We start from the raw sequence: 111,615 nt of genomic DNA, 5'->3' as shown, positions 1-111,615 counted from the left end.
ATGGGCGACCGGCTCCTCGACGCGATGCCGGAGGTCTGCGAGGTGCGCCTGTCGCTGCCGAACCGGCACCACTTCGCCGTCGACCTCGAGCCGTTCGGCCTGGACAATGAGAACGAGGTCTTCTTCGCGGCGGACCGGCCGTACGGGCTGATCGAGGGCGCCGTCGTCCGCGACGGCGCGCCCGACGCCGGCCCCGCCTGGAGCTGACTGGGAGCCGCCATGGAATTCCTGCAGCCCACGACCTGGGATGAGGCGCTCGCCGCGAAGGCCGAGCACCCGGAGGCCGTCCCGATCCAGGGCGGCACCGACGTCATGGTCGAGCTGAACTTCGACGTCCGCCGCCCGGAGTACCTGCTCGACCTGGGCCGGGTCGCCGGACTGGACCGCTGGGAGCAGGCCGGGGACCGGCTGCGGATCGGCGCCGGCGTGACGTACGCGCGGATCATCGGCGAGCTCGGCGACCGCCTGCCCGGCCTGGCCCAGGCGGCCCGTACCGTGGGGTCGCCGCAGATCCGCAACCGCGGCACGGTCGGCGGCAACCTGGGCGCCGCCTCCCCGGCCGGCGACGGCCATCCGCCGCTGCTCGCCGGCGACGCCGTGGTGGAGGCCGAGTCGCGGCGCGGCATCCGCATGATCGCGGCGACCGACTTCTACCGGGGCGTCAAGCGGAGCGCGCTGGAGCCCGACGAGCTGATCCGCGCGTTCTGGCTGGCACCCGCCACGGGCCCGCAGTACTTCTCCAAGATCGGCACGCGGAACGCCATGGTGATCGCGGTCTGTTCGTTCGCCCTCGCGCTGCACCCGGGGGAGCGCCGGGTCGGCACCGGCATCGGCTCCGCCGCGCCCACGCCGATCCGGGCGACCGCCGCCGAGGACTTCCTGGCCCGCGAGCTCGACTGGGACGCGCCGCTGGACGAGTCCGTGGCGCGGGAGTTCGGCGAGCTCGTCGGGGCCGCGGCCACGCCGATCGACGACGTGCGCGGCACCGCCGCCTACCGCCGGCACGCGCTCGCGGTGATGGCGCGCCGCACGCTGACCTGGGCGTGGCGCGACCACCGCGCGCCACATGAGGATCCCGGAAGGGGGGCCGCGTGATGCGGGTGAGCTTCACGGTCAACGGCTCGCGCGAGACCGTGGACGGCGTCTGGGAGGGCGAGAGCCTGCTGTACGTCCTGCGTGAGCGCATGGGCCTGCCCGGTTCGAAGAACGCCTGTGAACAGGGCGAATGCGGCTCGTGCACGGTCTACCTCGACGGCGCCCCGGTGTGCGCGTGCCTCGTCGCCGCCGGCCAGGCGCAGGGCCGTCAGGTCCGTACGGTCGAGGGTCTCGCCGAGGGCGACCGGCTGGCGCCGATCCAGCAGGCGTTCGTGGACGCGGGCGCGGTGCAGTGCGGATTCTGCACGCCGGGCCTGCTGGTCCAGGCACACGACCTGCTCGAACGCCGTCCGGACCCGTCGGACGCGGAGATCCGCGAGGCGCTGGCCGGCAATCTGTGCCGTTGTACCGGTTATGAGAAGATTCTCGACGCCGTACGGCTCGCGGCGGCGCGGAAGGCGGGAACATGACGGACGGCGCGATCGTCATCGAGAACGCCCACGTCGCGCCGGTGCGCGGTCCGGAGATCGCGGGCGGCCACGTGGTGGTCGAGGGCGATCGGATCACCGCCGTCGGCGCCGGCCCGGCGCCCCTGACCGGCGCGGCACGCCGGATCGACGCGACCGGCTGCCTGGTGACGCCCGGCCTGGTCAACACCCACCACCACCTCTACCAGTGGGCCACGCAGGGGCTCTTCCAGGACGCCACGCTGTTCGACTGGCTCACCGGGCTGTACGACACGTGGGCCGGGATCGACGCGGAGGTCGTGTACGACGCGGCCACCGCCGGGCTCGGCTGGCTGGCGCTCGGCGGCTGCACGACCACCACCGACCACCACTACGTGTTCCCCCGGGGCCGGGGCGACCTGTTCGACGCCGAGGTGCGCGCGGCGCGGGAGCTGCACGTCCGCTTCCACCCGACGCGGGGCTCGATGGACCGGGGCCGCTCCGACGGCGGCCTGCCGCCGGACGAGATCGTCGAGGACCGCGAGCAGATCCTCGTGGCCACCGAGGCGGCCATCGACACCTACCACGACCCGTCGTTCTCCTCCATGCTGCGCGTGGCCGTCGCCCCGTGCTCGCCGTTCTCGGTGACCGAGGAGCTGATGAGCGAGGCCGCCGCCCTCGCCCGCCGCAAGGGCGTGCGCCTGCACACCCACCTCGCCGAGACCCTCGACGAGGAGGAACACTGCCGGGAGCAGTTCGGGTGCACGCCCGGCGAGTACATGGAAAAGCTCGGCTGGCTCGGCCCCGACGTCTGGTTCGCGCACTGCGTGCACCTGCACGACGCCGACATCCGGCGGTTCGCCGCGACCGGCACCGGCACCGCGCACTGCCCGACCTCCAACGGGCGGCTCGGCTCGGGCGTCGCCCGGGTGAGCGAGCTGCTGGCGGCGGGCGCACCGGTCGGCCTCGGCGTGGACGGCTCCGCCTCCAGCGAGCTGACCTCCCTGGCCGGAGAGATGCGCCAGGCCCTGCTGTTCCAGCGCGCGGTGCGCGGGCCCGCGGCGCTCACCGCCCGGCAGGCGCTGGAGCTGGGCACCCTCGGCGGCGCGGCGTGCCTCGGCCGGCAGGACCAGATCGGCACCCTCGAACCCGGCAAGCTCGCCGACCTGGCCGTGTGGCGCGTCGACGGCTACCGCGCGGCCGTCGAGGACCCGGTCTGCGCCCTCGTCTTCGGCCCCGCGCCGCCGCTCGACCTGCTGCTCGTCGGCGGTCGTACGGTGGTCGAGCGCGGAGAGCTGCGCACCACCACGGCGGACCCCGCGCAGGCGGGCGTACGGGCCCGCCGCCGGCTGATCGGAGACCGTAGGTGAGCGACGGACGGCACATGCTCCCGGGGACGGGCCAGGTCGTGCTAATCGCACCGGACAAGTTCAAGGGGTCGCTCGGCGCGCCGGAGGTGGCGCGGCGCATCGGCGCGGGGCTGCGGCGCGCCCGGCCGGAGGTGCCCCTCCTGGAGCTGCCCGTGGCCGACGGCGGGGACGGCACGGTGGACGCGGCGGTCGCGGCCGGCTTCGCGCGGGTGCGCGCGGAGGTGAGCGGCCCGACCGGTGACCCGGTCACGGCCTCCTACGCCGTCCGCGGCGACGTGGCGGTGGTGGAGCTGGCCGAGGCGTCCGGCCTGCGGCACCTGCCCGGCGGCCGGCTCGCGCCGCTGACCGCCTCCAGCCGGGGCACCGGAGAGCTGATCGGCGACGCCGTACGCCGGGGCGCACGGCGCGTGGTGCTCGGCCTGGGCGGCAGCGCCTGCACGGACGGCGGCGCGGGCATGGCGGCCGCGCTCGGCGCCCGCCTGCTCGACGCGGACGGGCGGGAACTGTCGCCGGGCGGTGCCGCGCTGCGGGACCTCGACCGCGTCGACGCCACCGCGCTGCGCGAGCGGATGCGCGGCGTCACCGTGGTGGTCGCGAGCGATGTGGACAGCCCGCTGCTCGGGCCGGACGGCGCCGCGCACGTGTTCGGGCCGCAGAAGGGCGCCGGGCCCCGCGACGTGGACCTGCTGGAACAGGCCCTGACCCGGCTCGACGCGGTGGTCCGCCGCGACCTCGGCGTGAGCGCGGCGGAGCGGCCCGGCGCCGGCGCGGCGGGCGGTGCGGGGTTCGGCGCGATGGCGTTCTGCTCCGCGACCGTCGAGCCCGGCATCACGTACCTGCTCGACCTGCTCGGCTTCTCCGATCATCTCGCGGACGCGCGTCTCGTCATCACCGGCGAGGGCGCGCTGGACCACCAGACGCTGCGCGGCAAGGCCCCGGCGGGCGTCGCGCGGGCGGCGGCGGGTGCCGGTGTGCCGGTGCTGGCCGTCGCCGGGCGCAGCACGCTGTCGGAGGAGGAGCTGCGGGCCGCCGGCTTCCTCGGCGCGTACGCCCTCACCGACCTCGAGCCCGACCCCGCCCGGTGCATGCGGGAGGCGGGTCCCCTGCTCGAACGCCTCGCCGAGCGGGTCGGCCGGCTCTGGCTGGACGACCTGCGCGACGACACCGCCGTGATGCCGTGACCCAGGGGTACGACCTGGTCGTCCGTTCCCGTCGTGCGGTCCTGCCGGACGGGGAGCGGCCGGCGGCCGTCGCGGTGCGCGAGGGCCGGATCGCCGCGGTGGCCGCGTACGACGCGCCGCTCACCGCCCGGGAGGACGTCGACCTCGGCGACCGCGCGCTGCTGCCCGGCCTGGTCGACAGCCACGTGCACGTCAACGAGCCGGGCCGGACGGAGTGGGAGGGGTTCGCCACCGCGACGCGGGCCGCGGCGGCCGGCGGGGTGACCACGATCGTCGACATGCCGCTGAACGCGCTGCCGCCGACCGTCACCGCCGGCGCCCTCGCGGTCAAGCGGGCCGCCGCCGAGGGGAGCTGCGCGGTCGACGTCGGATTCTGGGGCGGGGCGGTCCCGGGCAACCGGGCGGAGCTGCGCGCGTTGCACGACGCGGGCGTGTACGGCTTCAAGTGTTTCCTGTCGCCGTCGGGCGTCGAGGAGTTCCCCGCGCTGGACGAGGCGGGGCTGCGCGAGGCCATGACGGAGATCGCGGGCTTCGGCGGGCTGCTGATCGCGCACGCCGAGGATCCCGGGCACCTGTCGGAGCCCGACGGGCCCGGGTACGCGGAGTTCCTGGCGTCCCGGCCGCCGGAGGCGGAGGGGGCGGCGATCGCGCGGGTCGCCCGGCTCGCCGCCGAGACCGGCTGCCGCGCGCACATCGTGCACCTGTCCGACGCCGGGTCGCTGCCGCTGCTGGCCGAGTGGCGGGCCCGCGGCGCGCGGATCAGCGCCGAGACCTGCCCGCACTACCTCACGCTCACCGCGGAGCAGGTGCCCGATGGCGGCACCGAGTACAAGTGCTGCCCGCCGATCCGGGACGCGCGGAACCGCGAGGAGCTGTGGCGCGGCCTGGCGGACGGCCTGATCGGCTGCGTCGTCTCCGACCACTCGCCGTGCGTGCCGGAGCTGAAGAAGGGCGGTTTCGACACCGCCTGGGGCGGGATCTCCTCGCTGCAGCTCGGCCTGCCGGTGATCTGGACCGGGGCGCGCGCCCGCGGCCACGGCCTGCCCGACGTCGCGCGCTGGATGGCCGCCGGCCCGGCGGAGCTGACCGGGCTCACCGGCAAGGGACGCATCGCGGAGGGGTACGACGCCGACCTCGTCGCCTTCGCCCCGGACCGGACGTTCGTCGTCGACCCCGGCGCGCTGCGCCAGCGGCACCCCGTCACGCCGTACGCGGGGACGACCCTGACCGGCGCGGTGGAGAGGGTGTGGCTGCGCGGCGAGGCGCCCGGGCACGGCCGGCTGCTGCGGAGGCGCCCATGACCGAGCGGAGCGAGATCTTCACCGACCTGCCGGACCTTGCCCTGCGCACGCTCGGCGGCACGGTGATGGCGGCGAGCGACGAGTCGTTCGCGCCCAAGGAGAACCTCCTCAACCCCGGGCCGGCCGGCTTCCGCGAGCAGACCTTCGGCGCCAAGGGCCAGGAGTACGACGGCTGGGAGACCCGGCGGCGCCGCTCGCCGGGCCACGACTGGGCGGTCGTCCGGCTCGGCCTGCCGGGCGTGATCCGTGGCGTGGTCGTCGACACCGCCTGGTTCAAGGGCAACTACCCGCCGCAGGCGATGGTGGAGGCGTGCGCGGCCGAGGGGTACCCGTCCGTCGAAGAGCTGTCCGGCTGGACCGAGATCGTGCCCAGGAGCCCGTTGACCGGCGACGCGGCGCGGGAGTTCGCGGTCGCGGACGAGCGGCGCTTCACCCACGTGCGTTTGAACATCTTCCCCGACGGTGGCGTGGCCCGGCTGCGGGTGCACGGTGAGGTCGTGCCGGACCCGCGGCTGCTCACCGGGCTGACCGTCGACCTCGCCGCGCTCGCCAACGGCGCCGCCGTCGTCGGCTGCTCCGACATGTTCTACTCCTCGCCGGCGAACCTCATCATGCCGGGCCTCGCGCGGCACCAGGCCGAGGGCTGGGAGACCGCCCGCCGCCGCGACGAGGGCAACGACTGGGTCATTCTCCGCCTGGCCGGCCCGGGCGTCGTCGAGCTGGCCGAGCTGGACACCGCGAACCTGCGCTTCAACGCGCCGGCGGAGGCGCGGATCCGCGGCGCGGACGCGCGTACGGCGTCGCTGGAGGACGAGGCGGCCTGGTTCGACGTGCTGCCGCGCACCCGGCTGCAGCCCGACACCGCGCACCGCTTCCGCGTCGAGGCCGGCCGTCCGATCACGCACGCCCGCGTCGACATCTACCCCGACGGCGGCCTCGCCCGCGTACGGCTGCACGGCTCGCTGACCGCCGACGGCGAACGCGAGCTGCTCGGCCGCTGGCGGGCCCGGCGCTGACGAGGGCCCGTCTCAGAGCCACCGATCCTCGGCGACCAGCGAGCCGAGCCGTCCGGTGGCGGCGGCGAAGGCCACGTGGTCGGCGTAGTCGCGGGACTCGACGATCAGACCGTCGCGTACGCGCATGACGAAGACGTTCGGCACGGTGAACCGCCGGCCGGTCGCGGTGACCCGGCCCTCGTACGCGAACTCACCGATGATCACCTCAGGGTCGGCCGTCTCGTGCACGACGACGTCGCGCGCGGTCATCGTGACGCCCGTCCCGGCACCCGCCGCGAAGTGCCGCCGGAGCGCCTCGCGGCCGATCAGCGGCTCACCGGCGGGGGCGAACGGATGGGTCACGAAGGCGTCCTCGGCGTAGAGGGCGGGCAGTTCCGCCCACCGGCCGTGCGTCACTCCGTCGATGACGCGCTCGAAGACCTCGCGCGGCGTCACGCCGCCTCACCGCCGGCCGCCTCGACCAGGGCGGCCAGGCCGCCGGTCATGCGGGCGATCGCCAGGTGGTCGTGGTAGTCGCGGGAGGCGGTGATCAGGCCGTCGCGGACGCGGAGCACCTGGATGTTGGCGGCGGTCGTGGTGCCCTCGCTGCCGGTGATCTCGTAGTCGAACTCCGCCACGACGACCTCCGGGTCGGTCGTCTCGTGGATCACCACGTGGTGCGCGACGAGGCGCAGGCCCATGGCGGCGGCGCCGGCGAAGTGCGCGCGGATGGTCTCGCGGCCCTCGATGCGGCCGGGCGAGGCGGACACGAAGGGCTGCTCGACCACGGCGTCCTCGGCGTACAGGTCGGCGAGGTCGTGCCAGCGCCCCTCCGAGATGCCCCGGCTGAGGCGTTCGAACACCGCACGTGGACTGGTTTCGGACATGGGAAACTCCTTGGTGTACGAGAAAGAGCCCAGAATCGGAGTGATCGCTCCGATAAGTCCCGGACCATACGGAGTGGAGACTCCACTTGTCAATGAGAGAGTCGCGGTGACACGGCCGCAGCCCCAGCCGCGGACCGGCCGGCCGCTGCGCGCCGACGCGTTGCGCAACCGGCTCAAGGTTCTGGAGGCCGCGGAGGAGGTGTTCGACGCGCGCGGGACGACCGCCTCCACCGAGGAGGTCGCGCGCGCCGCGGGCGTGGGCATCGGCACGGTCTTCCGGCACTTCCCGACCAAGGAGGCGCTCCTGGAGGCGGTGTACGTCTCCCGCCTGTGCAAACTGGCCGAGGAGGCCGAGGCGCTGACCTCCGCCGAGGACCCGGGAGCGGCGTTCTTCACGTACTTCACCCGCGTGGTCGGTTATGCCGCGACCAAGAACGCCCTTTCGGCCGCGCTGACGGAGGCGGGCGTGGACGTGCCGGAGAGCGGGCAGGGGCTGAAGCAGGCTCTCGCCACACTGCTGTCCCGCGCCCAGGACGCCGGGGCGGTCCGCGGCGACGTGGGCCTGCCGGAGGTGATGGCGCTGCTGGTCGGCGCCTCACAGGCCGCCGAACGCGCCCACGGCGAGGTCCGCGACCGCGCCCTGAACGTCGTCTTCGACGGCCTCCGCGCGCATCGTTAGCCGACGGGCCCTGAGGCGGGCTCGGTCCGTCACGCGCTCCACTTGGAGTTCAGGATGGTCTCGACGAAGTCGCCGCGGGTCTGGCCGGCAGGCACTGGGTCAGCACATCGGCGTTCACGGTGCCCGAACGTGCTGTCCGGGCGGTGCGCCATCTCCTGGGTGAAGGCCTTGAGGATCTCGCGTTTGAAGTTGGGTCGCGGATGGGCCGCCGTGCCCTCGGCCGCTCCTCCTCGGTGATCTCGTCGTAGCCGAGCGGGGCGACGATCGCAGTCCCGTCACGGGGCGGGTTATGGACTGTGCTCGAATGAACGTGCGTAACTGTGCGTGAGGTTGTTAGTGGTGTTGGGTCGCCTGATCGAGGTCAGGCCGAGGTAGGGCGGGCGTGGCCTTGCTGGCGGCCTTGACGGCTAGGGGGTTGAACGTTCGGGCGCCTTGCATCTGGACGAATAGGCGGACACGGACTGTGATTCGTTGCATACTTCGCGTTGCTTTGATTCGGTGATGTGGTGACGTGGGGAGGCGGTCGGCCGTGGTCGAGGCGGGCGAGGGGCCGTTGCGGCGGATTGATTCGCCGTTCGTCGCTCCCGGTCCCTCGGGTGTGGCGATCCGGGATCGGTTCAAGGACCTCACGCCGCAGGATGAGAAGGTGTTGCGGCTGGTGGGTGACCACCTCGGCTCCCTGGCCGGCAAGGATCTTAAGGCCCGCTGCGCTGCCGGAACAGAGCATGACAGTGACCTGTGGGCGGAGCGGAAGCGGGTCTTGACCGTGGAGTCGTCCTCACGGTGGGCCGGTGCGATCACCAAAGCGAACCATGACCAGTGGGCGTTGGCGCGGCGTTCCCAGCTCGCCCACATTCATGATCTCCAAGCGGCGGTAGCCACGACCACGCACCGGCTGTCGTTGCCGGTCGGGTCGAAAGGCTCCAAGAAGGCCCCAGGCGGCTACCACTCTCGCGAGGAGTGGTTCGTCAAATCCCGGCGGCTGTATCTGCTTCAGGATCGGCTTGAGCGGGCGCGGGCCGATTACGACGCGGGGCGGGTTCGTGTCGTGCGTGGTGGTAAGCGGCTGTTGGGTAACCGGCACAACCTGGATGTCGCTCAGCTTACCGAGACCGAATGGCGTGCGCGGTGGCAGGCCAAACGCCGTTTTCTGCAGGCGGACGGGGAGAGCGGAAAGCGGTACGGGAATGAGACGATCCGCGTCACGCCCGACGGTGAGGTTTCCCTCAAGCTGCCTGCCCCGTTGGATCATCTGGCGAACGCAGGCCATGGCCGGTACGTTCTGGCCGCGAAGGTGTCGTTCGCGCATCGGGGTGACCAGTGGCGTGACCGGGTGAGCGGGAACCGGGCGGTCGCCTACCGCGTCCACGAAGACCTCGACCGTGGACGCTGGTACCTGACCGCTTCCTGGACCATCCCGCCGGTCAAGACCCTCCCTTTGGAGGCTGCCCGTGCCGGTGGCCTGATCGGCGTAGACACCAACGCCGACCACCTCGCCGCCTGGCGACTGGACCAACACGGCAACCCTGTAGGCGAGCCGCGCCGCTTCGACTACGATCTGTCCGGCACCAGCGGCCATCGTGACGCCCAGGTCCGCCACGCCCTCACTCGTCTGCTGCACTGGGCCCAACGCCACAGCCTGGCCATCGCGATCGAAAACTTGGACTTCGACGCGGAGAAGACCCGGGAGAAACACGGGCGGCGGAAGCGGTTCCGCCGCCTGATCTCCGGCATGCCCGTCTCCCAGCTGCGGGCCCGGCTGGTCGCGATGGCGGCCGAACTCGGCATCACCATTGTCGCCGTCGACCCCGCCTACACCTCCAAGTGGGGAGCCCAGCACTGGCAAAAGCCTCTCACCACCCCCCGACGCCCCGCCACTCGCCATGAGGCCGCGAGCGTGGCGATCGGACGACGCGCCCTGGGACACCCGATCCGGCGACGGACGGCACCGCCCCCGCACGACCAGAGCGATCGTGCGGGGCATCGGACCGTCCAGGCCGCACCGGCAACCCCGGAGCGTGAGGAACCCCGCCCACGCGTACCCGGACCACGGACACGATCCGCGCCGCCCGCACGCGTAGCGAACACGGGGAACCAGGACACCCAACACCGTTCGGGGCGTCCGACTGAGCACACACCACTCATGCTCAGTCTTCAGGAACGGTCAGTCGGAAAGGGCCATCGTGGCGAGGTGGCGGTTGATGCCGTTGACGTCGGTGGTCTGGACGTTGCTGAGCACGACGACCGCGATGTCGTCGTCGGGCAGGTAGCCGTTACTCGTGTGGTACCCCTGCAGCAGACCCGGATGGTAGACGTAGCGGTGGCCCTTCAGCTTGTCGATGAGCCAGCCGAAGCCGTACGCGCTGGAGGGTGAGTCGAGGCAGCCGCCCGACGGGCAGGGCGCCTGCGGGCTGAGCGCCTCCTTGACCGTCGCGGCGGGCGCGACCTTGTCGGCGCCGAACGCCCGGTCCCAGCGGCTGAGGTCGTCCACGTTGGAGTACACCCCGCCCGCGGCGTTCGCCTGGGAGCCGTTGATCGGCGGCGCCGGGTCGCCGAGCTTGAGGTAGCCCTTGGCGTACCCGGCGGGCGGGTAGCCGTTGGTGTAACCGGTGTGGTCGAGCCCGAGGGGGCCGGTGATGTCGTCGTGCAGGACGGTGCCGAACGGCTTCTTGGCGACCTTCTCGACGATCGCGCCGGCGAGGATGTAGCCGGAGTTGCTGTACTTCCAGTTCGTGCCGGGCTTGAAGTCGAGCGGCTTGTGCTCGAACCGCCGGATGATCTCCTGAGTCGTCGTGGGCTTCGACAGCTTGGGGAAGAAGTCCGGCATTTCGGAGATGTCGGGGATCCCGGATGTGTGGTTGAGGATCTCCTTGATCGTGATGGACTTCCATGCCTTCGGGCACGACTTCACGTACGTGGGCACGAGGTACGGGCAGATCTTGTCGCTCAGCCGCAGCCGGCCCCGGTCACGCTGCTTGAGCACCAGCATCGCCGTGAACTGCTTGCTCACCGAGGCGAGGCGGAAGATCGTGTCCGGGCGGTTCGGGATGTTCTTGGCCTCGTCGGCCTTCCCGGCGGCGAAACGCGTCAGCACCTGCCCGTGGCGGACCACGATCGCCGCGCCGGTGAACTTCTTGTCGGCCGCGAGCCCCTTGAGATAGGACGTCATCGCCGCCCCCGTCTTGTCACCCGGGGGAGCGGGAGAGGTGGCCAGCGGGTCCGGGGCGTGCGCCCGGCGGGCGGCGGGCGGGGTGGCCGTGCCACCCCCGCCGCCGGAGCCGCTGCAGCCCACGGCCGCGGTGAGGACCGCGCACACCGCGACGGCGGATCGACCGACACGCACATTCACCATGGTTCCCCCGCAGCCTGGCGCCCGCACCGTACGAACGTCCCAAGAATCCTCCACCGCCACGTCCGGCAGGCTACCCGTGGTCGCGGAAAGTGGGATCATGGGCCGATTCCGGGGGATGAGCCTCGACGGCCAGGGGTATGGACCGTCCGCGTTGACGTTTCGGGGGGATGCATGCGCGCTGTCACCGTGACCGGCTTCGGAGCCGAGCCCGAGGTGACCGACCAGCCGGTGCCCGCGCCCGGCCCCGGCGAGGTGCTGGTGCGGCTGACCGCCGCCGGGCTGAACCCGTTCGACTGGAAGGTCATCGACGGTATCGTCCCGGACGCGAGGTTCCCGCTGATCATCGGCACCGACGGCGCGGGCACCGTCGAGAGGGTCGGCGCCGACGTCACCGGCTTCCAGCCGGGCGACGCGGTCTTCGGGCAGTTCGCCGAGGTCGAGGAAGGGCGCGGATCGTACGCCGAGCTGGCCGTCGCGTCCCAGGACGCGATCGCCGCGGCCCCGCGCACGGTCGCGCTGAGCGAGGCCGCCGCCGTGCCCACCGCGGGTATGACCGCGCTCAACCTCGTCGACCGGGTCGCCGCGACCGGCGCCGGGCGGCTGCTGGTGGTCGGCGCCACCGGAGGCGTCGGCACCTTCGCCACGCAGCTCGCCTCCGCGCGCGGCATCGCCGTCGTCGCCACCGCGGCGAAGGACAAGGCCGACCTGATGCACGCCCTGGGCGCCATGGAGGTGGTCGACCACACCGCGGGCCCCATCGCCGGCCAGGTCGACCCCCCGGTGGACGCCGTCATCGACCTGGCGAGCGACACCGATCGGCTGCGCGCGCTGCTGCCGGCGATCCGCCCCGGCGGCACGATCCTCAGCCCGGTCTTCGCGGTGCCGGACGGCGGCCTGCCGGGGGTCGAGGCGGCCAACTTCAGCAGCGCCGCGAGCGCCGACCTCCTCGAACGCCTCGCCCGCGAGATCGACGCCGGGCACGTCAGGGTGGTCATCGGCGACACGGTGACACTTTCCCAGGCGCCCGGCGCCCTGGCGCGCAGCCGCGCCGGAAGGGCGCGCGGAAAGACCGTCATCGTGATCTGAACCGCGATAATCGGGGCCCATGGACGACGTCACCGAGATCCGTGAGGGCGTGCACCTCGCCCGCGGGAGCAACACCAACTGGGTCATCCTCACCGAGGGCGACGCGGCCACGCTCGTGGACACCGGCTATCCCGGCGACCGCGAGCGGGTCATCGCCTCCCTGGCCGCGGTGGGGCGCCGGCCCGAGGACCTCGCGGCCGTCCTCATCACGCACGCGCACTCCGACCACCTCGGCTCCGCGGAGTACCTCCGTACGACATATGGCGTTCCCGTGCTGATGCACGAGAAGGAGGTTCCGCACGCCCGGCGTGAGTTCCTCCACCAGGTCTCCGTCGGCCAGATCGCGCAGAACGCCTGGCGTCCGGGCGTGCTGCCGTGGGCGGTGCGCGCGGTCCGTTCGGGCGGCCTCACGGACGTACGCGTCGCGGAGCCGCAGGCGTTCCCGGCCGCGCTGGACCTGCCCGGCCGCCCGGTGCCGGTGCACACGCCCGGCCACACGGCGGGCCACTGCGCGTACCACCTGCCGGACGCCGGAGTCCTGCTCACCGGCGACGCGCTCGTCGCCGGCCATCCCACCTCACGCGCCCGGGGGCCGCAGCTGCTGCCCGGGTACTTCCACCACGACCGCGACGAGGCGCTGGCGAGCCTGCGGGCGATGGGGCGGCTCGACGCGGACGTCCTGCTGCCCGGCCACGGACCGGCCCACGACGGCTCCGCCGCCACGGCGACCGAGCACGCCCGCCGCCTGGCCTCGGCGTAAGAGACCGCCCGGCCGCGGGAGGCAGATCCGGGTCACCCGGCGGGTGCGGGCAGACTGGGGCGCATGCGCGCGAGCCGGCTGGTGTCTCTTCTGCTGCTTCTGCAGGCGCGCGGGCGGATGACCGCGCAGCAGCTCGCCGAGGAACTGGAGGTCTCGCTGCGGACGATCTACCGGGACGTCGAGTCGCTGTCCGCCGCGGGCGTGCCGGTCTACGCCGACCGCGGGCCGGCCGGCGGTTACCAGCTGCTCGACGGCTACCGCACCCGCCTCACCGGCCTGACCCCCGCGGAGGCGGAGTCGCTGTTCTTCGCCGGCATGCCGGGCCCCGCCGCCGAGCTGGGCCTCGGCACCGTGCTGACCGCCGCCGAGCTGAAGCTCATGGCCGCGCTGCCCAAGCATCTGGCCGAACGCGCCGGCCGCGTACGCGAGCGCTTCCACCTGGACGTGCCCGGCTGGTTCCACGGCGGCGCGCCGACGCCGCACCTGGCCGCCGTCGCCGACGCCGTGTGGAACCAGCACCGCGTCCGGATGCTGTACCGGCGCTGGAAGGCCCCGACGCCGGTCACCCGGACGATCGAGCCGCTCGGGTTGGTCCTCAAGGCGGGCAACTGGTACCTCATCGCCCGGTCGGAGGGAGGCGACCGTACGTACCGCGTCGACCGGATCCGGGAGCTGGAGATCCTCGACGAGGTCTTCGAACGCCCCACCGGCTTCGACCTCTCCGCGTTCTGGTGTGCCTATCTCGACCGCTTCCACCGCGAGATGTTCAGCGGCGAGGCCGTCGTCCGCTTCTCGCCCGAGGGGATGCGCCGCGTCTCGTACCTGCTCACGCCCGCGGTGGTCGAGGCGGCCCGGGAGAACGCCGGCGAGCCCGACGAGGCCGGCTGGGTGCGCACCGTGATCCCGATCGAGTCCGTCCGGCACGCCCACTCGGAACTGTTGCGGTTCGGCGGCGAGGTGGAGGTGCTCGAACCGGCCGAACTGCGCGAGTGCATGATCATCTCGGCGCGGGCCCTGCTGGACCTGTACGGCGGCTGAGCCCGGACACCCCACGGCCCCCGTCCGCCGGGGGAAGCGGACGGGGGCCGTGGAATCCGAGACGGTGTCAGGCGCCGGCGCCCGGTCGCCCGCGCGTCTCGTCGGTCCGGCCGGCCACCTTCACGTCGCCCGGGCCCGTGGTCTGCGGCGGGACCGGTTCGGGTGAGGTGCCGGGGATCCGCTCGGGCAGCGGACCGCGCGGCGGCGGCACGGTGGCGTCCTCCGGTCGTACCGGGCGACGCCCCAGCGGCGGGCGGGGGCCGGGGGACGCGTCGGTCACCGGCCTCTCCTCGACCACCGGCGACGGCCGGTCGGCGCGCTCGGCCAGCGCGGCGTCCCGTACGCCGACCACGGCGAGGCGGCCGAGGGCGACGGCGGCGAGGAAGACGGCGACGACGCCGAGCCCGTACAGCAGCGTGATCTGCTCGGCGACCTGGCGCGTCGTGCCGCCGAGCGCCGACCCGAGGGTCGTGCGGCCCTGGTCGGCCCACAGGCCGCTGAGCGGGACGCCGACGCCGAACCAGGCGCCGCCGAGCGCGGCCAGCCAGGCGCCGAACGCCGCGAAGGCGCGGTTGGCGCTGGCGAGCGCGATCAGGCCGCCGAGGAAGACGGCGGCGCCGGGCACGACCTGCAGCCACACCCGGCCGGACGTGAAGTGCCACGCCTCGTCGGGGGCGAACCCGAAGTGGAAATACGGCCCGACGAGCGGCATGAGCGCCCCCCACAGGCCGAGCAGCACCAGCAGCAGCCCGCTGAGGGCACCGCGGGTGCGCGGGACTCGTAGCGTTGCGGACATTTGGCTATCAACTCCCTGGACGGCTGAAGCGCCTACGGGGTACCCGGTGAAAAACCGTTCATGCACCCCGATACAGAGACATCACCGGTAATGGCCGTCCGGTATAACAGCCGAATGGCCGTTACTAGGGGATTCGGTGGCTGAGCCGGAAGAAACCGTTCCGTACGAGTCCGACCTGGAGCTGCTGCGCCGGTACGAACCGGTCCTGTCCTACACCGACGGGGAGCGCTTCTTCCCGGTCGACGTGGAGGACTACGTCCGCTGCTGCGGCCTGTGGCGGGGGGAGGAGCAGCTCGTCCCCGCGGGTCAGCTGACCACCGAGGTGCTGGTGGCGATGGCGGCGCGATACCCGGACTCCCAGCTGTCGCTGCTGCTCGTCCAGGAGCCCTTCCACCGCAAGGAGGTCCGCCGGTACTCCCACGCCAAACCGCCCATCGCCAAGTCGGGGCGGCTCGCCGCGGTCGGGCTGTTCGGCCGGGTCTTCGACGTGCTGCTCCGCGCGTCGCTGTTCCTGCGCGGCTCGGTGCCCGGCGGCGTCGCCGCGGCAGCCGCCGACCTGTACGAGCGCCGCATGAACCCGTACCGCTGCACCTACTACGGCAGGGTCGTGCGCGAGGGCGGCTATGTGGTCCTCCAGTACTTCTTCCTGTACGCGATGAACGACTGGCGCACGACCTTCAGCGGCGTGAACGACCACGAGGCGGACTGGGAGGCCGTCACGGTCTACCTCGCCGAGTCGCCGGACGGGCCGCGGCCGGCGTGGGTGGCGGTGTCCGCGCACGACGAGTCGGGCGACGACCTGCGGCGCCGCTGGGACGACCCCGAGCTGCGGCGGGTCGGCGACCATCCGATGATCTACGTCGGAGCGGGCTCGCACTCGGGCGCGTTCGTCCGCGGCCGGTACCTGGTCACCGTCAACCCGGCACGGCTGCGCCCGGTCCTCCGCGGCACCCGGCGGGTCACGGCCTTCGCCTTCCCCTGGCTGCGGGAGGGGCGCCGGCACACCGGCGTCGGCATCCCCTTCATCGACTACGCCATGGGCGATGGCGAGGAGATCGGCCCGTCCCGTGCGCGTGGCTGGCATCCGGTGCTCATCTCCGACGAGACGCCGTGGGTGAGCGGCTTCCACGGGCTGTGGGGGCGCGACACACGCGACTGGGTCGGCGGCGAGCGCGCGCCGGCGGGCCCGCGCTACGAGCGCGACGGCCGGGTGCGCACCCTGTGGGCGGACCCGCTCGGGTGGGCCGGGCTGCAGAAGGTCCCGCCCCAGCCCGAGGACGACGACCGGGCGCTGCGCGAGCGGATCGCGATCCTAAACCGGGAGATCGCGGACGCCGACGCCACGATCGAGCGCGACCGCGAGGAGCTGCGCCGGCTGCGCGCGGCCGCCGTCTCCCTCGGCCACCACGAGAACGCCCGCGCCCTGGCGCGGCAGCGGTCGGCGGACGTGGTGAAGGCCGAGAACGCCCTTCGCGCGCTGGTCCGCACGCGTACGGACCTGGCCGAGGAGCGCGCCGCGCACGACGCGACGCTCGCACGCCCGCCCGAGGCCGAACCGCAGGAGCACCTGCGCGAGCCGAACGTCCCGTACACGCCGACCCGGGGCTCTCGCACGCGTTTCCTCAACGTCTGGGCCGCGCTGAGCACGCCCCTGTTCATCCTCGCCGTCGTCGGCGTCTTCGTCGTGCCGCACGAGCCGGTCTCGATCCTTCTCGCCGGGGTCGTCTTCCTCTTCCTGACGATGGAGGCGTGGGCCCGCCGCCGGATGCTCGCGCTCGCGACGGGCCTGCTGATGCTGGCCGGTGCCGTGGCCGTCGTGGTCGGGTTGAGCTTCGCGGTCGTGTACGGCGGCCGGTACGTGCTGCTCGGCCCGATGGTCGTGGTCGCCGGCGTGCTGCTGGTGGTGAACCTGCGGGAGCTGTTCCGAAGTTAGCTGCCATATGAACGCTCTTGTTTTTTCAACAGTGGGCTCCGTAGCGTGTGATCGGCGCGAAGGGAGCAGGCCGCATGGTCAAGAGGACCATCTCGCGTGGGCTCGTCGCGGGGGTCGCGGCGCTGGCTCTCACGGCGGCCCCGGCGCGGGCGGCGAGTCGATATCCGGTCGGTGACCTGAAGACGGCCGTCACGAGCTTCTTCGTCAGCCCGGACGCCGTCGCGGGCGCCAACGACTGGTCGTGCCGGCCGTCGCGGGCGCATCCGTACCCGGTCATGCTGGTCCACGGCACCACGTCCAACCTCGGCTCGGCCTGGGTCGCGCTCGCCGCGACGCTGGCCAACGCCGGATACTGCGTCTACGCCTTCAACTACGGCGAGACCTACTCCTCGCTGTTCGGTCACCTGTACGGCCTGGGGGAGATCGCGCGGTCGGCCGCGACCATGAGCGCCTTCGTCGACAGGGTGCTGGCCGCGACCGGCGCCGCCAAGGTGGACGTCGTCGGGCACTCGCAGGGCGGGATGATGCCCAACCACTACATCAAACGGCTGGGCGGCGCGGCCAAGGTCCACACCATGGTCGGCCTGGCGCCCACCAACCACGGCACGACGCTGGGCGGGCTCGTCGATCTCGGCCGGACTCTGCGCGTGCTGTGGCTGGTCAATGGCGCCTATACGCTCATCGGCGCGCCCGCCGAGACAGAGCAGGAGGAGGGCTCGCCCTTCCAGACCGCGCTGTTCGCCGACGGCGACACCGTGCCCGGCCCGCGCTACGTGGTGATCGCCGGCTCCCACGACGGCACGGTCACGCCGTACACCAACTCCCTCCTCGAGGGCGCCGACGTCACCGACATCGTGCTGCAGGACCAGTGCCCCGGCGATGCCGTCGGCCACGTCGGACTCTCACTCGACGGCCCCGCCATCCAGAACGTCCTCAACTCCCTCGGCCCCGCCACCCCGCACTTCCGGGCCGACTGCACCGGCTACGGCCCGGAGTTCTGACCTCCAGGTCCTAGAGCAGCTCGTCGAGCTGGTCGGCGAGCGGCCGGGCCGCCAGACGGTTGTCCAGCGCGATGTGGGGGACCGGCGGTGCCTGACCGACGCGTATCGCGGCGGCGAACTCCTCGAAGCGCTCCAGCTTGCGCTGGTCGCGTTCGAGGCCGCGGCTCTTGAGGCGATAAAGCAGCGTCTCGCGGTCCGCGCGTATCCAGACCAGGTGCACCGGCGAACCGCCCAGCTCCTCGGTCCACGCGCGCCACCGGCGAGGGTCGTGGATCTGCCCGGTGAACGGGCCGCTGAGCAGCACCGGGCATCCGTGCGAGCGGATCTCGAGGGCGGTGGCGGTCATTCCGGCGTACTCGTGGACCTTGATGTGCTCGTCGTACCACGGACCTTCGCGCTCGCCATCCGGGCGGCCGTTCGCGCGCAGCGTCGCCGAGACGAACGGGCCGTAGAGCGTGTCCTTGTCGAGCAGCGCGGGAACGGGCCGCAGCCGCGCCAGGAGCAGGTCGGCCACCGTCGACTTCCCGCTGCCCGGTGGCCCGGCCACGACCCACACCGCACTCGGAAGGGGTTCCATGTGCCGCATCATCTCCCGCTGAGAGCCAGGTCAGCTCCCCGACGCTCCGGAACCATCATCCACGCGGAGGCACTATGGGCGGGAAGCGGCCTTCTGTGGCGTTTCGCCGAGCGGGCCGTACGCGAGCGCCGCCTCGTCGTACCGGCGCAGGATCAGGGTCGCGAGCGCGTCGTGGACGCCGATCGGCGGGCTGACGGCGTCCGCGCCGGAGTCGTGGATCCGCCGGTGGAAGAACCCCGGGGCGAGCAGGTAGGAGGCGACCGTGACCCGCCGGGCGCCGCGCCGTCGCAGGTCGCCGACGACATCGGTGAGCGACGGCTCCGCCGACGCGGCGAACCCGTGGGCCACCGGGCGCCCCAGGTGCCGCCCCAGCAGCCGCGCCGCGGCGCGGACGTCGGCCATGCCGGAGGGATCGGACGTTCCGGCGGCGCCGAGCACCACGGCGTCCGCCGGCGGCGTCGCCCGCAGCCGGTCGGCGAGCGCGCGTGCCAGCAGTGCGTGGGGGCCGAGCGGCCGGGCGACCACGGTGCCGGGGCCGGTGCGTCCGGGGATGTCCACCAGGGAGTGGTAGCCGCGGCCCAGCATCAGCGGCACGGCCACCGCGGGCCCGCCCAGGCCCGCCACGGCGTCATCGAGGGACGGCGCGCAGATCTCGGCGAAGCACGCCGCCACGGGCAGCGCCGGGCGCAGCGCGCGCACGCGTTCCAGCAGGGCGCGGATCGTGGCGACCCCCGCCGGGTCGCGCGTGCCGTGGCCCACGGCCAGCAGTATCGGAGTCGCGCTCACGAGTCGTCCTTCGTCGGTGGAGTGACCGTGGGCGCGCGCTTGCCGGTTCACTCGCTTCGCTCGCTCACGGTACGGCGCCCTCCGCGGCGGGCTCGCAGGCGAGCCGGTAGCCGCGCTTGACCACCGTCTCGATCAGGCCGGGCCGCCCGAGGACGCGCCGCAGCCGTGCCACCGCCATCTCCACCGCGTGCTCGTCGGGCTGGAGACGCGCCTGCCACGGTCCGGCCGGCCCGGTTCCGCTCGGCAGCACGCCGCACAGCTCCGTGCGCGAGACGACGTGCCCGGGACGCTCCGCCAGCGCCCGCAGCACCGCCATCGGAGCCCGTGTCACCGGCCGCAGCCGCCCGTCGACGAGCACGCCGTGCCCGCGCAGTTCGAGCGTGTGGCCGCGCACCACGATCCGGCCCGAGTGCCGTACCGGCAGGTCGGCGGCGAGGGCGCGGACGAGCGCGCCGAGCCGCGAACGGTCCGGCCGTACGGTCGGCACGCGGTGGCGTTCCAGCGGCGCCGCGGTCACCGGGCCGACGCAGGCGGCGACGACACGCGTGCGCAGGGCTTCGAGCAGCGGCTCTCCGCTGCCGTGCTCGTCGGCGACGGCCAGCGTCGCGGCGACGGCGGGCGCGCTCGTGAAGGTGATCGCGTCCAGCGTGCCCGCCACGGCCCGCTCGACGAGGCGCCGGAGCGGCTCGGGATCCTCGGCCGGTGCCCACTGGTACACCGGGATCTCCAGCACCGTGGCGCCGGCCCGCCGCAGCCCGTCGGTGAGCTCCGGGCAGGGCTCGCCGTACAGCTGCACCGCGATCCGGCGGCCGGTGAGGTCCTCACGCAACAGGTGGCGCAGCACCTCCTCGCAGCTCTCCGACTCCGGCGACCACGCCTCGGCCATCCCGGCCGCACGGACCGCGCCGCGCGCCTTGGGGCCGCGGGCGAGGATCCGGGCGTCGTTCAGTTCCCCGAGCAGGTCGTCGCGCAGCCCCCAGCCGTCGGCGGTCTCCAGCCACGTACGAAACCCGATGCCGGTGGTGACGACGACGTCGTCGACCGGGTTCGCCAGCATCTGCCGTGTCGCGGCCAGGAGCAGCGCGTCGTCGGACAGCGACACCAGCCGGATCGCGGGGGCGTAGACCACCCGGGCGCCGCGGCGTTCCAGCAGCGCCGAGAGCTCCTCGTGCCGGCGCGCCGCCGTCACGCCCACCGTGAAGCCGGCCAGGGGCTCGTCGATCACGCGCGGGCCACCTCCACCCGCGTGCCGCTGACGCGCACGCGGTAGGCCGGCACCCGGACCGCCGGGTCGTCCAGACAGCGGCCCGTCGTCAGGTCGAAGACCTGCTTGTACATGGGCGAGGCGACGGTGGGCACGCCGCCGCGGGAGCCCACGATGCCGCGCGCCAGCACGTACGCGCCGCTGAACGGATCGCGGTTGGACAGGGCGTACAGGCGCCCGTCGTGGGTCCGGAAGATCGCCACCTGCTCTCCGTGGACGAGCGCGCACACGCCGTCCTCCGGCGGGAGGTCGTCGTAGTCGCAGACGGTCTGCCAGCGCACCGACACGGGGGGACGGTCCAGTACCTCGGTCATGAGCCCTCCTTCGTCGGGGAGGGTGACCACAGGGGCGCGTCTTCTGATTCCCTCGCTTCGCTCGGTCATGAGTCCTCCTCTGCCGGTGTTCCCGGTCTCCTCGCTCGCGAGGTCACCGGGACACCACCTCCGGGATCACGGGTTTGATCTGGTCGCGTTCGGGTTCGAAGACGATGCTCGGGTCGGGGGTGCCGGGGGCGTTGACGAAGGACACGAAGCGGCTCAGCCGCTCGGGGTCCTCCAGCGTCGCCCGCCATTCGTCGCTGTAGTCCTCCACGTGCCGGGCCATCGCGGCGTCGAGCGAGTCGCAGATGCCGAGCCGGTCCGCGACGATGACGTCCCGCAGGTACTCGATGCCGCCGTCGAGGCTCTCCAGCCACGACGCGGTGCGCTGGAGCCGGTCCGCGGTGCGGATGTAGAACATCAGGAACCGGTCGATGTAGCGGATCAGGGTCTCGGTGTCCAGGTCGGTGGCGAACAGGTCGGCGTGCCGCGGCCGCATCCCGCCGTTCCCGGCGACGTAGAGGTTCCAGCCCTTCTCGGTGGCGATGACACCGAAGTCCTTGCTCTGCGCCTCCGCGCACTCCCGCGCGCACCCGGACACCGCCGACTTGATCTTGTGCGGGGCGCGCAGGCCCCGGTAGCGCAGCTCGAGCCGGATCGCCAGGCCGACCGAGTCCTGCACGCCGTAGCGGCACCAGGTGGACCCCACGCACGACTTGACCGTGCGCAGCGCCTTGCCGTACGCGTGCCCGGACTCGAACCCGGCGTCGGTCAGCCGCTTCCAGATCAGCGGGAGCTGCTCGACGCGGGCCCCGAACATGTCGATCCGCTGGCCGCCGGTGATCTTCGTGTAGAGGCCGAAGTCGCGCGCCACCTCGCCGATGACGATCAGCTTCTCCGGAGTGATCTCCCCGCCGGGCACGCGCGGCACCACCGAGTAGGTGCCGTTCTTCTGCATGTTCGCCAGGAACTGGTCGTTGGTGTCCTGCAGGCCGGCCTGCTCGCCGTCGAGGATGTGCCCGGTGCCGAGGCTGGCCAGGATCGAGGCGACCGCCGGCTTGCAGATGTCGCAGCCGCGGCCCCGGCCGTACTCGGCGATGAGCCCGCTGAACGTCGTGATGCCCCGCACCCGGATGATGTCGAACAGCTCCGCGCGGGTGTGGTCGAAGTGCTCGCACAGCGCCCGGCTCACCGGGATGCCCGCGGAGGTGAGCTCCTCGTCGAGAATCCGCTTCACCAGCGGGACGCAGCTGCCGCAGCCGGTGCCCGCGCGGGTGCACGCCCTCACCGCGGGAAGGTCGGTGAGGCCCCCGTCGGTGATCGCGGAGCGGATGGCGCCGGCGCTGACGCCGTTGCAGCTGCACACCATCGTCTCTTCGGTCATCGCGCCGGCGACGGCCTCGGTGCCGCCGAACAGGAGCCGGTCGGGCGCCGCGGGCAGGCTCGCGCCGACGCAGGCGCGCAGGGTGGGATAGGCCGACGCGTCGCCGACGAGCACCCCGCCGAGCAGGGTCCCCGCGTCGTCGCTGACGACGAGCCGCTTGTACGTCCCGGCGACCGGGTCGGTGTAGCTGACGTTCAGCGCGTCGGCCGACGGGTCGCCGAAGCTCGCGACGTCGACGCCCATGAGCTTGAGCTGCGTGGACGTGTCGGCGCCCGCGAACCGGGCCGCCCCGCCGAACAGCGCGTCCGCGACCACCTCGGCCATCGACAGGCACGGCCCGACCAGCCCGTAGACCTGCCCGCCCACGAGCGCGCACTCGCCGATCGCGTAGATCCGCGGGTCGCCGGTGCGGCAGGCGTCGTCCACCACGATCCCGCCGCGCTCGCCGACCTCCAGCCCGGCGTCGCGGGCCAGTTCGTCGCGGGGGCGGATGCCGGCGGAGAAGACGACGACGCCGGCCGGCAGGACGGTGCCGCCGGCGAGATGGACCGCGTCGGCCTCGACGCGCTCCAGCATGACCTCCGTGTGCACCCGCAGGCCGAGCGCCTCGATGTGCCGCCGCAGCATCGCCCCGCCGCCCTCGTCGAGCTGGCGGGCCATCAGCCAGGGCGCCATCTCCACGATGTGGGTCTCCAGGCCGAGGCCCTGCAGGGCGCGGGCCGCCTCCAGGCCCAGGAGCCCGCCGCCGACGACGACCCCGCTCGCGCGGCCCGCGGCCCGTGCCCGCAGGGCGTCCAGGTCGTCGATGGTGCGGTACACGAAGGCGGCGCCGGCCCCGGGCACGGGCGGGACGAACGGCACCGATCCGGTGGCCAGCACCAGCGTGTCGTAGCGCAGCGTGTCCCCGGCGTCCGTCGTGACCGTACGGCCGGCACGGTCGATGGAGGTCACCCGCTCTCCCGTACGGACGCGTACGGCGTCGTCGTGGGCGGGGTACGCCAGGTCGGCGCCGTCGGTGAGGTAGGAGGTCAGCGCGACCCGGTCGTAGGCCGGACGCGGTTCCTCGCCCACCACGGTGATCTGCCAGCGGCCCTCGGTGTCCCGCTCACGTACCGCCTCGACCAGGCGGTGAGCGGCCGGCCCGTGGCCGATGACGACGAGATCGGTCATGAGACTCTCCCCGTAGGAGTCGGCGGCATGTGCCGATCCTGCGGCCGGGGCGTTTCACGACCGAGTCCGCTGTATTACCGCGAGGCTACAAGCGCTTCACCGGGGACCCGGCGGGCCGGTGCGCGGCCTCACAACACCGCGCCGTGTGGCGTGCACGGAACGTAGCACCGCCGACTCCCGCCTCAAACGAGAGGGAAACGCCGCGTTCCTACCGTCCTGGGCGGCCCTACGGACCCGCAGGAGGCTCCCATGACCACCGTCGAGCGGCGCACGCCCACTACCACCGCCCCACGCCGGATCACCGACTGGCGTCCCGAGGACGCGACGTTCTGGACGGCGACCGGGGCGAGGGTCGCCCGGCGCAACCTCGTCCTGTCCATCTTCAGCGAGCACGTCGGCTTCTCGGTCTGGAGCCTGTGGTCGGTGCTGGTGCTCTTCCTCGGCCCGGCGTACCACATCGACCCGGCGGGCAAGTTCGTGCTCACCACGGTGCCCACGGCGATCGGCGCGGCGCTGCGCCTGCCGTACACCTTCGCGGTGGCCCGGTTCGGCGGTCGCAACTGGACCATGATCAGCGCCGGCCTGCTGCTCGTGCCCGCCGTGGCCGCCGCCGTCGTCATCCACCCCGGCGTGTCGTACGGGACGCTGCTGGCGGTCGCCGCCGTCGCGGGCGTCGGCGGGGGCAACTTCGCCTCCTCGATGGCGAACATCAACGCCTTCTACCCCCAGCGGCTCAAGGGCTGGGCGCTGGGGGTCAACGCCGGCGGCGGCAACCTGGGGGTGGCCGTGGTCCAGCTCGTGGGCCTGGCCGTCCTGGCCACGGCGGGCGCCGGGCACCCGCGTCTCGTGGCGGGCGTCTACATTCCGCTCGTCGTCCTGGCCGCCGTCGGCGCGGCGCTGTGGATGGACAACCTCCCCGGGCTCCGTAACGACCGGCGGGCCATGCGCGACGTCGCGCGGGATGCCCACACCTGGATCGTCTCGCTGCTCTACATCGGCACGTTCGGGTCGTTCATCGGCTTCGGGTTCGCCTTCGGCCAGGTGCTCCAGGTGCAGTTCGCCGCCGACTTCGCCACGCCGGTCAAGGCCGCGTACCTGACCTTCCTCGGGCCGCTGCTCGGCTCCCTGGTCCGCCCGGTGGGCGGCAGGCTGGCGGACCGGCTCGGCGGCGCGAAAGTGACGTTCTGGAACTTCGCCGCCATGGCGCTGGGCGCCGCCGTGGTCCTGCTCGCCTCGGCGGAGCGGTCGCTGCCGCTGTTCATCGTGGGGTTCGTGCTGCTGTTCGTGCTCAGCGGGGTCGGCAACGGCTCGACGTACAAGATGATCCCGGCGATCTTCCGTGTGAGGTGCGCGGAGGAGACGGAGGCCCGCCGCCTGTCCGGAGCCGTGATCGGCCTCGCCGGCGCCGTCGGCGCGTTCGGCGGCGTCCTGGTGAACCTGGCCTTCCGGCAGTCGTTCCTCGCGTACGGGTCCGGCACCGGCGCCTACGTCGCCTTCATCGGCTTCTACGTACTCTGCGCCGTCGTGACCCGGGTGGTGTACCTGCGCCGCTCCGCCCGGCTCGCCGGGGTGTGACGCGTGGCGCCCTCGGGGCCCGGCGGGCTAGAGACGCCCGCCGTCCGGTGTGACGCCGGTGTCAGGCCGGGATGCGCAGGCTCTGGCGTGCGAGGCGGGAGACCATCGCCTCGTCGATGTCGTGGCCGAGGCCCGGCTGGGTGAGGGGGACGGCCACGACGCCGCCGTTCACGCTCACCGGCGGGGACACGACCGCCGTGGCGGTCGGGGTCTCGGTCACGTCGCTCGGCAGGTCGCAGCCCGGCAGGCTGGCCACCGCGACCGCCGCCGCCTGGCCGATGCCGAACCCGTCCGCGCCGCCGCACCACGCGTCCCAGCCGGCCGCCAGCGCGCGGTCGTGGGCGCCGCGGGTCGCGGTCAGGCCGCCCAGCCGGGCGATGCGCAGGCCCATCATGCGGCCGGCGCTCATGGCGATGGCGCTGTCGACGGTGTCCAGGTCGCCCGGGTCGAGGCACACCGCCGTGGCGATCTGCCGCTGCAGCCGGGCGTAGGCGGGCAGGTCGTCGCCGGGGAACGGCCGTTCGATCGCCATCAGGCCGTACGCGTCGAGGGCCTCCAGCGCGTCGAGGTGGGCCTCCGCCTCGGTGTACGCCTCGCCGGCGTCGGCCTGGAGGGCGAGCGCGGGGAACGCCCGGCGTACGGCGCGGACGGGCTCGACGTCCCAGCCGGGGTGCACCGCGAGCGTGACCCGCGTGTAGCCGGCGCCGACCAGGCGGTTGACGCGGGTGAGCAGCACGTCGAGCGTGGGTTCGGCGCCGAGCCGGGCGCCGGCCATCACCGAGGTGCGGGTGCCGCCGAGCGAGTGGGACAGCGGGCTGCCCTGGCGGCGGCACCACAGGTCCCAGCAGGCGATGTCGGTCGCCGAGGCCGCCGCGCTGCCGCCGAGCCCGCCGACGCCGCCGACCTCCTCGGGCAGCTCCCAGTCGAGGCCGAGCAGGGCGGGGCCGACGCGCTCCTCGATGTCGGCCCAGCAGACGTCGGAGCCGGCCACCTCGCCCCAGCCCGCGAGGCCGTCGTCGTCCGTCACCCGGACGAGAATGCTCTCCGGGCGCCGGCCGCGCGGCATCGCCATGCGGTAGGCCTCGAACCCCTGGATACGGGGCATATCACCGTCCTCGCCTCGACGTCCCTTCTATGATCCACCCATCCCGGACATGCTCGGTGCGGCGGGCGGTCACCAGCTGACGTGCAGTGGTTCGCCCTCCGCGTAGCCCGACGGGCTCTGCACCCCCACCAGCGCCCGCTCGTGGAACTCCTCCAGCGTCCGCGCGCCCGCGTACGTGCAGGCGCTCCGCAGCCCCGCGATGATCGTGTCGAGCACGTCCTCGACGCCGGGCGACTGCGGGTCGACGTACATCCGCGAGGTGGAGATCCCCTCCTCGAACAGCGCCTTGCGGGCCCGCTCGAAGGGCGAGTCCTCGGCCGTGCGCAGGCGTACCGCGCGGGCCGAGGCCATCCCGAAGCTCTCCTTGTACAGCCGCCCGTCGGAGGCGCGCTGCAGGTCGCCCGGCGACTCCAGGGTCCCGGCGAACCACGAGCCGATCATGACGTTCGCCGCACCGGCGGCGAGGGCCAGGGCCACGTCGCGCGGGTGGCGTACGCCGCCGTCCGCCCAGACGTGGCGGCCCAGCCGGCGGGCCTCCGCGGCGCACTCGAGGACCGCGGAGAACTGCGGGCGGCCCACGCCGGTCATCATGCGGGTCGTGCACATCGCGCCCGGGCCGACCCCGACCTTGACGATGTCGGCGCCCGCCTCGACCAGGTCGCGCACGCCGTCCGCGGTCACGACGTTGCCGGCCACGACGGGCACCTGAGGATCGAGCCCGCGCACGCGCCGCAGCGCGCCGAGCATCTTGTCCTGGTGCCCGTGCGCGGTGTCGATGACCAGCACGTCGGCCCCGGCGGCAAGAAGGGCCTCTGCCTTCTCCTCCACCTCACCGTTCACGCCGATCGCGGCGGCCACACGCAGCCGGCCGCCCGCGTCCACCGCGGGCTCGTACAGCGTCGCGCGCAGCGCGCCCGTACGGGTCAGCACGCCGGTCAGCCGGCCCTCGCCGTCGACCACGGGCGCCAGCCGGTGGCCGCGTGTGTGCAGGGTGTCGAAGGCCTTCTGCGGGTCGACGGTGTCCGGGAGCGTGAGCAGATCGCGGGACATCACCTCGCTGAGCTGGGTGAACCGGTCGACGCTCAGGCAGTCGGCCTCGGTGACCACGCCGACGGGACGGTCGTCCGCGACGACGATGACGGCGCCGTGCGCGCGCTTGGACAGCAGGCCGAGCGCCTCACCGACCGTGCTGCCGGGACCCAGCCGGATCGCGGTGTCGACGATGAGATGACGGGTCTTGACCCAGCCGATGACGTCGGAGACGACGTCCACCGGGATGTCCTGGGGGATCACCGCGAGCCCGCCGCGGCGGGCGATCGTCTCGGCCATCCGGCGGCCCGAGACGGCGGTCATGTTGGCGACGACGATGGGGATCGTCGTGCCGCTGCCGTCACTGGTCGACAGGTCGACCTCGAGCCGGGAGCCGACGTCGGACCTGCGAGGCACCATGAAGACGTCGTTGTAAGTCAGGTCGTGAACCGGTTGCTCACCGTTCAGCAGGCGCACGTTCGTCAACACCGTTCGTCATCTGGGCGAATGGCCGGAAAGGCCACTCTCCATTGTGATGGATACCCGCCGGTGCCCGGTTCAACGGGCGGTGAGCAGCTCCGACACCTTGACCAGGCGCAGCCCCCGCGCCCGCAGGCCGGTGATGATCCCGGGCAGCGCAGCGTGCGTCTCGGGCGCGGTGGGCGCTCCGTTGAGGTGCATGACGACGATCGAGCCGCCCTTCGCCTCCTTCAGGACCGTACGCGTGATCGCATGGGGGTCGTGGCCGAAGGCGTCACCGCTGATCACGTCCCACTGCACCGGTGTCAGCCCGGCGGCCAGCACCGTCCGTACCGCCGACCGGTCGTGGCATCCTCCGGGGAAACGGAAGTAGGGCGTGGGCGCGGGAACGTGGTCGCGCAGGATCCGCGCGGCGTGCCGCAGGTCCGCCGTGCGGTCCCGGGCCGGCAGGACCGGCAGGCCGTAACACGGGGCCGTGAAGGCGCTGTGCTCATAGGAATGATTGGCGAACTCCAGCAGCGGATCGGCCGCGAGCGTCTTCGTCGCCGCCGGATAACGCCGGATCCACATGCCGGTGGCGAAAATGGTCGCCGGAGTGTGGGTGGCGTCGAGCGTGTCGACGATGCGGTGGTCGTAGGAGGACTTGATCCGCCCGGCGTCGAGCGATCGCCACATGCCGTGCGTCATGTCGGCGTCGAACGTGAGCGCGACCATGCCGGAGTCGCGCGCCCCGTGGAGGACCATGTGCCGGGGGCGCGGAGGCGCGGGCGTGGGAGTGACGGCCGGGCCGGTGCGCCGCACGGCCGGGAGCCGCCCGCCCGGCGGGCGGGCGACGGTGTGGTCGTGCCCCGCCGAGCAGGCGGAGACGGAGAGCAGGAGCACCGCGATCAGGTGTCGCAATCGCATCCGGACAGTGTGCCGCGTACCCGGCGAAAGCCCCTTTCGCGGGGTGCCGAGTCAGCGCCGTGACGGGCCGCCGAAACGGCGAAATGGAATCTTTCCCGCCATCTACATTGACCATAAGTGATTTCTTCATGCGACACTTACCTCTGAACTGAGCTTAGGAGCTTGCCGGCGCCCTCGCACGGCGCATCCTCCGGTGCCGTGCGTGCCGGTCGAACCCCCTCGCTGAGAGGCAGGCATGCAGGTCAGGCTCTTGGGTCCGGTGGAGCTGTGGGACGGTGCCGTCTCCGTTCCGCTCGGTCCCCGCGCGCGTGCCGTGCTGGCCGCGCTCGCGCTGGACCCTGGGCGCGTGCGCAGCGTGGACCGCCTGATCGAGGCCGTCTGGGGGGAGCGGGCGCCCACGACCGCGACGGCGCAGATCCAGGCGTGCGTCTCCGCGCTACGGCGGGCGTGGCGGCTCGCCGATCCCGACGGTGAGCCGGTCCGCGACGTCATCGTGACCGTTCCGCCGGGGTACGTCCTGCGCACGGACCAGGTCGACCTCCTGGAGTTCGAGCGCCACATCGATCACGCCCGGGGCATGGAACCCGCGCGTGCCGCGGACGAGCTGCGGGCCGCCCTCGCGCTGTGGCGCGGCCCCGCCCTCGGCGGCCTGGCGGGTCTCGCGGCCGAGGCGGCGCGCCTGGAGGAGCGGCGGCTGACCGCCATCGAGGAGCGCATCGACGCCGACCTGGCCGTCGGCCGGGCCGGCGACCTCATCCCGGAGGTCGTGTCCCTCGTCGCGGCCCACCCGCTGCGCGAGCGCTTCCGCGGCCAGTTGATGCGCGCGCTCCATCGCGCGGGACGCCGCTCGGAGGCGCTCGACGCCTACCAGGACGCACGCGAGACGCTGGTCGCCGAGCTGGGCCTGGAGCCGGGGCCCGACCTGCGCCGCATCCAGCAGGCGATCCTCGCCGACGACACGAGCCCGGCCGGGCCGGCGGCCGAGCCGGTGCCGTCCGGCAGGCCGTCGCCGCTGCCGCCCGACATCGGCGACTTCACCGGCCGCGCGAAGCAGGTCGCCGAGATCGCCGCCGCGCTGACCTGGCGCCCCGAGCCGTACGCCGCGGTGCCGATCATCGCGATCAGTGGGCGCGGCGGCGTCGGCAAGACCACGCTCGCCGTGCACGTCGCGCATCGGCTGCGGCCAGAGTTCCCCGACGGGCGTCTCTACGTCGGGCTGCACGGCAGCGAGGCCACGCCGGCCGACCCCGGCGACGTCCTCGGCCGCCTGCTGCGGGCGCTCGGCGTCGACGGCGCGGCCATCCCCGCCGATCCGGACGAGCGCGCCGACCTCTACCGCGCACGCCTCGACGGGCGGCGGGCCCTCATCGTCCTGGACAACGCCGCCGACGAGCGGCAGGTGCGCCCGCTGCTGCCGGGCAGCCCGCTGTGCGCGGTCCTCGTCACCTCGCGGCGGCGCCTGACCGGGCTGGCCGGTGCGACGCGCATCGAGCTGGACGCCTTCGACCCGATCCAGGCGGCCGAGCTCCTCACCCGCGTGGCCGGCCCCGAGCGGGTCGCCGCGGAACCGGAGGCCGCCGACCGCGTGGCCGCGCTGTGCGACCGGCTGCCGCTGGCCCTGCGGATCGCGGCGGCGCGGCTGGCCGCCAAGCCGCACTGGACCCTCGAGCGGCTCGCGCGGAGGCTCGCCGACGAGCACCGGCGGCTCGACGAGCTGGTCCACGCCGACCTGGAGGTGCGCGGCAGCCTCGCGCTGGGCCACCGGGGCCTGTCCGCGGCGGCCCAGCGGGCGTTCCGGCTGCTCGGCGTGCTGGAGGTGGCCGACTTCGCCGCCTGGACGGCCGCCGCGCTGGTCGACGTACCGATGCAGGAGGGCGAGGACCTGGTCGAGGAGCTGGTGGACGCCCGGCTGCTGGAGGTGGCCGGCCGCGACGAGACCGACCAGCCGCGCTACCGCTTCCACGACCTGCTGCGGGTGTACGCCCGCGAGCGCGCCGTCGTCGAGGAGGCCCCGGCCGAACGCCGAGCGGCGCTGGGCCGCGCGGCAGCGGCCTGGCTGGCACTGGTCGGCGAGGCCGAACGCCGGCTGCCCAACTGCTACTACGCGCCGCTGTCCGGCGACGCGCCCCGCATGCCGCTCGATCCGGAGACCACCGATGTGCTGCTGCGCGACCCGCTCGCGTGGTTCGAGAGCGAGCGGTCCGCGATCACTGCGATGGTCGAGCAGGCGCACGCCGCCGGCATGCCCGGCCCGTGCTGGGAGCTCGCCAGCGCGAGCCTGCCGTTCTTCGAGTTCTGCGGCGACCTGGTCGAGTGGCGCCGCTGCTGCGACCACGCGCTGGCGGCGGCGCGCGAGTCGGGCGACCTGCGCGGCGAGGCGGCGTCGGAGATCAACCTCGGCGCGATGCTGTACGTCCAGAGCGAGTTCGGCGAGGCGCGCGATCACTTCGAGCGCGCGGCGGCGCTCTGTGAGCGCATCGGCGAGCGCTACGGCCGGGCGGGCGCGCTGTGCGGCGTGGCCGGCACGGTCCGCATCATCGGCGACCCGGAGGCCTCCCGGCCGCTGTGGGCCGACGCGCTGCGGCTGTTCGGCGAGCTGGGCGACCGGCGCGCCGAGGCGTACGCCGTGGAGGGGCTCGGCCTGTGCGACCTCGACCAGGGGCGGGCCGAGCCGGCGCGGGCGCGGTTCGAGGAGATGCTGCGGCTCTACCGGAGCGCGGGCAACGGCATGGGCGAGGCGCACGCGCTGCGCCGCATCGCGGGCGTCGAGCTGGAGCTCGGCCGGTACGGCGAGGCGCTGCGGCTGCTGGAGCAGGCGCTGCCGACCTTCCACGCGATCGGTGACCGGCTGAGCGAGGCGGTGGTGCGGATGCGGATGGGGGAGTGCCTGGTCCGGCAGAAGCGCCACGATGAGGCACGGCCGGTGCTGGACCTGGTCATGACGACCTTCCGTGACGTCGGCTGGCGCACGTGTGAGGGACACGTGCTGCGGCTCACCGGAGAGATGCTCCTGGCCGACGGCGACCCGGACGCCGCGGCCGCGCAGCTGGGAGAGTCCCTGCGGATCTTCCGCGATCTCCATGAGTCGCTCGACGTGGCCGAGACCCTTCGTTGCCTCGCCGACACCCACGTGGCGAAGGGCGACGAGGAGGCGGCCACGGCCGCGCGGGACGAGGCTCGCGGAATCCTCGTCGAATTGGGACGCGAGCTCTAGCCGATGATGCCCGGACGTTGCCACGCCGGCGGCCGACGTAACGCGCCGCTTTCGGCACCGACGCAGCGCCTCACCGACAGATCGGTGGTCCTTTGGCGGACGTACACGAACAACGCTCCGTTTTCGCGACGAAGACGTCAGTAGTGAAATGATCATGCAAGCCAATGCAGGAACATACAGGCCCTGAGGAGGACCCCCGTGCTGGATGCGGTCGACGCTGTGCTCGTACGCGAGCTGCAGCGGGATGGAAGGGCGACCTTCCAGGCGCTGGCCGACCGTGTGGGGCTGTCGCGAACGGCCGTGCGCACGCGCGTGCAGCATCTTCTGGATTCGGGGATCGTGCGCGTGGTGGGCATCGTGCACGCGTCCGTGATCGGAACCGGCGCCATCGGCCATATCTTCATCGACGTCGACGGTCCGGCGCGCCATGTGGTCGACGCGGTGGCCAGAAAGCCGGCGGCCTGGTTCGCCGCCCTGGCCACCGGGGCGCACGCCGTCGTCGCCGAGGTACGCGTGCGTGACGACGTCACGCTCGCCCAGGAGGTCGACGCCGTACGCTCGCTGCCCGGTGTGCGCGGAGTGGAGGTCTTCCGTGTCATCTCCGTGGTGAAGGACGCGCACTCCGTCGTCACCGAACTGCCCGACGTGTCGCTGGACGAGATCGACTGGCGGCTGCTGCGCGAACTGACGCGCGACGGCCGCACCCCGTACACCCGGCTTGCCGAGGTGGTCGGCCTGTCCCAGGCGGCCACCCGCGCGCGTGCCGTACGGCTCATGCGCACCGGAGTGATCCATGTGAGCGGGATCGTCGACTCGCGGGCCCTCGGCTCCGGCGAGCTCGCCGGAGTGGGCGTCCGCGTCTCCAGTGACGTCGACACGGCGGCCGGTCGCATCGCCCGGCTGTCCGGGATCAACTACGTGGTCACCGGCTTCGGCCGGTACGACCTCGTCTGTGGGATCGACGCCACCTCCCGCGACGTGCTGCTGAGCACGCTCGAAGCGGTTCGCGCGGTGCCGGGCGTCTGGGTCGGCGAGTCGTGGCACCACCTCGACGTCGTGAAGCAGACGTACGGCGCCGACCTCGACTGATCGGTCCTAAAAAGGCTGCTTTCGTCCGTTCCGGGGCGCGGTACCGCGCCCCGTGAATGTCCGGGCCATTCCGGCTATGTCCAGGACTGAGCGCGGCGCCTTGCCCTACGTTCGATCCATCAACGGCCACGGGCTGACGCCGGTGGCTTGCTCTCCGGGGCCCGTCTGGGTGAAGGGAGGCCGGTGGCGTGTGGGCGGTTGATGGCGCCCCAGCCCTCAACAGCGCGGGTGGCGATGTTGATGGCTGCGATGTGGTCTGCGTGTCCAGCGAGACTGCAGGATCGGCACCTGAAGGTGCCGCGCTCAGGCCGGTCGAGCCGGGTGACGTGCCCGCAGCGCGGGCAGGTCTGACTGGTGTATGCCGGGTCGACGGTGGTGAAGGCGATGCCCGCGCGTTCGGCCTTGTAGCGGGTGAAGGTGATCTGCTGGGCGAACGCCCAGCTGTGCAGGATGCGTCGCTGGGACCGGTGAGCCCTTACCCGGTCGCGGATGCCATTAAGGCGTTCCATGGCTATTCCGCGGCCGGTGCCGGCTCCGTGCGCGGACAATACCGAGGCCTCACGCACCAGGTGTCTGCTGAGCTGGTGGTTGACGTCTCTCATCATCCGCGACTCGCGCCCGGCCAGCGCCCGCAGCCGACGCCGAGCCGCGGAGGTGCCTTTGGCCTGCAGGCGCTTGCGTTGCCGGTGCCGACGGTCGCGAAGACGTTCGATCAAGCCACACTCACCGATCGGCAACGTGGCAATGGCTTCGAGGTCTTGGTCCCGTCCGGTGTAGGCCACGTGCACGCGGCCAGCGGGAGTCCAGATCGAGGCGATGGGCGCCAGGCGTACCTGTACCACCGAGGCGCACCCTGTCTGCTTGACCGCCGATTTCCGCAACGACACCCGCTGCCCTCCCTCCGCACGCTGACGTTCCGTTGTCGTGGCGAAGACGTTACGGACTGCCACCGACAATTCGTGGTCCCGTCCGCTGTCCTGCGATCGACTTGTGAGGAGGAGGCGCGTCCTTCCTGGCCGGGGCACCGGGGCCAGCGCGCCAGAAGAAGATGAATCTGCGGCAGCTGCGCTATGTCGTGGCGACCGCCGACCACGGCACGATGACCGCGGCGGCCCAGGCCCTGTTCGTCGCACAGCCGGCGCTGTCGCGGGCGATCAGGGAGCTTGAGCGTGAGCTGGGCGTCGAGCTGTTCGCCCGCGCCGGTCGCGGAGTGGCGCTCACCGACTCCGGAGAGCAGATCGTCCGGTACGCCCGCGACGCCCTGAGGGCGGTCGACGCGATCGAGGCGTTCTCCGCCGCGCCCACCGGCGCGCGGCCAGGGGAGCTGCGAGTGGCCTCGACGTCCACCCTGGAGCCCGAGCTCACGGCGCGACTGCTGCCGGAGTTCGCCCGCGAACAGCCCGCCGCGAGGATCCGGGTGGTCCGCTGCGACGGCCGTGAGTCGGCGGGCGCCGCCGTACGCGATGGACGCGCCGACCTCGCCCTGACCGACCTGCCGGTCCCCGGCGACCTGGCGGCGCACCCGCTCGAGCAGCGGGAGATCGTCCTGATCTCCCCGGCCGGGCTCAACCTGCGCGAGCCGGTCCCGCAGTCGGCGCTCGAAGGCCTGCGCCTGGTCATGCCGGCCCGGGGCAGCGCCCGGCGGACCGAGCTCGACGGCGTGCTGTCCCGCATCGGCGTCACGCCGATCCCGGCGGTGGAGTCGAACGAGCGGGGGGCGTGGCTCACCTGGGTGCGCGCCGGGGTCGGGTCGCTGATGTGGTACCGGAACCAGATCGAGACCGTCGAGGGCCTCGCCGTCCGCTCCTTCATGCCCCCGATCACCACGACCATCGGCCTGGTCCACACACGCCGTCCGCTGCCTCCGGTCGCACGCGAGTTCCTCGCCTTCGCCAAGAGCCGAGGCTGAGCCGACCCGTCGCGAAGGCGCCTCCGGCGGGCTCGGGGCTACGCGGCTCGCCTGCGGTCCGGGCTATTCGTGCTGCTTGTCGGACGACTTGCGCGCACCGGAGGACGAGCTCTTGCGGGAGGAGGAGCGCTTAGTGCCGGACGAGCCCTTACCGGACGCGCCGGAGGAGCCGCTGGAGGACGAGCCGCCGCCGGAGCGCTTGGTGCCGGAGGAGCGGCTCGACGACCGGCCGGCGCCGGAGGTCTTCCTGGAACGTGTCGTGCCGCCGGACTTGCCGGTGGTGCTGCGCTGCTTCTTCTCGTCGGCCACCGCGGTCTCGTGGCTCTTGACGACCTCGCTGTCGCGGATCTCGCCACGCCAGCCCTCGGCGTCGTCCTCCTTGGCCAGCAGCGCGTGGGCCATCACGTGCCGCTGGAAGTGCTTGAGTTCGAGCCGGACCCGGCGGCCCTGGGCTCTCCACAGGTTGCCGGTCTTCTCGACCAGGCCCTTCGGGTGGTATTCGAGGACCAGCAGCACGCGGGTCAGGTCCGGCGTCAGCTCGTGGAAGGTCACGGCGCCGTCCACGTACCCCTTGGCGCCCGTCGACCGCCAGACGACCCGCTCATCCGGCACCTGCTCGACGATGGTGGACTCCCACGCGCGGGACGACCAGAAGATCTTGGCCTTCCACCGCAGCTTCTCGTCCGCGACCTGCTCGGTGCCCTCCACCTTCTTCGTGAAGCCCGGGAAGTCCTGGAACCGGGTCCACTGGTCGTAGACGAGCCGGCGCGGCGCCCCGACGTCGACCTCCTCGACGATGTTGGTGATCTTGGACGGGTTCTCGCTCGCTCGCCCGCCCTTCTTGCCGAGGACCTTCGCTCCGGCCTTCTTCAGCGCGCCGAGCCCGCCGGAAACGGCCTGCTTCGCGGACGAGTCACCGGATCCCAGTGATTTGGCCGCGCTTATCGCTGCCTTCGGGGCCGCCTTTCCCAGGTTCGCCGCACTGGTGGCCGCCTTCACGGTTTTCGCCGCAGTCTTCACGGTGCCCTTCAGCTCCTTCAAACGAGTGAGGTCGATGTGTTCAGTGGGATTCTTCTTGCGTTTCTCGGAGGCTGACCGAGTCGTCATTTCAGTGTCCTTCCTCCCGCGACACCGGCTTCGTAGCCGGGAACCGCCGGTCGGGGGGTACCCGCTCAGGTGGGAAACAATCCACCGGTCAAGAACGCGGGCCGGGTGTCACTCCTGGTGTTTTTCCGGCCACAAAACGTTGGTCGTGATGGATGCGGAGCGCTACTCATGAATGGTTCTCGCCCCTCGGGTATGACGGACGAAGAGGTGAAACCCCGAATAAGGAGACGGCATATGGCTGAGAAATCGACGCCGGTGGGCAAGGTGACGGAGACGGCTTCACCGGAACGCATCAAGGGGGCGATGCGCAAGCGTGAGGTGCCCTCACCGAAGAAGGCGCTGCAGGGTTCGGTGATGAACGCGCTCAAGCTGCCGGGCCTGCGCAAGGTCCTGCACACTCTGGCGTTCGCCCGGCTCGTGAAGGTGCTGCGCGCGATCGCGGGATTCGTCGGGGTGCGCGCCCTGCCGGTCATCGCACTGATCCTCGGTGGCTGGCTCTTCCGGCGATTCCGCAGAAGAAGGTGACCGCGCCACGGGCGGGACCCGGCGCGGTGCCGGATCCCGCCCGAACTTCGTCCCAAGCCCGTCGTACGTGAGCCCGCCGACGGGCCGGGCCGTACGTGAGGGCCGCGCCACGTGGACCGCCCGCCGCCACGGGCGGCGGGCGGTCCGGTGGGTGTTCAGCTCTCGGGCAGCAGCGGCCCGAGGGGGCCGAGGTCGAGGTTGAGGTCGTGGTCGTCCAGGTCGAAGTGGTCCTTCAGCCGGCCCATCGCCTCGTCGAGTCGCATCAGCGCGAGGCCGAGCTGCTCGACCTGGTCCTCGGAGAGCCCGCCGCCCTCGACACGGCGTATCGCCTGGCGCTCCATGAGCTGCCGGATGAGCTCCACCAGAGTGAGGACGAGTTTCACCAGGTCACGCTCGACGGTGTCGGGGTCGGTCTGCAGCCGCCGCATCGTACGGGACGTGCCGGAGCCGGCCCGGTCCGGTGGCGCCGACGGCTCCGTACGGCCGTGCAGGAGGGCGTCGGTGACGGGGTCGTCGGTCGTCAGGTCCGTCGTCGTGACGTTCCCGGTCACCGGTGCGCGGTCCTCGAAGCGGTTCACGCCTCGTCCTCCTCCGTTTCGTCGCGTACGGCCATGATCAGCGCGCGGAGCGAGATCTGGACCAGGTCGACCTCGGCGATGGAGATCACCAGGTCGCCGGTGAGGACGGCCCCGCCGGCGAGCAGCCGGTCGAGCAGGTCGACGAGCGCGACGCGCTCCGTTCCGTTGCCGGCCGGGCCGACGTCGAGGGGGACCGTCATCGCTCACGCCCCGTCGGTCTCGATGAAGGAGTACGGCGGCCAGGGGCCCGTCATCTCGACGCCGATCCCGGGCGACCGCTCGTCGATGTCGCGCACCAGCGCCTGGAACTCCGGCACCCGTGCGTCGTCCAGCAGGTAGGCCACGTTGAGGATCGGCGTGCCCGCGTGCCCTGACAGCTTCGGATCCTGCGGCGGATGTCTTCTGACCGCCACCGCGTGGACCCGGAGTTCGGCGTCGATGGCCTGGGCGCGCTCGCTGAGCCTGCGCCCCGCCTCGGTCCGGCGGCGCCGCTGCTCCTGGCGCCGCCGCAGGTACGCGGTGCCGGCACCGGCCGGCCCCGAACCGCCGCCCGTGGCCGACGGCACCGCCTCCTCGGCGGGCCGGTCGTCCTCCGGGTAGGCGTAGGCCTTGACCCCCCACTCCGAGCGGCCCGTGATCCGGTCCAACGCCGTGCCGAACCGCTCGCGCCCCTCGCGGAGGACCTGCGACACGCGCTCGTCGTCGTGGTAGACGGTCGCGATCCGTACGGGCGCGGTCGGCGCCACGCGGGCGGCACGGTCGACCACGGCGTGGTGCGCGCGTGCGGTCGTCTCGATCCACGCCAGATCCTCCAGGTTGGCGCGCAGGGCCTCCTCGCCGTACTCGTCCAGCCGTACGGTGCTGACCAGCGCGGTGAGGTCGCCGGTGGCGACGCCGCGCACCGGAGCGCCCGCCACGCCGGGGGAGTCGCCCAGCACCGCGGGATCCAGCCCTCGGGTGACGCCGTACAGGTAGACGGCGGTGTCGGAAGAGTCAGTCACTGTTCTCGCGCTTCCTTGTGCTCGCCGACCGCTTGGACGCCGTGCTCTTTCCGTCTCCGGTGGCGCCGTCCGCGCCGTCGCCGGCGTGTTCCTCGATCGCGGCCAGGCGTTCACGCAGCCGCCGGTTCTCCTCCTCCAGCGCCTCGCGGGAGGAGCCCTGGCCGTCGCTCACCTCCTCGCGTGAGGCGCGGGAGGACAGCGACGGATCGTGTTCCCACCAGTCGATGCCCATCTCCTTGGCGCGGTCGACCGAGGCGACCAGCAGCCGCAGCTTGATGGTCAGCAGCTCGATGTCGAGGAGATTCACCCGGATGTCCCCGACGATCACGATTCCCTTGTCGAGGATGCGCTCGAGAAGGTCGGCGAGATTGGCGTTCGGCTGCTCTCCCGCCATCGGACGAGCGACCGACCGTGATCCCGTCCATGACATCTCGGACAATGTGCTCAGCCTCTTTCACTTCCGCTCGACTTGCCCGCGCAGGTAGCGTCCGACGCGCCGATAGGAGACCAGCTCGCCGTCCTTGTCGACCTCGACGTCATAGGTGGCGAGGATGTCGGCGGAGTCGGGGATCCTCTGGGTCTCGACGACCTCGACGGTCACCTTCCACCCGTCGTCGGAGCGCTCGACCCCGACGACGCCTTCGACGGACCGTCCGGTCATCTCGGTGACGTGGTGCGCCGCCACTTCGGCGGCGTCGGACGCGCTGAGCATCGCTAGCCTCTCTGATAACCGAGTCGGTGGCCTTCGTGCAGTCGGTGGATGAGGTCCTCCTCCCGCTCGGCCGCCTCCTCTTCGGTGATCGCTCCACTGGCGACGTCGTCGGCGACCTGCTGCATCTCCGCGGCGATCCGGCCGGGGTCGTACAGCTGCTCCTCGGCCTGTTCCTTGAGCACCCCGGCGAGCCAGATCACCCCCCGCGCGGGTGCGAGGGGAAGCGTCACCAGGCCGGTGAACAGTCCCATTCACTCCTCCGGAACGAAGCTGTAGGGCGGGAGTGGCCCGACCAGGCGCAGGGTCACCCGGCCCTGGTGTTCGCCGGCGAGCGCGTCCACGGCCCGCTGGAAGTCCGCCAGCTTCGCGCGATCCACCAGGAACGACGCGTCGATGACGTCCTCCTCGCGCACGGGCGCGTGGGCGGCGACGGCCGCGGCGGCGGGGGCGAGGCTCTCCAGCAGCCGGGCGCCCTCCTCGTCGCGGCGCCGCTTGACGCTCTGCGCGACCAGCTCGCCGAGCCGGACGCGGTCGTAGTACACGGCGTCCGAGGCGTCCTCGGGCACGTTGCGCACCCGCTCGTTGAGCTCGGCCACCTCCGGCTCCTCGGCCACGATCTCGCGCAGGATGGCCTCCTGGACGTAGGTGCCCTTGACACGGACCTCCTGGCGTCTTTTCAGCCGGTCCAGGACCTGCGACAGGCGCTCGCCGTTCTCGGCCAGCAGCTCCTTCTCCACGGCGTCCCGGCTGCCCAGGGCCGCGCCGAACCGGAAGGGCAGGATGTCGACGCCGGCCGAGACGAACACGTCCAGCACGCGCTGGTGCGCGAGCAGGTCGGCGCGCTCGCCCAGGGGGCGCTGCTGCGCCAGCTCGCTGACGAGGGCCGCGCACGGACCGTGCGCGACCACCGAGACGGGCTGGTCGTCCAGGCCGGTCAGGTCGTCGGGTACCGAGGCGTCGGCACGGATGATGCCGTAGACGTACTGGGTCGCAGCGGATGTCTGCGGGGTGGTCACTCGTCGTCCTCCTCGTTCTTCTTGGATGAGCGACGCCGTGCCGGCTGCTTCTTCTTCTCGTCGTCCTCGTCATCCGAGGGGGCGAAGGTCTCTTCGAGCCGTTCACGCGCTCCTTCCAGCGCGCCGCGGGTCTTCTTCTTGGCGCCCGACTCCTGCATGCCGCCGACGAACTGCGGCAGGCCCTGCGAGGTTCCGTCGTGGGCGATGTCGAGCCGGTTGCAGGCCGCGGCGAACCGCAGGTAGGTGTCCACGCTCGCGACGACGATCCGGACGTCGACCGTGAGGATCTCGATCCCCACCAGCGAGACCCGGGCGTACAGGTCGATCACCAGACCCTTTTCCAGGATCAGGTCCACCACGTCGGCCAGGCTGCTGGAGCCGCCCCCCGCTCTCGTGGGGGTACCGCCGGAGGTCTGCTGGGCTATCGGCCCAGTCATGGCATCCACTCCCTTGGTGTGTCTCTTTTACGTGTGGACCTCCCGTACCCAGATAAACCGCGCTAAACGGAATAGAGGGATTCATATCGTCACCATCGGCTAAATGCCGCAATCTGACGGTTGTGGCTGGTCACAGGGTGTTCATGGATGGTCTCTGAGCGTTGGTGAACAACGCCGTGTTTCTTCCGTGACGGGGCCCGCGTAGTCGGGCGCTCACCGAATGCCCATGCCATTGGCCGACGGTACGAGGAGCGCCTGCGGGCCTTTCGGCCGGATGTGTTTCACCGGCGCGGGGTGGCGGGCCCGGGGCGGCCCTACGGCCGAGCCGGCACCCGACGGCCGGTCGCTATTCGACTTCCGAGGCCCGGTCCGCGATCGCGTTGGCGAACCGCTGAGCGGTCTCGACCGGCAGGGGCGCCGGCGTCTCCCGCAGCCGGCGGAGGGTGACCACCGCGGCGCACCCGGCGCCGCCGCCGTACGCGAGGGTCGCCGTCAGCGCGGCGGCCTCCGACGGCATCACCTTCTCCAGCAGGAGGACGCTCAGGCGGTACGACGCGGCGGCGGCGAGGACGCCGAGGGTCCCGGCGACCGCGCCCATCCTCAGCGCGGGAAGGCTCCGGCGCGCCTTGTCCGCCACCTCCTGGTGGGCGGAATCAATAACATACTGCGTAAGTGGCTGCAAATCGGTCATGGCTCCGGGGTACCCACGAGAAGGCGATGCACGCAGCCGCCGACCCGTCGCCTGTGCCGGACGCGATGCCGCGTCCGAGGTCATGCCGGGTTCGCGGGGTGACGCCCCGATCGCGCCGTGGCCTCGGGGGGCGCGGCACCTCACCGATGACGAACGTCGGCCGCACGGTCGACCGTCCTGTTCTCCCGCCGCCGTTGCCATGTATCGACCATCGGTATATAAAGATCAACATGAGCAGGCAGATGCAAGAGCCCACGTTCTTGATCCTCACGGCTCTGGCCGCCCGGCCTCAGCACGGCTACGGGATCATGTGCGACGCGGAGCTGATCTCCGACGGACGCGTGCGGCTCCGCGCCGGCACGCTGTACGCCGCGCTGGATCGCCTGCAGGCCGACGGCCTCGTCGCCGCCGACCGGGAGGAGGTCGTCGACGGCCGGTTGCGCCGTTACTACCGCCTGACCGACGACGGCGCCGCCGCACTCGCGGCGGAGGTCGAGCGGCTACGAAGGCGGGCCGAGGCCGCTGCCGCGCGCCTGGGCCCCGCCTGGCTGGGCGGCGCGCAGGCCGCCTCGCCCGCCGTGTGACGCGCCGGCCGATCCCTGCCCGGTCGCACCTCCTCGCTCGACCCACCGCACCTTGCCCGGGCCCGTCGTGCCCGGCCGTCGTCCACTCCACGAAAGGTCCGCACATATGCGTGCTCTTGAAGACCGTTACCGCAGGTGGCTCCGCTGGTATCCCGCGGAGCACCGCCGGGCGCACGAAGACGAGATGCTGGGCGTGCTCCTCGCAGCGGCCGGTCCGAACCAGACCCGTCCGGCCGTACGCGACGTGGTCGATCTGGTACGGGGCGGGCTCGGGATCCGGATCCGGCGGGCCCCGGAGGCGCTCACCCGCGGAGGCTGGCGGGAAGCGGCCGCGTTGCTCGGCGTCATCGCCCCGCTCCTCCTGCTCGCCGGCACCGCCAGGTACGCCGTACGGGCGATCCTGTTGCTGCCGGACGCGTCCGACGCCGCCGCGCCCGGCTCGAGCTGGTGGATCATCTACCACTCGGCGCCGGCCCACCTCGCATGGGGGATCGTGGCCGTCGTCGCGCTGTGCGGCGCCACGCGGGTGACCTCGGTCGCCGTGCTCGCCGCCGTCGTCGTGAACGTCGCCGTGTTCGCGGCGAACGACGACTACGTGGGAGCGGGGGCGGCCGCGCCGCTCATGCTCGGCCTCATCACGGCGGGCGCGCTCCTCGCCGGGCCCGGCGCCGCCCGGGGACGGCAGCTGCTCGGCCGCCGGGCCCTCATCGGCATCGCCGTCTTCCTGGCCGTGGGGGTGTTCTTCGAGACGGCGATGGTGCGGCACGAGCTGGGCGTCACGTGGGGTGCCGGGCTCCTGGGCCTGGCCGGTGCGGCGCTCCTCGCCATCGGCCGGCTGGCGCGCGGCGCCGCCGGGCGACGGACGCTGATCGCCCTGGCCGTCCTGTTGCTCCCGACCATGACCATGCCCTATGACGCGAGGTACGTCGCGGACCCGTTCGTCCGTTGCCTCATCGCCCTGGTCGCCGTCCCGGCGGTGAGCGGCCTGGCGGCCCTCATCGTGGTCACCGCGCTGGAGCTGGCGGTCATCCGGCCGGTGACGGCCCGCCGGCGAGAGCCGACCCGGTGAGCGCGACGGCCGTCAGACGTCCGAGGTCGTGCCGGGTTCGAGGGGCGGCGCGCCGACCGGGCAGTGGTACTCGCACTCCGGGGTGGCCGTCGCCTGGTCGGGGCGGAGCACGTCGTCGTGGACGATGAGGAAGGTCAGCACCGCACCGACGAGCAGCAGTGCGGCCGAGATCGTCATCGCCGTGTGGAAGCCGTGGCCGAACGCCGCCGGGTCGTTGTACGCGGCGCCCCTGAGGCCGACCGCGGGCGGGATGCCCGCCACCGCGAGCAGGCCGGCGGCGCGGGCCACGGCGTTGTTCACCCCGCTGGCCACGCCCGCGTGCCGCATGTCGGCCGTCGCGAGCACCGTGGCGGTCAGCGGCGCGACCACGCCCGACAGGCCGAGGCCGAACACCACCGTGGCCGGCAGCACGTCGGCGGCGTACGAGGCGTGCGGGCCGATGCGCAGCGTCAGCGTCATGCCCGCGGCGGCGACGATCAGCCCGCCGGTCATCAGGTAACGCGGCCCGAACCGCTGGGCCAGCGCGCCCGCGCGCGCGGACAGCAGGAGCATCAGGATCGTCACCGGAAGCAGTGCGGTGCCCGCGACGATGGGGGAGTAGCCCGCCACGACCTGCAGGTCGACCACGAGCAGGAAGAACTGCACACCCATGCCGCCGTACACGATGAAGGTCACGACGTTGACGGCGGTGAACTGCCGAGACCCGAAGACGCCGAGCGGCAGCATGGGGCTCGGGCCGTGGCCGGCCGACCGCCGCCGTTCGACCAGCACGAAGGCCACGCCGGCGGCGACCCCCAGCACGGCCGCGGCCGCCACGACGGCGGCCGGGCCCGAGGGCGCCTCGGTCAGGGCGTAGGTCACGCCGGCGAGCGCGGTGGCCGCGAGGACCGCGCCGAGCACGTCGAACCCCTGGTACTCGGACTCGTCACGGGTCTCCGGCACGTGCCGCGCCGCCACGACCACGACGAGGGCGGCGAGCGGGAGGTTGAGCAGGAACGCCCAGCGCCAGCCCGCCGCCGCGATGAGCCAGCCGCCGAGGAACGGCCCGATCGCGCCCGCGACGCCGCCGAGGCCCGACCAGGCACCGATCGCCCGCGACCGGTCCGCGGGGCTGAAGGACGCCTGGATGATGGCGAGCGCGCCCGGTGTCAGCAGGGCACCGCCGATGCCCTGCAGGGCGCGCGCCGCGACCAGCACGCCGATGTCCGGCGCGATGCCGCACAGCGCGGACGCGAGGGCGAACCAGACCACGCCGATCATGAAGACGCGCCGGCGGCCGAACCGGTCGCCGAGCGAGCCGCCGAGCAGGATCAGCCCCGCGAGCGTGAGCGTGTAGGCGTTGACGGTCCACTGCAGGCCGGCCAGCGAGGCGCCGAACTCCCGCCCGATCCGGGGCAGCGCGACGTTGACGATGGTCGCGTCGAGCATCGCCAGGCTGGAGCCGAGCACCGTGGCGGTGAGGACCCAGCGGCCGGACGCTTCGGAGAGCCGGAGGCGGGCGGCGGGCGCGTCCGCCTGCCCGGAGTAGACATCGGAGGGCACCTGGCCATCGTCGCACGCGGAGGCGGCGGCTCTCACCAGTGGTCGAAGCTGAGGGGCTCGTCCGCGGGCCGGTCGGAGCGGGACAGCAGGGCCAGATCCGACTCGACCATCATCGTGACGAGCTCCTCGAACGACACGCCCGGCTCCCAGCCGAGCTGGTCACGCGCCTTCTTCGGGTCGCCGCACAGCAGGTCGACCTCGGCGGGCCGGGTCAGCGCGGCGTCGGTGATCACGTGGTCGCGCCAGTCGAGCCCGGCCGTCGCGAAGGCCAGCTCGACCAGTTCGCGTACGGACTGGGTGCGGCCGGTGCCGATGACATAGTCCTCCGGCGTCTCACAGGCCAGCATGAGCCGCATCGCCCGCACATAGTCGCCGGCGTAGCCCCAGTCGCGCCGTGCCTCCAGGTTCCCCAGCGTGAGCTTGTCCGCCAGGCCGAGCTTGATCCGGGCCACCCCGAGGGAGATCTTGCGGGTCACGAACTCCGCGCCCCGCCGCGGCGACTCGTGGTTGAACAGGATGCCGCTGACCGCGAACATGCCGTACGACTCGCGGTAGTTCTGCGTGATGAAGTGCCCGTAGGTCTTGGCGACGCCGTACGGGCTGCGCGGGTGGAAGGGCGTGCGCTCGTTCTGCGGCGTCTCGCGCACCTGGCCGAACATCTCCGACGAGGAGGCCTGGTAGAAGCGGATCTGGCCGCCGCCGGGGTCGCGCGAGCCGCTGATGCCGCTGACGACGCGAATCGCCTCGAGCATGCGCAGCACGCCCATTCCGGTGACCTCGGCGGTGATCTCCGCCTGCTGCCACGACATGGGCACGAAGGAGATCGCGCCGAGGTTGTAGACCTCGTCGGGCCGTACCTTCTCCACGGCGGAGATGAGGCTGCCCTGGTCCAGCAGGTCGCCGTGGACCAACCGCACCTCGCCGATGTGCTTGCGCAGCCTGGAGACGTGTGGGTTGGCCTGCCCCCGGACCAGGCCCCAGACCTCGTACCCCTGCTCGAGCAGATGCTCGGCGAGGTAGGAGCCGTCCTGCCCGGTGATCCCGGTGATGAGCGCTCGCGTGGTCAGCGGAACCTCCCAGCTCACGGGTCTATGCCCGTTACGTGAGAAAAGAGGTTATCCGTCCGGCCGGGGGTGCGGCGACCGAAGCGGGGTCCGAAGACCGAATCGCGTTCGAGATCTCGCTCACGCCCGGGGCCGGCCTGCTGGATCGGGCCGTCGATGTGCGAGAGGATCGCCGCATCATGCTGCGGGTCGGGGAGGTCTGGAGACGGCGCCGCCGCGACGACGCGGGGCTGGTCCAGGTGTGCGCGGACGGCGACCTGGCCGACGGTGAGATCCGCCGGATCGACGGGTTGCCCGCCGTGCTGTGCCGGACCCGCGGAAGCCTGTACGCCCTCGGGCTGCGCTGCCCGCACGCCGGCGCGCTCCTGGTCAAGGGCACGATCGTCGACGACTGCCTGGAGTGCCCGCTGCACGGCGGGCGGTTCGCCCTGGACGGCGGCGCGGTCCGCAGCGGCCCGCCTCGCCACGGCGTGCCCGTTTACGACGTGCTCGTGCGCGACGGTCTCGTCTACGTCTCGCGGCGCCCGCGGAAGGTCCCCCGCCGCTCTTGGGGAGGCCGCCGGTTATCGGGGCGCCGCCGTACGGGCGCGGCGGTCGCTCAGCCGGCCGCCGCCTCCCGCTGGCGCGCCCGGTAGGCCGCCACGTGCATGCGGTTGCCGCACGTGCGGCTGTCGCAGTAGCGGCGGCAGCGGTTGCGCGACAGGTCGACCAGCACGCGGTCGCAGTCCGGGGCCTCGCAGACGCGCAGCCGGTCGAGCTCGCCGGCGGCCACGACGTAGGCGAGGGCGATGCCGCACTCGGCGGCGAGGCGCTCGGCCAGTTGCGTTCCGGGAGCGGAGAAGTGCACGTGCCAGTCGTAGTCGTCGTGGTCGGTCAGGTGCGGCATCGTCCGTGCCTCGGCGATGATCGCGTTGATCCGGCGTACGGTCAGGCCGGTGTCGTCGGGCGCGCGGAAGACGTCGTTGAACCGGTCGCGCAGGCGCCGGACGGCCTCCAGATCGTCCTCGTCGAGGTCGCGGACGTCGCTCACCTCGCAGCGCTCGACCAGCGCCTGGAGCGCCACGAGGTCGGACAGGTGCTCGTCCCCGGTCGCCGCCGGTCCCGTGTTGACCAGCTCGACCACGTTGCCGAGCGCGTGCTCGGTGTCATGACTGAAAAGCACTGGGACTCCCGTTCGAGTCGGCCCGACGCCGGCGTCGCCGTTAATCCTGCCACTACCGTCACCGTACGCGGCGCGCTCCGCGGAGCCTGTCGCGAAGTGCCCGTCCGCGGCGGGGCGGGCCTTCGGGGCGGACCCGGCTCATCGCGCGTAGTGCGGGTCCGCGAGCACCGGGTAGAGAGCGTCGGCGTCGCGGTGCCGCACCGTCATCACGATCGTCGTCCCCTCCAGGCGGTACTCCGCGGGGATCGTGCGGTACAGCGAGTCATAGCCCCAGGGAGCGTAGAACCGGCCGACCGTCGCTCCGTAGCGTTCGTGCACCACGTCGTACCCGCCCGAGGGGGTGACGTCCAGCGAGAGTCCCTCGCCGAGCCGGATCGGGAACCGGAACTCCTCCGGGGCGCCCGGGCCGTGCAACACGGTGGCGAACCGCACTCCGGCCGCCGTGGTCTGGCCGATGACGTCGGTCTCGGCGTCGACGCCCGCGAACACCCGCAGGCTGGGCCTGATCACGCTGGCCAGGCGGTCTTCGGCGCCCGCCCCCGCGACGCCGATGTGAACGCGCTGTCCGTCGCGCGTCGGTGCCCAGACGCCGTCGCTCGCCAGCTCTCCCCAGATCACGTCGGGATTGTCGTGTTCGGGAGGTTCCGAACGCCCGCTGATCGAGAGAATACGGGTGGCGGCCTCGACCGCCGCCGTCACCTCATCGCGCGCATGTCTCATGGCGGATCCCCTTCGCCCTGTATGTATCCGTATGTCTGATGCTGCCCCGTAGAAGTATCAGATCCAGGCACTCTGCAACGAAATCGGGGTGGGTTTTGGCTGTTTCGCCGAAGTCGAGGTTGCAAATTAATTACATTGTGCGGCGTGTCGGCGTGGACGCCGCCATTTCGGCCGATCGACTGGCGATCGAGTGGCGTCACCGGCGTTTTCGCACGTGAGAGACGTGTACCGCGCACCGGCCGATACCGGCGCGTGGCCGCGTTCGGACCGGCCACGGTGTCCAGGAAGCTGCGATCCTGGGGGCCGTGCCCGATGAGCGGAGTACGCACGTCGTGGGCGTGAAGACGTCGGCGCGAGTCGAAGGAGTCCTATGACGGACCAGCACATGGCGGACCAGCACACGCCGAACCGGCACATCAACGATGAGCCGCCCCTCGGCGACCCGGCGGCCGGACGGCCGGAGATCAAACGGGTCAAGCAGCCGGAGATGCCTTCCGGCACGGTCCGGATCGTCGACCTGCCCGAGTCCGACCGGGAGTTCGTGCGTTCCGCGCTCCGCCGGGACACACCGCTGCACGACCTGCTCGGGCTGGAGATCGTGGAGATGGGCGACGACTACGCCGTCCTGTCCATGCCGGTGCGCCCGGAGGCGTTCAACAGCACCGGCAATCTGCACGGCGGCGCGATCGCGACCCTGATCGACGTGGCGGCGGGCACGGCTGCGGCGCGGGGGAGCGGGTTCGAACCGGGTCGGCAGAGCCTGGTCACCGCCGACCTCCACGTGCGTTACCTGGGCCGGCCGCACGGTGACGCGGTGTACGCGCGGGCCGACCTCCTCAAGGCGGGGCGGCAGCTCATCGTCGTCGAGTGCCGGGTGACCGACGTGGAGGAGCGGCTCATCGCCTCGGCCGACTTCAGCATGATGATCGTGCCGCTGCGCAAGCCGCTGCGGCCGGTGGCCAGCGCCAAGGACACCGACCCGGATCTGTGACCGTCCCCCGCCGCGGGGGCCGGTGCGAGGCCGTACGGTGACGGCCGCGCACCGGGAGCGGATCTCGACCCGCGGACCCTGCCCGGAACCCGCACAGGGCCTCAGGCTCAGGCCGAGTTGAGCAGGATGTTGAACAGGTTCGGAGCGTTCGGGGTGCCCAGGCCCGTCGACAGGTCGTAGCCGGCGGTCGCGGGGTAGTAGAGATTGTTGCCCGTCGTCACGTCGAAGTACGGAGTGCTGGTGCCGCCCTGCCCGACCACGTGGTAGTAGGTGTCAGGCCCGTACCAGTAGATGCGCTTGCGGGTCATCAGGCCCTGGTTCACCAGCGTCATCCCGGCGGCCCAGATCGGCGTCGCCGCGCTCGTGCCACCGAATCCGACCCACTGGCCGCGGTAGACCACCGGCAGGTCGATGGCCGCCGCCGCCACGTCCGGCACCTGCCGGTAGCCGGTGCTGTACTGGTTCTGCACGCCCGGCGCGTTCTGGTACCACGGCTTGGGGAAGACCTTGCTGACGCCGCCGCCGCTGCCCCACTGGTTCTCGCACTTGGACAGGTTCGAGCGGTCCGACCAGACCTCCTCCAGCGTGCGGGCGCCGTTCGGGGCGAACTGCATGTGGGTGCCGCCGACCGCGACCGCCCAGGCGGAGGTCGACGGGAAGGACACGTCGAGCGGCCCGTACACCCGGTCGCCGTACGCGCCGCAGTCACCGGTGGCGACGTAGACGGTCATGTGCTCGGCCTGGGTCAGGATGCGCAGGTTCTGGTCCACCGCCTGCATGGTGGCCTGCGACATGTAGCCTTCCGAGCCGCCCAGGCTGATGCTGACGGCGCTGCCCGGCCGGGGGTTGTCGGAGTTGTCGTCGATGATGCGCTGCAGGGCGTTGTTGAAGGCCGTCCAGGAGTCGGTCCCCGAGCCGGTGCTCAGCAGCGCCGGGTCCTCCTGGTAGTCGACGATGCGGACGTTCGGCGCCAGACCGGCGAGCATCTCGATGTCCAGCGTCGCCTCGCCGCCGGGCGTGGGAGCGGAGGCGCCGAGATTGACGTTCTGCACCGAGACGTGGGAGCCGGTGCAGGCGACGTACTTCTGGATGTCGGCCGGGTCGTACCCGTCCATCTCCACGAGGTTGATGGTCATGTTCTCGCCGTGCCAGCCCTGCTGCCAGAGCTTGTCATAGCCGTACGCGGCGGCGACCTTCTGGTTCGAGGCGATCCGCTGCGGGAACTGCGGGCACTGCCCGGCCCTCGTGGGCGCGGCCAGCGGCGTCGACCGCAGGGCGTGGGCGTGCGGCGGTTCGCTGTAGCTGTCCAGGCCGGTGACGGACAGGATGTAGCCCGCGACCTGCGTCGGCACCATCGGCGGGTGCGCCGGGTCGGGCGTGAAGAAGCTGCGGCCCTTGAGCTTGTGCGTCACGAACGAGGTCTTCAGGAGCTGACCCGCGACGCCCGCCTTGGCGTCGAACGTCAGGCTCGTGCGCGTCTTGCTGGGCTTGGCCTGGATGTGCGCGCTGGCGAAGTACTGGTTGAGCTTCTTCAGCTCTTCGTCGCTGACGCCCAGCTTGGCGGCGAGGCCCTTGGCGCCGTCGGTGGTGCTCTTGCCGTGGCCGAGCTGCTTCCACGTCGCATCGCTGATCTTGAGCGTGACGCCGATGTGCAGCGTCTTGTCGCTGGGGACCTTGCCGGTGACGGGCGCGTTCAGCGCCTCCTTGGGCAGGCCGAGGTTCAGCGGGGTGTACTGCACGGACGGCCCATCGGCCGGCGTCGATGATGGCTTACTCGAATGCCCCGAACCCCCGCACCCGCTCACCACCGTGAGGGCGAGCATGACGCGGAGCATCGCGGTCCGGCGATTACGCACGGTCTCCCCTGTTCCTGATTGTGATTCGTCGCGCACGTCCTGGCCTGTCGACGCCGGTTTCCCCGCGGTCCCGGCCACGGGCCTTCGACCGGCGGACGGCCGGTACGGCGCCCGGGGAGCCGTCCCACTCCACCTGGTACGTGTGCACCGATACCTTGACAGAACGCAAAACGTACTAGCAACACTTCTAAGAACCTAGAAACGGACTATCTACGGTCGTATACAGCTATGTCGTCAGACGCACGCTGTGTCCGTCCGGTGCCTCCGAGTTCGGGCGACTTTTCGGGCTGAGCTGTATGGTTCGTTACGGCTTGGTGCTTGGAGGGTGCTTCGTGGCTGATCCGCGCGTGAGCTCCGGCTTCGTCAACGGCGAGGTCTCCTTCTGGTATCGCCAGGCCGGCCTGCCGTCCGTTCGCGCCCCGCTGCCGGGCGCACGCGAGTACGACGTGTGCGTGGTCGGCGGTGGGTTCACCGGGCTGTGGACCGCCTACTACCTCAAGCGCGCGCGGCCCTCCCTACGGATCGCCGTGCTGGAGCGGGAGTTCGCCGGGTTCGGCGCCTCCGGGCGCAACGGGGGCTGGCTGACCGCCGAGCTGGCCGGCTCCGCCGCGCGGTACGCCCGCGACCGCGGCGAAGAGGCGGTCGTCGCGCAGCAGCGGGCGATGTTCGGCGCGGTCGACGAGGTCATCCGGGTCGCCGCGGCCGAGGGCATCGAGGCCGACATCGTCAGGTCCGGGGTGCTCGACGTCGCGACCAACCCGGCCCAGCGGCGCCGGATGCACGCCGGGCTCGCCTCCGCGCGCGACCGGGGTTTCACCGAGGCCGACCTGCGCCTGCTCTCGCCCGGTGAGCGGGAGGAGCGGCTGCGCGTCGCCGGGGCGCTCGACGCGACGTACAGCCCGCACTGCGCGCGGGTGCAGCCGGCCCGGCTCGTCCAGGGCCTGGCGCGCGTCGTGGCCGGCCTCGGCGTGGACATCTTCGAGGGAACGACGGTCGGTGAGATCCGCCCGCGTTCGGGAGGCCGCCCGGCACAGGCGGTGACCGCGAGGGGAGCGGTGAGCGCGGAGTACGTGATCCGGGCGACGGAGGGGTTCACCGCCGGTCTGGCGGGCCAGCGGCGGCAGTGGCTGCCGATGAACAGCTCGATGATCGTCACCGCGCCGCTCGCCGATGACGCGTGGGAGCGCATCGGCTGGGAGGGCTGCGAGCTGCTCGGCGACCACGCCCACGCGTACGTCTACGCCCAGCGCACCGCGGACGGGCGGATCGCCCTCGGCGGCCGCGGCGTGCCGTACCGGTTCGGGTCGGGCTGGGACCGGCGGGGCGCGACCCAGCCGAAGACGGTCACCGCCCTCGCACGGATGCTCGCCTCACTGTTCCCGGCGGCGGCCGACACGCCGATCGAGCACGCCTGGTGCGGCGTGCTGGGCGTACCGCGCGACTGGTGCTCGACGGCGCACGTCGACCACGAGACCGGCGTGGGCTGGGCCGGCGGCTACGTGGGCACGGGCGTGGCGACGACCAACCTGGCCGGCCGCACGCTGCGCGACCTGATCCTGCGCGAGGACACGGAGCTGACCACGCTGCCCTGGGTCGGCCGCCGGGTCCGCCCGTGGGAACCGGAACCGCTGCGGTGGACGGGCGTGCAGCTCATCTACGCCCTGTACCGCGCCGCCGACCGCCGGGAGAACCGAGGCCGGCCCCAAACGTCGGCGTACGCCCGCCTGGCCGACCTCATCTCCGGCCGCTGACCCGGCGCGGGCCGGTCCCTCGCTCTGCGCTCCGGTGGTGCCGGGGTGAGGCGGATCGAAGCCGTTCGAGAGAGGCGGCTCAGCCCGGTTCTCCGGTCTCGGCCAGCCGGTCGGCGAGGAAGCGCTGTTCGGGTTCGGTCTGCGCGAGGTCGAGCGCGCGGCGGTAGGCGTGGTGGGCCTCGCCGTCGCGGCCGGCGCGACGCAGGAGCTCGGCGCGGGTGGAGTGGAAGTATCGGTAGTGGTCGAGGTCGAGGCGGTCGAGGATGGCCAGGCCGGCTTCCGGCCCGTCGATCTCGGCGACCGCGATGGCCCGGTTCATCTCGACGATCGGGGAGCCGGTCTGTCGCGCGAGTGCCCCGTACAGCGCGGCGATCTGCGGCCAGTCGCGTGGCTCGTGCAGGTACAGGTCGGCGATGGCCGCCTGGATCAGGTAGGGCCCGGTGCGTCCTCGTGCCACGGCCCGCCGCAGCAGCGCCCGGCCCCGGTCCAGCTGCCGTGTGTCCCACAGCGTACGGTCCTGGTCGTCCAGGGGGATGATCCGTCCGTCCCGCAGGCGGGCCGCCCTGCGCGCGTCGTGCAGCAGCATCAGCGCCAGCAGCGCGAGGACTTCGGCCTCGTCCGGCATCAGCTCGGCGAGCGCCCCGCCGAGGTGGATCGCCTCCGCGGCGAGGTCGACGCGGCCGTCGCCCCAGCCCTGGTTGAAGATCAGATAGACCACGGCGAGGACGGCCGCCAGCCGGTCGGGCAGCTGGTGATCCGGCGGTACGGCGAAGGGGATGCCGGCATCGCGGATCTTGTGTTTGGCCCTGGTCAGTCGCTTGCTCATGGTCTCGAACGGGACGAGGAACGCCAGCGCGATCTCGTCGGTGGACAGGCCGCCGAGCGTGCGCAGCGTGAGCGCCACCTGCGCCTCGGGGGCGAGCGCCGGGTGGCAGCAGGTGAAGATCAGTTCCAGCCGTTCGTCCGGGATGGTGGCGGCGTCGTCCATGAGTGCCTCCGGCGGCGGTGCCCCGGCCTCCAGGTCGCGGGTGAGCAGCTTGGTCTTGTCGGCCAGCACCTGCCGGCGGCGCAGGTGGTCGATCGCACGGTTGCGTGCGGTCGTGACGAGCCACCCGGTGGGGTTGGCCGGTTCCCCGTCGCGGGGCCAGCGCTCGGCGGCGATGGTGAACGCCTCGGCGGCCGCGTCCTCGGCGAGTTCGATGTCGCCGAGGATCCCGGTCAAGGTGGCCAGCACACGGCCCCACTGGTCGCGGAAGACGGCGTCAAGCGCCACGGAAGTGTCCGCCGAGGATGGGCCGCACCTCGATCGCGGTGCCGGGTCTGGTCTCCTGCAACATTTCCCCGGCGATGGTGAGGGCCTCGTCGAGGTTGTCGGCCTCGATCAGGATCAGCCCGGCGAGGTACTCCTTGCTGTCGATGAACGGTCCGTCGGTCAGCAGCATCCGCCCTTCGTCGTTGCGCACGGTCGTCGCCGACTCGTCGGCGTGCAGGCGGGCCCAGCCGGTGACATCCGGCCGGTCGAGCCGGGCGGCGAGGGCACCCGGAATCGGGCGTGTCGCCCGGTCCGTTTCCTCCGCCGGTGTGTAGGCGAGCAACGCGTACTGCATGAGTCCTCCAGTCACGGGTCGATGCCGCGTCAACTACCGGACGAACAGCGTCGCCGTGGACGGACAACGACCGTCGACCGAATTTTTTTCTGGCGTGGTGTCCGTCCGGCGCCCGGCCGTTCGTCACTGCTGCAGATCCGCCCGAGAGTCTGACCGAAGGGACCCACAATGCCGGACATTTTGCACCGCATCAGCATCGACGCCCCGCCGAAGCGGGTACACGACCTCATCGCCGGCACCGACGGCATCGCCCGCTGGTGGAGCGGGCGGCCGCTCACCGGCGAACACACCGTCGGCTCCAGCTTCGGCGTCCACTTCGGCGACGCCGAGCGGCCCGCCGCCGTCATGCAGGTGCTCACCGACACCCCGGACCACGTGGTGTGGCGGGTCACGGACGGACCCGGCACCTGGATCGACACGAGGATCATCTTCACCCTCCGACCCAGCGGCCACGGCGGCACGACGCTGCTGTTCACCCACACCGGGTGGCAGGAGGCCAGCGAGTTCATGAGCGGCTGCAGCACCAACTGGGGCGCCTATCTCACCAGCCTCAAGACCGGTGCCGAGAGCGACACGTTCGGTGCCTACCCCGCCGGCGAGATCAGCCGCTGGGACTGAACAAGCCCACGCCGGACGCCGGCCTGCCCAGAGACAGACGATCTCTGACTCCAACTCAGCGAATGAGGAGGCTCGATGACCACCGAACCCAAGCCCGGCCCGAACGCGGCGCGGCTCGAGCGCGCGTACGACGCTCCGGCCGAGCTCGTCTGGGAGCTGTTGACCACCGCCGCCGGCCTTGAGGAGTGGTTCGCTCCCGACGGATTCGAAATCCGGGTGACCGAACTCGACCTCAGGCCCGGCGGCCGGCTGCGCTACACCATGACCGCGACCGCGCCGGAACAGATCGCGTTCATGCGGAACACCGGCAATCCGCTCTCGACCGAGGTGCGTAAGACGTTCACCGAGGTCGCACCGCCGACCCGCCTCGCGTACCTGTCACTGATCGACTTTGTGCCCGACCACGAGACGTATGAGCACCTGACGACGATCGACCTCCGGTCCGCCGGTGACCGTACGAACGTGGTGATGACGCTCGATCCCCTCCACGACGAAGACTGGACGCGGCAGCACCGCGCCCATCGCGGCGACGAGCTCGACCACCTCGGGGCGGTGATCAAGCGACGCGTCATGTGATCGCGATCCCCGGAGCCGGCGTACGAGACGCGCGGACGTGGCAGCTCAGCGACACGATGTCCGGCGCCCGTACGCCCGTCTCGTACGCGCTTACGTGCGATGACCGAGACCGTCCATGATCAGGTTGAGGGTGAACGCGAATCGCTCCTGGGCGGTGCCGGAGGTCAGCTCGGCCGCGTGGCGCCTGGTGTGGGGGAAGGTGCCGGGCAGCGCGGCGAATCGGCGCAGCAAGTCGTCGCGGCCGACGGTTCGTCCGTCATGGTCGGCATGCCGGTCGGCCAGGGAGGTCTCGAGGCAGAAGGCGTTGACGTAGAGGAACAGGGCGTCGATCGCCCAAGCGGCCGTCCGCGGGTCGACGCCCCCCGCCAGCACGATGCCGAGCAGGCCCTCGCTCACGCGCAGGGTCTCCAGGTTGGTCGGGACCACGGCGAGTGCCGCCAGGGAGATGCCGGGGTAGCGCAGGTACTGATCGCGGATCTGGGTGCAGACGCCGATGACCTGCTCACGCCAGGTGCGCGGGTCCGGTTCGGGGAGCTCGATCTCGGCGCAGAGCCGTCCGATGAGGAGGTCGTCCAGGTCCTTCTTGTTGACGACGTGGGCGTAGAGCGACGCGGGGCCCGTCTCGAGGGCGCCGGCCACTCGTCGCATCGTCAGGGCGTCATATCCCTCGCGCTCGACGATGCCGAACGCGGTCTCGATGATGGCGTCGACGGTGATGGGCTTCTTGCGCCCCGCCGACGGCCCGCGACGGGTCGCGTTGGTGTCGTCGGCCAGGGGCTGCTGGTGCCGCGCCGCGCGCCGTCGCTGGGGAGGCGATGCCATGCGGCACAGTCTAGACCGGGTGGAGCATCGTTCTGGTTGACACGATCACTGTTCGTGAAATATAGAATAGTGTTCGTTTCCCCTTCCTGCTTCGTTCATGGGCCGCCGCGCTCGGCGACCACCAAGCCCACCGAGAAGCGATCGACTCGGCCCCCTGACTCCGGGCCTGGGTGATGCCGGCCGCATCACCCAGGGCTCGGCCTGCTGAGGAGGGGCCGGCTCCAGCAGAGAGAAGACCAGATGTCGACGAAGACCGCGCTGACCACCGACACCGGCCGTAGGGACTACGACGTGCTCGTGGCAGGCGCCGGGCCGGTCGGGCTGATGCTCGCGACCGAACTGCAGTTGGCGGGGGCCCGGGTCCTCGTCGTCGAACGGCGGAAGGAGCCCGACACCACCGTCAAGGCGGGAGCGATCAACACCGCCTCCGCGGAGGCCCTCGAACGGCGCGGCTTGCTCCCCGCGGTGGAGGCGGTGCTCCGGCGGCTGTTCCCCGACGCGCCCAAGGCCGCCGGATCGAGGCGGCCGGCTTCCGTCGGGCACTTCGGTGGGATCCAGGTGTCGGCGGACCCGGTCGACGAGGAGGACCCCGGCCTGCGCGACCGTGGCCGGCCCGGCTGGTATCTCATGATCCCGCAGGTCGAGGTGGAGCGGATCCTCGGCCGGCGCGCGGCGGAGCTCGGCGTCGAGGCCCGGCGCGGAGTCGAGGTGTGCGGATTCGAGGAGGATGAGGCCGGCGTCACCGTTCACCTGGACGGCGGAGGCGACGTGCGCGCGGCGTGGCTCGTCGGTTGCGACGGAGGTCGCAGTCTGGTCCGGCGCCTGGCGGGCTTCGAGTTCCCCGGCACGGACCCGCAGATCACGGGCCGCCAGGCGGTGGGCACCGTGGAGGGGGCGGAGCTCCTGGAGCGAGGCTGGCAGCACACTCCCACCGGCGTCTACGTGTACGGGCCGATGCCCGGTCGTGTGCGGACCGTCGAGTTCGACGGCCCGCCGGCGGACCGGAAGGCGCCGGTCACCGCGGCCGAGATCGAGGCCAGCCTGCGGCGCGTCAGTGGCGTCGACGTCCGCGTCACCGAGGTCATCAGCGCCGGGCGCTACACGGACAACGCGCGGCAGGTGACGAACTATCGGCGCGGTCGCGTTCTCCTGTGCGGGGACGCCGCCCACGTGCACTCGCCCTTCAGCGGCCAGGGCCTGAACCTGGGGCTCGGCGACGCCGTCAACCTGGGCTGGAAGCTCGCCGCCACCGTGCGAGGGTGGGCGCCCGAGGGCCTGCTCGACACCTACACCGGCGAACGGCACCCGATCGGCGCCTGGGTGCTCGACTGGACACGTGCGCAGGTGGCCCTGATGCGCGGCGACGCCGACACCCGTGCGCTCAGGGCCGTGGTCTCCGACTTCCTCGGCACCCGCGACGGGGCGACCTACTACGTGAAGCGGATCTCGGGGCTGTGGCAGCGCTACGACCTGGGGAACGGTCATCCGCTGGTCGGCGCGACAATGCCCGACCTCCGGCTGGACGACGGCACACGCCTCTCCGACCACACCCATGAGGGCCGGGCCCTGCTCGTCGATCTCGCCGGGAACGACCGGCTGGCAGCCCTGGCCAAGCCGTACGCCGGGCGGCTGAAACTGGTCCGGGGCGGTTCGGACGGCGCCGGGGTGAGCGGCCTGCTGGTACGTCCCGACGGCTTCGTAGCATGGGCGACCGACGGCGCCGGCGACCCTGCCGGCCTGGAAGCCGCCCTGACGCGCTGGTTGGGGGACGCCGCGAGTCCCTGCGACTAAGAGCCCGCGCGGATAGGGGCTGTGCTACTACGCGCGCCCCTGTCCGCGCGGGCTCCAAGGCCGGCCGGCGGCAGGCGGCGGTCGCCGAGTGGCCGGGGCGGGGTGGGTGCGGTGCGGGCACGGGTCCACGTGATCGCGGAGTTCTCTACGCTCAGTGATCAGGGAGGACGGCCGTGCCGGGCGCCGCCATCTGGCCTGCTCGAACCCCTCTGGGATCGGTTCGCCGCGCTTCACCGCCGGGATCGCCCGCGGGGTTTCCCGCTGAGGGACTCTTGATAGATGTCCGCGTAGGTGCGCGAGTCCTTGATCAGGTCGTCGCAGAAGGCGGCGACGTCGTTGCCGATGAGTTCCAGGACTCCCTTGCCGGCCGCGACGCCCTCCTCGAAGAAATCGACGATTCCTGAGAGCAGGGTCCCGTCGGCCAGGCCGATCGGCCCGACCTTGAAGAAGTACTTCTGCATCTCCTTGTAGACGATCTGATAATCCGGCGGAAGCACCTTGACCCGCGCCACGTGCGCTCGCCACTGCTTCTTGCCCTCGATGACGTCCTGGATGCCCACGTCAGCCTCCCAGCCGGCTCAGTTTCCTCGCGACGTTCCGGTTCAGCTGCTCGCGCCACCGGTCGCGATGGCTCCGGGCCCCTTCTCCGCCGGCCAGTGCCGCACAGAAGCCCTTGATGTCGTCGCCCAGCACCTCGTGAAGGCTCTGCCCCTCCGCCGCCGTTTCTTCGAGCAGCCCCAGGGCGCCGTCGAGGATCGGCATCAGGTTGCGACCCGTGAAGCCCGAGTAGGGGGAGAGGTGAACCTTGATCTGTTCCCACGCCGCCCGGTGGTCGGCCGGCAAGGCCTCGGCCCGGGCTTCGAGCGCCTTCCACTCCCTGGTGAGGTCGCTGCCGGTAACGGTCTCCCAGAAGTTCATCTCCCACCCTCCTTGAGCTTGTCGATACGTGATGAGAGGTACTCCCATTTCCCCCAGAACCTCGCGAGCTCTTCGCGCCCCGCGTCGTTGAGCGCGTAGAACTTGCGCGGCGGGCCCTTCTCGGATGGTCGTTTCGTCACCCGAACGAGGCCGTTCTTCTCCAGCCGCAGCAAGATGGTGTAGACCGTCCCCTCGATGACGTCGGCGAAGCCGAGTTCGTTCAGCCGGCGCGTGATGGCGTACCCGTAGGTCTCCTCGCTGCCGATGATTTCCAGCACGCAGCCCTCGAGCGTGCCCTTCAGCATCTCCGTCAGGTCGTCCATCGCGAGGTCTCCTCTTCGATCCTCCCGGTACTGCGTAGTGCCGAGTACTGCTATACCGTATCACTGAGTAGTGCGTCGAGCGGCGAACGCGGAGCCACGGAATCGATGCGAGTCATCGGCGCGCCGGTGCGCGGCACGTGCGGGGACTGGACGTCGCTCGCAGGCGGGAACGTGGGAACGTTGCCGAAGAGGGACTTCTACCCCATCTCACCGCAGCACCGATCACGCTCCGCACGCTCATCGGACGCGCGACCGAGCTCCACCGCTGGGACGCCCGGCCACCACCCGCCGCCTCAAGCGATCCATCCGCCGGTCGGTCCGACCTCTCGCGAACGGACGCGTACCCATGGACGCGGCGACCTTCCGATTCCGCCGAGACCGGGTCCCGGGCGGACGGTGTCCGGGATCACAGGGGCGGGCGGCGCTTGCCGTGAGCGGTGGCCTGCTCGAACGCGTGGGCGGCCTGGAGGACGGTGAGGTCGGCGCGGTGGGGGCCGATGACCTGGAGGCCGACGGGGAGGCCGCCGTCGGTGAAGCCGCCGGGGACCGACAGCGCCGGGCAGCCGGTCGCGGAGACGAGGTAGGCCGAGCGCATCCAGTCGAGGTAGGAGGTCATCGGCTCGCCGGCGATCTCCGTCGGGTACTCCAGGCCGGCGTCGAAGGCGGCGACCTGGCTGACCGGGGCCAGGAGCAGGTCGTAGCTCTCGAAGAACCGCCGGACACTGTGGTAGAGCCGCGTGTGCAGGACCTCGGCCCGGCCGACGTCGGGGCCGGTCAGGCGGCGGCCCTCCTCGATGTTGGCCACGACGGACGGCTTCAGCCGGTCGCGGTGGTGGTCCATGAGGCTGCCGAGCGCGAGCTCGAACTGCCATGCCCGCAGCACACGGAAGACCTCCTCGGCCCCGTTCAGGTTGGGACAGGCCTCCTCGACGACGCAGCCCAGCTCGGTGAAGACCTTGGCGGTGCCCTCCAGCGCGGTGATCACCTCGGGGGCGAACGACATGGAGCCGTCGAGGCGGGGCGCCCACGCCACGCGGAGACCGCTCAGGTCGCGTTCGAGCGGCACCGCGAACGCCGAGCCCGGCGTCTCCAGCGCGATCGGCGAGCGAGGGTCGGGGCCGGCGAGCACCGACAGCAGCAGGGCGACGTCGGCGACGTCGCGCGCCATCGGCCCCTGGACGCTCATCGTCGCCCAGGCCGCGTGATCCGGCCAGCTCGGCACCCGGCCCGGCGACGGGCGCAGCCCGACGACGTTGCAGAACGAGGCCGGGTTGCGCAGCGAGCCGCCCATGTCGCTGCCCTCGGCCAGCGGTTGCAGCCCGGCGGCGAGCGCGGCCGCCGCCCCTCCGCTGCTGCCGCCCGCCGACCGTGAGAGGTCATAGGGGTTGAGGGTCGTCCCGAACAGGGGGTTGAAGGTGTGCGATCCGGCGGCGAACTCCGGGACGTTGGTCTTGCCGAGCATGATCGTGCCGGCCGCGCGCATGCGCTCGACGACGAGCTCGTCACGCTTCGGGACGTTGTCGGCCAGCAGGGGAGACCCGGACGTGGTGCGGACGCCGGCGGTCTCGTGCGTGTCCTTGTGCGCGACCGGGAGGCCGAGCAGGGGCGGCGGCTCGGTGCCGCCGGCGAGGAGGGCGTCGGCCTCGTCGGCCTCCCGCAGGGCGCGGTCGGCGGTGAGGGTGACGATCGCGTTGACCCGGGGGTTGACCGCCTCGATCCGCGCGAGGTGCGCCTCGGTCACCTCGCGGGCGGACAGCTCACGGTCGCGGACGCGGCGGGCCAGCTCCCGCGCGCTCAGGAAACAGATCTCCTCCGCCAACGGGCCTCCTCCGAAGTCGCCCCGTGGCGTCGCCGCCTCAGGGATGGTCGCTCACTGAGCACCATCTTTGGTCTCCGGCGAAACCCATGTCCACCCTGATTCAGCGCTGTGGATAAGTCTCGAAGACGCCGTCCGGGTCGTAGCGCGCCCGCAGATCCTGGAAGCGTTCCCAGGCGGACGGAGTGAAGGAGCGCCGGGCGCGCTGCGGTTCGGCGGACAGGTCCGTCTCCGCGACATAACGGCCGGCGGCCTGCGGCTCGGCGGCGGCGGCCAGCTCGCGCAGCCAGGCGAGGTTGGCTCCGTCGGCCGACCGGTCCTCCCACGTCGCGTAGCAGCTCAGGCGGATCCGCCCCAGCGGTGAGAACGCCATCTCCGGCACGGGCGCGTACGCCGGACCGCCGGGAGCCGGTTCCGCCACGACGATCGACTCCGGTGACGGCGCGTACTCCACATGGCGGGCGATGCCGGGCAGCACGCCGCTGAAGCCGCCGTTCAGCCACAGGGAGTCCGCGGCGGTACGGCGCCCGCACGGCCACAGGGCGTCCGCGCCGGTGAACAGCACCGCGAACGGCGTCGGCTGATCCACCTGCCGGATCAGCGCCCGCCCGGCGAACGGGCACTCGCGCAGCGGCTCCAGGCACCGGATCGCGTCGTTCCAGGCGCAGGAGAAGACCGTCGCGGTGACGACGACGACCTTGGGCGGCGGGCCGCCCTGGCCGCCCTCGCCGCCGTCGGCCGTGGTGAGGGCCACGCTGAGCTCGACGTTCGCCGGTACCGCCGCCGTGATCTCATCGGTCCAGTACGCGACGTCCTCGATGTCGGCGAGAGGGAAGACGTACCGGGTCGTCATGATCGCCGGCGGCAGGTGCCGCAGCCGGAGACGGAAGGAGGTCACCGCGGCGAAGAACCCGGGCCCGCCGCCGCGCGCCGCCCACAGCAGGCCGGGATTCTCGTGATCGCTGCAGCGGACGATCTCGCCGGTCGCCGTGACGGCCTCGATCGCCTCCACGCTCGCGCACGCCGGGCCCCAGGCACGGGAGTTCCACCCGATGCCCCCGCCCAGCACGAACCCGCTCAGCGCGACCGAGCCGCGGTGTGCCACGGGAAAGGCGTGATCGCGGTCCGCGAGGGCACGCGTGAGGTCCTGGCAGCTCACCCCGGGCTGTACGGTCGCCGCGCCGTTCTCGACGCTGCATGCCCGCAGGCGGGACAGGTCGATCAGCATGCCGCCGTCCCGCAGGGGCGCACCGCCCCAGCCGTGCTCGCCGGCCCGTACGGCGACCTTCATGCGGTGGGCGCGGGCGAGTGCGACGGCCTCGCGCACCTCCTCGACGCAGGCGGCCTGGACGATCACGTCGGGGCGGCGCGAGGACGCGCATTCGTTCGCCGCCATGCTCGCCCGTGCCTTGTCGTAGCCGGGATCGCCCCGCTCGATGAGCACCTGCCGTATGTCCCGCGCCGATATGCCCACGGTATGCCCCCTCGCCGCTCACTGCCGCCGCGGCGTCGCCCGTACCGCCGCGGCCTCATCCGTGCCGCCTGCGGCGTCTTGCGCCGTCCGCCGGCTGCTTCCCGTACCTCTGTCAGGCGTGGGCCGGTCGGGCCGCCGCCGGAGCGCGGCGACGACCCGGCCGGTGTCCCCTCGGCCGTCGCCGGCCCGATCACGTACGGCGAGGCCGCGGTTCGCCGTCCGGCCGTGCCCGTCCTACCGGTCGGCGAGCGTGACGTGCTCGTGGGTGACGGCCTCGATGTCGGCCGCCGCCGCGTCGAGCAGCCGGTGCGCCAGGTCGGACAGGGCACGTGCGGCGGCGAGCTCGGCGCCGATCTCGGGAACGTCCCAGTCGGCCGGGTTGCACCGCGCCTTGCCGCGTCCCCGCATGCCGTCGGCCTCCCGTGTGGCCAGCCGCGCCTCGGCGTGCGTCTCGCCGTCCGTTTCATCCAGGTAGATGTCGACCGACCAGCGGTCGATGGTGTTCATGACTCCTCCGGAACGATTCGCCTCCTACCTAGAGACTCGCCGCTGGTCGCCGGGCGGGGCAGGGCCAAAGGTCCCAGATCACACCGGCCCCGGCGGCCCCGCGAGCGACGACCGGCGTCCCGGGCGGTCGCTCAGCGCGGCGGTCGCGGCGGCCCCAGGGCGGGACGGCCGCCGCCGACGCCCGAACCGAGGTCGGCGAAGCGGCCCGCGTCGCGGCCGGCCCTGAAGCCGTCGCCGCGCACGCGCTGCCGCCGGGCCGGGCCGAGGGCCGGGAACCGGGCCGTGAACTCCGCGCGCACTCTCTCGTCGTCGCGGGCCAGCACGAGCGCCGCCGACCCGGCGGCGGCCGGGTCCTCCTCGCGCAGCAGACCCCGGGCCGCGTCGATGCGTTCGGCCACCCGGTCGCCGTACCCCACCAGGAACGCCTTGAGATAGCCGTTGCGCCAGCGTGTACGGTCGGCCTTCCGGCGGAACAGCTCCTCCGGATAGGCGCTCATGTGCGCGTCGGCGGCGCGTGTGCCCGCCCCGTCCATCTGGAGGGTCAGTGACGGCAGCAGCAGCGTCAGAGCGTCGCGGGCCGACTCGGTGGCGACCGCCAGCAGCGCGATGTCCCGCCGGTAGGCGCCGTCGCCGCGCAGCGCGCACGCGCCGCCGTACGCCCGGACGACCGCGGTGAGCCCCGCCGCACGGGCGCGGGCGTGACCGTCGCCGCCGCCCACGACGTGCTCCCAGTAGACGACCGGCTCCGGGCCCTCGCCCCGCCGGGCCCGCAACGCCGCCTCGTCGATGGCGTGCCGCATCATCAGCTCGGCGGCCTTGGCCGCGCACGCCTGCGCCTCCGCCTCCGGGGTCTCCGGATGCTCGGCGCGGTCCAGCAGCGCACGGACCCTGCCCTCGTGGTCGATCGTCATGTCGACGCAGCGTAACCGCACGCACCCGTACGGGCGAGTTGACGGTTATCTGACAAAAACACCTGGTAAAGCACCCTTAAAGGTCGCATGCGGGGGATTCGGGGATTAGCACGGAGATCTTCGCGTAGCGTGGTTGCGGCCGCCCTGCCTCCGTCGATCATCCAGGAAGCCGCCCACCTCTCATGGAAGCATCCCACCGGTTCGAGATGCCGCGCCTGCCTCATCTCGCGCTGCACGCGCTGCCGCGGGTCTTCGAAGGGATGATCGCGCCGGTGGTCGTGTTCTACGCCGGTCTCGTGCTGCTCGGCCTGGGCGGCGCGCTGATCACCGCGGTCGCCTGGGTCTACGGCGGCATTCTCCTGCGGCTGGTCCGGCGCCGCCCCGTCCCCGGCACGCTGCTGCTCGCGGCGCTCGGCGTGACCGCGCGGGCCGCGATGGCCGCCCTGACCGGCAGCGCCGTCGTCTACTTCCTCCAGCCCACGCTCGGCACCCTGCTCGTGGCGATGGCGTTCCTGGCCTCGGTGCCGCTGCGTCGCCCGCTCGCCGCCAAGGTCGCGAACGACCTGGTGCCCCTGCCCGCCGCCTTCCTCGCCCACCGGCGCGTCCATCGCTTCTTCCTGCGCGTGTCGCTGCTGTGGTCGCTGGTCTTCACCCTCAACACCGCACTGAGCGCCTGGCTGCTGTTCCGGCACTCGATCGTCGCCTACCTGTGGATCCGCACGCCCGCCGTGGCGTTCCTCGGCGCGACCGCGGTGGTCATCTCCCTCTGGGGGTTCAAGCGCTGTGTGCGCGGCGTCACGGCCGCCGCTTCGTAGCGCTTAAAGATCGAACAAAACGAAGCCCACGAGCGTCTTTGGATATGAGGCGGTTTTACTCGAGCCTCATACGATTACGGGCGAATCCAGAGGATATGAGGGTTTCTGTGGTGCTCAAAGGCATGATGACGGGCGTGGCCGTGGTCCTGGTGACCGCGGGGTGCGGTCTCGTCGGCGGCCACGAGCAGGCCGCGAAGGTCTCCATCACCCCGGCGAACGGCGCGTCCGGCAGCCGTCCCGACCTCCCGATCGTCGTCACGGCCTCCACCGGCAGGCTGGGCGACGTCGCCGTCCAGGGCGGCGGAACGCGGATCACCGGCACCTTCGACGCGGCACACCGGCAGTGGAAGTCGAGCCGTACCCTCCAGCCCGCCACCCGGTACACCGTCACGGCGACGGCCAGAGGCGGCGGGAAGACCACCAGGGCGACCAGCGCGTTCCAGACGCTCACCCCGAAACAGACGTTCTCCATCGCCGACATCACCCCGATGCCGAACGAGAAGATCGGCGTCGGCATGCCGCTCATCGTCAAGTTCAGCCGGCCCATCTACAACCAGGCCGACGTCGAGCGGGCGCTCCGGGTCACCTCCGACAGGCCGGCCGAAGGCGCGTGGCGCTGGTTCGGCCGCCAGGAGGCCGTCTACCGCACCAAGGAGTACTGGCAGCCGCACCAGACCGTGCGTCTGACCGCCGACATGGCCGGCGTGCGCGGCGCCAAGGACACCTACGGCACGAAGGACTACACCCGGTCCTTCACGATCGGCGACTCCCACATCAGCGACGTGAACGTCAAGACCCACCGCATGACCGTCCAGGTGAACGGCAGGACGGTGAAGACCACGCCGATCAGCGCGGGCAAGGGCGGCCTGCGCAAGTACACGACGACGAACGGCATCCACGCGGTCATGGGCAAGCAGAGCCCGGTCACCATGACGTCCGGCTGGGAGGGCGTCACGGACAAGAGCGACCCGAACTACTACAGCCTCACCGTCTACCAGGCCGTGCAGATCTCCTCGAGCGGCGAGTACGTCCACTCCGCGCCCTGGTCGGTCGGATCGCAGGGGCGCGAGAACGTCAGTCACGGATGCGTGAACGCCCCGCCCGCGTTCGCCAAGTGGTTCTACGACCTGTCCCGCCGCGGCGACATCGTCAAGGTCAGCGGCACGGACCGCGAACTCGAGCCGACCAACGGCTACGGCTACTGGCAGCTCTCCTGGGCCGACTGGCTGAAGGGCAGCGCACTGCACTGACCCGAGTTCACCCGCATCGACCGAGTTCACCGCGCCGCCCATACCGGGCGGTGCCCGAGATGGAACCACTGGCAGGATGGATCTTGTGCTTGACGTTGTTGGCTGGGTGCATGTCTCCGACGGGCGGCTCCTGGCCGTACGGGCACGGGCGCGTGACCGGCTCTATCTCCCCGGAGGCAAGCGCGAACCCGGTGAGGACGACTGGACCGCGCTGTCCCGCGAGGTCCGCGAGGAGCTCGGCGTCCACCTCGACCGTGACAGCTTCCACGGCATCGGCGTCGTCGAGGCGCCGGCGCACGACCAGCCGCCGGGCACGCGTGTCCGGATGGCCTGCTACACCGCCGCGTACCACGGTGAGTTCACCGCGACGGGCGAGGTCGACGAGTGGATGTTCGTCGGCCCCGACGAGCGTCACCGGCTCGCCCCGGCCGTCCAGGCGGCGCTGGAGCTGACCCGGTGAAGGTCAGCGTCATCATCCCGGTCTACAACACGGGTGAGGATCTGTCCCGCTGCGCCGAGTCGGTGCTGGCCCAGACGATGGACGACTACGAGGTGATCTTCGTCGACGACGGGTCGGACGACGGCACCGAGAAGCGTCTCGACGCGCTCGCCGACGAGCACGACCGGGTCCGGGTCATCCACCTGCCGCCCAGCGGCGGGCCCGGCGGCCCGCGCAACGCCGGCATCGACGCCGCCCGCGGCGAGTACGTCTACTTCCTCGACGACGACGACTGGCTCGGGGAAGAGGCGCTGGAACGCATGCACGCCATGGCGCTGCGGAACGACGCCGACATCGTCATCGGCAAGATGGTCGGCCACGGCCGCCGCGTGCCACGGCTGATGTTCCGGGTCGACCGCGACCGCGCCGACATCCTCGAGGACAACCTCCTGGGCATCCTCACCCCGCACAAGCTGTTCCGCCGCGCGTTCCTGGTCCGGCACCGGATCCGGTTCCCCGAGGGGCCGGTGCGCCTGGAGGACCACCGTTTCGTGCTGCGGGCCTACTTCCGCGCCGGCACGATCTCGGTGGTCGGCGACTACCCCTGCTGCCACTGGGTGAAGCGCCCCGGCAGCTACTCCCGCGCCCTGCCCGACCCGGCGCACTACCACGCGATGCTGCGCGAGGTGCTCGACATCGTCGACGAACACGTGCCGCCCGGGCCCGTACGCGACCGTTACTACACCCACTGGTACCGGGGGAAGCTCCTCAAGCGGTTCGGCGAGAACGGCTTCCTGGACGCCCCGGCCGACTACCGCCGGGCGTACTACGACGAGGCGCTGCGGCTGACCGGCGAGCGGTTCGGTGCCGGCGTCGACGAGTGGCTCCCCACGCGCTTCCGCGTACGCTCGGAGCTGCTGCGCGCCGACCGTCACGACGAGCTCTTCGCCCTCGTGGCGGCCGAACGCGACATGCGGCTCGAGGCCGCGCTGGACGCCGTGCGCTGGCGCGGCGACCGGCTCGCCGTGCGCTTCACCGCGCGTTTCGTCTACGCCGACGGCGGACCGCTGGCGTTCTCCGACGGCCGGTGGCACCCTCCGGTGCCGGTCGGCGCGAGCCCGGAGGCGCTCACGCTCGGCGACCTCCCGTGGCGGCTCGACCTGTACTTCCGCCGGCGGAGCGACGGCTCCGACCTGCCGCTCGCGATCAGCGCCGAGCGCCTGAGCGACGGTGCCATGGCCGGCGAGGCCGTCATCGACACGCGGGCGCTGCCGTGGCTGCCGGACGACGTGTGGGACCTCGTCGCGCGGATCGACGGGGGCGGCTGGACGTACGAACGGCGCCTGCGCGGGTACGCCGAGCACGTGCCCGCCCGCGGACGGCTCGAGCCGTACCGGACGGTCAACGGCAACCTCAGCGTCCGCGTGCACCCCGCCAAGGCGTCGCCGAAGAGCCCGCTCCGGCGTGCGGCGCGGTGGCTACCGGGGGTCCGGCTGGGAGGCCGCCGCACTCGCCCCTGAGAGACCGCCTGGAGCCCTCGTGGGCGGGGGCTCCAGGCGTTCTGCGTGCCGTCGTTCGTCCGGGGAGTGTCCCCTGGTACGGACCGGCGTGGGCCGGTCAGGCCTTTTCGCGGGTGAGCGTCAGGCCCAGAGAGGCGAACTGCTCGGCGGGGTGGTGGTAGCCGCGTTCGATGTGGTGGACCCCGCGCAGGGTGGACGGGCCGTCGGCCGCCGCGGCGGCCAGGACCGCGGAGAAGCCGGCGCGGACGTCCGGCATCGTCACGTCCGCGCCTCGCAGCTTGGAGACGCCGCGGACCACGGCGGAGTGCACCGAGTTGCTGTCGTGGAACCGGCAGGCCGGGCCACCGAGGCAGGCGTTGAAGACCTCGATCTCGCAGCCCATCTTCTTCAGCGCCGGGACGTACACCAGGCGGTTCTCGAACACCGTCTCGTGCAGCACCGACATGCCCTCCGCCTGGGTGAACAGCACCATCAGCGGCTGCTGCCAGTCGGTCATGTAGCCCGGGTGAGTGTCGGTGTGGACCGCCGCCGGGCGCAGGCCGTCGGGGGCCGACGCGGTGATCCACTCGTCGGTGATCTCGAAGCGGGCGCCCATCCGGGCGAGCGTGGTGATGGCGGTGACCAGGCGGTCCTGCGAGCAGCCGTGCACCCGGACCTCGCCACCGGTGATCAGGCCCGCCACCAGGTAGGAGAACGCCTCGAGCCGGTCGCCGGCGAGGCGCGTCGAGGCGCCCTTGAGCCTGCGCACGCCCTCGATGACGATGCGGCGGTCCGGGCTCAGTTCGATCTGGGCGCCCATGCGCTGCAGGAACAGCGCCAGCTCCACGACCTCGGGCTCCATGGCGGCACCGCGCAGCACCGTCTTGCCCTCGGCGAGCACGGCCGACATCAGCACGGTCTCGGTGGCGCCGACGCTGGGGTAGGGCAGGTCGATGCGGGCGCCGTGCAGCCGGGAGGCGCGTGCGGCGATGCCGGTCTCGCCGACCTGGACCTCGGCGCCCATGGCCCGCAGCGCCTCGACGTGGAAGTCGACCGGCCGCCGGCCGATCGGGTCGCCGCCCACGAGCGGCACGAACGCCTCGCCGGTCAGGTGCAGCAGCGGCCCCACCATCAGGATCGGGATCCGGTTGAGACCGGTGAAGGCCTCCGGCACCCGGGGCTCGGCCACCGGGCCCGGCGCGATCCGGATCTGCGACCCCTCACGCGTGACGGCGTGCCCGAGCGCCTGGAGCATCGCCCCGGTGATCTCGACGTCACCGACCTCCGGCGCGTTGCGGATCGTGCTCTCGCCCTCACCCAGCATGGCCGCGACCATGTGTTTCGTGACGGCGTTCTTCGAGCCCCGCACGTGGATGTCGCCACGCAGCGGACCTGACGGTTCTACCTTCCACACCTCTTCAGCCACGCCGACCACTCTAAACGCGACGATGAGCGGCGGTACCCGCGATGCCATCAAAACCGGCGGGTTGCGGCAAACCGGCATGAACCAGACGCATCTTACATCCGGCGCGACCTCCGGCCCGCTTCTGCTTCGATGGGCGCATGGACATCAGCGCCGTTGTCGGAATGTGGCTCGATCGCCCCCCGGAGGAGGCGCTGCACACCGCCGTGCTCGCCGACCGGCTGGGGTTCGGTGAACTCTGGATCGGTGAGACGGGCACCTGGGACGCCTTCGCGCTGGCGACGGCGGTCGGCCTGGCCACCGACACGATCGCGCTGACCGTCGGCCCGGTGCCGGTGGCCGTACGGGACCCGGCCATGATCGCGATGGGCGCGGCGTCGGTGACCGCTCTCACCCGGCGGCGGGTCGGCGTGGCGCTGGGCACCTCCAACCCCACCCTCGTGGAAGACTGGCACGGCCGCTCGCGCGACGGCGCCGCCGGTGCGCTGGAGGAGAGCGTACGCGCGGTGGCCACGCTGCTGGGCGGCGGGCGGGCGAACGGCGAGAACGGCTTCCGGCTCCGCCTGAGCCCGCCGGAGGGCCCGCTCACGGTCGCGGCGCTCGGCGACCGTGCGATCGCGACCGCCGCCGCGCACGCCGACCGGATGGTGGTCAACCTCGTCACGCCGCAGCAGGCCGCGGAGCTGAAGGAGAAGCTGGAGGCCGCGGCCAGGAAGGCGGGCCGCCCGACGCCGCGGCTGGCCGCCTGGATGCCCGCGGCGGTCGACCCGGCGCCGGAGTCCTACGCCCAGCTGATCTGGGGCCTGGTGCCGTACCTGAGCGCCCCCGGCTACTCCGCCAACCTCGCCGCGGCCGGGTTCTCCGACGCGGTGGAGCTCGCGCGGGCCGGCACCGCGCCGCGCGACCTGCTCACCGCCCTGCCGCTGGAGCTCGCCGGCACGATCGGGCTGGCGGGCGACACCACCGCCGTACGCTCGCGGCTGGCGGCCTACGCCGACGCGGGCGTCGACGAGGTGGCGGTGGTCCCGGTCACCGGCGGCGACCCGGGCGGTGAGCGCACGCTGAGCGCGCTACGGAAACTCTGAGCCGCCTCTCGGACATCTCGCTCCCGGGGACGGCCGGGCGGGGACGCGCCCGGTCCCGCCGGCACGTCGCGCGGGAGATGAACGGCCGGTGCCGTACGGCACCGGCCGTTCGCCTTTTAGGCGACCCCCTTTTACGGAAAAGGCGTTGCCCGTACTTGTGCGGGTGATTCATGCTGTTCGGGAATCCGGACGGTGGAAAGGAGGGCACCGTGTCGCAGTACATCGACGACGCGCCGGACACCCCGGGCGACGCGCCGGCCATGCCCCGGTGGCGGTCACGCCTGCTCACCTCGAAGCCGGTCCTCGCCGGCGAATCCGGCGAGGACGGGCCGGAGCGACTGACCCGGCACGAGCGAATTCCGGAAGAAGGCCGCCGACGGGGGCGTTAGGCGCCCTCGCTGTCACGCCGTTTCCGGAATGGGGAGACGGCGTTGTTTGTTTTTCGCGGTGAAATGAGGAGCCCGGTGAACGTACTGGTTCTGAACGCCTCGTACGAGCCGCTGCACAAGGTCGACGTGCGGCACGCCGTACGCATGCTGGTGCGCGGTGTCGCGGTCGTCGAAGAGGCCGTGGAGGGCCGGCGCATCGGGCACTTCCCGCTGCCGCGGGTGCTGCGCCTGGTCCGCTACGTCGCGATGCGCTGGAGGTACGGCCGGGGCCCGGCGTGGACCAAGCACGGCCTGCGGCGCCGCGACGGCGGACGCTGCGGCTACTGCGACGCACGGGCCGACACGGTCGACCACATAGTGCCGCGTTCGCGCGGTGGCGCGACGAACTGGGAGAACACCGTCCTCGCGTGCGGGCCTTGCAATACGCGCAAGCGGGACCGTACGCCGGCCGAGGCGGGGATGCGGCTCCTGGTCGTGCCGAGGGTGCCCCGCTGGAACGAACTGGTCGGCTGAGCGGCCGCCCGGGGAGCCCCGGGCGGTCCCGCGGAGATGACGAGGTCGCATGAGAGGGAGGTGTCTCCCTCTCATGCGACGGTAAGGATCGACGCGGTGATCCCCGTCGGCCACCTGCCGTGCTCGGTCAGGTGATCCGCACGGAACCGCGGCAGGTCCGGGTGCTGCCCATGAGACCTCCGGCGTTCGTCGTGCTCTACGTCCTCGAACACTAGGACGGCGCGCTTACCGATCGCTGACCTCAGGGTCAGACGCGGAGGCCCCGGCGGGTCAACCGGCGCGGCGGCGGCTCGCGAGGCGGTCCGTCAGCCGTGCTCGAACGCCACGCGGGCACTGATCGCGAGCAGGGCGCAGCCGGCCACCCCGTCGAGCGTCCGGCGTGAGCGGCGACCGTTCAGCAGCCGGGAGATCGGGCCGATGGCCAGGGAGAACGTCCGCCACCACAGCACGGCGATGCCAAGGAAGATCACCGCGAGCGTGGCGGTGGTGCGCAGGCGCGGCTCGCCGTCGGCGACGAACTGGGGGAGCAGGGTGAGGAAGAGCAGCGCGATCTTGGGGTTGAGGAGGTTCGTCACCAGCCCCTGCCGGAACGCCGCGCCGGGCCGGCCCGTGGGCCGTACGCGCGGCTCCGTGGGCAGTTCATCCGTCGGCGCGTCGCCCGACATGATGGCCGAGATCAGCAGCCGGACGGCGAGGTAGGCGAGATAGGCGGCGCCGGCGAGCTTGACCGCCGAGTACGCGGTCGCCGAGGCGGCCAGGATCGCCGAGAGCCCGAGGACCGCGGCGGTCGCGTGGGTCGCGATGCCCAGACAGCAGCCCAGACCGGTGAACCAGGCGCCGCGCACTCCCGCGCTGAGCCCATTGCGGATCACCAGCAACATGTCGGGACCGGGCGTGACGGTGAGGACCGCGACGACGCCGAGGAATGGCAGGAGCAGATCGGGCACTGCGTCATGTTAGCGACATGTCACCACGGCATCCGCCCCTTTACGTACGACACCGGGGCGGGCTTCGACGCCCCGCACCCGGATGGCATCCGCCGGAGGGCCGGTGCGAGACTGGCCGCCACACGTCATCGGGGAAACGTTATGCCGCTGGAGAACGAGGACCGGCCGTCGGACTCGAAGTACGTCCACCGCGTGTGGCGGAGCCGCGCGTCCGGGGTCGCGCGAATGACCTCGATCGCGACGTCGAACTGGGAGTTGGTGTTCTGGGAGCACGAAGGCCGCGTGCACGCCGCCGTACGGGGTCCGGAGACCACGGCCTCGAGCGTTGACGTGCCCGACGGGTCGGAGTCCTTCGGCATCACGTTCGCGCACGGCACCTCGATGCCGCACCTGCCTCCGGCACGCCTCGTCGACTCGGCCTGGGAGAGCCCGCACGCGACCGCGACGAGGTTCGTGTTGGGCGGTGACGAGTGGCTCGTCCCCCGCTTCGAGAGCGCGGAGCAGTTCGTCGGCCGGCTCGTGCGGGAGGGCGTCGTCGTACGTGACCCGCTCGTCGACGACGTCGTGGCCGGCGGGATGCCGGAAGTCGGGACGAGGTCGGTGCAACGCCGCGTCGCGGCGGCGACCGGGCTCACGCCGGGTGCCATCCGGCAGATCGAACGCGCCCGGCGGGCCGCGATCCTGCTCGGCGAGGGCGTCGCACCGCTTGATGTCGTCAACCGGCTCGGCTACTACGACCAGCCGCACCTCGCCCGCTCGCTGAAGCGCTTCATCGGACGCACCGCGACCGGGCTGCGCCGGCAGGACGCGGCCGGGCAGCCCCTGTCGCTTCTGTACAAGACCGGCGCCGACGCCGATTCCTAGCCTGACTGCGTCGCTGCGGGAGAAGTCCCGCACATCGCCATCAGGAAGGGCAATCCAGATGACCGAGAACGTCAGCGCGGCCGCCGTGTCCGCCGACGGAACCGTGATCGCGTTCACCGCGTGGGGCGAGGGCGAGCCGCTCGTCATCATCGACGGCGCGACCGGCCATCCCGCCATCAATCCGACGAACGAGGAGGTCGGCCGGCTGTTGAGCGGGGAGTTCCGGACCTTCGCCTACGACCGTCGCGGACGCGGCGAGAGCACCGACACCGCGCCGTACGCCGTGGAGCGCGAGATCGAGGATCTCGCCGCGCTCATCGAGGTGGCGGGCGCGCCGGCGACCGTGTTCGGCTGGTCGTCCGGCGCGGTGCTCGCGCTCGACGCCGCCGCGGCCGGTCTGCCGATCAAGCGGCTCGCGCTGTTCGAGCCGCCGTTCGTCGTCGACGACAGCCGCCCGCCGCTGCCCGCGGACTATGTGGAGCGCCTCGACGCCGCCGTCGCGGACGGTCGCCCCGGGGACGCCGTGGAACTGTTCATGACCGCTGCGGTCGGCATGCCCGCCGAGGCCGTCGGCGGCATGCGGCAGGGCGATTTCTGGCCGATCCTGGAGGCCGTCGCGCCGACGATCGCCTACGACGGCCGGATCATGGGAACCACGATGTCGGGCGCTCCGCTGCCCCGTGATCGCTGGGCCGCCGTCACCACGCCCACGCTCGTGATGCACGGCACCGGGACGTACCCGTTCATCGTTGCGGGCGCCCAGGCGCTCGCCGGGCTGCTGCCGGCCGCGACCCTGCGGGCCGTCGAGGGCGAGCAGCACAGCGCCCCCGCCGGCGTGCTCGCCGCCGCCTTGCGCGACTTCGCCCACGCCCACTGAAGGAGGGCGCGAGCATGGGAAGGATCGTGGTCACCGAGTTCATCTCGCTCGACGGCGTCGCGCAGGCGCCCGGCGGAGAGGACTTCAAGTACGCGAACTGGAGCTTTGATTTCGACCGCGGCGAGGAGGGCGAGCGATTCAAACTCGACGAGGCGCTCGGCGCCGAGGCGTTGCTCCTCGGCCGCCGGACCTACGAGGGATTCGCCGCGGCCTGGCCGCGGTACGAGGGCGAACTCGCCGACAAGTACAACGGTATGCCGAAGTACGTCGTCTCGAGCACGCTCACCCACCCGGAGTGGAACGACACGCGAGTGCTCTCCGGTGGCCTGGGCGAGGAGGTGACCAGGCTCAAGGACGAGGTGGACGGCGACATCTCCGTCGCCGGCAGCATCCAGCTCGTGCAGGGACTGATCGAGCACGATCTCGTCGACGAGCTTCACCTCATGACGTTCCCGGTTCTCCTCGGCACCGGGCGGCGTCTGTTCGGGGAGACCTCGGCCAAGTCGGAGTGGAAGCCGACCGGGTCGATGACGGTCGGCGACGGCGTACTCATCATGATTCTTCAGCGAGCACGGTGACCGTCCGTTCCGGTATTCGCGTCCTCCGCCTTGACGGCCTTCGATCGACCACCGTGAGGCGCGGCAGCGCCGGCCGTCCCCGGGGCGGGAACGGCCGGCGCTGCCGCCCTGGTCACCCCGTTGCGCTCTGCCCGTCCCAGGAGATCTCCGGGGAACGGTAGAAGTTGATGCCCATGACCGTCCAGCGCGGTCCCTGGGCGGCGAGGCGGGTCCGGTACTCATCCCACGAACGGCCCGCGCGCGGCGACCAGCCGATCTCGGCGATGCCGGGGAGGCGGGGGAAGGCCATGTACTCGACCTCATGGATGTTGGTGAGGGTCTCGCTCCAGATCGGCGCCTCGACGCCTCGGATGTTCTGTTCGGTGACGCCGTTGAACAGCGTCGCCGGGTCCCACTGGTAGGACTTCTGCACGCTGACGTACCCGGCCCAGTGCAGGCCGTACGGGGAGTTCGCGTCGTACTGCATGTCCAGGTACGCATGGTTCGCCGGCGAGGTGATCAGCTGGACGCCCTTCTGCACGGCCGCGGTGGCCAGCGGGTCGTCGGCCGGTGTGTTGCCGTCGAGGACGCTCCAGTTCTGGGCCAGCGTGGCCGGGCTGCCCTGCACGTCCGCCTGGGCGATCTCGTTCCAGCCGATCATGTTCTTGCCGTGGGCGTGCACGATCGGCTGGAGCCGGTCGAGGAACTTCACGTAGTCCGTGAGCGGTGTGCTGTGCGCCTCGTCGCCGCCGACGTGTACGTACGAGCCGGGCGTCAGCTTCGCGAGTTCGCCGATCACGTCGTCGAAGAACTTGTAGGTGATGTCCTTGTCCACGCACACCGAGCTGAAGCCCACGCTCGTGCCGGTGTAGAGGGGCGGCGCCTTGCCGTCGCAGTTCAGGTCGGCGTACGAGGCGAGGGCCGCGTTGGTGTGGCTGGGGCTGTCGATCTCCGGCACGATGGTGATGAAGTGCTGCGTCGCGTACCGCACGATGTCGGTGTACTGCTTCTGGGTGTAGTAGCCGCCCGCGCCGCCGCCGACCTCCGTGCTGCCGCCGTACGTCGCGAGCCGCGGCCACGACTTGATCGCGATACGCCAGCCCTGGTCGTCGCTGAGGTGCAGGTGCAGGACGTTGATCTTGTACATCGAGATCTCGTCGATGTACCGCTTCGCCTCATCGACGGTGAAGAAGTGCCGCGCGACGTCGAGCATCGCACCGCGCCAGGAGAACCGGGGGTAGTCGCTGATCGCGACGCCGGGGACGGTCCACGGCCCCCGCTGCGCGCTGTGACTCTCCACCTTGGCCGGCAGCAGCTGGCGCAGGGTCTGCACGCCGTGGAACAGCCCGGCCGCCGTCGGCGCCTCCAGCCGGACGCCGCCGCGGGACACCGTCAGCCGGTATCCCTCGGTGCCGAGCCGCGGCAGGGCGGCCAGCCGCAGCGAGATGGCGTCGTGGACGCCGGCGCCCGCGCGGACCACGGGCAGCGGGTACCCCGTCGAGGGACGCGCCAGCCCGGCCAGGAACGCCGCCACCCCGGCGACGCCGGCCGACCGCGACCCGACGGCGATCTTGGTGTGCCGGGTCAGCGTGAACGACTGCCCGGGGACCGTGTTCATCGACACCGGCGCCGGGACGATCCGCGGCACGGGCGTCGCGGAATCGGCCTGCGCGGACGGGGCCGCGGCGAGACCCGCGACGACCGAGCCGGCGAGGATCCCCGCGGCCGCGATCCGCGTACCGGGACGGGCGGGCCGGCGGCCGGTGAACCTCCACCGCACCGCTCTCTTGCTACCTGTCAACATGTCATGCCTTTCTTCGGCGGGTGACAAGACGAAGTCCGTCGATGCCCGGACGGGCCGTGGCCTCAGCGCGGCGGCGCAGTGAGGTGAAGACCGAGGGAGGTCAGGTACGGGACCGCCCGCGACTGTTCGACGCGGACGCGGATGCGGCTCGTGGTGACCGGGGCCGGGAGGATGAGGATGCGGCTGTAGCCGATGGTGGTCGCGGCGGTGAGCCGCTGCCACGCCGAGCCGTTCCACGCGTCGATCGCGAACTGCTCGACGTGCTGGCCCCGGGTGATGTCCTCGCCGAGCCTGATCTGGTCGAACGTACGGGCCCGGCCCAGGTCCAGGGTGAAGGCTCCGGTCGAGGCGCCCCGCGGTGGTGACCAGGACGTGGCCAGGCGAGCGTCGGTCAGGGCGTGGGCGAGCCCGGAGGGACGCGCTCCGGCGAGCAGGTTCCGGGCGTAGGTCTCATCGACGGCGTCGCCGAAGGAGGCGAGCGAGGCCAGGTCGCCGTCGGCGATCCGGCCGTCGGGGCCCGGGGGAACGTTCAGCAGCAGGACGGCGTTGCGCCCGACCGACGACTGATAGAGGTTCACGAGCTGCTGCGGTGTCTTGGGCCGCTGGCCTGGGTGGAAGAACCAGCCGGGCCGCAGCGAGACGTCGGCCTCGGCCGGATCCCACTGGAGGTAGCGGACCCGCGGGTCGAGAAGCCTGGCGCGCGACCCGATGTCGGCGGCCTCCGGGCCGTCCGGGAGGAGCCATTCGTTGTGATAACTCAGGGGATCCGCGGTGTCGGGCGTGACACTCCACTCGCTCTCGCGGGCGACGCCGCTTTCGTTGCCGACCCAGCGGATACCCTGCGGGCCACCGAAGACGACGGTCGACGGGGAAAGCGCATGGATCAGCTTGAACCACGCGGTGAAATCGTAGTTCTCACTGATTCCCGCGCCGGACCAGGGATTGGCTCCGTCGAGCCAGAATTCGTCGATGTGCCCGTACTGGGTGAACACCTCATAAAGCTGGTTCAGGTAATAGGCGTTGTAGTCGTCGGTGGTCACCGTGAATGACGGCAGTCGCCCGGTGGAGACGGCCTTCGCCCGGTCGTCGTTCCCGACGAGCGTCGGGATCGTGCGCCGTTCGACGGTGCTGCCGTCGCCGTACCGTCCCATGCCGCCCGGGGCGCGGTCGCGGTCGTCGTAGGTCGCCTGTTCCTCGATGCTCAGGGGCTGTCCCGCGTCGTGCTTGGCGATGATCTTCTGGACCCAGTCGGCGTGCCAGGCGTGCGGCAGTTCCGCGCCGTCGGCGGGGGAGAGGTAGACGCCCACCTTCAGCCCGGCGGCGCGTGCGGCGCGGATGTAGCCGCCGAGCAGATCGCCGCCCGGGTTCTCGCATCCCGCGCGCCGGACCTGCCAGAACGCCGACGCGTCGGTATCGCGTTCGGCGGTGGCACGGGCACGGGCGGCGCTGACGGCGCCGGCGTCCGGGCAGCCGTCCGTGCGCACCCACCACGGGCTCGCGATGACGGAGTGATCGCTGTAGCGGGTCGGATAGAGCACGAATCCGTCATGATGCTTGATGGTGAGCATGACCTCCTTCGCGCCGGCCGACTTGTAGGCGCGCATCCATTGGTCGACGTCGGCCCGGGGCGGATCGAAGGTGGTCTCGTTCTCGGCGCCCGAGCCCCACTCGCGATTCGTGAACGTGTCCATGCCGAAGTGGGTGAAGGCGGCGATCTCATTGCGCTGCCAGGCGACCTGCCCCGGCCGCGGAACGATGTTCGCGGCCTTGTCGACGATCCGCGTCGCATCGTCACAGGAGTCGATCGGCATGACAGAGGACGGCCGTATCGGGCCGGTGCAACGGGACTCGGCGGCCTGAGCGGGTGCCGTGATGAACGCGGGCACCGCGAGCGCGACGGCGAGCATCGGCGCCATGGCGTGAGTCCTTCTGGTGTTCGTCATTCCCTCGCACTCCAGTAGCCGGAACGGCCCGGATCGTGTTCTGGATCGCCGATTGAGTCAACCCTCTACGGCCGATAAGGGGCCGACCACTTTCGGCCTTCGACCGCGCGCCGGCCCCGATTCGGCGGCGGTGCGGGGCTCGTCGGGGGCGCGTCCGAAGGGGGTCCGCCAGGCCCCGGACCTGCGTGAGCGCGGATGGCGCCGGGTCGCGGGGGGAGCGTGACCGCGGGCGCCGGATTGCTTGTCCATGCTCGATTCAGGCCGGAATCGAGCATGGACAAGCACCGAACCCCGTATTAGCTTCCGAGGCGGCCGCACCTGCCCAACGCGCCACCAGGGAGGCAGAACGTGGAGAGACGCCGCTTCCTGCAGGTCGGCACGCTGAGCGCGCTCAGCGCGATGGCGGTGACCGGCAACCCGGCCTTCGCGGCGACGGCGGGCGGGACGAAAGGGCACACGTTCGGCTTCGCCGGCGACGGCAGTCAGTTCCTGCTCGACGGACGGCCGTTCCAGATCCGCAGCGGCGAAATGCATCCGGCGCGCATTCCCGTCCGGTACTGGCGCCATCGGATCCGGATGGCCAAGGCCATGGGCATGAACACGATCGCGCTGTACGTGATGTGGAACTACCTCGAGGAACGGCCCGGCGTCTTCGACTTCCACACCGACCGTCGCGACGTGGCGGCGTTCGTCCGGCTCTGCCAGGCCGAGGGCGTGTGGGTGCTGCTGCGCCCCGGTCCGTACGTGTGCGGGGAGTGGGACCTCGGCGGCATCCCGCCCTACCTGCTGCGGCACCCGGACATCAGGCTGCGCGTCAAGACCGCCGACGACCCCCGCTACATGGCGGCCGTGACGCGGTACATCGAGCACCTCGCCCCACGGATCAGGCCGTTGCTCGTCGCGCACGGCGGGCCCATCCTGATGGTCCAGATCGAGAACGAGTACGGCTCGTACGGCGACGACGCGGAGTACCTCGCCGAGCTGCGGCGACTCTGGATCGACCATGGAGTGGACGGTCCCTTCTACACCGAGGACGGGCTCTCGCAGCTAGAGCGCAACCACACCAACGTGCCCGGTGGCGCGATCGCGCTGAGCGGCGGTGACGCGTCGTCGATCGCGGCGGCGCGTGCGGCGTACCCGGCCGTACCGGCCATGGCGGGCGAGGTGTACCCGGGCTGGCTGACCCACTGGGGCGACGACACCTTCCAGGGCGCCGACTCCGACGTCTCCACAACGATCAGGGCCTGCATGGAAGGCGGCCTGTCCTTCAACCTTTACATGCTCCACGGCGGTACCAGCTTCGGCTTCTTCGCCGGGGCGAACGCCGACGACGCCTCCGGGCATTACCAGCCGGACATCACCAGCTACGACTACGAGGCGCCGATCAGCGAGCAGGGCGCGGCGACGCCGAGGTACACGACCTACCGCGACCTGATCGCGAGCTACCTGCCGGAGCCTCTGCCGGCGGTGCCGGCGCCGATCCCCACGATCGCCGGAACGACGGTCGAGCCGGCGCCGTACGCCTCCGTCTGGGACAACCTGCCCGACGCGCTGCCCGCGGACCGGACGGTCGATCCGCGGCCGTTCGAGATGTACGGGCAGAACTCCGGGTTCATCCTCTACCGCAGGAGGCTCGAAGGTTACTCCGGCGGCACGCTCGACATCCGGTGGGTGCACGACTACGCCACGGTCTTCCTCGACGACACGTATGCCGGTGGCTTCTCCAGGCCGTTGATCCCCGACGCCGTCGCGGAGGCCCGGCACGTGACGAACGACAACGCGCCTCTCGTCCTGCCGCCGGCCGCCCAGGTCGGCGATCATCCGCGGCTGGACATCCTCGTGGAGGGAATGGGCCGTACCAACTACGGCCATGCCCTGGTCGACCGCAAGGGGATCCTGGAATCGGTAGCGTTGCGCGACGCCGGCGCGCTGACCGGCGATCTCACCGGCTGGGAGGTGTTCCTCCTGCCGATGGACGACCGGTTCATCGCGGCCCTGAAGCCCGGTGTACGGACCCCGCCGCGGCCCGGCATCTTCTTCCGGGCGACCGTGCACCTGCGGTCGACCGGCGACACCTATCTCGACATGTCGCGCTGGACCAAGGGCGTGGTCTGGGTCAACGGCCACAATCTCGGCAGGTACTGGGAGATCGGCCCGCAACGGCGGCTGTACTGCCCGGCGCCGTGGCTCAGGCGCGGGCGCAACGAGATCCTCGTCTTCGACCTGCACCAGACCGAGACCGCGCCGATCACCTTCGAGCGCACCCTGCACTGACGCGCCGCCCCCGAGCGCTCTCCCGCGGCTTCGCCGGCGGAACCCCGGACATGCCGGACGCGGCCACCGTCGGTGGCCGCGTCCATGGCGCCGGGTGCGGCCTATCGGCGCGCGACGACGAAGACCTGGAAGGCGGTCTCCGGGCCGGGAACGCTGAGCCGGCCGACGGAGCCGGTGGCCGAGGCGCGGAGCTGGACGGCGCCGAGCGGCCGGTGGACGACCATCGGGACGTTGACGCTGACGCGGTGGCCGGCGTCGAGCCCGCCGAGCTCGCAGCGGAGGTACGAGCCCGCGTGCGTGCAGCCGGGCCCGTTCTTGACGGTCCAGTTCGCCGGTACGGACGCGGTGAGCCGTACGTGGTCCAGGTGCCCGTCGCCGGTGTTGGTCACCGTCCAGCGGACGGTCTCGACCGCGCCGACCACGGGACGCAGCTGACTGGCCTGACCGGTGACGGTGAGGTGACTGCCGGCGCGCGTGGCGCCCGCGTCCGGTGCCAGGCAGAGCAGACCGGCGGCGGCGAGCGTGGTGACGGTGAGTGTGCGCATGACGTACCCCCTGAGAAAGCGCCATGAAAGAGCGACTGCGTCCGACGCTGTCACCGGGGGCGGCCCGCTCGCCGCGATCACGCGCCGACTTCGTCGACTCATTGCCCGATCGCGGCGAGCGGTTGGCCTGGGGAGGCGCCCGGCGCCTCTCAGCAGCCGAAGTCGATGGCGTCGAACGTCACGTAGTGGTCTGAGGTGTAGTAGTCCGTACCGCTCTGGGCGGTGACGATGCGCCGGGCTCCGCGGTCGGACGAGCCCGGGGTCTTGACGGTGTACTCGTGGTAGTAGCCCTGCGGTTCCTGCGGCAGGACGCCCTCACGGTTCTGGAAGACCTCGCCGTCCTGCGGATACGGGAACGGGCCGCCCTCGGCGATGAGCTCGAGGGTGTCGTCGGCCTCCGGCGGCAGCGCCGAGTGGCAGATGGTGCCGGTGGACAGCGGTGCCACCGACGAGTGGGCGGCGGGGGCCAGCAGGCCCGCCGTCGCCAGCGCGGGTACGAGGACGAGTGAGCGGAGACCGAGTCTCCTGCGGGGAGTACTCATGTCTAGAGACTTGCCAGTCCAGTCAGGATCCAGTCAAGGGTCGGCGGATGAATTCGGCCGTCCGCCCGGTGGCGTGCGGGAAGGACCGTTGGAAGACCCACTGTTCATCGACATGACGGGTGCCGTGGCCGGAACAGGCCAGCGCGCCTCCGGCGCCGCTCGGGTTTCGCCGGACGCGGTTCCGCGCAGACAATCCGGCATGCGCTCCTGTACTCGCCGGTTCACTCGATCCGCCCGCTCACGGGTACTCCTCGCCGCCGTGGTGACCGCGTTGACGGCGGTCCTGGCCGGTCCGGCGCCGGCAAGTCCCGCGCCGCACCCGGCCGCCGCCACGCCCAGGCTGCGGAACCCGCACCCGTGCCAGGGCCAGCCCGGCTTCACCTGTTCGACCCTGACCGTGCCGCTCGACCATCGCGGCCGGGTGCCGGGCACGCTGGACCTGCAGGTCGCGACCGCCGACAACGTCGACGCGCCCAAGGGCACCCTGCTCTTCCTCAGCGGCGGGCCGGGCCAGCCGGGCGTGTCGATCGCCGACCGGATCGCCCACCAGCGACTCCCGAAGATCGCCGGGGAGTACCGGTTCGTGCTGCTGGACCAGCGGGGCACCGGCCAGTACGGCGCGATCGACTGCCCGCTGCTCCAGGCGCAGGTGGGCAGCTCCGACATCGCCGCGCCGACACCCGCCGCGGTCCGGCAGTGCTCCGGCATCATCGGCGACCGCAGGGGCCTGTACGGCACCGAGCAGACCGTCGGCGACTACGAGTGGCTGCGCCGGGCGCTCGGCGTCGACAAGATGGTCGTCGACGGAGTGTCGTACGGCACCTTCACCGCGGCGCGTTACGCGGCCGTCCACCCGGCCCACGTCCGCCGGGTCGTGCTCGACTCGGTGCTGCCCCACGTCGACCCCGAGGCCGACGACGGCCTCTACCTCGTCGGCCTGCACGCCGAGGCACGCGTGCTGCGCGACGCGTGTGCGGCGGCGCCCGCCTGCGGCTTCGACCCGGCCGCCGACCTCGCCTGGGTGGTGCGGCACCGGAGCGACGCGGACGGCGTGCGGATCTTCGACATGATCGTCTCGTACGAGTTCGCCGATCCGACGTACCGGAAGGCCGGTGCCCTCCCCGATGGGCAGGGCGACGTCGTCGGCGCGCTGCACGCCGCCCGGCACGGCGACTCCTCACGCCTGAACGCACTGCTCACCTTCTTCAAACCGGGCGGTGACGCGCTCGCCGGTTACAGCTCCGGCCTGCACATCGACGCGTTCTGCTCCGACAGCGTCTGGCCGTGGGGCCGCTCGGACACGCCGGTGGCCGGCCGCCGGGCCCGCCTCGACGCCGCTCTGCGCCGGATCCCGGCGGACCGGTTCTGGCCGTACACCCGCGCGACCGCCGCCGGCAGCGGCTTCACCCAGGAGTGCCTGCGCTGGCACGCGCGGCCGTCCGCGGAGCCGCCGGCCCGGCTGCCGGACGTGCCGGTGCTCCTGCTGACCGGCGACCACGACCTGTCCACGCCGACGGAATGGGCCTACGAGGAGGCGCGGCACGCTCCGGACGGCAAGGTCGTCGTCGTCAAGGGCGCGTCGCACTCGATCCAGAACCGTGAGCTCGGCCACGCGGGCCGCGACGCGGTGGCCGCCTTCCTCGGCGTGTGACCTGCGGACCTCTGTGTACGACCCGCGGAGCGGCCGGCCGGGCGGAGCCGCTCCGTCGCGCGGAGTCCGGATACGCCGGTGCCCGAACGCCGCACTTCTGGCATCCTTGCGGATTCGTGAGCGCCCTTGGACCGGCGCGGTAACGGCCGGCCCGTCCCCGGCGGCCGAGCACGCCCGCGGGCCATGACAGGGACGCCTCCCGTCGGCATTCGGAGCGTGGTCGTGTGGCCGTGATGGTGTGGATCAATCCCGCTGCCGCATGGGAGAGCGCGGTGGACGCGGTCGCCGGCATGGCCGTCGACGAGATCGTGCTGCTCCTCGTCACCGAGGGCGGCGGCGCGGCGGCGCCCGACAACCTCACCGGCCTGCTCGGCCCGGCCGGAAACGAGCCTGGCGAGGCCTTCGCGGGCATCGAGGAGGAGCAGGCCGCGGCGCTGTTCGACGAGGCCGAGGCCCGCATGGGCCGTCCCGTACGCCGCCTGTGGGAGCGCGGCGTCCCCGAGCACGAGGTCGTCGCGGCGGCGAGCGACGCCGACCTGCTCGTGTGCGTACGCGACGGCGCTCCCGGGTCGCCCGGTCCCCAGAGCCTCGGCCCCGCCACCCGTTTCGTCGTCGACCACGCGCCGTGCGGCGTTCTTCTCGTCTGGCCGGGGGACGGCCCGCCGCGCGCCTGACGACGGTCACCGCCCGGGGGGTCGATGGCCACCACGGCTCTTCTCGGGAGGACCCGGGCGATCCAGGGCGACCGGCGCTCGTCGGCCTGCCCGAGCTGGACGCGAAGAGGCGGCGGGCGCCCGGAGCGCCCGCCGCCCTCCGTCCCGTCGTCAGTGGCCGAGGACGCGATCGATCAGCGAGCCGTAGCCGCGCAGCGCCACCCGGAGCCGCTCGGTGTCGGCCTCCTCGCCCTCGCCCCAGTGGCCGTCGAGCCGGCCCCGCAGCCGGCCCAGCGCCGCCACGAGCTCGTCCACGGCCTCACCCGACAGGGCGCTCGCCTGCCGTACGGCGCCGGCCGGATCGTCCACGAAGTCGCCCTTGACGTCGCGCCAGCGCTCGCGGAACCGCCTGACGGCGTCCGCGTCGAAGAGCCGGTCGACGGTGAGCTCGCCGGCGTCCGCCGGGCGTGACCCGGTCCCGGCCGGCCCGGCGTCGGCTTCGCTCCACGGCCCGGTGGTCACGGGTTCGGTGTTCGCGGTGGGTGCCGTCCCGGCCGCCGTCTCCGCGGCCGGCTCGGCGTCGGCTCCGATCCGCGGCTCGGCGGCCACGGGTTCGGTCTCGGCGGCCGTCTCCGCGCGGCCGGTCGCCGACGCGGGCAGGCCGGCGACGGGCCGGTCCTCGGCCGGCGGGCGGGGGTCGTCCAGTGAGCCCTCGTGGTGACCGTTCATCGCCTACGCCCCCTCGTCGTCACTGTCGCGCCGCGCGGTCCGCCGGCCGGCCGTGGTTCCTGCGCGGGCCTTCGTCTCGGTCTCGGCGCGCTCGGCGGCGGCCTTCGCCCGCGCGCCGGTCTTCGTACGCGCGCCGCTCCTCGCGGGCGGAGCGGTCTCGGCCCGCTCGGCCTCCACGTCCTGTTCCGCCGTCTCGCTTCGCGCGTCGGCAGCCTCGGGAGCGGTCTCCGCGGAGGCCTCGGTCGCGGGAGTGCCCGTCGATGCACGCGTCCCGGCCGCGTCCGGCTCGGCGGCGCGGTCCGCGGCCCCCGCCTCGTCGCCGATGTCGAGCAGCTCGGTGAACAGCGCCCGGTAGTGCACCATGGCCTGCCGGAGGTCCTCGGTCGAGGCCTGCTCGGTCTCGGCGCGGGCGCTGATGTCATGGGCCTGCCGGTAGCGGTCGATCGTGGCCGCGTGCTCGACGGACAGGTCCGCGACCTGCTGCTCGTAGCCGCCGTCGGTCGGGTAGCCGCGCTCGCTCATCACCTGGTGGATGAGGCGGTCGGCCTCGGTGACGGCGGTCTCCGGCGCGTCCACGAAGCGTTCCTGGACCTGGCGCCACTCGGCGAGGTGGCGATCGCGCACCTCGGGGGCCAGCGGGCGGATCTCCAGCCGGTCATGGCGCTTCTGCCGGGCCAGCAGCTCCTGCTCGGCCTCGCGGGTGCTCCGATGGTCCTTCACCGCGCGGTCGTACTCGGGGCCGAAACGCTGCCGCAGGCCGCGTCGGCGCGCCTGCGCACGGGCGAAGTACCCGGCGACGGCCAGCACCACGAGCACGACTATGACGATGACGACCACTGCGACGGTCGACATGGTTGCCTCCTGGGTTGCGGTTGCCGCCTTCTGTGCCCGCCTAAAACGCCCTAAAACAGGACAGACGATGACCTAGTCCCGGGGTGAAGGCCGACGTGACGGCCGACCGACGGGTGCCGGTGCGCACGGCGAAGATCCATATGTTGACGATGGCCGTGGTCCTGATCATCCGCTCGCCGCAGGCCGAGTCTCTGTGTACGCGTCGGGGACGCCCAGGGCCGCGTACGAGGGCGGCGGCGGGACGTCCCCTTCGTCTGCGGTGTTCGGGCCCTGTGTGAAGGCGCCGACGTGGTCGGCGATGAAGGTGCGCAGGCTGCGAGGAGGATTGCCGGTGACGGAGGTGACGTCGTCGGTGAGCCAGGCGGCGTCGCCCTCGGCGATCAGGCCGAACACCTGAGCGTTGGAGGTCGCGACCGGCTCGGGAACTCCTGCCTGGATCATGGCGCTCCGATGCTCGCCGGGCGAGATCCGGCGGTACTCGACCTCGTGCCCCAGGGCCTTGGTCAGCTCCTTCGCGACATCGGCGTAGGTGACCAGCTCGGGTCCGGTCAGTGGGTAGACGCGCCCGGCGTGCCGCGACGGCGAACAGATTCTGCATGAGGAGGTTCGGCGCGAGCAGTGTGTACGCGAGCCCGGTCGACTTCAGGTGCGCCTCAATCCGCGCGTGGTCGCGCCGCCGGTCGACCGGGGAATCCTCCGACGCCTTGTGGTTGGTGATCTTGACGACGTGCTCGACGCCCTGCCGGACGGCGCTGTCGATCACCGCGATCTCCTGGCCCGGCACGGACGGGCTGATGAGCAGGACGGTGTCGATTCCCCGCATGGCCGCGTCGAGGGTATCCGGACGATCGAAGTCACCAACGGCGATCTCGACGCCGTGCCAGGCCTCCCCGCCGGGCGCGCAGGACGGGTCGCGCACCAGGGCCCTCGTGGGGTGCTTCTGCTCGGCGAGCAGTCGGACGGCCTCCGAACCGATCCTGCCGGACGCACCGGTGACCAAGATCATGACATTCTCCTTCGGCGAGTGGATGCACGTGTTCGCGACGGCGTCTCACGCTCCGACGCACCGGGCGGATCGCAGGGGCCACAGGTGCCCGCTCATCCGCGGAGCCGCCGTGAGCACACCATGACCAGGGTGCGCGGGGGCGGTGGCAATTGTGAAGCAGGCACTTTGTGGGTATATAGGTACCTGATGGATACCAGGTCCAGAATCATTTACTCGAAGGACTGCCCGTCACGCACGGTGCTCGGCGTGCTCGCCAACAAGTGGTCGCTCTACGTGCTCGGCCTGCTACGACAACAAGAGCGCCCACTCCGGTTCACGGAGTTGCGCCGCCACATTGAGGGAGTCACGCAAAAGTCGCTTACGCAGGCGCTTCGTAATCTCGAACGTGATGGGCTGATCAGCCGTACCGTCTACCCGACCATTCCCCCACGCGTCGAATACGCCCTCACGGACCTCGGTCGCGAAGCGGGCACTCTCACCGGCGCGATCGCCGACTGGTCCAAGGCCAACGCCTCCCGCGTCCACGCGGCGCGGTCCGCCTACGACAACCGCCCCGCCGGCCAGGCCTGAAGAGGCGGGCTCGCCGCTCGTCTCCTTTGCCGCACGGACCGCGTTTCGCGGCAGCGCCATAGACGCCCAAAGCGGTCGCGCCGTCACGCCGTACGCCGGGGCCGCGGTGTGGTCGCCGTTCGGGGGCGCGGCCGGTCGCCATGTGTGAGATAACGGCTCACAGACGCGACGGTAGACGTTCCGTGGCGAGTCGGCACGAGTCCCGACACGACCGATGGGAGCTGACGCGAATGCGCATGACGGTGCTCGGCAGCTGCGGGGCGTGGCCCTCGCCCGGACGCGCGTGCAGCGGCTATCTGATCGAGGACGACGGGTTCCGGCTCCTCGTCGACCCGGGATACGCCACGCTGCCGCGCCTGCTGCGGTACGTCGACGCGAGGGACGTGGACGCGGTCCTGGTCAGCCACGGGCATCCCGACCACTGCGCCGACCTGAACCCGCTGCTGCGGGCACGGGCGCTCGACCCGGACCCGGCGCCGAAGCTGCCCGTCCACGCGCTGCCCGGCGCCCTCGACCGGGTCCTGGCCCTCGACCGGCCCGGCATGCTCGACGACGCCCTGGTGCTCCGCACCTTCACCGCGGGCGGGCGGTTCGAGGTCGGCCCCTTCACGGTCGACACGTGGGCGCTGCCGCACTTCGTCCCGAACGCGGGCCTGCGGCTGATCGCCGGCGGCAAGGTCCTGGCCTACACGGGGGACACCGGCCCGTGCCGCGAACTGGCCGACCTGGCCCGCGACGCCGACCTGTTCCTCGCCGAGGCGACGTATGCCGACGCCGTGCCGGCCGAGGACGCCCGCTACCTGTCGAGCGCGCGGCAGGCCGGCGAATGGGCCACGAAGGCCGGCGCGGGGCGCCTGATGCTGACCCACCTGTGGCCCGGCACGTTCGCCGTCCACGCGGAGGAGGCGGCGCGCCGGACGTACGCCGGGCCGATCGAGGTGGCGCGCGAGGAGGAGACCGTCGACCTGGGCTGACCGGCCGGCGTGGAGGACGCGGAAGGCCGGTGCGAGCGTCACCCGCACCGGCCCCCGAGGCGTCCGCTACTGCTTGGGCGCCTTGGACACGAAGTCGGTCGTGTAGGTCTTGGACAGGTCGACGGTGTCCTTCTTGCCCTTGACGTTCGGGGAGAACTGGGCGAGGACGTTCAGGACGTTCTTCGCGCCGTCGGCCGGCATCACGCCGTCCCCGTTGAACATGCCGATGCTGTCGGAGATCGCCTTCTCGTACAGCTTGGGGTCGCCGCCCGCGTAGTCGGCCGGCATCTTGGCCGCGATCTCGGCCGGCTTGTGCGCCTTGATCCAGCCGAGCGTCTTGACGAAGGCGTTCGCCAGCTTCTGCACGGCCTGGGCGTGCGAACTGACGTAGTCACAGCTCATGTACAGGGAGCTGGAGGGGTACAGGCCGCCGAGCGCGGCGCGCGTCCCCGCCTCGGTCCGCATGTCCAGCAGGACCTTGCCCTTGCCGGTGCTGGTGAGCTGGGCGACGGTCGGGTCGGTCGTCATGCCGGCGTCGATGCCGCCGTTGTTCAGCGCGGCGATGAACGTCTGGCCCGCGCCCGCCTTCACCGTCGTGTACCCCGACGTCGGCACGCCGTTCTTGGTCGCCAGGTACTGCGTGAGGAAGTCGGTGGACGAACCCGGGCTGGTCACGCCGAGTTTGAGGCCCTTGAACGCCGCGGGCGAGGTGATCCGGCTCGCCTTGGGCGCCGCGACCACCTCGGCCTCGCCCGGCACGTCGGCGAGCTGCACCACGCTCTCGATGCACTTGCCCTTGGTCTGCAGGTCGATGGTGTGGTCGTAGAACCCGACGACGCCGTTCACGTCACCGGACAGGAGCACGTTCTCCGCCTGGGCACCGGCGGGTTCGGTGAGCAGCTGGACGTTGATGCCCTGCTCCTTGAAGTAGCCGAGCTGCTCGGTCAGCTTCGCGGGCAGGTAGATGACCTTGTCGATGCCGCCGACCATGATCTTGATGGTGTCGCCCTTCCCGCCGTTCCCGCTCGACGCGGAGGTACGCGAGTCGCGGCAGGCGCTGAGGGACAGGGCGGTGGCGGCGGCGAGTGCGGCCGCGGCGACGCGAGTGGCCGTATGCATGGGGGCTCCTTCAGATCTGTGCTTCGACACTGGACGCGGGGGGACGCCAGCGCAGGAGGCGGCGTTCGAGCAGGGTGAGCAGCCACTCGGCCAGCAGAGCGATCACCGTGATGATGATCATTCCGGCGTAGATGCCGGCCGAGTCGAACGTGCCCTGGGCATGGTTGATGAGCAGGCCGAGGCCCTTGTCGGCGCCGCTGTACTCGCCGACGATCGCGCCGATGATCGCGAAGCCGAACGCCGAGTGAAGGGAGGCGAGGATCCAGGACGTCGCGCTGGGCACGACGATCGAGGTCAGCACCTGCGTCCGGCTCGCCCCGAGGATCCGGGCGTTGTTCACCAGGTTCCGGTCGACCTCGCGGGCGCCCTGGAAGGCGTTGAAGAACACCGCGAAGAACACCAGGACGAACGCGGTCGCGACCTTGGACGACATGCCGAGGCCGAACCAGATGACGAACAGCGAGGCCAGGATGATGCGGGGGATGGCGTTGGCCGCCTTGATGAACGGCGCGCACACGTCGGACAGGAAGCGGCTGCGGCCCAGCACGATGCCGAGCACGACGCCGCCCACGCTGCCGATGGCGAACCCGATCATCGCCTCTTCCAGCGTGTAGGCGATCTGCGTCCAGATCGAGCCCTGCGAGGTGCCGCTGGTGAACCAGTCGACCAGGCGGCTCCAGATCGCGCTCGGCTTGGAGTAGTAGAACGGGTCGATCCAGTGGCTCGCGGCCAGCTCCCACGAGCCCAGCACGGCCACGACCAGCAGCACCCGTACGGCGTTGATGCCGGTGAGGCGGCGCCGGTGGGCGGCGCGGGCCTGGGCGACCGCGGCGGCCTGACCGTCGTCGCCGACGTTCACCTTGGTGGGTTCCTCGATGTCAGGCAGCATGATCCGCACCCCTCTCACGGGTGATCTGGACCTCTTCGCGCAGCGACTCCCACACCTCGCGGTAGATGTCGAGGAACTCCGGCGTGAGCCGGATCTCCTCCGCGTCGCGGGGCCGCTCCAGCGGGACGTCGAAGGACCCCTTGACGGTGGCGGGCCCGGCGGTCATCACCACCACGCGGTCGCCGAGCACGACCGCCTCCTCCAGATCGTGGGTGACGAACACGACCGCGGCGCCCCGGGTCGTGCCGGTGCCCGTCCACAGCCGCAGCAGCTCGTCCTGCATCAGGCCGCGCGTCTGCACGTCCAGGGCGGAGAACGGCTCGTCCATCAGCAGGATCGACGGTTCGTTGACGAGCGTCTGGGCGAGCGCGGCCCGCTTGCGCATGCCGCCGGACAGCTGGTGCGGGTAGTAGGACTCGAAGCCGCCGAGGCCGACGCGCTCCACCCAATCGCGGGCCTTCGCGCGGGCCTCCCGTTTGGGCATGTGGCGGTAGCGCGGGCCGGTCGCGACATTGTCGAGCACCGACCGCCAGGGGAGGATCGCGTCGTTCTGGAACATGTAACCGACGCCCTCGGGGATGCCGTCGACCGGTGCGCCGTGCACCAGCACCTCGCCGTCGGAGGGGGGCTCGAGTCCGGAGACGAGCGACAGTGTGGTGGACTTGCCACAGCCGGTGGGACCGACCACGGCCACGAACTCCCCGGATTCCACGGTGAGGTCGAGGTCACGGACGGCCGTGTGCACGCCGCCCGACGACGAGCGGAAACGCTTGGTGGCGCCGCGAAGCTCGATCGCGGGGCCGTCAGGGGTCTCTTGCGTGGGCATGTCGCCAGACGCTACGAGCGTGTTTCGGGCGCGTTAAGTCTTGCCCGCGATGTAGTCACAAGCCGCGTTAACGGCGTTGACCGCATAAAACGGGGTTTTGCGCGTTCTGTGCGCGGAGACGGGTGAAGCCCTGTTCGGTTACGGTTTGCACGTCATGCCCAGGCGTCCCCGCATCCGCTTCGCCCACCAGGTGCTGATTCTGCAGATCGGCGTCGTGGTGCTCGTCGCCGTGACAGGGTACGGCATGGCCGCCTGGGTGCAGCGCGACGAGCTGCGCCACCAGTTCGGCTGGCGCGCGCTGACCCTCGCCCGCGCCGTCGCCTCCGACCCTGTGATCGGCGACGCCGTGGCGAGCGGCGACCCGCAGGGTGTGGTCGAGGACCGCGCGGAGCGGTTCCGCAAGGCCACCGGCGCGCTGTTCGTCGTCGTCACCGACCGCCGCGGCATCCGCCTGGCCCATCCCAACCGCGCCGAGATCGGGCGGAGGGTCAGCACCGATCCGTCGGCCGCCCTGTCCGGGCACGAGGTCGTCGTCATCGAGCGCGGCACCCTCGGGCTGTCCGCGCGCGGCAAGGTCCCGCTCTATGACCACGTGGGGACCCTCGTCGGCGAGGTCAGCGTCGGGTTCGACGCCGGTGAGATCGACCGGCGCGTGCACCGCACGCTGGCGATCGCGGCCGGGCTGGCCGCGGGCACGGTCCTGCTCGGCGTGGCGGCCTCCGTCGGGATCGGCCGGCGCCTGAAACGCCAGACCCTGGGGCTCGAACCGCACGAGCTCGCCGAACTGGTCCAGGAGCGCGAGGCCGTGCTGCACGGGATCAGCGAGGGCGTGCTCGCGCTCGACGACGACGGCCGGGTGACGGTCTGCAACGAGGAGGCCGCGCGGCTGCTCGACGTCACGCCCGCCCGCCGCACCCTCATCGCCGACCTGCCGGTGACCGGCCGCCTCAGGGCCGTGCTGGAGGGCGAGGAGGTGCCGCCCAACCTGTTCGTCGTCTCCGGTGACCGGGTCCTCGTCGTCAACCGGCGCGAGGTCAGCCACGGCGGCCGCCACCTCGGCGCGGTCATCAGCCTGCGGGACCGTACGGACGTGGAGTCGCTCGCACGCGAGCTGGACGCGGTGCGCACCCTGTTCGACGCGCTGCGAGCCCAGCGGCACGAGTACGCGAACCGCCTGCACACCCTGTCCGGTCTGCTCCAGCTCGGCCACTATGAGGAGGCGGCCGGCTACATCCGCGCCCTCGCCGAGGTCCCCGCCGCCAAGGAGGAGCCGCCGGGCAGCGTGCCCGACCCGTACCTGGGCGCCTTCCTCGCGGCCAAGGCCGCCGTCGCGGTCGAGAAGGGGGTCGAGTTGGAGATCGCCGAGACCACCTGGGTGCCGGGTCGCGTGTCCGAGCCGCTCGATGTGACCACGGTCCTCGGCAACCTCGTGGAGAACGCCCTGGAGGCCGCACGGCTCGGCCGCCGCCGGCCCGCGCGCGTCGAGGTCGAGCTGCTCGGCGACGGCCACGACCTGCACGTCACCGTGACCGACTCCGGCGAGGGCGTGCCGGAGGACCTGAAAGAGGCGATCTTCCGCGACGGCGTGTCCACGCGCCAGGCCGACGGCGAGCGGCCGCGCGGCCTCGGCCTCGCGCTCGCCCGTACGGCGGCGCGGGCGCGCGGCGGCGACGTCACCCTGGTCGACCCCGGCGAGGACGACGCGGGCGCCGTCTTCGTGGCCCGGCTCCCGGAGGTGCTCAATTGATCGACGTGCTGGTGGTCGACGATGACTTCCGCGTCGCCCAGGTCCACGCCGGGTTCGTCGAGCTCGTGCCCGGATTCCGCGTCGCCGGCCGGGCCCGTACCGCGGCCGACGCGCGGGCCAAGGCTCCCGGCGCCGACCTCGTGCTGCTCGACGTCTACCTGCCCGACGAGTCGGGCCTGAACCTGCTGCCCTGCCTGACCGCGGACGTGATCATGGCCACCGCGGCGACCGACCGGGAGTCGGTGCGCACGGCGTTCTCCCGCGGCGCCCTGCACTACCTGATCAAGCCCTTCACCGCCGCCGAGCTGGGGGAGCGGCTGCGCGCCTACGCGCGGTACCGCGAACGGCTGGCGGTCCGCGGGCAGCTGACGCAGGACGACGTCGACCGCGCGGTACGCGTGCTGTACGACGCGCCGCGCGGCGCGCCCCGGGTGGTGAAGGGCCAGTCGCCGGTCACGTCGCGGCTCGTCGCCGAGGCGCTCCGCCGGGCCGACCGGCCCCGCTCGGCGGCGGAGATCTCCGAAGAGGTCGGGATCTCCCGCGCGACGGCCCAGCGGTACCTCGCCTCGCTGGCGCAGTCCGGCCGGGCGCTCGTGACACTGCGGTACGGCAGCACCGGACGCCCCGAGCACGAGTACGTCTGGTGTCCCGGAGCCTCCCTCACGACGTGACGCCGCGCCCGCCGTGCCCGGCGGGGACCCCCGTGCGGTACAGGCGGGTGATGAGGTCCTCGATGTCGGGTTCGCGCAGGGAGATGTCCTCCACCTCGTGCCGTTCGGCGACGGCCGCGACCACCGCGGCGGCGTTGCCGCCGGACGGGATGGCCAGCCACTGCCGCGGCCCGTCGGTGCGGACGGCCCGGGCGCCCTCGACCTCGATCGGCGGTGCCGGGCGCGCGAGGTCGACGACGAGGATCCGGTCGGCGTCGAGGGTGCCGCGCAGCTCCGGCAGCGACCCGTCGTAGGCGAGCCGCCCGTGGTCGATGACCATCACGCGGCGGCAGAGGCGTTCGACGTCGCCCAGGTCGTGCGTGGTCAGCAGGATCGTGGTGCCGCGTTCTTCGTTGAGCCGGGTCAGGAAGGCGCGCACGGTCGCCTTGCTGATGACGTCGAGGCCGATCGTCGGCTCGTCGAGCACGAGCAGCTCCGGGTCGTGCACGAGCGCCGCCGCGAGGTCGCCGCGCATGCGCTGCCCGAGGCTGAGCTGCCGCACCGGGGTGTCCAGGAAGGACCCGAGGTCCAGCAGTTCGGTCAGCTCGGCGAGCCGCGTCCGGTGCACCGAGCGCTCGACCCGGTAGAGGTGGCGTACGAGGGTCAGGCTGTCGCGCAGCGGCAGGTCCCACCACAGCGTGGTGCGCTGCCCGAACACCACGCCGATGCGCCGGGCCAGGGCCGTACGCTGACGCGACGGGTCCAGGCCCGCCACCCGCACCCGCCCCGACGTCGGTGTGAGGATGCCGGTCAGCATCTTGATCGTGGTCGACTTGCCGGCGCCGTTCGGGCCGAGGTAGCCGACGAACTCGCCCGCCGCGACGGTGAAGGAGATGCGGTCGACCGCGTCCACGAGCGTGCGATCACGGCGCAGCAGCCCGGTGCGGCGCCGCAGGGTGAAGGACTTGACGACCTCGTCCACCTCGATCAACGTCAGCTCCCCGTCGACTGGTAGCGGCGCAGCCCGCCGCGCCAGGCGAGGGCGGCGAGCACGGACAGCGCCGCCGCGACGAGCGGAGACGCGAAGCGGAAGAACACCGGCAGGCCGAGCGGGTCGGGCCGGTCCAGGACGTACAGCGCCGGCTCCCAGTTGACGAAGGCCAGCGGCAGCACCCAGGTCAGACCGCGCAGGACGTCGCGGCCGAAGATGCTCAGCGGGTACTGCGTGAGGAAGCCGCCGCCGTAGGTGATCGAGTTACCCGCCTGCTTGCCGTCGACGACCACGAACTGCCACGCCGCGGTGAGCACCCAGAGCGCCCAGAAGATCCACAGACCGCCCGCGACCATGAGCGGGAGCAGGGCCACCCGCGCGGGTGTCCAGTGCACGTCCAGGCGGGTGAGCGCCACCACGAGCATGGTCGCGGTCGGGATCAGCTTGCCCAGCCGGCGCGGGTTGAAGTCCTCGGTGGCGATCTGCAGGAGCGGGCTCACCGGGCGCAGCAGCACGGTGTCGAGGGTGCCCTTCCGGATGTGCTCGCCGAGCCGCTCGACCGTGCCGATCGTGATGTCGGCCAGCGCGAGGCACAGCCCCGACGTGGCGTACAGGAACATCACCTCGGCCAGGGAGAACCCACCGAGCCGCGACGTGTGCGCGAACATGATCAGGATCGCGACCAGGTCGAGCGAGCTGGACACCGCCTGTGTGATCAGCAGCATCACCATGGAGGCGGGGTACTGCGCGGCCGACCGCGTCCAGGTGCCGGCGAGCAGGAGGTACAGGCGTGCGGCCTCAACCATCGTCCACCTCCGGCCTCCGCCGCGCCCTTGATCGGCGGCCGGTCGCGGGTGTGAGATCGCTCCGGAGCCCGGAGGACCGGAGGCGGAGGGACGCGAGGATGCGCCGATGGCAGTGGGCCGTCGCCGTGGCGTCGGCCATGGGCGTGACCGCGTGCTCGCCTTCCGGCGCGGGCGGTGGGCCGGTGCGCGCGACCCCGCCGTCCGTGGCCCCGTCCCCGTCGGTGCGGACCGTCGCCCCGGGGCACGCCTGCCTCATTCCCCACGGCACTGAGGGCGGGCGCGACCACGGGCTGGTGAGCGTCGGCTCCCACCCCAGCGGGGTCGTCGCCGTGTGGTTTCCCGGGATGAACCAGCGGCCCTGCCGGGCGGCGCTGACCCGCGGGAACGCCGAGGTGGCGCGGCGCCTCGCCAAGGACATCAGGGCGGCGCCGAAGTGGCCGTCCGGAGCGTTCAACTGCCCGAGCGACGACCGCCGCGGCGCGCGGCTGTACTTCCAGCGGTCCGGGTCCGCGCTCGCGGACCTGGTCGACCTCCGGCTCTCCGGCTGCCGGGGAGTCGACGCCCCGGGACGGTCCCCCCGCTGGATGACCGAACGGCTCTTCCGCGACCTCTCGTCGATCGAGCCCGCTCCGTGGCGCCCGCGGTGACGTGCGTCAGCCACCGTTGACCACCAGCTTTCGCCGCGCGGCCGACGTGAGCAGCCGCCCGGCGCCGAGGAGCGCCACGGCCCAGGCGGCCTGGAAGGCGTACACGGCGAACAGGTCGGTGTGCTTACCGAGGAAGACGTCGGCCGGAAGCTGGATCAGCGCCGCCCAGGGGAGCAGGTGGGCCACCGTGCCGAGCCAGCCGGGGAAGACCACCAGCGGGACGGTCAGCCCGGAGAAGAACATCGAGGTGATCAGGCTGATGCCGTTCACGCCGCGGTCGTCGTGCACCCAGAACACCACGAGCGAGGTGAGGTAGCGCAGGCCGAAGCTCACGAGCATGGCGAGCAGCACCGCCCCGGCGAAGGCGGCCCAGGTCGCCGGCGCCGGCCAGCGCAGCGGGAAGACGAGCCAGCCGGCGAGCAGCGGCAGCGTGCCACGCGACACCAGCGCGAACGCGGTGCGGCCGATGTCGTCGGCCAGCCACCAGCCCTGCAGGTCGGCGGGCCGGTGCAGATCGACCGCGACGTCGCCGGTGCGGATGCGCTCGGTCAGGTCCAGGCCGCCGCCGAAGATGCGCATCGGCTCGATCAGGGCCTGGGTGAGGAAGCTGAACGTGATGGCGTCGGCCACGTCGTACCCGCCGAGCGAGGGCCGCGAGTGCCACAGCGCGATCAGCACGCCCGCGCGGATGAAGCCGAAGATCGTGTTGGTGAAGGTCGCCGAGAGTGCGGCGATGCGGTACGTGCCGTGGCGCCGGAACGCGTAGGCCGCGATCCAGGCGTAGAGCCGCATCGTGTCGCACCCCTTACTCATCGTGACCGCCCGGGCGCTGCCGAAAACCGCGGCGCGCGGCATCGCCGGCTGACACCGTACGGTGACACGGCACCGCCCGCCACACCTTTTCGGCGTGGCGGGCGGCGGCGCGGAACAGGCGGTCAGCCCTGGGGCAGCGGAGGCCGGCCCGGGGAGTACAGCCAGGTGTGGAAGAAGGAGCCGAGGTCCTGGTGCGCCACCTTGCTCGCGAGCGCGGTGAACTGCTCGGTGCTCCCGTTGCCGTACTTGTGCTGCTCGAACCACGTGTGGAGCAGGGAGAAGAAGGCGTCGTCGCCGATCTTCTCCCGCAGGAACTCCAGCACCATGCCGCCGCCGCTGTAGACGCGGTCGTGGAACATGGTGTCGCGCTGCGGGTCGGCGATCACGACGTTCCACCACGTGTCGGTCGCACCGTGCCGGTTGTAGGTGGTACGGGCCTGGTCGTGGACGGTCGCTCCGCCCTGCTTCTCGGCCCACAGCCACTGGGCGAACGTCGCGAAGCTCTCGTTGAGCCAGACGTCGTTCCAGTCCTGCACCGAGACCGCGTCGCCGAACCACTGGTGCGCCAGCTCGTGCGCGATCGTGTTGGTGTTGCGCACGTCGGAGTACAGCGGGCGGGTCTGGGTCTCCAGCGAGAAGCCGATCGCCTGCCCGTCGTACGTCGCCAGGTCGGCGATCGCGCCGGTGGAGTCGAAGGCGAACTTGCCGAAGGTCTTCGACCACAGATCGGTCGCCTCGGCCGTGGTGTCCCAGAAGAACGCCATCGGGTCCGGGTGGTTCGGGTCGCGCCCGACCAGCTTCGGGTCCACCGCGACCGTCTCGGGGATCCCGCCGGGCGTCTTACCGGTCTTGAACTGCCACTGGCCGATGTCCGCGGTGGCCAGGTAGGTGGCCATCGGGTACTTCTCGTCCCAGACCCAGGTCGACCTCTCGCCCTTGGTCCGCTTGGAGACCAGCCGCCCGTTCGCGATCACCGACCGGTCCTTGGGGACGGTGACACGGAACGTGAAGGAGGCCTTGTCGCTCGGGTGGTCGTTGCTGGGGATCCAGGTCGAGGCGGCGTTGGGCTCGTCGCCCATGAAGGCGCCGTCGTCGGTGTGCACGAACCCGTACGGGGAGCCGAACACGACCGGCGAGCCGACGATCGTCTGGGGCACGCCGCCGTACGTCACCGCCACGACGAACCGCGCGTTCCGACGGATGCCCTGGCGCGGGGTGATCTGCAGCTCCTGGCCGTCGCGGGTGAAGGTGGCGGGCCGCCCGTCGACGGTGACCTTGCTGACGTCGAGCTGCTGCAGGTCCAGGTCGAAGCGGGAGAGGTTCTGCGTCGCCCGCGCGGTCACCGAGGTCGTCGCGTCGAGCCGGTGTGAGGCCGGGTCGTAGGAGAAGGCGACGTCGTAGTGCTGGGCGTCGTAGCCGCCGTTGCCCTCCAGCGGGAAGTAGGGGTCACCGATGCCGGTGGCGCCGGGGGTGAACTGGGGTCGGGTGTTCGCGAGCGCGGCTGGGGTGAGCGCGACCAGGCTTGCGGTCGTCGTGGCGATGGCCAGCAGTGCGCGTCTTTTGCGCATGTGCGTCCCTAGGTGCAGAGGATCAACCAGGAAAGGGCAACTCCTACCGCCTTGTGCCCTCTGTCGGAAACTTTGACACAAAGTAGCGTTAGTCGGAAAGTTCCCGAACAAAAGGATCCCCCGGACTGAGCCGGGGGATCCTCCACGACCTGGACGCGCCTGACCGTCAGTGAGCCCTAACGAACTGCTCCTCCTCGGTCGAGCCCTTCAGTGCGACCGTCGAGGAGTCCGGCGAGATCGCCGTGCTGACCAGGTCGAAGTAACCGGTACCGACCTCGCGCTGGTGCTTGGTCGCGGTGTAGCCGGACGCCTCGTCGGCGAACTCCGCTTCCTGTAGCTCCACGTAGGACGTCATGCCATCCTCGGCGTAGCCCTTGGCGAGGTGGAACATCGAATGGTTGAGCGAGTGGAAGCCGGCCAGCGTGATGAACTGGAACTTGTACCCCATGTGCCCCAGCTCCCGCTGGAACTTGGCGATCGTCGAGTCGTCGAGGTGCTTCTTCCAGTTGAACGACGGCGAGCAGTTGTAGGCGAGCATCTGGTCGGGGTACTCCGCCTTGATCGCCTCGGCGAACTGCTGGGCGACGTCGAGGTCCGGCGTGCCGGTCTCCATCCAGAGCAGGTCGGAGTACGGCGCGTAGGCCAGTCCGCGGGCGATGCAGGACGAGATGCCGTTGCGCACCCGGTAGAAGCCCTCGGCGGTGCGCTCCCCGGTGATGAACCGCTGGTCGCGCTCGTCCACGTCGCTCGTGATCAGCGTCGCGGCCTGGGCGTCGGTCCGCGCGACGATCAGCGAGGGAACGCCGGACACGTCGGCCGCGAGGCGGGCGGCGTTCAGCGTCTTGATGTGCTGGCCGGTCGGGATGAGCACCTTGCCGCCCAGGTGGCCGCACTTCTTCTCCGAGGCGAGCTGGTCCTCCCAGTGCACACCGGCGGCGCCTGCCGCGATCATGCCCTTCATCAGCTCGAAGGCGTTGAGCACACCGCCGAAGCCGGCCTCGGCGTCGGCCACGATCGGAGCGAGCCAGTACGGAGCCTTCTCGTCACCCTCCGACCAGGAGATCTGGTCGGCACGCATGAGGGCGTTGTTGATGCGGCGCACGACGGCGGGGACCGAGTTGGCCGGGTACAGGCTCTGATCCGGGTAGGTCTGCCCGCCGAGGTTGGCGTCGGCGGCCACCTGCCAGCCGGACAGGTAGATCGCCTTCAGGCCCGCGCGCACCTGCTGAACCGCCTGGTTCCCGGTCAGCGCGCCGAGCGCGTTGATGTACTCGTCCTCGTGCAGGAGCCGCCAGAGCCGCTCGGCGCCCAAGCGGGCCAGCGTGTGCTCCTCCTGCACCGAGCCACGCAGCCGGACGACGTCCTCGGCGGTGTAGTCACGATCGATGTTCGCCCAGCGCGGGTCGGTCTCCCACTGATGCTGCAGCTCCTCGGCTGCGCCCTTGAGGCGACGGTCACTCATGTCGATGCCCTCCTATGTCGTCCCCTGGGTGCGTACGCCTCAAGTGTCTGGCCGAGGCCGCTCGTAGTGAACCGAGGAGTAACAAGAAGAACTACGAAAATTCTGTTAAGGTGAAGCTGTGACGGGCTTTCATAAAGAAGAAACGCTGAACTTGACGAATGGTCTAGACCTCGTGACGTTCGGCCAGCGGATGCGCCATCTTCGCAAGGTTCGCGGTTACACCCTCTCCGACCTTGGTGAACGCGTGGGCCGGGCGCCCTCACAGCTCTCACTCCTGGAGAACGGCCGGCGCGAGCCGAAGCTGTCACTGCTCCAGGCGCTCGCCACCGCCCTCGAGGTTCCGATCGAGGAACTTCTCCGCAAACAGCCCCCGAACCGGCGCGCCCAGCTCGAGATCGCGATCGAGGAGGCCCAGCGCGACCCGCTGTACCAGAGCCTGGGGCTGCCCCATCTCAAGATCGGTAAGCGGGTGCCCAACGACGTCCTCGAACACCTGCTCGCCATGTACGAGGAGGTCAAGCGGAGCCGCACCAAGCCGACCGCGAGCCCGGAGGACGCGCGGAAGGCCAACGCCGAGCTGCGCCGGCAGATGCACGACCGGGGCAACTACTTCGGCGAGATCGAGGAGGTCGCCGCCAAGACCCTGGAGGCCGTCGGCTACCGGGCGGGCGCGCTCTCCCAGGGGATGCTGCTCTCGCTCGTCACCAACTTCGGCTTCAGCCTCCGCTACGTGCAGGACCTGCCGCGGTCCGTACGGTCCGTCACCGACCTGCGCAACCGGAGGATCTACCTCGAACGCCAGCAGCTCGGCATGCACACACCCCGCACGATCCTGCTGCAGACGCTCGGGCACATCGCCCTCGGGCACGCGGTGCCCAAGGACTTCGCCGACTTCCTCCGCCAGCGGGTCGAGGCCAACTACTACGCCGCCGCCACGCTCCTGCCCGAGCGGTCGGTCGTGCCGTACCTCCAGGAGGCCAAGGCCGACCGGGAGCTGTCCATCGAGGACCTGTGCGACGTCTTCTCGGTGTCGTACGAGATGGCCGCCCACCGGTTCACCAACCTGGCCACGCACCACCTCGACCTGCCGGTCCACTTCACCAAGAACGACCAGAGCGGCACGATCTACAAGGCCTACGCCAACGACGGGCTGGTCTTCCCCTCCGACGAGCACGGCGCGATCGAGGGGCAGCGGATGTGCCGTCAGTGGGCCGGGCGGCACGTCTTCAACGCCGACGACCGCTTCTCGATCTACTACCAGTACACCGACACGCCCACCGGTACGTACTGGTGCCTCTCCCACATCGACCCCAGCCACGAGAAGGAGTTCGCGATCACGCTCGGCGTGCCGTTCGAGCACTCCCGCTGGTTCCGTGGCCGTGACACCAAGCGCCGGGTGACCTCGGCCTGCCCCGACGGCGACTGCTGCCAGCTGCCCCCGGCCGCGCTGGCCCAGCGCTGGCAGGGCTACGCCTGGCCCTCGGCCCGCGCGCACTCCCACGTGCTGTCCGTCCTGCCGCCGGGCGCCTTCCCCGGTGTGGACGAGGTGGACGTCTACGAGTTCCTCGACCAGCACGCGTCCGGCTGACGTCACGGCACCGTGGCGGCCCGTGATCGCGGCGGCGGACGACCTCGGCTCGGCCGGCTGATCAGGGAGTGCTCGGCGGCGAGAGGATGCCGCCGAAGGTCGGGTCGGGGTTGGTGGAGCTCTTGGCGCTCGGGCTCCGGCCCTGCGCCGGTGCGTTGCCGCCGTACGCGTCCGCGGGCGGCGGGACGACGTCGTAGTGCGTCGTCGCCGTCGTCAACCCGGACAGGTCGAGGCCGAGACTGTTGAGCGGCACGCCGAGGGCGTTGAGCGGCTTGAGCAGCGCCTCGCACTGCTTGGGCGGCGCGCCGAGGGAGTAGGCCAGCGAGCACAGCCACATGGCGATGTTCTGCGACTGCTGCAGGTTGAGGCGCGCGTGCAGCGTGCCGTCCTGCGGGTCGTAGACGTTGACCGCGTTGGAGGCGGCCACCGGCGCCTTGTCCAGGAACTGCTGCAGCGCGGCCTTCTCCTTGACCAGGACACCGGTGATCTGCGCGAGCCCCTGGACGTTCGCGGCGATCTCGGTCTTGTTCTGCTTGACGAAGCTCGCGACCTCGCGCAGCGCCACCGACAGGCTGCTGACCGCGGCCCGCAGCTCGGCCTTCTCGCCGTTGAGGGTGCTCGACACCGAGGCGAGGTTCTGGGAGAAGGAGCGGATCTGCCGGTCGCTCGCGGCCATCGCCTGGGTGATCTTGGCGAGGTTCTGCACCGTCTGGGTGGCGTTGCCGCGGTTGTCGGACAGGATCCGGCTGACGTCGGACAGGTCCTGCAGGGTCTGCTTGAAGCTCTCACCCTGCCCGTCGAGGGTCTGCGCGCTCGACTTGAGCAGCCGGGACAGCGAGCCGTTGGCGTTGGCGCCCTGCGGGCCGAGGGCCTTGGTCAGCTCGTTGACCGCCTGGTTGGCGTCGTCCAGCTCGACCGGTACGGCCGTACTCGACAGCGAGAGCGTGGCGCCGTCCTTGAGCGCCGCGCCGCCGCGGTACACCGGGGTGAACTGGATGTAGCGGTCGGCGACCAGCGACGGCACGATGATCACGGCCTGGGCACTGGCCGGAATCTTGCGCTTGGCGTCGTAGGCCATCTTGACCTCGACCATGTTGCCCTTGGGCGTGACCTTGGTGACCTTGCCGACCTTCACCCCGAGGACGCGGACCTCCGTGCCGGGGTAGACGCCCGTGGCGCGCTCGAAGTAGGCGGTGACATGGGTCTTGGGCCCGCCGGGCCACAGCACCGCCACGAGCGAGGCGGCCACGATGACGACGAGCAGGAGTGCGCCGTACGCGAGTACGGGAGTGCGGGCATTCCGACGACGGCCGGAGCGGAGCAGACCCACGCAAGCTCCCATTCTTCTGGAGTGACCTGGGCGGAGCGCGAAATAAGTTACCTCTTACCGCAGGCCGGGGGTACCGGTTGTTACAGCCTCGTGACTCCTCATGCACGAAGTCAACGGTCTTCTGCCGCGATTGTGACACTGGCCACGATGTTACCGGCGGTAACGTCGTCGGGTCTACGCTTAAGAGACACCGAGTCCAATAGTCCGGCCTTTGGCCGCCCCGAGACGGAGGAAACATGTCGGACGACGGCGCCCCGGCCTTCTCACTCGAACTGCCCGAGGACATCCAGCAGGTCAAGGAGTGGGTGCACGAGTTCGCCAAGGACGTCATCCGGCCCGCGGGCGAGGAGTGGGACGAGCGGGAGGAGACGCCGTGGCCGATCCTCCAGGAGGCGGCCAAGATCGGCCTGTACTCGCTCGACTTCTTCGCCCAGCAGTGGTTCGAGGAGTCCGGTCTCGGCATCCCGGTCGCCTTCGAGGAACTGTTCTGGGGCGACGCGGGCATCGGCCTGTCCCTGGTCGGCTCCGGCCTGGCCGCCGTGTCGGTCGCGGCCACCGGCACGCCCGAGCAGACGGGGGAGTGGGTGCCCCAGATGTTCGGCACGCCGGACGACGTCAAGCTCGGCGCCTTCTGCGCCTCCGAGCCCGACGCCGGCTCCGACGTCGGCTCGATCCGTACCCGCGCGGAGTACGACGAGGCCAAGGACGAGTGGGTGATCAACGGCACGAAGACCTGGGCGACGAACGGCGGCATCGCGAACGTGCACGTCGTCGTCGCGTCGGTCGACCCGTCGCTCGGCGCGCGCGGCCAGGCGAGCTTCATCGTCCCGCCCGGCACGCCCGGCCTGTCGCAGGGCCAGAAGTTCCGCAAGCACGGCATCCGCGCCTCCCACACCGCCGAGGTCATCCTGGACGGCGTACGCGTGCCGGGCTCGTGCCTCGTCGGCGGCAAGGAGAAACTCGACGAGCGCCTCGCCCGGGTGCGCGAGGGCAAGCGCGCGGCGGGCCAGGCGGCGATGCGCACGTTCGAGGCCTCCCGCCCGACCGTCGGCGCCATGGCCGTCGGCATCGCCCGCGCCGCGTACGAGTACGCCCTGGACTACGCGCGCGACCGCGAGCAGTTCGGCCGCAAGATCGGCGACTTCCAGGCGATCGCCTTCAAGCTGGCCGACATGAAGACCTCGATCGACGCCGCCCGCCTGCTGGTCTGGCGCGCCGCCTGGATGGCCCGGAACGGCAAGGACTTCGGCAGCGCGGAGGGCTCGATGGCCAAGCTGTACGCGGGCGAGACGGCGGTGAAGGTGACCGAGGAGGCCATCCAGATCCTCGGCGGCAACGGCTACACCCGCGACTACCCGGTCGAGCGCTGGCACCGCGACAGCAAGATCTTCACGATCTTCGAGGGCACCTCGGAGATCCAGCGCCTCGTCATCGGCCGCACTGTCACGGGACTGCCGGTGCGGTAGCGTTTCCGCAGGTCACGATTGTTTCTTGGTGATCGTCGCCGGGTCGGAGGTGTGCCGTCCAGCGTTCGGCGAATGCCCGCCGGCCCCGGTCTTTTCCCGTTGCTTCCCGACTCTGTGCTGACTTGGTGCTGACAGCCTAACCGTTAGCCATGCGTCGCGGGCTGGACGGCTTCGACGCCGATGCGGACAACGTCGAGGCGTCCGTGGACCAGGAGTCCTGACACTGGGCATTCCCAAGGCCAAGCGAGCCCAGGGCCACCATGTCGAGATCACGCGTGAGCGGACGGCGGCAAGCGATCCGAACCCCCGCGCTGAAGCCCGGCCCCGGCGCGGTCGAACAGAGTCGCACGGATCGAAGAGAGAACGCAGCGGACTCGGTGGGCTCTTCTCTTCCCATGCTTCCCGACGGTGCCTACGACGTCGGAGCCTGCCAGCGTAGACGCCTGCCTCGAGCCGGTCTGGACCGCCCATCGGGTCGGGCACTGGAAGCCACCGGCGGCAACGACCGGCGGGCGGTCACTCAAGTTCGGGCTGGGCCGGGAACCGGGCCGAGTTACTTCCGATTCCGATGACGAGCGCATCGTCGCGTCGATCGTGGGAGGCGTATGCGAAGGGCAGGAGCTCGGTCTCGTACTGGTCGCCGAAGTCGGCGCCGACCAGTTCGATGGCGGCGCTCTGTGCCTTGTGGTCCGTGCTCAGCAGATCGAAGAAACCGCCCCACCGGTCGCCGTCGATCGTCCTGGCCTCTGTCATTTGATGGTCTTCGCCGCTGTCGGATTCTCTCGTCGCCGGGAACCTACCCTTCGTGATCTGTCTGATAAGCGCGGTCACTGGCCGGGGGCGACCGTACCGGGCAGTCCGGCAGTGTCGTGAGCAGGTCGTAGAGCTGACGCGCGTTCCGGGGGGCGTAGTCGCGGTAGGCGTTTTTCATGATCACGTGTGTGCTGGACGCCTGCTGGGCAAGTTCGCAGATTCTGGGTGCCCACTCCTTCAGCTCCCGCGGGGAGTACAGGTACCCGAAACGCTCGTACTTGTCGTGGCCGGTCCATGCGTCGCTGCGTCCATGGAAGCGAACCTCCGCCAGGTCGGCGGTGGCCGCGACAACGGGCGGGATCGAGCACGCATGGCCCTGAGGCATGTCGACGCACACGTAGGGGATCGCATACGAGCGCAGGAAGTCGAGCGTCTCTTCCCGGTTCTCCTCGGTCATCCAGGTCCGGTTGCGGAACTCCACCGCGATCGGCAGCGGCTCGCAATGCCGCTTGCACTCCAGGATGTGCTCCTTGTTGCGCTTGCCGATCGGGAACCAGCGCGGGAACTGGAACAGGACCGCCCCGAACTTGCCCGCCTCCCACAGCGGTGCCAGCGCGGTCACGAAGCGTTCCCAGACCTGCTCGACGACCGCCGTCTCGACGTCGCGGATGTAGAGATTCTTGGCATCGAGTGGGAGCGCCCCGCGCAGGTCCTTCGGAAACGCCGTCACGCGCGTGGGATGACATGTGAGAAGGGAGAACGCTTTGGCGTCGAAAGTGAAACCCTCCGGTGCCCGCTGCGCCCAGAGCCGCGTCGTACGCTGCGTGGGCAGGGCGTAGTAGGTCGAGTCCACCTCGACGAGGGGGAACCGGCTCGCGTAGTAGCGCAGCCGCTGCGCCGGCGTCCGGACATCGGGCGGGTACCAGCCCGACTCGAGCAGCGACTCGTCGGTCCATGACGCCGTACCGACCAGGACGTCACCCACGTTCCCACCGTAGGCGGATCGCCGACCTCCCCCGTGCGCGGAGCATGGTGTGCGGAGTGTGGCCGAGTGATCTCTGGATAACCGTTGCCTCCAGGCCGGTGGAGATCGGGGTTGCGGATCCGCCCAATCGAGGGTGACCGGTGTGGCGGGCACGGGGCGCGGGTAGCCAATAGCGGCGCGTCCGCGCAGGGGCGGGCGGTGCTGTACCGATTCAACTGGCCGGATCCGGATGGTTGGTGCCCATGTCAGGAGACATGAACGGAGCGAATACCCCGTCCTCCTCGGGCAGCTCTGATGCCGGGACGGCCTTGCCGGGTCACGACGGGCCCGATGCTGTCATCCGACTGCTGGTCGGCCTGGAACACGTTCTTCTCTATATAGTCGCCTTCGGCCTTCTGGTGGTGGGCGCGGCTGTCCTGGTGTCCTCGACCGCCTCGGCCATCCTTCAACATGGGCCCTGGACTGGACGCCTGATCACCAGCGTCGAAGGAATCCTGCTTTTCTTGATCATCATGGAGATCTTCATAACGATCCTGACCCATGCTCGCGGCGGGCGTATTCAGCTGGAGTTCTTCATCGTGATCGGCGTCATCGCGCTCGTGCGGCACATCTTGTCGGTCGTCGTCAGGCTCACGATTCCGACGTCACCGCCGGCGAGCCGGCCGCAGCTCTGGGACCTGGCGGTCGACGCTGGGGCCGCCTTCGTACTGGTCGTCGCCCTCGCGATCGCGCGCTGGTCCGCGCGGAGGACGGATGTCGCGTGACGGTCAGGGTTCGCGGCCGTCCGCGACCATCGCCGCCGCTGATGCTCCAGCCGTTACACAACCTCAGGCCGCCGGTCATCGGTCCGGTGCCGCCCCGTACTGACGGCGGGTAGGTGCGGAACGGACGCACGGCGTTGTTCGGAGGGGTCGTGACGCGCTGACGGGTTCGTCACTATCTAACCGCGGGGGCCGTCGTCCTTAGGGGATCACCGCGACGCCTGTGGCGCTGCAGTGCGGGCAGGCCAGGCGGCATCGGGCGCGTGGGCTGGACAGAAAGCGGAAATCGGGTGTTCGTGGCTCAATAGGACATGTAGCGCGTTCCTGTCGGTGTTGGTCGCTCCACATTCGACGAGACCCGCTGCCCCACGTAGGCCAAGATCACGGAGCCCCCGGGTGCAACATGCACTTCGTCGCACGACGACTACAAACGACGGCTGCCCCGTTGGGTGAGGTTTCGCTCGCTTGCTGTGGGCGGCGGGCTCTGTGCATGCGCGGCGTGCTGTAAGCAAAGTGCCGCGTTCCCGGTTGAGCACGTCACTATCGTGGGCACCGGCCTCGGATCCAAAGAAACCGTACTCGGCCGCTTGACGCTGGGCCGGGTTCTGGTCGCCGGGGCAGTCGCGGGCGGCTGGATCGGCCAGGCGAACCGTCAAGAGACTGGCGAGCCAGAGCCCCGTTGGCTAGCGCTGGTGGTGAACTACCGGACGGCTCTGGGGACAACGTTGGTCATTCCACTGCGTGATTGATGCGCGGGTCCGGGCGGCGGCCGAGAGACCCAGAAACGATGGAGATCTTTCACGGTTCGGCGTGCACGTCCTCGGGACTCTTGTCGGAGCGGAGGCCGCGCCAGCTCGGGTGCCGGAGCATGCCGTCGGCGGTCCGCTCGGTGTAGGCGACCTCGCCGACGAGTTCGGGCCGTACCCAGTGGGCGTCTCGCGCGTGGCTGCGTGGTACGTCGGTGGCGAATGGGCTCGTCTGGCGTTCCAGCGGCTCGAGCGTGGCCGCGAGGTCGCGCAGCATGGTGTGGGTGAACCCGGTGCCGACGTTGCCGGCGTACTCCAGTCCTCGCTCGCCGGGGATGCCGACGAGCAGTGATCCGATCATGTCGGTGCGGCGGCCCTTGCCGGGTCGCCATCCGCCGACCACGACCTCCTGATGGCGGACGTTTTTTAGCTTCAGCCAGTCGTCGGTCCGCCGTCCTGGCTGGTAGCGGGATTGTAGGCGCTTGGCGATTACGCCTTCGAGTCCCTGCCTGACGCTGGCCGCCAGCACATCTTGGCCGTTGTCCCTGAACCACGGCGGAGTCTGGATGCTCCGTCCGGACAGGGCGAGATTCTTCAACGTCGCGCGGCGTTCGGTATACGTCAGGTCGAGAAGAGATCGATCGTCTAGGTGCATCACGTCGAATACGTAGTACTTCACCGGTACGGTCTGGAGGAGGTGTTCGGTCGGCCGCAGCACGTGCATGCGTGATTGCAGTAGCCCGAAGTCCGGTCGGCCGTCGCGGAGGGCGACGATCTCCCCGTCGAGCACTGCCAGCCGCCCAGCCAGCTTCGAGAGCTCGGCGAGCTCCGGATACGAACCGGTGATGTCCCGGTCGTTGCGGGACAACGCCCGTGTGCGCCCGTCCCACACGTAGGTGACCGCCCGGACCCCGTCCCACTTGAACTCATACCCCCAGCGATCGTCGTCGGTCGGCAGCCTGGGTGAAAGCATCGCCTTCATCGGCCGGATCAGTGGCAGGTCTCCCATCGATGACACTTCGGAGTGCTACCCGCAACCGGTCGGTCCTGACCAGAACGACATTCGCCAAACGACGAAGTCGCAGGTCAATACCATGGCTGAATAAAGGACAGCCTTCAGGGGCGGCTTCCTCCGTCAAAGCCCGAGCCTCTATTTCGCGAACCGAGGCTAACCTCCTCTGGCGCGGATGGGGCTCAGGGGACCAGATGAGCGGATGAGGCGCGCGCCAGCTGTCGTTTGGTCGATGGCGGCGGGACGGAAGGCCCTGTTCCGGTGCGGCTGTGCGGCCGGAGGATGGAAGGGTGTGAACGGAGGCCTGATCATGCGTACCAAGACCGCTCAATGCGTCCTTGACGATCTCGATCAAGCCGTGGCCGCAGTGATCTTCGGCGTGGATGGTGTGATTGTGGACACCACCCGAGCCTCGGCTGCGGCTTGGAAGTCGGTGCTCGATCCGTTCCTGCGATCCTACGCGCAAGTACACAGGACGGCGTACGTCCCGTTCGATGTCCGCGCCGACTACCTGCGGTACATGCGCCGCAGACCACAGTTGGATGGGGTGCGCGACTTCCTCGCCTCCCGCGCAATCACCTTGCCCTACGACGATCTGCGCGCCCTCGCGGTGCGTCACGAGGAGTTCTTTCTCGGTGAGGTGCGCAAGCACGGCGTCTCACCGGTCGCCTCGACGGTCTCCCTTGTGCTCAAGCTACACCGGTGCGGAGCGAGCACCGCCGCGGTCTCCGAGCAGTGCTGCGGCTCTGAGCTGCTCAGGAGGGCGGGAGTGGCGGAGATGTTCGACGTGCTGCTGGACGGGTTGGACACTCCGGGTACCGCGCTTCCGGCCCGTCCGGACGCACGCCTGTTCCGGGAGGCGGCGGTGAGGCTGGGCACATCGCCGAGACGGACGGCCGTCATCGAGGCGTCGCCCTCCGGCGTGGCGGCGGCCCGGTGTGGTGGTTTCGGCGCTGTCATCGGCGTCGATCCGGCTGGTGGGGCGTCGAGGCTGGGCGAGCACGGCGCAGATCTTGTCATCGCGGACACGTCGGAGCTCCCGCTACATGAGCGACGCGTCGCCTGAACGACGGGCGCCATCACAACCTGGTGCGTCGGCCACGAGGGCTTCGATCCCCCCGGGGAGAAGCGTTTGCGGGAGGCGCTGTGCACGCCTGGCAACGGCTACTTTGCCACCTAGGGGTGGCCCCGGAGGCGGCGGTGGGGAACGCATTACCCGGCAACTGAATCGCCGGGTGTTATGACCGGATGTCGACGCGGACAACATGCAGGCGTCCATGGATGATGGGGTTCTGACGCTTCGCATTCCCAAAGCGCGCCAGTCCCAGGGCCACCGCATCGAGATCGGCGGCGGACACCCCATGGGCGAGGAGAAAAAGGCGAAATGCAGCATCTGAAAGGCGGGGCGGGAATCTGAATCAGGCGGCCTGTTGAGCGGCGGCGGCCCTGGGCGACAGGTCGGCGAGCTGCAGCCGGCGCGCGGGCTCTTCGGGCACGGCGATCCGGCTCGTGACACGGGGGCCGGGGCCGACGTGGAGGAGCTCACCGGGCTCCAGCAGGCGCCAGCCGAGGCTGTCGTCCATCGGTTCGCTGGCGATCACCACGGCAGGGACGCGGGCCATGTCGGCGCAGTGCACGCGCATGCGGCCCGCCGTGCCGCTGTGGTCCAGATGGCGGGCGCCGTGGTGGCCGCCGCCGGGACGCTGAAGCACGTACAGCTCATGGGTGTCGGGGTAGCGAAGCGCCCAGAGTTCCTCCGAGCTCGCGAGAATCAGGTTGAGGGCGTAGAGCCGCAGATTCCGGGCCACCCACCGTGCGGCGCATTCGATGCCGCCGGCGACGTCACTACGCTTCCTGATCTCTCGGGTGATCAGCGCGAAGAGGCGCTCAGAGTCGGTCTCTCCTTCGACCATGGCCAGGTCCGGACCCAACTCCGCGTCGAGTTCGTCCAGATCCTCGATCACCCCGTTGTGCCCGAACAGCCGTCCGTCCTGCTCGAACGGCTGGGTATTGCGGTACGCCACTCCACCGGTGGTCGCGTAGCGGAGGTGGGCCACAAAAACGGCCGATTTCACCTGCTTGGCCTGCTCGGCGAAACACTGGTCCTGGTAGGCGGCGATGGGGGTCTTGTAAACACGAGGTGTCCTGTCGGCATCGAAGAAACCCAGGCCGGCCCCGTCAGGATTGCGATGACTCTGGTCGCTGAGGCTGTCCGGTGCGTCCAGCAGCCAGAAGGTGGCACAGGTGCGCTCAGGGGCGCTGCTCATGCCGAACAGACGGCACATATCACGACCTCCCCTTACCGGACGACCGGCGTTAGTGATGGAAACTTGTCGCGTCGGCAGGGCCGTGGAAAGGCGCTGGCTGACGGCGTAGCCACGGGAGGAGGCTCCGCAGATCCTCCACGAGCCGGTCGGCCAGGTCGAGTGAGAAGCCGTTGCGGCACACCACGCGCAGAACCCCCAGATCCTGGCGGTTCGCCGGGAAGGTGTAGGCCGGCATCAGCCAGCCGAACTCCCGCAGCCGCCGCGACACGTCGAAGACGCTGAACCGGGTGACGTCGTCGGTGGTGGCGAAGGCGAATACCGGCAGCTGGTCACCACGCGTCAGCAGCCGGAAACAGCCGAGTGCTTCGACCTGCTCGGCCAGGTACATCGCCACCTCCCGGAGGGCCCCTTGCACTGCGCGGTAGCCCTGGTGGCCCAGGCGCAGGAAGTTGTAGTACTGAGCGATGACCGGGGCGCCGGGCCGGGAGAAATTGAGAGTGAACGTCGGCACGTCACCGCCCAGGTAGTTCACGCGCTCCACCAGGTCCTCCGGCAGTGCGTCGCCATCGCGCCAGATCACCCAGCCGATTCCGGGATACACCAGCCCGTACTTGTGACCCGAGGTGTTGATCGAGGCGACCCGGGCCTGCCGGAAGTCCCATTCCAGCTGTGGCTCCAGGAATGGCGCGATCATGCCGCCCGACGCGGCGTCCACGTGAACGGGCACGTGCCAGCCCGTACGCTCCTGCAGTGCGTCTAGCGCGAGGCAGATGTCGGCGACCGGCTCATAGCTGCCGTCCATCGTCGATCCCAGGATGGCCACCACGCCGATCGTGTTCTCGTCGCACGCCTCGGCTGCCTGTTCCGCGCCCAGGTGGAACCGGTCTCCTTCCATCGGTACGACACGCGCGTCCACGTCCCAGTAGTTGCAGAACTTCTTCCAGCACACCTGGGCGTTGGCGCCCATCACCAAGTTGGGGCGGGCGCCAGCGGCGTGGCGAACGGCGTTCCGATGCGTCCAGCGGCGCTTCAGCGCGATTCCGCCGAGCATGCATGCCTCGCTGGACCCGACGGTGGAGGTGCCGACCGGGTGCTCTTGGCCGGGGACGTTCCACAGTCGGCCCAGCATCGCGATGCAGCGCTGTTCCATGTCGGCCGTCGCTGGATATTCGTCCCTGTCGATGAGGTTCCTGTCGGCGGCGTCACCTATGAGCGCGCGGGCTTCCGGCTCCATCCACGTGGTCACGAAGGTCGCCAGGTTCAGCCGGGGGTTCACGTCCAGCATCAGCTCATCGCGGATCAGCCGCGACGCGGTCGACGGCGTCGTGGGAGCATCCGGCAACGTGTGCCGTGGCAGGACCGTCTTAACACCGGAGACCGGGTCGGCCTCTCCGAGCAGCGGGTTCACCGAGATCGGTCGTCGCCGGCCGTGCTCGCCCGTCTCCGACGCCATTGTCGCTCCCCCCTGACCGGCGCTACCGGGGAAGAGTCTGGCAGGCGGCCATTACAGGTCGGGCAGGCGGCGGCAAAGCGGGGGTATGGGCTCTGTTCTGGCCTCTCGACATCAGGTCCGCATAAGGCAGGTCAGCCGGACCAGCGTCCGCGCGGCGTGAAACCCCGCGAAACCGGCTCTGACGATTACGACACGTTCCCGGCTACCACGCGCCGGCATAGCGATCTCCTGTGATGTTGCGTAGTCGAAAGGGTGGTCTTCGGTCCGGATCGCCAGCTGGTTGGTCTTGGGGTCCTCCGGCAAACCCTTGGGAAGCGCCATGGCCACCAGCACGCCGTCTCATTTGAGCCGAAAATCCCAGCGCAGGCGGCGAGCATGGTGCTGCTTCTGGGGCACAAACGTTTCCTCCTGTCCCTGAAGCAACGGGCCCCGTCCGGGGACGGGCTCCGGCGTGCGGTCGAGGTCGCGTTTTTCCCCGTACGCGGACAGCCGGTCCTCCGCGTCCCCCTACCTCTGGGACGTCATGGTCCTGCCGTGGTGGACTGGCCCCTGCCTCAGGCATCCTCGCGCTTAAGGCGGTCCGCTAGCTTGAGTTTTAACGTCTGGGTCGGGTGAGGGGACCCAGTTGATCATGAGTGAAG

At 71.4% G+C, this 111,615-nt stretch carries 111 protein-coding genes and 2 pseudogenes (1 of these 113 only partly in view); 50 read left to right on the top strand and 63 right to left on the bottom strand.

Features of this window, described 5'->3' with window-relative positions:
- The 7 genes in view from pucL to alc are tightly spaced (at most 12 nt apart) and all read left to right on the top strand, a layout consistent with a single transcriptional unit that may run on beyond the window.
- Nucleotides 1-207 carry the 3' portion of a factor-independent urate hydroxylase gene (gene pucL, locus ABEA10_RS43315; RefSeq protein ID WP_345474276.1) on the top strand. 660 nt of this gene lie to the left of the window's left edge, so 207 of the gene's 867 nt are visible here — the last part of the coding sequence; its start codon lies off the left edge, out of view; the stop codon is at nt 205-207.
- A gap of 12 nt (nt 208-219) precedes the next feature.
- A complete protein-coding gene (locus ABEA10_RS43310) occupies nt 220-1,095 on the top strand; it encodes an FAD binding domain-containing protein (RefSeq protein ID WP_345474274.1) in 876 nt (291 codons plus the stop codon).
- Entirely contained in the window at nt 1,095-1,565 is a 471-nt protein-coding gene (locus tag ABEA10_RS43305; protein ID WP_329262472.1) for a (2Fe-2S)-binding protein, read from the top strand. Before ABEA10_RS43310 ends, ABEA10_RS43305 begins: the two co-directional genes overlap by 1 nt.
- Nucleotides 1,562-2,911 (top strand): 8-oxoguanine deaminase, encoded by a 1,350-nt coding sequence (locus ABEA10_RS43300; RefSeq protein ID WP_345474272.1) that lies wholly within the window; start codon nt 1,562-1,564, stop codon nt 2,909-2,911. Before ABEA10_RS43305 ends, ABEA10_RS43300 begins: the two co-directional genes overlap by 4 nt.
- The gene (locus ABEA10_RS43295) at nt 2,908-4,092 is read left to right on the top strand and encodes a glycerate kinase (RefSeq protein WP_345474270.1); all 1,185 of its coding nucleotides are present in this window, start codon (nt 2,908-2,910) and stop codon (nt 4,090-4,092) included. The genes ABEA10_RS43300 and ABEA10_RS43295 overlap by 4 nt, the downstream gene beginning before the upstream one ends.
- Entirely contained in the window at nt 4,089-5,393 is a 1,305-nt protein-coding gene (allB, locus tag ABEA10_RS43290) for an allantoinase AllB (protein ID WP_345474268.1), read from the top strand. Before ABEA10_RS43295 ends, allB begins: the two co-directional genes overlap by 4 nt.
- Nucleotides 5,390-6,409, top strand: a complete 1,020-nt coding sequence (gene alc / locus ABEA10_RS43285) for an allantoicase (protein ID WP_345474266.1) — start codon at nt 5,390-5,392, stop codon at nt 6,407-6,409. Before allB ends, alc begins: the two co-directional genes overlap by 4 nt.
- 12 nt (nt 6,410-6,421) lie before the next feature.
- On the opposite strand, the gene ABEA10_RS43280 is transcribed toward alc, so the two are convergent.
- The gene (locus ABEA10_RS43280; RefSeq protein ID WP_345474264.1) at nt 6,422-6,844 is read right to left on the bottom strand and encodes a nuclear transport factor 2 family protein; all 423 of its coding nucleotides are present in this window, start codon (nt 6,842-6,844) and stop codon (nt 6,422-6,424) included.
- The gene (locus tag ABEA10_RS43275; protein ID WP_345474262.1) at nt 6,841-7,275 is read right to left on the bottom strand and encodes a nuclear transport factor 2 family protein; all 435 of its coding nucleotides are present in this window, start codon (nt 7,273-7,275) and stop codon (nt 6,841-6,843) included. The genes ABEA10_RS43280 and ABEA10_RS43275 overlap by 4 nt, the downstream gene beginning before the upstream one ends.
- A gap of 106 nt (nt 7,276-7,381) precedes the next feature.
- Here ABEA10_RS43275 and ABEA10_RS43270 point away from each other — a divergent pair, with 106 nt between their 5' ends.
- A complete protein-coding gene (locus tag ABEA10_RS43270; RefSeq protein WP_345474260.1) occupies nt 7,382-7,954 on the top strand; it encodes a TetR/AcrR family transcriptional regulator in 573 nt (190 codons plus the stop codon).
- A 529-nt stretch (nt 7,955-8,483) separates the two neighbouring features.
- On the top strand, nt 8,484-10,328 hold the full coding sequence (locus ABEA10_RS43265; protein ID WP_345474259.1) for an IS200/IS605 family accessory protein TnpB-related protein: 1,845 nt from the start codon (nt 8,484-8,486) through the stop codon (nt 10,326-10,328).
- Here ABEA10_RS43265 and ABEA10_RS43260 read toward each other — a convergent pair.
- Nucleotides 10,224-11,123: pseudogene (locus tag ABEA10_RS43260) on the bottom strand (serine hydrolase domain-containing protein); the annotation flags it as partial. The gene ABEA10_RS43265 and the pseudogene ABEA10_RS43260 sit on opposite strands and share 105 nt — an antisense overlap.
- Nucleotides 11,124-11,477: 354 nt before the next feature.
- On the opposite strand from ABEA10_RS43260, the gene ABEA10_RS43255 reads away from it, so the two are divergent.
- From ABEA10_RS43255 to ABEA10_RS43245, 3 genes are all read left to right on the top strand, one after another.
- Entirely contained in the window at nt 11,478-12,392 is a 915-nt protein-coding gene (locus tag ABEA10_RS43255; RefSeq protein ID WP_345474258.1) for an NADP-dependent oxidoreductase, read from the top strand.
- 19 nt (nt 12,393-12,411) lie between these two features.
- Complete coding sequence (locus tag ABEA10_RS43250; protein ID WP_345474256.1) at nt 12,412-13,152, top strand: MBL fold metallo-hydrolase; 741 nt, start codon at nt 12,412-12,414, stop codon at nt 13,150-13,152.
- A 63-nt stretch (nt 13,153-13,215) separates the two neighbouring features.
- A complete protein-coding gene (locus tag ABEA10_RS43245; protein WP_345474254.1) occupies nt 13,216-14,190 on the top strand; it encodes a helix-turn-helix transcriptional regulator in 975 nt (324 codons plus the stop codon).
- A 67-nt stretch (nt 14,191-14,257) separates the two neighbouring features.
- On the opposite strand, the gene ABEA10_RS43240 is transcribed toward ABEA10_RS43245, so the two are convergent.
- The gene (locus ABEA10_RS43240; protein ID WP_345474253.1) at nt 14,258-14,986 is read right to left on the bottom strand and encodes a hypothetical protein; all 729 of its coding nucleotides are present in this window, start codon (nt 14,984-14,986) and stop codon (nt 14,258-14,260) included.
- A 136-nt stretch (nt 14,987-15,122) separates the two neighbouring features.
- Here ABEA10_RS43240 and ABEA10_RS43235 point away from each other — a divergent pair, with 136 nt between their 5' ends.
- Together ABEA10_RS43235 and ABEA10_RS43230 are read left to right on the top strand one after the other, a co-directional pair.
- A complete protein-coding gene (locus ABEA10_RS43235) occupies nt 15,123-16,919 on the top strand; it encodes a hypothetical protein (RefSeq protein WP_345474251.1) in 1,797 nt (598 codons plus the stop codon).
- A gap of 74 nt (nt 16,920-16,993) precedes the next feature.
- Nucleotides 16,994-17,920 carry an esterase/lipase family protein gene (locus ABEA10_RS43230; protein ID WP_345474249.1) on the top strand — a complete coding sequence of 309 codons (927 nt, stop codon included), beginning with the start codon at nt 16,994-16,996 and terminating at the stop codon, nt 17,918-17,920.
- Nucleotides 17,921-17,930: 10 nt separating this feature from the next.
- On the opposite strand, the gene ABEA10_RS43225 is transcribed toward ABEA10_RS43230, so the two are convergent.
- From ABEA10_RS43225 to nirB, 5 genes are all read right to left on the bottom strand, one after another.
- Entirely contained in the window at nt 17,931-18,497 is a 567-nt protein-coding gene (locus tag ABEA10_RS43225) for a P-loop nucleotide/nucleoside kinase family protein (RefSeq protein WP_345474247.1), read from the bottom strand.
- Between the two features lie 72 nt (nt 18,498-18,569).
- Entirely contained in the window at nt 18,570-19,283 is a 714-nt protein-coding gene (locus ABEA10_RS43220; protein ID WP_345474245.1) for a sirohydrochlorin chelatase, read from the bottom strand.
- A 64-nt stretch (nt 19,284-19,347) separates the two neighbouring features.
- On the bottom strand, nt 19,348-20,508 hold the full coding sequence (locus tag ABEA10_RS43215; protein WP_345474243.1) for a uroporphyrinogen-III synthase: 1,161 nt from the start codon (nt 20,506-20,508) through the stop codon (nt 19,348-19,350).
- A complete protein-coding gene (gene nirD / locus ABEA10_RS43210) occupies nt 20,505-20,861 on the bottom strand; it encodes a nitrite reductase small subunit NirD (RefSeq protein ID WP_345474242.1) in 357 nt (118 codons plus the stop codon). The genes ABEA10_RS43215 and nirD overlap by 4 nt, the downstream gene beginning before the upstream one ends.
- Before the next feature lie 112 nt (nt 20,862-20,973).
- Nucleotides 20,974-23,418: a nitrite reductase large subunit NirB gene (nirB, locus tag ABEA10_RS43205; RefSeq protein WP_345474240.1), complete on the bottom strand. Its 2,445-nt coding sequence runs from the start codon at nt 23,416-23,418 to the stop codon at nt 20,974-20,976.
- A gap of 249 nt (nt 23,419-23,667) precedes the next feature.
- Here nirB and ABEA10_RS43200 point away from each other — a divergent pair, with 249 nt between their 5' ends.
- Nucleotides 23,668-24,993, top strand: a complete 1,326-nt coding sequence (locus ABEA10_RS43200; protein WP_345474238.1) for a nitrate/nitrite transporter — start codon at nt 23,668-23,670, stop codon at nt 24,991-24,993.
- Nucleotides 24,994-25,054: 61 nt separating this feature from the next.
- Here the strand turns inward: ABEA10_RS43200 and ABEA10_RS43195 are convergent, their stop codons facing one another.
- From ABEA10_RS43195 to ABEA10_RS43185, 3 genes are all read right to left on the bottom strand, one after another.
- Nucleotides 25,055-26,098: an enolase C-terminal domain-like protein gene (locus ABEA10_RS43195; RefSeq protein ID WP_345474236.1), complete on the bottom strand. Its 1,044-nt coding sequence runs from the start codon at nt 26,096-26,098 to the stop codon at nt 25,055-25,057.
- A gap of 69 nt (nt 26,099-26,167) precedes the next feature.
- Nucleotides 26,168-27,604, bottom strand: a complete 1,437-nt coding sequence (locus ABEA10_RS43190) for a GuaB1 family IMP dehydrogenase-related protein (protein ID WP_329262481.1) — start codon at nt 27,602-27,604, stop codon at nt 26,168-26,170.
- 81 nt (nt 27,605-27,685) lie between these two features.
- Nucleotides 27,686-28,513 carry a polysaccharide deacetylase family protein gene (locus ABEA10_RS43185; protein ID WP_345474234.1) on the bottom strand — a complete coding sequence of 276 codons (828 nt, stop codon included), beginning with the start codon at nt 28,511-28,513 and terminating at the stop codon, nt 27,686-27,688.
- Nucleotides 28,514-28,748: 235 nt separating this feature from the next.
- On the opposite strand from ABEA10_RS43185, the gene ABEA10_RS43180 reads away from it, so the two are divergent.
- A complete protein-coding gene (locus ABEA10_RS43180) occupies nt 28,749-31,727 on the top strand; it encodes an AfsR/SARP family transcriptional regulator (protein WP_345474232.1) in 2,979 nt (992 codons plus the stop codon).
- A gap of 198 nt (nt 31,728-31,925) precedes the next feature.
- A complete protein-coding gene (locus tag ABEA10_RS43175; protein ID WP_329259786.1) occupies nt 31,926-32,816 on the top strand; it encodes an Lrp/AsnC family transcriptional regulator in 891 nt (296 codons plus the stop codon).
- A gap of 119 nt (nt 32,817-32,935) precedes the next feature.
- Here the strand turns inward: ABEA10_RS43175 and ABEA10_RS43170 are convergent, their stop codons facing one another.
- Nucleotides 32,936-33,703, bottom strand: a complete 768-nt coding sequence (locus tag ABEA10_RS43170; RefSeq protein WP_345474230.1) for an RNA-guided endonuclease InsQ/TnpB family protein — start codon at nt 33,701-33,703, stop codon at nt 32,936-32,938.
- Between the two features lie 161 nt (nt 33,704-33,864).
- On the opposite strand from ABEA10_RS43170, the gene ABEA10_RS43165 reads away from it, so the two are divergent.
- Entirely contained in the window at nt 33,865-34,725 is an 861-nt protein-coding gene (locus ABEA10_RS43165) for a LysR family transcriptional regulator (protein WP_345474228.1), read from the top strand.
- A 63-nt stretch (nt 34,726-34,788) separates the two neighbouring features.
- On the opposite strand, the gene ABEA10_RS43160 is transcribed toward ABEA10_RS43165, so the two are convergent.
- On the bottom strand, nt 34,789-35,745 hold the full coding sequence (locus ABEA10_RS43160) for an SRPBCC family protein (RefSeq protein WP_345474226.1): 957 nt from the start codon (nt 35,743-35,745) through the stop codon (nt 34,789-34,791).
- A gap of 321 nt (nt 35,746-36,066) precedes the next feature.
- Here ABEA10_RS43160 and ABEA10_RS43155 point away from each other — a divergent pair, with 321 nt between their 5' ends.
- Nucleotides 36,067-36,357 (top strand): hypothetical protein, encoded by a 291-nt coding sequence (locus ABEA10_RS43155; RefSeq protein WP_345474224.1) that lies wholly within the window; start codon nt 36,067-36,069, stop codon nt 36,355-36,357.
- A gap of 155 nt (nt 36,358-36,512) precedes the next feature.
- Here ABEA10_RS43155 and ABEA10_RS43150 read toward each other — a convergent pair whose 3' ends face one another.
- The 9 genes from ABEA10_RS43150 to ABEA10_RS43110 all read right to left on the bottom strand — a co-directional run bounded on the left by ABEA10_RS43150 (nt 36,513) and on the right by ABEA10_RS43110 (nt 40,792).
- Entirely contained in the window at nt 36,513-36,935 is a 423-nt protein-coding gene (locus tag ABEA10_RS43150) for a gas vesicle protein K (protein WP_329259798.1), read from the bottom strand.
- On the bottom strand, nt 36,932-37,135 hold the full coding sequence (locus ABEA10_RS43145; protein WP_329259801.1) for a gas vesicle protein: 204 nt from the start codon (nt 37,133-37,135) through the stop codon (nt 36,932-36,934). The genes ABEA10_RS43150 and ABEA10_RS43145 overlap by 4 nt, the downstream gene beginning before the upstream one ends.
- A 3-nt stretch (nt 37,136-37,138) precedes the next feature.
- Nucleotides 37,139-37,936 (bottom strand): GvpL/GvpF family gas vesicle protein, encoded by a 798-nt coding sequence (locus tag ABEA10_RS43140; RefSeq protein WP_345474221.1) that lies wholly within the window; start codon nt 37,934-37,936, stop codon nt 37,139-37,141.
- Entirely contained in the window at nt 37,929-38,330 is a 402-nt protein-coding gene (locus tag ABEA10_RS43135) for a gas vesicle protein (RefSeq protein WP_345474219.1), read from the bottom strand. The genes ABEA10_RS43140 and ABEA10_RS43135 overlap by 8 nt, the downstream gene beginning before the upstream one ends.
- Nucleotides 38,331-38,390: 60 nt before the next feature.
- Nucleotides 38,391-38,648: a gas vesicle protein GvpO gene (locus tag ABEA10_RS43130; protein ID WP_345474217.1), complete on the bottom strand. Its 258-nt coding sequence runs from the start codon at nt 38,646-38,648 to the stop codon at nt 38,391-38,393.
- Nucleotides 38,649-38,650: 2 nt separating this feature from the next.
- On the bottom strand, nt 38,651-38,899 hold the full coding sequence (locus tag ABEA10_RS43125) for a gas vesicle protein GvpG (protein WP_345474215.1): 249 nt from the start codon (nt 38,897-38,899) through the stop codon (nt 38,651-38,653).
- Complete coding sequence (locus tag ABEA10_RS43120) at nt 38,900-39,664, bottom strand: GvpL/GvpF family gas vesicle protein (RefSeq protein ID WP_345474214.1); 765 nt, start codon at nt 39,662-39,664, stop codon at nt 38,900-38,902. It lies immediately after the preceding gene.
- On the bottom strand, nt 39,661-40,101 hold the full coding sequence (gene gvpJ, locus ABEA10_RS43115) for a gas vesicle protein GvpJ (RefSeq protein WP_329259817.1): 441 nt from the start codon (nt 40,099-40,101) through the stop codon (nt 39,661-39,663). The genes ABEA10_RS43120 and gvpJ overlap by 4 nt, the downstream gene beginning before the upstream one ends.
- 346 nt (nt 40,102-40,447) lie before the next feature.
- Nucleotides 40,448-40,792: a phage holin family protein gene (locus ABEA10_RS43110; RefSeq protein WP_345474211.1), complete on the bottom strand. Its 345-nt coding sequence runs from the start codon at nt 40,790-40,792 to the stop codon at nt 40,448-40,450.
- 230 nt (nt 40,793-41,022) lie between these two features.
- Between ABEA10_RS43110 and ABEA10_RS43105 the strand changes: the two genes are divergently transcribed.
- Together ABEA10_RS43105 and ABEA10_RS43100 are read left to right on the top strand one after the other, a co-directional pair.
- Nucleotides 41,023-41,376, top strand: a complete 354-nt coding sequence (locus tag ABEA10_RS43105) for a PadR family transcriptional regulator (RefSeq protein WP_345474209.1) — start codon at nt 41,023-41,025, stop codon at nt 41,374-41,376.
- A 106-nt stretch (nt 41,377-41,482) separates the two neighbouring features.
- Entirely contained in the window at nt 41,483-42,445 is a 963-nt protein-coding gene (locus ABEA10_RS43100; RefSeq protein WP_345474208.1) for a hypothetical protein, read from the top strand.
- 12 nt (nt 42,446-42,457) lie between these two features.
- Here ABEA10_RS43100 and ABEA10_RS43095 read toward each other — a convergent pair whose 3' ends face one another.
- Nucleotides 42,458-43,987: an MFS transporter gene (locus ABEA10_RS43095; RefSeq protein WP_345474206.1), complete on the bottom strand. Its 1,530-nt coding sequence runs from the start codon at nt 43,985-43,987 to the stop codon at nt 42,458-42,460.
- Between the two features lie 32 nt (nt 43,988-44,019).
- A complete protein-coding gene (locus tag ABEA10_RS43090; RefSeq protein WP_345474489.1) occupies nt 44,020-45,054 on the bottom strand; it encodes a GDP-mannose 4,6-dehydratase in 1,035 nt (344 codons plus the stop codon).
- Between the two features lie 176 nt (nt 45,055-45,230).
- Between ABEA10_RS43090 and ABEA10_RS43085 the strand changes: the two genes are divergently transcribed.
- On the top strand, nt 45,231-45,686 hold the full coding sequence (locus tag ABEA10_RS43085) for a Rieske (2Fe-2S) protein (RefSeq protein WP_345474204.1): 456 nt from the start codon (nt 45,231-45,233) through the stop codon (nt 45,684-45,686).
- Here ABEA10_RS43085 and ABEA10_RS43080 read toward each other — a convergent pair.
- Both ABEA10_RS43080 and ABEA10_RS43075 read right to left on the bottom strand, forming a co-directional pair.
- Nucleotides 45,650-46,213 carry a CGNR zinc finger domain-containing protein gene (locus ABEA10_RS43080; RefSeq protein WP_329259835.1) on the bottom strand — a complete coding sequence of 188 codons (564 nt, stop codon included), beginning with the start codon at nt 46,211-46,213 and terminating at the stop codon, nt 45,650-45,652. The genes ABEA10_RS43085 and ABEA10_RS43080 overlap by 37 nt on opposite strands.
- Before the next feature lie 138 nt (nt 46,214-46,351).
- Nucleotides 46,352-46,933 carry a hypothetical protein gene (locus tag ABEA10_RS43075; protein WP_345474200.1) on the bottom strand — a complete coding sequence of 194 codons (582 nt, stop codon included), beginning with the start codon at nt 46,931-46,933 and terminating at the stop codon, nt 46,352-46,354.
- Nucleotides 46,934-47,303: 370 nt separating this feature from the next.
- On the opposite strand from ABEA10_RS43075, the gene ABEA10_RS43070 reads away from it, so the two are divergent.
- Nucleotides 47,304-47,924: a PaaI family thioesterase gene (locus ABEA10_RS43070; RefSeq protein WP_345474198.1), complete on the top strand. Its 621-nt coding sequence runs from the start codon at nt 47,304-47,306 to the stop codon at nt 47,922-47,924.
- A gap of 107 nt (nt 47,925-48,031) precedes the next feature.
- Here ABEA10_RS43070 and ABEA10_RS43065 read toward each other — a convergent pair whose 3' ends face one another.
- Entirely contained in the window at nt 48,032-49,663 is a 1,632-nt protein-coding gene (locus ABEA10_RS43065) for a S53 family peptidase (RefSeq protein WP_345474196.1), read from the bottom strand.
- Between the two features lie 449 nt (nt 49,664-50,112).
- Here ABEA10_RS43065 and ABEA10_RS43060 point away from each other — a divergent pair, with 449 nt between their 5' ends.
- The gene (locus tag ABEA10_RS43060; protein WP_345474195.1) at nt 50,113-51,531 is read left to right on the top strand and encodes an NAD(P)/FAD-dependent oxidoreductase; all 1,419 of its coding nucleotides are present in this window, start codon (nt 50,113-50,115) and stop codon (nt 51,529-51,531) included.
- 79 nt (nt 51,532-51,610) lie between these two features.
- Here the strand turns inward: ABEA10_RS43060 and ABEA10_RS43055 are convergent, their stop codons facing one another.
- Together ABEA10_RS43055 and ABEA10_RS43050 are read right to left on the bottom strand one after the other, a co-directional pair.
- Nucleotides 51,611-52,804 carry an RNA polymerase sigma factor gene (locus tag ABEA10_RS43055; protein ID WP_345474193.1) on the bottom strand — a complete coding sequence of 398 codons (1,194 nt, stop codon included), beginning with the start codon at nt 52,802-52,804 and terminating at the stop codon, nt 51,611-51,613.
- On the bottom strand, nt 52,794-53,138 hold the full coding sequence (locus tag ABEA10_RS43050; protein WP_345474191.1) for a YciI family protein: 345 nt from the start codon (nt 53,136-53,138) through the stop codon (nt 52,794-52,796). Before ABEA10_RS43050 ends, ABEA10_RS43055 begins: the two co-directional genes overlap by 11 nt.
- A 168-nt stretch (nt 53,139-53,306) precedes the next feature.
- Here ABEA10_RS43050 and ABEA10_RS43045 point away from each other — a divergent pair, with 168 nt between their 5' ends.
- Together ABEA10_RS43045 and ABEA10_RS43040 are read left to right on the top strand one after the other, a co-directional pair.
- On the top strand, nt 53,307-53,756 hold the full coding sequence (locus ABEA10_RS43045) for an SRPBCC family protein (protein WP_345474189.1): 450 nt from the start codon (nt 53,307-53,309) through the stop codon (nt 53,754-53,756).
- Between the two features lie 75 nt (nt 53,757-53,831).
- Nucleotides 53,832-54,332 carry an SRPBCC family protein gene (locus ABEA10_RS43040; protein ID WP_345474187.1) on the top strand — a complete coding sequence of 167 codons (501 nt, stop codon included), beginning with the start codon at nt 53,832-53,834 and terminating at the stop codon, nt 54,330-54,332.
- 90 nt (nt 54,333-54,422) lie between these two features.
- On the opposite strand, the gene ABEA10_RS43035 is transcribed toward ABEA10_RS43040, so the two are convergent.
- Nucleotides 54,423-55,154, bottom strand: a complete 732-nt coding sequence (locus tag ABEA10_RS43035; protein ID WP_345474186.1) for a TetR/AcrR family transcriptional regulator — start codon at nt 55,152-55,154, stop codon at nt 54,423-54,425.
- A gap of 240 nt (nt 55,155-55,394) precedes the next feature.
- On the opposite strand from ABEA10_RS43035, the gene ABEA10_RS43030 reads away from it, so the two are divergent.
- Nucleotides 55,395-56,945: an FAD-dependent monooxygenase gene (locus ABEA10_RS43030; protein WP_345474184.1), complete on the top strand. Its 1,551-nt coding sequence runs from the start codon at nt 55,395-55,397 to the stop codon at nt 56,943-56,945.
- A gap of 230 nt (nt 56,946-57,175) precedes the next feature.
- On the opposite strand, the gene ABEA10_RS43025 is transcribed toward ABEA10_RS43030, so the two are convergent.
- The 7 genes from ABEA10_RS43025 to ABEA10_RS42995 all read right to left on the bottom strand — a co-directional run bounded on the left by ABEA10_RS43025 (nt 57,176) and on the right by ABEA10_RS42995 (nt 62,894).
- Nucleotides 57,176-57,505: a DUF1048 domain-containing protein gene (locus ABEA10_RS43025; protein ID WP_345474182.1), complete on the bottom strand. Its 330-nt coding sequence runs from the start codon at nt 57,503-57,505 to the stop codon at nt 57,176-57,178.
- Between the two features lies 1 nt (nt 57,506).
- On the bottom strand, nt 57,507-57,863 hold the full coding sequence (locus ABEA10_RS43020; protein ID WP_345474180.1) for a DUF1048 domain-containing protein: 357 nt from the start codon (nt 57,861-57,863) through the stop codon (nt 57,507-57,509).
- Entirely contained in the window at nt 57,860-58,186 is a 327-nt protein-coding gene (locus ABEA10_RS43015) for a PadR family transcriptional regulator (protein WP_345474178.1), read from the bottom strand. The genes ABEA10_RS43020 and ABEA10_RS43015 overlap by 4 nt, the downstream gene beginning before the upstream one ends.
- Before the next feature lie 406 nt (nt 58,187-58,592).
- Nucleotides 58,593-60,005 carry an amidase gene (locus ABEA10_RS43010; RefSeq protein WP_345474177.1) on the bottom strand — a complete coding sequence of 471 codons (1,413 nt, stop codon included), beginning with the start codon at nt 60,003-60,005 and terminating at the stop codon, nt 58,593-58,595.
- 100 nt (nt 60,006-60,105) lie between these two features.
- Nucleotides 60,106-61,476, bottom strand: a complete 1,371-nt coding sequence (locus tag ABEA10_RS43005) for an FAD-binding oxidoreductase (RefSeq protein WP_345474176.1) — start codon at nt 61,474-61,476, stop codon at nt 60,106-60,108.
- 234 nt (nt 61,477-61,710) lie between these two features.
- Nucleotides 61,711-61,983, bottom strand: coding sequence for a DUF1876 domain-containing protein (locus ABEA10_RS43000; protein WP_345474174.1), 273 nt, complete (start codon nt 61,981-61,983; stop codon nt 61,711-61,713).
- 131 nt (nt 61,984-62,114) lie between these two features.
- Nucleotides 62,115-62,894, bottom strand: a complete 780-nt coding sequence (locus tag ABEA10_RS42995; RefSeq protein ID WP_345474172.1) for a DUF2786 domain-containing protein — start codon at nt 62,892-62,894, stop codon at nt 62,115-62,117.
- A 182-nt stretch (nt 62,895-63,076) separates the two neighbouring features.
- Between ABEA10_RS42995 and ABEA10_RS42990 the strand changes: the two genes are divergently transcribed.
- The 4 genes from ABEA10_RS42990 (at nt 63,077) to ABEA10_RS42975 (ending at nt 66,918) form a co-directional block, all read left to right on the top strand.
- Nucleotides 63,077-63,709, top strand: coding sequence for a VC0807 family protein (locus ABEA10_RS42990; protein WP_345474170.1), 633 nt, complete (start codon nt 63,077-63,079; stop codon nt 63,707-63,709).
- Nucleotides 63,710-63,804: 95 nt separating this feature from the next.
- On the top strand, nt 63,805-64,959 hold the full coding sequence (locus tag ABEA10_RS42985; RefSeq protein ID WP_345474168.1) for a L,D-transpeptidase: 1,155 nt from the start codon (nt 63,805-63,807) through the stop codon (nt 64,957-64,959).
- Nucleotides 64,960-65,044: 85 nt separating this feature from the next.
- On the top strand, nt 65,045-65,419 hold the full coding sequence (locus tag ABEA10_RS42980) for an NUDIX hydrolase (protein WP_425551035.1): 375 nt from the start codon (nt 65,045-65,047) through the stop codon (nt 65,417-65,419).
- On the top strand, nt 65,416-66,918 hold the full coding sequence (locus ABEA10_RS42975) for a glycosyltransferase family 2 protein (RefSeq protein WP_345474164.1): 1,503 nt from the start codon (nt 65,416-65,418) through the stop codon (nt 66,916-66,918). The genes ABEA10_RS42980 and ABEA10_RS42975 overlap by 4 nt, the downstream gene beginning before the upstream one ends.
- A 97-nt stretch (nt 66,919-67,015) precedes the next feature.
- Here ABEA10_RS42975 and murA read toward each other — a convergent pair whose 3' ends face one another.
- Nucleotides 67,016-68,323, bottom strand: a complete 1,308-nt coding sequence (gene murA / locus ABEA10_RS42970; protein ID WP_345474162.1) for a UDP-N-acetylglucosamine 1-carboxyvinyltransferase — start codon at nt 68,321-68,323, stop codon at nt 67,016-67,018.
- A 137-nt stretch (nt 68,324-68,460) separates the two neighbouring features.
- Here murA and ABEA10_RS42965 point away from each other — a divergent pair, with 137 nt between their 5' ends.
- The 3 genes from ABEA10_RS42965 to ABEA10_RS42955 all read left to right on the top strand — a co-directional run bounded on the left by ABEA10_RS42965 (nt 68,461) and on the right by ABEA10_RS42955 (nt 70,307).
- Complete coding sequence (locus tag ABEA10_RS42965) at nt 68,461-69,405, top strand: LLM class F420-dependent oxidoreductase (RefSeq protein ID WP_345474160.1); 945 nt, start codon at nt 68,461-68,463, stop codon at nt 69,403-69,405.
- A gap of 209 nt (nt 69,406-69,614) precedes the next feature.
- Nucleotides 69,615-69,794, top strand: a complete 180-nt coding sequence (locus ABEA10_RS42960; RefSeq protein ID WP_345474158.1) for a hypothetical protein — start codon at nt 69,615-69,617, stop codon at nt 69,792-69,794.
- 75 nt (nt 69,795-69,869) lie between these two features.
- Entirely contained in the window at nt 69,870-70,307 is a 438-nt protein-coding gene (locus tag ABEA10_RS42955; protein WP_345474156.1) for an HNH endonuclease, read from the top strand.
- Nucleotides 70,308-70,612: 305 nt separating this feature from the next.
- Here ABEA10_RS42955 and ABEA10_RS42950 read toward each other — a convergent pair whose 3' ends face one another.
- On the bottom strand, nt 70,613-71,254 hold the full coding sequence (locus ABEA10_RS42950) for a LysE family translocator (protein ID WP_345474154.1): 642 nt from the start codon (nt 71,252-71,254) through the stop codon (nt 70,613-70,615).
- A 141-nt stretch (nt 71,255-71,395) separates the two neighbouring features.
- On the opposite strand from ABEA10_RS42950, the gene ABEA10_RS42945 reads away from it, so the two are divergent.
- Genes ABEA10_RS42945 through ABEA10_RS42935 form a run of 3 tightly spaced genes read left to right on the top strand, consistent with a single transcriptional unit; the run spans nt 71,396 to nt 73,573 of the window.
- The gene (locus tag ABEA10_RS42945) at nt 71,396-72,118 is read left to right on the top strand and encodes a helix-turn-helix domain-containing protein (RefSeq protein WP_345474152.1); all 723 of its coding nucleotides are present in this window, start codon (nt 71,396-71,398) and stop codon (nt 72,116-72,118) included.
- A gap of 58 nt (nt 72,119-72,176) precedes the next feature.
- Nucleotides 72,177-72,995, top strand: a complete 819-nt coding sequence (locus tag ABEA10_RS42940) for an alpha/beta fold hydrolase (RefSeq protein WP_345474150.1) — start codon at nt 72,177-72,179, stop codon at nt 72,993-72,995.
- 14 nt (nt 72,996-73,009) lie between these two features.
- Nucleotides 73,010-73,573 carry a dihydrofolate reductase family protein gene (locus ABEA10_RS42935; RefSeq protein ID WP_345474148.1) on the top strand — a complete coding sequence of 188 codons (564 nt, stop codon included), beginning with the start codon at nt 73,010-73,012 and terminating at the stop codon, nt 73,571-73,573.
- Nucleotides 73,574-73,685: 112 nt separating this feature from the next.
- Here ABEA10_RS42935 and ABEA10_RS42930 read toward each other — a convergent pair whose 3' ends face one another.
- Both ABEA10_RS42930 and ABEA10_RS42925 read right to left on the bottom strand, forming a co-directional pair.
- Nucleotides 73,686-75,332 (bottom strand): beta-N-acetylhexosaminidase, encoded by a 1,647-nt coding sequence (locus ABEA10_RS42930; RefSeq protein ID WP_345474146.1) that lies wholly within the window; start codon nt 75,330-75,332, stop codon nt 73,686-73,688.
- An 86-nt stretch (nt 75,333-75,418) separates the two neighbouring features.
- Entirely contained in the window at nt 75,419-77,272 is a 1,854-nt protein-coding gene (locus ABEA10_RS42925; RefSeq protein ID WP_345474144.1) for an alpha-L-fucosidase, read from the bottom strand.
- Between the two features lie 375 nt (nt 77,273-77,647).
- Between ABEA10_RS42925 and ABEA10_RS42920 the strand changes: the two genes are divergently transcribed.
- Entirely contained in the window at nt 77,648-79,573 is a 1,926-nt protein-coding gene (locus tag ABEA10_RS42920; protein WP_345474142.1) for a beta-galactosidase, read from the top strand.
- Between the two features lie 101 nt (nt 79,574-79,674).
- Here ABEA10_RS42920 and ABEA10_RS42915 read toward each other — a convergent pair whose 3' ends face one another.
- Both ABEA10_RS42915 and ABEA10_RS42910 read right to left on the bottom strand, forming a co-directional pair.
- Entirely contained in the window at nt 79,675-80,118 is a 444-nt protein-coding gene (locus ABEA10_RS42915; protein ID WP_345474140.1) for a hypothetical protein, read from the bottom strand.
- Between the two features lie 149 nt (nt 80,119-80,267).
- Entirely contained in the window at nt 80,268-80,660 is a 393-nt protein-coding gene (locus tag ABEA10_RS42910; protein ID WP_345474138.1) for a guanyl-specific ribonuclease, read from the bottom strand.
- Nucleotides 80,661-80,919: 259 nt separating this feature from the next.
- Between ABEA10_RS42910 and ABEA10_RS42905 the strand changes: the two genes are divergently transcribed.
- Nucleotides 80,920-82,311 (top strand): alpha/beta hydrolase, encoded by a 1,392-nt coding sequence (locus tag ABEA10_RS42905; protein WP_345474136.1) that lies wholly within the window; start codon nt 80,920-80,922, stop codon nt 82,309-82,311.
- 233 nt (nt 82,312-82,544) lie between these two features.
- The gene (locus ABEA10_RS42900; protein WP_345474488.1) at nt 82,545-82,985 is read left to right on the top strand and encodes a universal stress protein; all 441 of its coding nucleotides are present in this window, start codon (nt 82,545-82,547) and stop codon (nt 82,983-82,985) included.
- Between the two features lie 150 nt (nt 82,986-83,135).
- Here ABEA10_RS42900 and ABEA10_RS42895 read toward each other — a convergent pair whose 3' ends face one another.
- The 4 genes and pseudogenes from ABEA10_RS42895 to ABEA10_RS51445 form a co-directional block, all read right to left on the bottom strand.
- Nucleotides 83,136-83,693, bottom strand: a complete 558-nt coding sequence (locus tag ABEA10_RS42895; RefSeq protein WP_345474134.1) for a hypothetical protein — start codon at nt 83,691-83,693, stop codon at nt 83,136-83,138.
- Between the two features lie 3 nt (nt 83,694-83,696).
- Nucleotides 83,697-84,545, bottom strand: coding sequence for a hypothetical protein (locus ABEA10_RS42890; RefSeq protein ID WP_345474132.1), 849 nt, complete (start codon nt 84,543-84,545; stop codon nt 83,697-83,699).
- Nucleotides 84,546-84,710: 165 nt separating this feature from the next.
- Nucleotides 84,711-84,986, bottom strand: a complete 276-nt coding sequence (locus ABEA10_RS42885) for a hypothetical protein (protein WP_345474130.1) — start codon at nt 84,984-84,986, stop codon at nt 84,711-84,713.
- Between the two features lie 196 nt (nt 84,987-85,182).
- A pseudogene (locus ABEA10_RS51445) lies at nt 85,183-85,551 on the bottom strand (NAD(P)H-binding protein); the annotation flags it as partial.
- Nucleotides 85,552-85,671: 120 nt separating this feature from the next.
- Between ABEA10_RS51445 and ABEA10_RS51440 the strand changes: the two are divergent.
- On the top strand, nt 85,672-86,121 hold the full coding sequence (locus tag ABEA10_RS51440) for a winged helix-turn-helix transcriptional regulator (protein ID WP_425551034.1): 450 nt from the start codon (nt 85,672-85,674) through the stop codon (nt 86,119-86,121).
- Nucleotides 86,122-86,351: 230 nt separating this feature from the next.
- Nucleotides 86,352-87,095, top strand: a complete 744-nt coding sequence (locus tag ABEA10_RS42875) for an MBL fold metallo-hydrolase (RefSeq protein ID WP_345474126.1) — start codon at nt 86,352-86,354, stop codon at nt 87,093-87,095.
- Between the two features lie 66 nt (nt 87,096-87,161).
- On the opposite strand, the gene ABEA10_RS42870 is transcribed toward ABEA10_RS42875, so the two are convergent.
- Genes ABEA10_RS42870 through ABEA10_RS42860 form a run of 3 tightly spaced genes read right to left on the bottom strand, consistent with a single transcriptional unit; the run spans nt 87,162 to nt 89,929 of the window.
- Nucleotides 87,162-88,214: an ABC transporter substrate-binding protein gene (locus ABEA10_RS42870; RefSeq protein WP_345474124.1), complete on the bottom strand. Its 1,053-nt coding sequence runs from the start codon at nt 88,212-88,214 to the stop codon at nt 87,162-87,164.
- A 10-nt stretch (nt 88,215-88,224) separates the two neighbouring features.
- Nucleotides 88,225-89,103, bottom strand: a complete 879-nt coding sequence (locus ABEA10_RS42865) for an ABC transporter permease (protein WP_345474122.1) — start codon at nt 89,101-89,103, stop codon at nt 88,225-88,227.
- The gene (locus ABEA10_RS42860) at nt 89,093-89,929 is read right to left on the bottom strand and encodes an ABC transporter ATP-binding protein (protein ID WP_345474120.1); all 837 of its coding nucleotides are present in this window, start codon (nt 89,927-89,929) and stop codon (nt 89,093-89,095) included. Before ABEA10_RS42860 ends, ABEA10_RS42865 begins: the two co-directional genes overlap by 11 nt.
- 154 nt (nt 89,930-90,083) lie before the next feature.
- Between ABEA10_RS42860 and ABEA10_RS42855 the strand changes: the two genes are divergently transcribed.
- Both ABEA10_RS42855 and ABEA10_RS42850 read left to right on the top strand, forming a co-directional pair.
- The gene (locus ABEA10_RS42855) at nt 90,084-91,676 is read left to right on the top strand and encodes an ATP-binding protein (RefSeq protein ID WP_345474118.1); all 1,593 of its coding nucleotides are present in this window, start codon (nt 90,084-90,086) and stop codon (nt 91,674-91,676) included.
- 5 nt (nt 91,677-91,681) lie between these two features.
- On the top strand, nt 91,682-92,347 hold the full coding sequence (locus ABEA10_RS42850) for a response regulator (RefSeq protein WP_345474487.1): 666 nt from the start codon (nt 91,682-91,684) through the stop codon (nt 92,345-92,347).
- On the opposite strand, the gene ABEA10_RS42845 is transcribed toward ABEA10_RS42850, so the two are convergent.
- Together ABEA10_RS42845 and ABEA10_RS42840 are read right to left on the bottom strand one after the other, a co-directional pair.
- Nucleotides 92,337-93,317 carry an ABC transporter ATP-binding protein gene (locus ABEA10_RS42845; protein ID WP_345474116.1) on the bottom strand — a complete coding sequence of 327 codons (981 nt, stop codon included), beginning with the start codon at nt 93,315-93,317 and terminating at the stop codon, nt 92,337-92,339. The two genes, ABEA10_RS42850 and ABEA10_RS42845, sit on opposite strands and share 11 nt — an antisense overlap.
- Before the next feature lie 2 nt (nt 93,318-93,319).
- Nucleotides 93,320-94,123: an ABC transporter permease gene (locus tag ABEA10_RS42840; RefSeq protein ID WP_345474114.1), complete on the bottom strand. Its 804-nt coding sequence runs from the start codon at nt 94,121-94,123 to the stop codon at nt 93,320-93,322.
- Between the two features lie 98 nt (nt 94,124-94,221).
- Here ABEA10_RS42840 and ABEA10_RS42835 point away from each other — a divergent pair, with 98 nt between their 5' ends.
- The gene (locus ABEA10_RS42835) at nt 94,222-94,770 is read left to right on the top strand and encodes a hypothetical protein (RefSeq protein WP_345474112.1); all 549 of its coding nucleotides are present in this window, start codon (nt 94,222-94,224) and stop codon (nt 94,768-94,770) included.
- A gap of 6 nt (nt 94,771-94,776) precedes the next feature.
- Here ABEA10_RS42835 and ABEA10_RS42830 read toward each other — a convergent pair whose 3' ends face one another.
- From ABEA10_RS42830 to aceA, 3 genes are all read right to left on the bottom strand, one after another.
- Nucleotides 94,777-95,583: an ABC transporter permease gene (locus ABEA10_RS42830; protein ID WP_345474110.1), complete on the bottom strand. Its 807-nt coding sequence runs from the start codon at nt 95,581-95,583 to the stop codon at nt 94,777-94,779.
- A 122-nt stretch (nt 95,584-95,705) separates the two neighbouring features.
- Nucleotides 95,706-97,151 carry a M1 family metallopeptidase gene (locus tag ABEA10_RS42825; RefSeq protein ID WP_345474108.1) on the bottom strand — a complete coding sequence of 482 codons (1,446 nt, stop codon included), beginning with the start codon at nt 97,149-97,151 and terminating at the stop codon, nt 95,706-95,708.
- 166 nt (nt 97,152-97,317) lie between these two features.
- Nucleotides 97,318-98,619, bottom strand: coding sequence for an isocitrate lyase (gene aceA / locus ABEA10_RS42820; RefSeq protein ID WP_425551037.1), 1,302 nt, complete (start codon nt 98,617-98,619; stop codon nt 97,318-97,320).
- Nucleotides 98,620-98,764: 145 nt separating this feature from the next.
- Here aceA and ABEA10_RS42815 point away from each other — a divergent pair, with 145 nt between their 5' ends.
- A complete protein-coding gene (locus ABEA10_RS42815) occupies nt 98,765-100,201 on the top strand; it encodes a helix-turn-helix domain-containing protein (RefSeq protein ID WP_329259982.1) in 1,437 nt (478 codons plus the stop codon).
- Between the two features lie 61 nt (nt 100,202-100,262).
- On the opposite strand, the gene ABEA10_RS42810 is transcribed toward ABEA10_RS42815, so the two are convergent.
- Nucleotides 100,263-101,531, bottom strand: coding sequence for an MCE family protein (locus tag ABEA10_RS42810; protein ID WP_345474103.1), 1,269 nt, complete (start codon nt 101,529-101,531; stop codon nt 100,263-100,265).
- A 236-nt stretch (nt 101,532-101,767) separates the two neighbouring features.
- Here ABEA10_RS42810 and ABEA10_RS42805 point away from each other — a divergent pair, with 236 nt between their 5' ends.
- On the top strand, nt 101,768-102,997 hold the full coding sequence (locus ABEA10_RS42805) for an acyl-CoA dehydrogenase family protein (RefSeq protein WP_345474101.1): 1,230 nt from the start codon (nt 101,768-101,770) through the stop codon (nt 102,995-102,997).
- Nucleotides 102,998-103,513: 516 nt separating this feature from the next.
- On the opposite strand, the gene ABEA10_RS42800 is transcribed toward ABEA10_RS42805, so the two are convergent.
- Both ABEA10_RS42800 and ABEA10_RS42795 read right to left on the bottom strand, forming a co-directional pair.
- On the bottom strand, nt 103,514-103,750 hold the full coding sequence (locus tag ABEA10_RS42800; RefSeq protein WP_345474099.1) for a DUF5335 family protein: 237 nt from the start codon (nt 103,748-103,750) through the stop codon (nt 103,514-103,516).
- Nucleotides 103,751-103,793: 43 nt separating this feature from the next.
- Nucleotides 103,794-104,735, bottom strand: a complete 942-nt coding sequence (locus ABEA10_RS42795) for a DUF72 domain-containing protein (protein ID WP_345474097.1) — start codon at nt 104,733-104,735, stop codon at nt 103,794-103,796.
- A 254-nt stretch (nt 104,736-104,989) separates the two neighbouring features.
- On the opposite strand from ABEA10_RS42795, the gene ABEA10_RS42790 reads away from it, so the two are divergent.
- Complete coding sequence (locus tag ABEA10_RS42790) at nt 104,990-105,499, top strand: phosphate-starvation-inducible PsiE family protein (protein WP_345474095.1); 510 nt, start codon at nt 104,990-104,992, stop codon at nt 105,497-105,499.
- A gap of 795 nt (nt 105,500-106,294) precedes the next feature.
- Here ABEA10_RS42790 and ligD read toward each other — a convergent pair.
- Complete coding sequence (gene ligD / locus ABEA10_RS42785) at nt 106,295-107,215, bottom strand: non-homologous end-joining DNA ligase (RefSeq protein ID WP_345474093.1); 921 nt, start codon at nt 107,213-107,215, stop codon at nt 106,295-106,297.
- A 349-nt stretch (nt 107,216-107,564) separates the two neighbouring features.
- On the opposite strand from ligD, the gene ABEA10_RS42780 reads away from it, so the two are divergent.
- Both ABEA10_RS42780 and ABEA10_RS42775 read left to right on the top strand, forming a co-directional pair.
- Complete coding sequence (locus ABEA10_RS42780) at nt 107,565-108,320, top strand: HAD family hydrolase (protein WP_345474091.1); 756 nt, start codon at nt 107,565-107,567, stop codon at nt 108,318-108,320.
- Nucleotides 108,321-108,531: 211 nt separating this feature from the next.
- The gene (locus ABEA10_RS42775) at nt 108,532-108,651 is read left to right on the top strand and encodes an Hsp20/alpha crystallin family protein (protein ID WP_425551032.1); all 120 of its coding nucleotides are present in this window, start codon (nt 108,532-108,534) and stop codon (nt 108,649-108,651) included.
- 21 nt (nt 108,652-108,672) lie between these two features.
- On the opposite strand, the gene ABEA10_RS42770 is transcribed toward ABEA10_RS42775, so the two are convergent.
- The 3 genes from ABEA10_RS42770 to ABEA10_RS42760 all read right to left on the bottom strand — a co-directional run bounded on the left by ABEA10_RS42770 (nt 108,673) and on the right by ABEA10_RS42760 (nt 111,307).
- A complete protein-coding gene (locus tag ABEA10_RS42770; protein ID WP_345474089.1) occupies nt 108,673-109,539 on the bottom strand; it encodes a class II glutamine amidotransferase in 867 nt (288 codons plus the stop codon).
- 31 nt (nt 109,540-109,570) lie between these two features.
- Nucleotides 109,571-110,974 (bottom strand): glutamate decarboxylase, encoded by a 1,404-nt coding sequence (gad, locus tag ABEA10_RS42765; RefSeq protein ID WP_345474087.1) that lies wholly within the window; start codon nt 110,972-110,974, stop codon nt 109,571-109,573.
- Between the two features lie 111 nt (nt 110,975-111,085).
- Nucleotides 111,086-111,307 carry a DNA polymerase ligase N-terminal domain-containing protein gene (locus tag ABEA10_RS42760; RefSeq protein ID WP_345474085.1) on the bottom strand — a complete coding sequence of 74 codons (222 nt, stop codon included), beginning with the start codon at nt 111,305-111,307 and terminating at the stop codon, nt 111,086-111,088.
- Nucleotides 111,308-111,615: the final 308 nt, after the last annotated feature.

Source organism: Actinoallomurus oryzae (genome assembly GCF_039541955.1).
Lineage (GTDB): Bacteria > Actinomycetota > Actinomycetes > Streptosporangiales > Streptosporangiaceae > Actinoallomurus > Actinoallomurus oryzae.
This window is presented reverse-complemented; position numbering and strand designations above follow the sequence as displayed.

Bases quoted from the DNA above. Each gene is read 5' to 3' on its own strand.
- ABEA10_RS43110 (WP_345474211.1), bottom strand. From the start codon at position 40,792: ATGACCGATTTGCAGCCACTTACGCAGTATGTTATTGATTCCGCCCAC.
- ABEA10_RS43225 (WP_345474247.1), bottom strand. From the start codon at position 18,497: ATGGAACCCCTTCCGAGTGCGGTGTGGGTCGTGGCCGGGCCACCGGGC.
- ABEA10_RS42900 (WP_345474488.1), top strand. From the start codon at position 82,545: ATGGTGTGGATCAATCCCGCTGCCGCATGGGAGAGCGCGGTGGACGCG.
- ABEA10_RS43000 (WP_345474174.1), bottom strand. From the start codon at position 61,983: ATGAACACCATCGACCGCTGGTCGGTCGACATCTACCTGGATGAAACG.
- ABEA10_RS43310 (WP_345474274.1), top strand. From the start codon at position 220: ATGGAATTCCTGCAGCCCACGACCTGGGATGAGGCGCTCGCCGCGAAG.
- ABEA10_RS43130 (WP_345474217.1), bottom strand. From the start codon at position 38,648: ATGCTCAGCGCGTCCGACGCCGCCGAAGTGGCGGCGCACCACGTCACC.
- ABEA10_RS42885 (WP_345474130.1), bottom strand. From the start codon at position 84,986: ATGATCCAGGCAGGAGTTCCCGAGCCGGTCGCGACCTCCAACGCTCAG.
- ABEA10_RS42800 (WP_345474099.1), bottom strand. From the start codon at position 103,750: ATGACAGAGGCCAGGACGATCGACGGCGACCGGTGGGGCGGTTTCTTC.
- ABEA10_RS42835 (WP_345474112.1), top strand. From the start codon at position 94,222: ATGCGCCGATGGCAGTGGGCCGTCGCCGTGGCGTCGGCCATGGGCGTG.
- ABEA10_RS43185 (WP_345474234.1), bottom strand. From the start codon at position 28,513: ATGCGATTGCGACACCTGATCGCGGTGCTCCTGCTCTCCGTCTCCGCC.
- ABEA10_RS43300 (WP_345474272.1), top strand. From the start codon at position 1,562: ATGACGGACGGCGCGATCGTCATCGAGAACGCCCACGTCGCGCCGGTG.
- ABEA10_RS42925 (WP_345474144.1), bottom strand. From the start codon at position 77,272: ATGGCGCCGATGCTCGCCGTCGCGCTCGCGGTGCCCGCGTTCATCACG.
- ABEA10_RS42995 (WP_345474172.1), bottom strand. From the start codon at position 62,894: ATGACGATCGACCACGAGGGCAGGGTCCGTGCGCTGCTGGACCGCGCC.
- ABEA10_RS42935 (WP_345474148.1), top strand. From the start codon at position 73,010: ATGGGAAGGATCGTGGTCACCGAGTTCATCTCGCTCGACGGCGTCGCG.
- ABEA10_RS43200 (WP_345474238.1), top strand. From the start codon at position 23,668: ATGACCACCGTCGAGCGGCGCACGCCCACTACCACCGCCCCACGCCGG.
- alc (WP_345474266.1), top strand. From the start codon at position 5,390: ATGACCGAGCGGAGCGAGATCTTCACCGACCTGCCGGACCTTGCCCTG.
- ABEA10_RS43030 (WP_345474184.1), top strand. From the start codon at position 55,395: ATGTCGACGAAGACCGCGCTGACCACCGACACCGGCCGTAGGGACTAC.
- ABEA10_RS42870 (WP_345474124.1), bottom strand. From the start codon at position 88,214: ATGCATACGGCCACTCGCGTCGCCGCGGCCGCACTCGCCGCCGCCACC.
- ABEA10_RS42915 (WP_345474140.1), bottom strand. From the start codon at position 80,118: ATGCGCACACTCACCGTCACCACGCTCGCCGCCGCCGGTCTGCTCTGC.
- ABEA10_RS43035 (WP_345474186.1), bottom strand. From the start codon at position 55,154: ATGGCATCGCCTCCCCAGCGACGGCGCGCGGCGCGGCACCAGCAGCCC.
- ABEA10_RS43180 (WP_345474232.1), top strand. From the start codon at position 28,749: ATGCAGGTCAGGCTCTTGGGTCCGGTGGAGCTGTGGGACGGTGCCGTC.
- ABEA10_RS42860 (WP_345474120.1), bottom strand. From the start codon at position 89,929: ATGCCCACGCAAGAGACCCCTGACGGCCCCGCGATCGAGCTTCGCGGC.
- ABEA10_RS42775 (WP_425551032.1), top strand. From the start codon at position 108,532: ATGGATGATGGGGTTCTGACGCTTCGCATTCCCAAAGCGCGCCAGTCC.
- ABEA10_RS43015 (WP_345474178.1), bottom strand. From the start codon at position 58,186: ATGGACGACCTGACGGAGATGCTGAAGGGCACGCTCGAGGGCTGCGTG.
- ABEA10_RS43165 (WP_345474228.1), top strand. From the start codon at position 33,865: ATGAATCTGCGGCAGCTGCGCTATGTCGTGGCGACCGCCGACCACGGC.
- gad (WP_345474087.1), bottom strand. From the start codon at position 110,974: ATGGCGTCGGAGACGGGCGAGCACGGCCGGCGACGACCGATCTCGGTG.
- ABEA10_RS43275 (WP_345474262.1), bottom strand. From the start codon at position 7,275: ATGTCCGAAACCAGTCCACGTGCGGTGTTCGAACGCCTCAGCCGGGGC.
- ABEA10_RS43070 (WP_345474198.1), top strand. From the start codon at position 47,304: ATGACGGACCAGCACATGGCGGACCAGCACACGCCGAACCGGCACATC.
- ABEA10_RS43075 (WP_345474200.1), bottom strand. From the start codon at position 46,933: ATGAGACATGCGCGCGATGAGGTGACGGCGGCGGTCGAGGCCGCCACC.
- ABEA10_RS42780 (WP_345474091.1), top strand. From the start codon at position 107,565: ATGCGTACCAAGACCGCTCAATGCGTCCTTGACGATCTCGATCAAGCC.
- ABEA10_RS43125 (WP_345474215.1), bottom strand. From the start codon at position 38,899: ATGGGACTGTTCACCGGCCTGGTGACGCTTCCCCTCGCACCCGCGCGG.
- ABEA10_RS42990 (WP_345474170.1), top strand. From the start codon at position 63,077: ATGGAAGCATCCCACCGGTTCGAGATGCCGCGCCTGCCTCATCTCGCG.
- ABEA10_RS43020 (WP_345474180.1), bottom strand. From the start codon at position 57,863: ATGAACTTCTGGGAGACCGTTACCGGCAGCGACCTCACCAGGGAGTGG.
- ABEA10_RS51440 (WP_425551034.1), top strand. From the start codon at position 85,672: ATGACCAGGGTGCGCGGGGGCGGTGGCAATTGTGAAGCAGGCACTTTG.
- nirD (WP_345474242.1), bottom strand. From the start codon at position 20,861: ATGACCGAGGTACTGGACCGTCCCCCCGTGTCGGTGCGCTGGCAGACC.
- ABEA10_RS43045 (WP_345474189.1), top strand. From the start codon at position 53,307: ATGCCGGACATTTTGCACCGCATCAGCATCGACGCCCCGCCGAAGCGG.
- ABEA10_RS43040 (WP_345474187.1), top strand. From the start codon at position 53,832: ATGACCACCGAACCCAAGCCCGGCCCGAACGCGGCGCGGCTCGAGCGC.
- ABEA10_RS42985 (WP_345474168.1), top strand. From the start codon at position 63,805: ATGAGGGTTTCTGTGGTGCTCAAAGGCATGATGACGGGCGTGGCCGTG.
- ABEA10_RS42875 (WP_345474126.1), top strand. From the start codon at position 86,352: ATGCGCATGACGGTGCTCGGCAGCTGCGGGGCGTGGCCCTCGCCCGGA.
- ABEA10_RS42770 (WP_345474089.1), bottom strand. From the start codon at position 109,539: ATGTGCCGTCTGTTCGGCATGAGCAGCGCCCCTGAGCGCACCTGTGCC.
- nirB (WP_345474240.1), bottom strand. From the start codon at position 23,418: ATGACCGATCTCGTCGTCATCGGCCACGGGCCGGCCGCTCACCGCCTG.
- ligD (WP_345474093.1), bottom strand. From the start codon at position 107,215: ATGCTTTCACCCAGGCTGCCGACCGACGACGATCGCTGGGGGTATGAG.
- ABEA10_RS42830 (WP_345474110.1), bottom strand. From the start codon at position 95,583: ATGAGTAAGGGGTGCGACACGATGCGGCTCTACGCCTGGATCGCGGCC.
- ABEA10_RS42790 (WP_345474095.1), top strand. From the start codon at position 104,990: ATGAACGGAGCGAATACCCCGTCCTCCTCGGGCAGCTCTGATGCCGGG.
- ABEA10_RS42895 (WP_345474134.1), bottom strand. From the start codon at position 83,693: ATGAACGGTCACCACGAGGGCTCACTGGACGACCCCCGCCCGCCGGCC.
- gvpJ (WP_329259817.1), bottom strand. From the start codon at position 40,101: ATGACTGGGCCGATAGCCCAGCAGACCTCCGGCGGTACCCCCACGAGA.
- ABEA10_RS43135 (WP_345474219.1), bottom strand. From the start codon at position 38,330: ATGGCGGGAGAGCAGCCGAACGCCAATCTCGCCGACCTTCTCGAGCGC.
- ABEA10_RS43195 (WP_345474236.1), bottom strand. From the start codon at position 26,098: ATGCCCCGTATCCAGGGGTTCGAGGCCTACCGCATGGCGATGCCGCGC.
- ABEA10_RS42855 (WP_345474118.1), top strand. From the start codon at position 90,084: ATGCCCAGGCGTCCCCGCATCCGCTTCGCCCACCAGGTGCTGATTCTG.
- ABEA10_RS42825 (WP_345474108.1), bottom strand. From the start codon at position 97,151: ATGCGCAAAAGACGCGCACTGCTGGCCATCGCCACGACGACCGCAAGC.
- ABEA10_RS43145 (WP_329259801.1), bottom strand. From the start codon at position 37,135: ATGACGGTCCCCCTCGACGTCGGCCCGGCCGGCAACGGAACGGAGCGC.
- ABEA10_RS43100 (WP_345474208.1), top strand. From the start codon at position 41,483: ATGCGTGCTCTTGAAGACCGTTACCGCAGGTGGCTCCGCTGGTATCCC.
- ABEA10_RS43255 (WP_345474258.1), top strand. From the start codon at position 11,478: ATGCGCGCTGTCACCGTGACCGGCTTCGGAGCCGAGCCCGAGGTGACC.
- ABEA10_RS43105 (WP_345474209.1), top strand. From the start codon at position 41,023: ATGAGCAGGCAGATGCAAGAGCCCACGTTCTTGATCCTCACGGCTCTG.
- ABEA10_RS43085 (WP_345474204.1), top strand. From the start codon at position 45,231: ATGCTGCGGGTCGGGGAGGTCTGGAGACGGCGCCGCCGCGACGACGCG.
- ABEA10_RS42840 (WP_345474114.1), bottom strand. From the start codon at position 94,123: ATGGTTGAGGCCGCACGCCTGTACCTCCTGCTCGCCGGCACCTGGACG.
- ABEA10_RS42805 (WP_345474101.1), top strand. From the start codon at position 101,768: ATGTCGGACGACGGCGCCCCGGCCTTCTCACTCGAACTGCCCGAGGAC.
- ABEA10_RS43250 (WP_345474256.1), top strand. From the start codon at position 12,412: ATGGACGACGTCACCGAGATCCGTGAGGGCGTGCACCTCGCCCGCGGG.
- ABEA10_RS43155 (WP_345474224.1), top strand. From the start codon at position 36,067: ATGGCTGAGAAATCGACGCCGGTGGGCAAGGTGACGGAGACGGCTTCA.
- ABEA10_RS42940 (WP_345474150.1), top strand. From the start codon at position 72,177: ATGACCGAGAACGTCAGCGCGGCCGCCGTGTCCGCCGACGGAACCGTG.
- ABEA10_RS42865 (WP_345474122.1), bottom strand. From the start codon at position 89,103: ATGCTGCCTGACATCGAGGAACCCACCAAGGTGAACGTCGGCGACGAC.
- ABEA10_RS43245 (WP_345474254.1), top strand. From the start codon at position 13,216: ATGCGCGCGAGCCGGCTGGTGTCTCTTCTGCTGCTTCTGCAGGCGCGC.
- ABEA10_RS42965 (WP_345474160.1), top strand. From the start codon at position 68,461: ATGGACATCAGCGCCGTTGTCGGAATGTGGCTCGATCGCCCCCCGGAG.
- ABEA10_RS42890 (WP_345474132.1), bottom strand. From the start codon at position 84,545: ATGTCGACCGTCGCAGTGGTCGTCATCGTCATAGTCGTGCTCGTGGTG.
- ABEA10_RS43240 (WP_345474253.1), bottom strand. From the start codon at position 14,986: ATGTCCGCAACGCTACGAGTCCCGCGCACCCGCGGTGCCCTCAGCGGG.
- ABEA10_RS43305 (WP_329262472.1), top strand. From the start codon at position 1,095: ATGCGGGTGAGCTTCACGGTCAACGGCTCGCGCGAGACCGTGGACGGC.
- ABEA10_RS42910 (WP_345474138.1), bottom strand. From the start codon at position 80,660: ATGAGTACTCCCCGCAGGAGACTCGGTCTCCGCTCACTCGTCCTCGTA.
- ABEA10_RS43230 (WP_345474249.1), top strand. From the start codon at position 16,994: ATGGTCAAGAGGACCATCTCGCGTGGGCTCGTCGCGGGGGTCGCGGCG.
- ABEA10_RS43050 (WP_345474191.1), bottom strand. From the start codon at position 53,138: ATGCAGTACGCGTTGCTCGCCTACACACCGGCGGAGGAAACGGACCGG.
- ABEA10_RS42945 (WP_345474152.1), top strand. From the start codon at position 71,396: ATGCCGCTGGAGAACGAGGACCGGCCGTCGGACTCGAAGTACGTCCAC.